At 45.2% G+C, this 89,250-nt stretch carries 83 protein-coding genes, 2 tRNA genes, 1 pseudogene and 1 riboswitch; of the genes and pseudogenes, 66 read left to right on the top strand and 20 right to left on the bottom strand.

Annotation, left to right across the window (positions count from 1 at the left end; genetic code table 11):
• Window positions 1-78: 78 nt before the first annotated feature.
• The 4 genes and pseudogenes from HUJ21_RS20525 to HUJ21_RS20540 all read left to right on the top strand — a co-directional run.
• A pseudogene (locus tag HUJ21_RS20525) lies at window positions 79-219 on the top strand (putative addiction module antidote protein); the annotation flags it as partial.
• 586 nt (window positions 220-805) lie between these two features.
• Window positions 806-1,363, top strand: coding sequence for a hypothetical protein (locus tag HUJ21_RS20530; RefSeq protein WP_291372457.1), 558 nt, complete (start codon window positions 806-808; stop codon window positions 1,361-1,363).
• Between the two features lie 213 nt (window positions 1,364-1,576).
• The gene (locus HUJ21_RS20535) at window positions 1,577-1,855 is read left to right on the top strand and encodes a hypothetical protein (protein WP_291372459.1); all 279 of its coding nucleotides are present in this window, start codon (window positions 1,577-1,579) and stop codon (window positions 1,853-1,855) included.
• A gap of 12 nt (window positions 1,856-1,867) precedes the next feature.
• Window positions 1,868-2,032, top strand: a complete 165-nt coding sequence (locus HUJ21_RS20540; protein ID WP_291372460.1) for a hypothetical protein — start codon at window positions 1,868-1,870, stop codon at window positions 2,030-2,032.
• A gap of 57 nt (window positions 2,033-2,089) precedes the next feature.
• On the opposite strand, the gene HUJ21_RS20545 is transcribed toward HUJ21_RS20540, so the two are convergent.
• Window positions 2,090-2,410: a hypothetical protein gene (locus tag HUJ21_RS20545; RefSeq protein WP_291372461.1), complete on the bottom strand. Its 321-nt coding sequence runs from the start codon at window positions 2,408-2,410 to the stop codon at window positions 2,090-2,092.
• A gap of 266 nt (window positions 2,411-2,676) precedes the next feature.
• Here HUJ21_RS20545 and HUJ21_RS20550 point away from each other — a divergent pair, with 266 nt between their 5' ends.
• Window positions 2,677-3,570 carry a YihY/virulence factor BrkB family protein gene (locus HUJ21_RS20550; RefSeq protein WP_291372462.1) on the top strand — a complete coding sequence of 298 codons (894 nt, stop codon included), beginning with the start codon at window positions 2,677-2,679 and terminating at the stop codon, window positions 3,568-3,570.
• A 196-nt stretch (window positions 3,571-3,766) separates the two neighbouring features.
• Here HUJ21_RS20550 and HUJ21_RS20555 read toward each other — a convergent pair whose 3' ends face one another.
• Window positions 3,767-4,192: a hypothetical protein gene (locus tag HUJ21_RS20555; RefSeq protein WP_291372464.1), complete on the bottom strand. Its 426-nt coding sequence runs from the start codon at window positions 4,190-4,192 to the stop codon at window positions 3,767-3,769.
• A 53-nt stretch (window positions 4,193-4,245) separates the two neighbouring features.
• Here HUJ21_RS20555 and HUJ21_RS20560 point away from each other — a divergent pair, with 53 nt between their 5' ends.
• From HUJ21_RS20560 to HUJ21_RS20610, 11 genes are all read left to right on the top strand, one after another.
• Window positions 4,246-4,500 (top strand): hypothetical protein, encoded by a 255-nt coding sequence (locus HUJ21_RS20560; protein ID WP_291372466.1) that lies wholly within the window; start codon window positions 4,246-4,248, stop codon window positions 4,498-4,500.
• Entirely contained in the window at window positions 4,490-5,083 is a 594-nt protein-coding gene (locus HUJ21_RS20565; RefSeq protein ID WP_291372467.1) for a helix-turn-helix transcriptional regulator, read from the top strand. Before HUJ21_RS20560 ends, HUJ21_RS20565 begins: the two co-directional genes overlap by 11 nt.
• 85 nt (window positions 5,084-5,168) lie before the next feature.
• Window positions 5,169-5,405, top strand: a complete 237-nt coding sequence (locus HUJ21_RS20570; protein ID WP_291372468.1) for a hypothetical protein — start codon at window positions 5,169-5,171, stop codon at window positions 5,403-5,405.
• Window positions 5,383-5,613, top strand: coding sequence for a hypothetical protein (locus tag HUJ21_RS20575; protein ID WP_291372470.1), 231 nt, complete (start codon window positions 5,383-5,385; stop codon window positions 5,611-5,613). Before HUJ21_RS20570 ends, HUJ21_RS20575 begins: the two co-directional genes overlap by 23 nt.
• 8 nt (window positions 5,614-5,621) lie before the next feature.
• The gene (locus HUJ21_RS20580; protein WP_291372471.1) at window positions 5,622-5,966 is read left to right on the top strand and encodes a hypothetical protein; all 345 of its coding nucleotides are present in this window, start codon (window positions 5,622-5,624) and stop codon (window positions 5,964-5,966) included.
• Entirely contained in the window at window positions 5,966-8,848 is a 2,883-nt protein-coding gene (locus HUJ21_RS20585) for a hypothetical protein (RefSeq protein ID WP_291372472.1), read from the top strand. Before HUJ21_RS20580 ends, HUJ21_RS20585 begins: the two co-directional genes overlap by 1 nt.
• Window position 8,849: 1 nt before the next feature.
• A complete protein-coding gene (locus tag HUJ21_RS20590; protein ID WP_291372473.1) occupies window positions 8,850-9,077 on the top strand; it encodes a hypothetical protein in 228 nt (75 codons plus the stop codon).
• On the top strand, window positions 9,074-9,292 hold the full coding sequence (locus HUJ21_RS20595; RefSeq protein WP_291372476.1) for a hypothetical protein: 219 nt from the start codon (window positions 9,074-9,076) through the stop codon (window positions 9,290-9,292). Before HUJ21_RS20590 ends, HUJ21_RS20595 begins: the two co-directional genes overlap by 4 nt.
• Window positions 9,285-9,581: a hypothetical protein gene (locus HUJ21_RS20600; RefSeq protein WP_291372477.1), complete on the top strand. Its 297-nt coding sequence runs from the start codon at window positions 9,285-9,287 to the stop codon at window positions 9,579-9,581. Before HUJ21_RS20595 ends, HUJ21_RS20600 begins: the two co-directional genes overlap by 8 nt.
• A gap of 39 nt (window positions 9,582-9,620) precedes the next feature.
• Window positions 9,621-9,761, top strand: coding sequence for a hypothetical protein (locus tag HUJ21_RS20605; RefSeq protein ID WP_291372478.1), 141 nt, complete (start codon window positions 9,621-9,623; stop codon window positions 9,759-9,761).
• Window positions 9,762-9,794: 33 nt separating this feature from the next.
• Window positions 9,795-10,181 carry a hypothetical protein gene (locus HUJ21_RS20610; protein WP_291372480.1) on the top strand — a complete coding sequence of 129 codons (387 nt, stop codon included), beginning with the start codon at window positions 9,795-9,797 and terminating at the stop codon, window positions 10,179-10,181.
• Between the two features lie 178 nt (window positions 10,182-10,359).
• On the opposite strand, the gene HUJ21_RS20615 is transcribed toward HUJ21_RS20610, so the two are convergent.
• From HUJ21_RS20615 to HUJ21_RS20630, 4 genes are all read right to left on the bottom strand, one after another.
• On the bottom strand, window positions 10,360-11,442 hold the full coding sequence (locus HUJ21_RS20615) for a hypothetical protein (protein ID WP_291372482.1): 1,083 nt from the start codon (window positions 11,440-11,442) through the stop codon (window positions 10,360-10,362).
• Between the two features lie 141 nt (window positions 11,443-11,583).
• Window positions 11,584-14,760 (bottom strand): type ISP restriction/modification enzyme, encoded by a 3,177-nt coding sequence (locus HUJ21_RS20620; protein WP_291372484.1) that lies wholly within the window; start codon window positions 14,758-14,760, stop codon window positions 11,584-11,586.
• Window positions 14,761-14,802: 42 nt separating this feature from the next.
• Window positions 14,803-15,453: a DUF4145 domain-containing protein gene (locus HUJ21_RS20625; protein ID WP_291372486.1), complete on the bottom strand. Its 651-nt coding sequence runs from the start codon at window positions 15,451-15,453 to the stop codon at window positions 14,803-14,805.
• 58 nt (window positions 15,454-15,511) lie between these two features.
• A complete protein-coding gene (locus tag HUJ21_RS20630) occupies window positions 15,512-15,700 on the bottom strand; it encodes a hypothetical protein (protein WP_291372487.1) in 189 nt (62 codons plus the stop codon).
• A gap of 422 nt (window positions 15,701-16,122) precedes the next feature.
• Between HUJ21_RS20630 and HUJ21_RS20635 the strand changes: the two genes are divergently transcribed.
• The 20 genes from HUJ21_RS20635 (at window position 16,123) to HUJ21_RS20730 (ending at window position 36,638) form a co-directional block, all read left to right on the top strand.
• Window positions 16,123-16,650, top strand: coding sequence for a hypothetical protein (locus HUJ21_RS20635; protein ID WP_291372488.1), 528 nt, complete (start codon window positions 16,123-16,125; stop codon window positions 16,648-16,650).
• Window positions 16,651-16,704: 54 nt separating this feature from the next.
• Window positions 16,705-17,139: a hypothetical protein gene (locus HUJ21_RS20640; protein WP_291372489.1), complete on the top strand. Its 435-nt coding sequence runs from the start codon at window positions 16,705-16,707 to the stop codon at window positions 17,137-17,139.
• 2 nt (window positions 17,140-17,141) lie between these two features.
• On the top strand, window positions 17,142-18,998 hold the full coding sequence (locus HUJ21_RS20645; RefSeq protein ID WP_291372491.1) for a hypothetical protein: 1,857 nt from the start codon (window positions 17,142-17,144) through the stop codon (window positions 18,996-18,998).
• A gap of 1 nt (window position 18,999) precedes the next feature.
• On the top strand, window positions 19,000-22,629 hold the full coding sequence (locus tag HUJ21_RS20650) for a right-handed parallel beta-helix repeat-containing protein (RefSeq protein WP_291372493.1): 3,630 nt from the start codon (window positions 19,000-19,002) through the stop codon (window positions 22,627-22,629).
• A gap of 61 nt (window positions 22,630-22,690) precedes the next feature.
• Window positions 22,691-23,632, top strand: a complete 942-nt coding sequence (locus HUJ21_RS20655) for a S49 family peptidase (RefSeq protein WP_291372494.1) — start codon at window positions 22,691-22,693, stop codon at window positions 23,630-23,632.
• Window positions 23,633-23,874: 242 nt separating this feature from the next.
• Complete coding sequence (locus tag HUJ21_RS20660) at window positions 23,875-25,215, top strand: hypothetical protein (RefSeq protein ID WP_291372496.1); 1,341 nt, start codon at window positions 23,875-23,877, stop codon at window positions 25,213-25,215.
• Between the two features lie 15 nt (window positions 25,216-25,230).
• Window positions 25,231-25,794 (top strand): hypothetical protein, encoded by a 564-nt coding sequence (locus HUJ21_RS20665; protein WP_291372498.1) that lies wholly within the window; start codon window positions 25,231-25,233, stop codon window positions 25,792-25,794.
• 75 nt (window positions 25,795-25,869) lie between these two features.
• Window positions 25,870-26,811: a hypothetical protein gene (locus HUJ21_RS20670; protein ID WP_291372500.1), complete on the top strand. Its 942-nt coding sequence runs from the start codon at window positions 25,870-25,872 to the stop codon at window positions 26,809-26,811.
• Between the two features lie 55 nt (window positions 26,812-26,866).
• Entirely contained in the window at window positions 26,867-27,544 is a 678-nt protein-coding gene (locus HUJ21_RS20675; RefSeq protein ID WP_291372502.1) for a hypothetical protein, read from the top strand.
• Window positions 27,541-28,128, top strand: coding sequence for a hypothetical protein (locus HUJ21_RS20680; protein WP_291372503.1), 588 nt, complete (start codon window positions 27,541-27,543; stop codon window positions 28,126-28,128). The genes HUJ21_RS20675 and HUJ21_RS20680 overlap by 4 nt, the downstream gene beginning before the upstream one ends.
• Window positions 28,129-28,386: 258 nt before the next feature.
• Window positions 28,387-28,623, top strand: a complete 237-nt coding sequence (locus HUJ21_RS20685; RefSeq protein WP_291372505.1) for a hypothetical protein — start codon at window positions 28,387-28,389, stop codon at window positions 28,621-28,623.
• 44 nt (window positions 28,624-28,667) lie between these two features.
• Entirely contained in the window at window positions 28,668-29,597 is a 930-nt protein-coding gene (locus HUJ21_RS20690) for a hypothetical protein (protein WP_291372506.1), read from the top strand.
• Window positions 29,566-31,317 carry a hypothetical protein gene (locus HUJ21_RS20695; RefSeq protein WP_291372508.1) on the top strand — a complete coding sequence of 584 codons (1,752 nt, stop codon included), beginning with the start codon at window positions 29,566-29,568 and terminating at the stop codon, window positions 31,315-31,317. The genes HUJ21_RS20690 and HUJ21_RS20695 overlap by 32 nt, the downstream gene beginning before the upstream one ends.
• A 545-nt stretch (window positions 31,318-31,862) precedes the next feature.
• Window positions 31,863-32,144: a hypothetical protein gene (locus HUJ21_RS20700; RefSeq protein ID WP_291372509.1), complete on the top strand. Its 282-nt coding sequence runs from the start codon at window positions 31,863-31,865 to the stop codon at window positions 32,142-32,144.
• Complete coding sequence (locus HUJ21_RS20705) at window positions 32,141-33,520, top strand: hypothetical protein (protein WP_291372510.1); 1,380 nt, start codon at window positions 32,141-32,143, stop codon at window positions 33,518-33,520. Before HUJ21_RS20700 ends, HUJ21_RS20705 begins: the two co-directional genes overlap by 4 nt.
• Before the next feature lie 2 nt (window positions 33,521-33,522).
• Window positions 33,523-34,542, top strand: a complete 1,020-nt coding sequence (locus tag HUJ21_RS20710) for a DUF6712 family protein (protein ID WP_291372512.1) — start codon at window positions 33,523-33,525, stop codon at window positions 34,540-34,542.
• Window positions 34,539-35,456, top strand: coding sequence for a hypothetical protein (locus HUJ21_RS20715; protein WP_291372514.1), 918 nt, complete (start codon window positions 34,539-34,541; stop codon window positions 35,454-35,456). Before HUJ21_RS20710 ends, HUJ21_RS20715 begins: the two co-directional genes overlap by 4 nt.
• The gene (locus tag HUJ21_RS20720) at window positions 35,453-35,884 is read left to right on the top strand and encodes a hypothetical protein (protein WP_291372516.1); all 432 of its coding nucleotides are present in this window, start codon (window positions 35,453-35,455) and stop codon (window positions 35,882-35,884) included. Before HUJ21_RS20715 ends, HUJ21_RS20720 begins: the two co-directional genes overlap by 4 nt.
• A 303-nt stretch (window positions 35,885-36,187) precedes the next feature.
• Complete coding sequence (locus tag HUJ21_RS20725) at window positions 36,188-36,394, top strand: hypothetical protein (RefSeq protein ID WP_291372517.1); 207 nt, start codon at window positions 36,188-36,190, stop codon at window positions 36,392-36,394.
• 46 nt (window positions 36,395-36,440) lie between these two features.
• Window positions 36,441-36,638: a hypothetical protein gene (locus HUJ21_RS20730; protein WP_291372518.1), complete on the top strand. Its 198-nt coding sequence runs from the start codon at window positions 36,441-36,443 to the stop codon at window positions 36,636-36,638.
• A gap of 429 nt (window positions 36,639-37,067) precedes the next feature.
• Here the strand turns inward: HUJ21_RS20730 and radC are convergent, their stop codons facing one another.
• From radC to HUJ21_RS20745, 3 genes are read right to left on the bottom strand one after another with little or no spacing between them, the layout of a single operon-like run.
• Entirely contained in the window at window positions 37,068-37,709 is a 642-nt protein-coding gene (gene radC / locus HUJ21_RS20735) for a DNA repair protein RadC (RefSeq protein ID WP_291372519.1), read from the bottom strand.
• Window positions 37,710-37,711: 2 nt separating this feature from the next.
• Window positions 37,712-38,182: an ArdC family protein gene (locus HUJ21_RS20740; protein WP_291372521.1), complete on the bottom strand. Its 471-nt coding sequence runs from the start codon at window positions 38,180-38,182 to the stop codon at window positions 37,712-37,714.
• Window positions 38,183-38,184: 2 nt separating this feature from the next.
• Entirely contained in the window at window positions 38,185-38,598 is a 414-nt protein-coding gene (locus HUJ21_RS20745) for a hypothetical protein (protein ID WP_291372523.1), read from the bottom strand.
• Between the two features lie 577 nt (window positions 38,599-39,175).
• Here HUJ21_RS20745 and HUJ21_RS20750 point away from each other — a divergent pair.
• The 10 genes from HUJ21_RS20750 to HUJ21_RS20795 all read left to right on the top strand — a co-directional run bounded on the left by HUJ21_RS20750 (window position 39,176) and on the right by HUJ21_RS20795 (window position 51,052).
• Window positions 39,176-39,328, top strand: coding sequence for a hypothetical protein (locus tag HUJ21_RS20750; protein WP_291372524.1), 153 nt, complete (start codon window positions 39,176-39,178; stop codon window positions 39,326-39,328).
• A 186-nt stretch (window positions 39,329-39,514) separates the two neighbouring features.
• A complete protein-coding gene (locus tag HUJ21_RS20755) occupies window positions 39,515-39,892 on the top strand; it encodes a hypothetical protein (protein WP_291372526.1) in 378 nt (125 codons plus the stop codon).
• 2 nt (window positions 39,893-39,894) lie between these two features.
• On the top strand, window positions 39,895-43,947 hold the full coding sequence (locus HUJ21_RS20760) for a phage tail tape measure protein (protein WP_291372528.1): 4,053 nt from the start codon (window positions 39,895-39,897) through the stop codon (window positions 43,945-43,947).
• A 3-nt stretch (window positions 43,948-43,950) separates the two neighbouring features.
• Window positions 43,951-45,762: a hypothetical protein gene (locus HUJ21_RS20765; protein WP_291372530.1), complete on the top strand. Its 1,812-nt coding sequence runs from the start codon at window positions 43,951-43,953 to the stop codon at window positions 45,760-45,762.
• A gap of 57 nt (window positions 45,763-45,819) precedes the next feature.
• A complete protein-coding gene (locus HUJ21_RS20770) occupies window positions 45,820-46,359 on the top strand; it encodes a phage holin family protein (protein WP_291372531.1) in 540 nt (179 codons plus the stop codon).
• Window positions 46,343-46,762, top strand: a complete 420-nt coding sequence (locus HUJ21_RS20775) for a DUF5675 family protein (RefSeq protein ID WP_291372532.1) — start codon at window positions 46,343-46,345, stop codon at window positions 46,760-46,762. Before HUJ21_RS20770 ends, HUJ21_RS20775 begins: the two co-directional genes overlap by 17 nt.
• Window positions 46,759-47,256 (top strand): hypothetical protein, encoded by a 498-nt coding sequence (locus HUJ21_RS20780; RefSeq protein WP_291372534.1) that lies wholly within the window; start codon window positions 46,759-46,761, stop codon window positions 47,254-47,256. Before HUJ21_RS20775 ends, HUJ21_RS20780 begins: the two co-directional genes overlap by 4 nt.
• Entirely contained in the window at window positions 47,257-49,530 is a 2,274-nt protein-coding gene (locus tag HUJ21_RS20785; protein ID WP_291372536.1) for a hypothetical protein, read from the top strand. It begins immediately after the preceding gene.
• Window positions 49,527-50,594 carry a hypothetical protein gene (locus tag HUJ21_RS20790; protein WP_291372537.1) on the top strand — a complete coding sequence of 356 codons (1,068 nt, stop codon included), beginning with the start codon at window positions 49,527-49,529 and terminating at the stop codon, window positions 50,592-50,594. The genes HUJ21_RS20785 and HUJ21_RS20790 overlap by 4 nt, the downstream gene beginning before the upstream one ends.
• Window positions 50,591-51,052, top strand: a complete 462-nt coding sequence (locus HUJ21_RS20795) for a hypothetical protein (protein ID WP_291372538.1) — start codon at window positions 50,591-50,593, stop codon at window positions 51,050-51,052. Before HUJ21_RS20790 ends, HUJ21_RS20795 begins: the two co-directional genes overlap by 4 nt.
• Before the next feature lie 9 nt (window positions 51,053-51,061).
• On the opposite strand, the gene HUJ21_RS20800 is transcribed toward HUJ21_RS20795, so the two are convergent.
• The 4 genes from HUJ21_RS20800 to mutS all read right to left on the bottom strand — a co-directional run bounded on the left by HUJ21_RS20800 (window position 51,062) and on the right by mutS (window position 55,352).
• Window positions 51,062-52,291 (bottom strand): tyrosine-type recombinase/integrase, encoded by a 1,230-nt coding sequence (locus HUJ21_RS20800; protein WP_366483775.1) that lies wholly within the window; start codon window positions 52,289-52,291, stop codon window positions 51,062-51,064.
• Between the two features lie 70 nt (window positions 52,292-52,361).
• Window positions 52,362-52,445, bottom strand: a tRNA-Leu gene (locus tag HUJ21_RS20805).
• A 91-nt stretch (window positions 52,446-52,536) separates the two neighbouring features.
• Window positions 52,537-52,612 (bottom strand) — tRNA-Gly (locus tag HUJ21_RS20810).
• A gap of 139 nt (window positions 52,613-52,751) precedes the next feature.
• Entirely contained in the window at window positions 52,752-55,352 is a 2,601-nt protein-coding gene (mutS, locus tag HUJ21_RS20815; RefSeq protein ID WP_291372539.1) for a DNA mismatch repair protein MutS, read from the bottom strand.
• A gap of 133 nt (window positions 55,353-55,485) precedes the next feature.
• On the opposite strand from mutS, the gene HUJ21_RS20820 reads away from it, so the two are divergent.
• The 3 genes from HUJ21_RS20820 (at window position 55,486) to HUJ21_RS20830 (ending at window position 58,123) form a co-directional block, all read left to right on the top strand.
• Window positions 55,486-56,025 (top strand): RNA methyltransferase, encoded by a 540-nt coding sequence (locus HUJ21_RS20820; RefSeq protein WP_291372541.1) that lies wholly within the window; start codon window positions 55,486-55,488, stop codon window positions 56,023-56,025.
• Window positions 56,026-56,123: 98 nt separating this feature from the next.
• On the top strand, window positions 56,124-56,903 hold the full coding sequence (locus HUJ21_RS20825) for a copper resistance protein NlpE N-terminal domain-containing protein (protein ID WP_291372542.1): 780 nt from the start codon (window positions 56,124-56,126) through the stop codon (window positions 56,901-56,903).
• 68 nt (window positions 56,904-56,971) lie between these two features.
• Window positions 56,972-58,123: a DUF4221 family protein gene (locus tag HUJ21_RS20830; protein ID WP_291372543.1), complete on the top strand. Its 1,152-nt coding sequence runs from the start codon at window positions 56,972-56,974 to the stop codon at window positions 58,121-58,123.
• 109 nt (window positions 58,124-58,232) lie between these two features.
• Here HUJ21_RS20830 and HUJ21_RS20835 read toward each other — a convergent pair whose 3' ends face one another.
• The 3 genes from HUJ21_RS20835 to HUJ21_RS20845 all read right to left on the bottom strand — a co-directional run bounded on the left by HUJ21_RS20835 (window position 58,233) and on the right by HUJ21_RS20845 (window position 61,716).
• Window positions 58,233-59,930 (bottom strand): M56 family metallopeptidase, encoded by a 1,698-nt coding sequence (locus HUJ21_RS20835; protein ID WP_291372544.1) that lies wholly within the window; start codon window positions 59,928-59,930, stop codon window positions 58,233-58,235.
• The gene (locus HUJ21_RS20840; protein WP_291372545.1) at window positions 59,927-60,298 is read right to left on the bottom strand and encodes a BlaI/MecI/CopY family transcriptional regulator; all 372 of its coding nucleotides are present in this window, start codon (window positions 60,296-60,298) and stop codon (window positions 59,927-59,929) included. Before HUJ21_RS20840 ends, HUJ21_RS20835 begins: the two co-directional genes overlap by 4 nt.
• 179 nt (window positions 60,299-60,477) lie before the next feature.
• Window positions 60,478-61,716: a hypothetical protein gene (locus HUJ21_RS20845; RefSeq protein WP_291372546.1), complete on the bottom strand. Its 1,239-nt coding sequence runs from the start codon at window positions 61,714-61,716 to the stop codon at window positions 60,478-60,480.
• Between the two features lie 145 nt (window positions 61,717-61,861).
• Between HUJ21_RS20845 and HUJ21_RS20850 the strand changes: the two genes are divergently transcribed.
• The 3 genes from HUJ21_RS20850 to HUJ21_RS20860 are packed head-to-tail and all read left to right on the top strand — an operon-like array spanning window position 61,862 to window position 67,666.
• On the top strand, window positions 61,862-65,110 hold the full coding sequence (locus HUJ21_RS20850) for a DUF1553 domain-containing protein (protein ID WP_291372547.1): 3,249 nt from the start codon (window positions 61,862-61,864) through the stop codon (window positions 65,108-65,110).
• An 8-nt stretch (window positions 65,111-65,118) separates the two neighbouring features.
• Complete coding sequence (locus HUJ21_RS20855; protein WP_291372549.1) at window positions 65,119-66,573, top strand: DUF1501 domain-containing protein; 1,455 nt, start codon at window positions 65,119-65,121, stop codon at window positions 66,571-66,573.
• 25 nt (window positions 66,574-66,598) lie between these two features.
• Window positions 66,599-67,666, top strand: coding sequence for a 6-bladed beta-propeller (locus HUJ21_RS20860; protein ID WP_291372551.1), 1,068 nt, complete (start codon window positions 66,599-66,601; stop codon window positions 67,664-67,666).
• A gap of 805 nt (window positions 67,667-68,471) precedes the next feature.
• Here the strand turns inward: HUJ21_RS20860 and HUJ21_RS20865 are convergent.
• Complete coding sequence (locus HUJ21_RS20865) at window positions 68,472-69,938, bottom strand: hypothetical protein (protein ID WP_166146395.1); 1,467 nt, start codon at window positions 69,936-69,938, stop codon at window positions 68,472-68,474.
• Window positions 69,939-70,274: 336 nt separating this feature from the next.
• The gene (locus tag HUJ21_RS20870) at window positions 70,275-71,372 is read right to left on the bottom strand and encodes a TlpA disulfide reductase family protein (RefSeq protein WP_291372553.1); all 1,098 of its coding nucleotides are present in this window, start codon (window positions 71,370-71,372) and stop codon (window positions 70,275-70,277) included.
• 365 nt (window positions 71,373-71,737) lie between these two features.
• Here HUJ21_RS20870 and HUJ21_RS20875 point away from each other — a divergent pair, with 365 nt between their 5' ends.
• The gene (locus HUJ21_RS20875; protein WP_291372554.1) at window positions 71,738-72,349 is read left to right on the top strand and encodes a Uma2 family endonuclease; all 612 of its coding nucleotides are present in this window, start codon (window positions 71,738-71,740) and stop codon (window positions 72,347-72,349) included.
• Window positions 72,350-72,482: 133 nt separating this feature from the next.
• Window positions 72,483-73,679, top strand: coding sequence for an AAA family ATPase (locus HUJ21_RS20880; RefSeq protein ID WP_291372555.1), 1,197 nt, complete (start codon window positions 72,483-72,485; stop codon window positions 73,677-73,679).
• A 73-nt stretch (window positions 73,680-73,752) separates the two neighbouring features.
• On the opposite strand, the gene HUJ21_RS20885 is transcribed toward HUJ21_RS20880, so the two are convergent.
• On the bottom strand, window positions 73,753-73,848 hold the full coding sequence (locus HUJ21_RS20885) for a DUF433 domain-containing protein (RefSeq protein ID WP_291372556.1): 96 nt from the start codon (window positions 73,846-73,848) through the stop codon (window positions 73,753-73,755).
• Window positions 73,849-74,080: 232 nt separating this feature from the next.
• Between HUJ21_RS20885 and HUJ21_RS20890 the strand changes: the two genes are divergently transcribed.
• Window positions 74,081-75,319 (top strand): DUF6786 family protein, encoded by a 1,239-nt coding sequence (locus HUJ21_RS20890; protein WP_291372558.1) that lies wholly within the window; start codon window positions 74,081-74,083, stop codon window positions 75,317-75,319.
• Between the two features lie 224 nt (window positions 75,320-75,543).
• Here the strand turns inward: HUJ21_RS20890 and HUJ21_RS20895 are convergent, their stop codons facing one another.
• Entirely contained in the window at window positions 75,544-75,774 is a 231-nt protein-coding gene (locus tag HUJ21_RS20895) for a hypothetical protein (protein WP_291372559.1), read from the bottom strand.
• 335 nt (window positions 75,775-76,109) lie between these two features.
• A riboswitch (cobalamin riboswitch) is annotated at window positions 76,110-76,303 on the top strand.
• A gap of 206 nt (window positions 76,304-76,509) precedes the next feature.
• Between HUJ21_RS20895 and metE the strand changes: the two genes are divergently transcribed.
• The 11 genes from metE (at window position 76,510) to HUJ21_RS20950 (ending at window position 89,080) form a co-directional block, all read left to right on the top strand.
• Entirely contained in the window at window positions 76,510-78,825 is a 2,316-nt protein-coding gene (metE, locus tag HUJ21_RS20900) for a 5-methyltetrahydropteroyltriglutamate--homocysteine S-methyltransferase (RefSeq protein ID WP_291372561.1), read from the top strand.
• 326 nt (window positions 78,826-79,151) lie between these two features.
• Window positions 79,152-80,366: an NO-inducible flavohemoprotein gene (gene hmpA, locus HUJ21_RS20905; protein WP_291372563.1), complete on the top strand. Its 1,215-nt coding sequence runs from the start codon at window positions 79,152-79,154 to the stop codon at window positions 80,364-80,366.
• 154 nt (window positions 80,367-80,520) lie between these two features.
• Entirely contained in the window at window positions 80,521-81,273 is a 753-nt protein-coding gene (gene ric, locus HUJ21_RS20910; RefSeq protein WP_291372564.1) for an iron-sulfur cluster repair di-iron protein, read from the top strand.
• A 161-nt stretch (window positions 81,274-81,434) separates the two neighbouring features.
• Complete coding sequence (locus HUJ21_RS20915) at window positions 81,435-82,754, top strand: hypothetical protein (RefSeq protein WP_291372565.1); 1,320 nt, start codon at window positions 81,435-81,437, stop codon at window positions 82,752-82,754.
• Window positions 82,684-83,184, top strand: coding sequence for a cytochrome c (locus HUJ21_RS20920; protein ID WP_291372567.1), 501 nt, complete (start codon window positions 82,684-82,686; stop codon window positions 83,182-83,184). The genes HUJ21_RS20915 and HUJ21_RS20920 overlap by 71 nt, the downstream gene beginning before the upstream one ends.
• A gap of 56 nt (window positions 83,185-83,240) precedes the next feature.
• The gene (nosZ, locus tag HUJ21_RS20925) at window positions 83,241-85,226 is read left to right on the top strand and encodes a Sec-dependent nitrous-oxide reductase (protein ID WP_291372579.1); all 1,986 of its coding nucleotides are present in this window, start codon (window positions 83,241-83,243) and stop codon (window positions 85,224-85,226) included.
• Between the two features lie 80 nt (window positions 85,227-85,306).
• The gene (locus HUJ21_RS20930; RefSeq protein ID WP_291372569.1) at window positions 85,307-85,882 is read left to right on the top strand and encodes a hypothetical protein; all 576 of its coding nucleotides are present in this window, start codon (window positions 85,307-85,309) and stop codon (window positions 85,880-85,882) included.
• A 23-nt stretch (window positions 85,883-85,905) separates the two neighbouring features.
• Window positions 85,906-86,367: a hypothetical protein gene (locus tag HUJ21_RS20935; RefSeq protein WP_291372571.1), complete on the top strand. Its 462-nt coding sequence runs from the start codon at window positions 85,906-85,908 to the stop codon at window positions 86,365-86,367.
• Window positions 86,364-87,611, top strand: a complete 1,248-nt coding sequence (gene nosD / locus HUJ21_RS20940; protein ID WP_291372573.1) for a nitrous oxide reductase family maturation protein NosD — start codon at window positions 86,364-86,366, stop codon at window positions 87,609-87,611. The genes HUJ21_RS20935 and nosD overlap by 4 nt, the downstream gene beginning before the upstream one ends.
• On the top strand, window positions 87,604-88,320 hold the full coding sequence (locus HUJ21_RS20945; protein WP_291372574.1) for an ABC transporter ATP-binding protein: 717 nt from the start codon (window positions 87,604-87,606) through the stop codon (window positions 88,318-88,320). The genes nosD and HUJ21_RS20945 overlap by 8 nt, the downstream gene beginning before the upstream one ends.
• A complete protein-coding gene (locus tag HUJ21_RS20950; protein WP_291372576.1) occupies window positions 88,313-89,080 on the top strand; it encodes an ABC transporter permease subunit in 768 nt (255 codons plus the stop codon). The genes HUJ21_RS20945 and HUJ21_RS20950 overlap by 8 nt, the downstream gene beginning before the upstream one ends.
• The last annotated feature ends 170 nt before the right edge of the window (window positions 89,081-89,250 follow it).

Consider the following 89,250-nt stretch of genomic DNA (forward strand, 5'->3'; position numbering starts at 1 on the left):
AAAATTAGAAAAATAACGTATTTTGTTTTTCAAAAGAATACAATAAAATTTGATATTGCAGATTAGTTAGACAGCAAGGAAATGATTGTCGAATACCTGAATGCTGTGTTAGGGGAAGGGAATAATGATGATGTGATTGAAGCACTCGGCCACATTGCAAACGCCATTGGAATGACAAAGATAGCAGAAGAAACGGGGATGAGTAGGCCTGGTTTGTAAAAAGCACTGTCAACTGGTGCCAAGCCTCAATTTGAAACAATAATGAAAGTTTTATGAGCCGTGGGTGGGCAAATAAAAATAAATCCAATATCCTCGTAAAAGTAAAAACGATAAACATTCGTAATAGACCTATTTGCAGATTTGAATTTTTAATCAGTTGCCTAATAGCTGTAGGCAATATATGGTTTTTTAGCGTCATTGGCTTTAGCCAAATCAAGATGGCTTAAATCCAAATTTCACATTAAACACTTCCTACTTCCTGGAATTTTTTCCCCAATATGCGCTTCTTGAATTTTGAGGGCTAACCACTAAATAAATGATTTGGAATATATGTGCCACAGATCCTGGATCAGGTGGCTTGCCCTGGGAAATGCTGGACGGCAAACGTGAACTGAAATGAAAAATCCTAGTTGATGGTAATTGGATTTTTCTTATATTTAGGAGGTTTTGCCCCTAAGGCCAAAAGGGAAGTAACCGCAAGGGTTGAGGTTAGCGGGTAGTTGTTCATAATATGGAAAAAACATTTTTGCTTATATTAATCCTTCTCTTTTTTCAGGTATTTTATTCTTGTAAATCGCAGTATTCAATGGTTGAATTGAACGCCAATTTTACCGATAAAGAAATAGAGGATTTAAAATTGATTGTTGAATTCTTTAAAGATGAAATGTGCTTGCATATGGATTCTGATTTCAGAACTTGTTATGAGAGAACACCACACGATTACTTGATGGCTACTGGAAATAGATTCTGGACAAATATTGATTTTGATGAACAAAAAAAATTATATCAAAAAATTTCGGATTCAGCTTTTGAAGCAATTTGGGTGTTTTGTGAATCTACATTCTATCCAAGCAAAGTAAAAGCTGATGAAATTTGTTTCGTTGCAATGGGTAGATACCAACAATATTTGACTGATTTGGGCAAAACGAATCCTAGAATTGCTCAATATGCAGAACGAATCCAAGCATCAGGTGATTTCTTCGGATTAGATATTCAGTATTCGGAAGTGCTAAAAGACAAAAAATCGTTTGATTTAGACGACCCAAACATTCAACTAATTCTTGCTATTCATTATTTGTCTTTAAATGATCAAGCTAAAAGAAACGCTGATTTAATTCAGGATCAAACAATAATGTTCGAATGAATACTACGCACAACACTTAGTATATCCAGTAGCTTCTAAGGTGCTAAGTCCAAAGTTTTTGTAAATTTAGAAACTTAAAAATAAACTGAAAATTGAGCTAGTATTTACACGCTACTGGCCATATTAGAGAACCGTTGATCTGTCTTAAAAAGAACAATGATACAAAAAACAATCGATATTAAACTTTGAATTTCATCAATTGCTCGTATGAAAATGTCTAAAGAAACTGGAATAGATATTGAACTCGATAAATTAACCCGTTCTATTGAAAACAGAATTACGGGAGACAGTTTCCCGACTGACATCACTTTGATTTCCACTAAAGACTTGAAAAATATCACCAAGAAAAACGGCTGGTTATTTGACTGGAAATCGGAATTTGCTCAAAAACATAGGGAAATTTATAAGCTTAGTATTGTCAATAATCAATCTGTAATTCAAGGCTTGGCAAGTGTAGAAATTAAAGATGACCATGTTTTTTTGTACCTTTAAACAGGTATTTCCATGATGAATAAGAGCAAATCCAAAAAAGAACTCGATGTTGACTTAATTGGTGGGGAAGAGCTTACCGAACGTAAAGAGCGTGAATTAAAAGAATACTTTGCCAAACAAAAAGCAGGTAAACAAAGAAAGCCAGTAACCAGAAAGTCAAAAGAGCGAGTGAAGTAAAACACAGGCCATAAGACAGGTTCTGCGACAGGCGGGGTGAACTTGAACTGCTACATTTTAACGGACAAAAAGGTACCTTAGTCCATGCCTGTCCCCAAATATAACCTCCATTTTTCGGCTCCAGGCTCCAACGATGCGTTTCCGAACTTCAATACTACGGTTCCGAACTGAAACGATCTGTTTTTTATCTGCAAACATCCGCCTTTTTACCCGGATCAGCCGCCAAAATGGCATCCTATTCCGCCTTTTAGCTGCATTGACCCACTTCCGAACCGCAAGCTTGCGGTTCAGAACCTGACAGGCCGGGTTCCGAAGTACTACCGCCCAGTTCCGAAGTACCCTCTTCAAGCCGAAAATTCGAAAAGCTTCGGTCAACATGTCAGGGTTTTTCTATTTTAACTAGAAAGTTCCGATTTTTGGATCAAAATAAGAGCTTCCGAACCTTAAGATGGGACTTCCGAACCGCAACGTTCGGGTTCCGAACTTCAAGCTTGTCATTTTGAAGTCCCCCTACCCACTTGAGAAGTAGGTAGGGGTCTTTGGTCCAATTCAAAACAAATTACCTTATATTGAGAAATGATTTCCTATAATGCAGCTCCATTTCCCAATGGGGCCTGATTAAACTCCATAGAACTCAAAACCACATGCCCAAAGATAGTAAGGACAAAAAGATTCAATCCATTTCTGAGATAATATTCTCCGGATGGAAGACCATATTGATAAACGTAAAAGACCAGATTGGTGAAAATAATGTAGTCATTGTTTCGGCCGGGGTGGGATTTTTTGGTTTTCTGGCCATCTTTCCCGCAATTATGGCTTTGATATCCATTTATGGTTTCGTCATGGATCCGCAGCAAATCGAAGAGCAGGTATCCAAAATCAGTTCGATGATGCCAGAGCAGACGCATGAAATCCTCCAATACCGGGTGGATCAGTTTATTCAGTCCAAGGGCGACTCCCTGGGATGGGGAACCTTTTTTGGGATTTTACTGGGTGTCTGGATTGCCAACATTGGGACAAAATCATTGTTTAGGGGGATAAACATCGCCTATGAGACCAAAAGCAATAGGGGGATCATCAAAAACAACGGGCTTACCCTACTATTTACCTTTGGAGCCATCATTCTAATTATTTTAAGTGCTGCCCTGATCGTGGCATTTCCTTCAATCGTGGAACAAATAGGTTTACCGGATAATATTGAAAGCCTTATCAGTTGGCTGCGGTGGTTGATCATGGGGCTTATTCTGGTGGGTAGTATTGGTCTGATTTATAGATTTGGACCGGGAAGAAAGCGGCCTGAGTTCAAGTGGGTCATTCCAGGTGCCGTATTAGCCAGCCTTTTGTGGCTTTTGGCTTCCTGGGGATTTTCATTTTACATCCGCAATTTCTGGAATTTAGGTGAAATTTATGGCTCCATTTCGGCGGTTGTATTTTTGATGCTGTGGCTTTTTATCAGCACATTTATAATTCTCCTGGGTGCAGAATTGAATTCCGAAATTGAGCAACATGCCCTTAAAGATCCGGTTGATCCTAAATAACACCGAAGTTATTAAACAGCATCCATTTTCAACCACTGGAAGTGGGGCCGGGACCTGGGCTAAACCCACAGTAAAAAAAAAAGCTTCTCGTTACGGAGAAGCTCTAACTGACTGTTAATCAATGTACCAGGAGCGGGACTACATCCTTCTAAATAAATCATTGATTATCAGTGTTTAATTTCTCGGGGGTGAAATTTCACCCTTTACTTTGCTCCAATTTTCCCATCAAAAGCTTGTTGTGCTCTTCCAACAATTCGATGTACTTTTTCTGCCAGAGTTCCTTTTCTTTGATGCATTTTGCCAGATCACTGCTGCTGTAAATCTCCTTTTCTTCTGGTGAAAAACCGTACTCTGTAAGCATTTCCGGAAACTCTTTTGAAAAATCATGGCCTATCGCCCGGCCATATTTATGGATAATGTTGAAACTGAGGTCATCCTTTTCAAAATGCCTGTAGGCACTGGATGGGTGATAGGAAGCCTTTTTTGCTATTGCCAATATGCTTACCGCATGCTCTTTGGCATACTCGTCTAGCTTTTTTCTGAGTATTTCTCCCCTGTGAAACTTCATGTATACAAAGTTGGGAATAAGTTTTTTCTCATTTTGAGATGAAAAATATTGCATTACTATACTTTATATCGCATATTTACCGCATAGTTATAGCACTTTAAGAAAACATGCAATACCAAAAATCAAGTATGCTATCCAAAAAGGAGTTGAAAAAATTGAAAAAGAGATTGCCATATGGCTATTTCTCCAAGATAGAAAATCGGGTAAATGTGTCCTCCAGGACGATTTCCTATTTTTTTTCCGAAAAGGAACACCGCTATAACCTGGAAGTACATCAAGCGGCCCTTGATGTGATTGAGGAATACCAACTTTCTATAAATAAGATAAAAACGCGACAAAACACCATCTTAAATGAGAAATAAGGAACTCATATCCAGAATGAAAACCTGTGTATCCGGGAAATTACCAGCAGGAATCGTCGACCAAAACGTCGAATTCTTCGCAAAAAGCGAAAGCGTTTTCGCAATTGTGCAATCCAAGATGCTTCCCCCTGCAGAATGGCCAACCTGGCTGAAAGAGTCGATTCTTGAAGACATGCAGAAGCATCCTTCCGCAGTTCAGGCACTCGTAGACGCTGATTTTGTGACGGAGGAAGAAATGATTGTCCAATACATCAAGTGCCGTTATTCTGCCCTGGACAATCAACCCGATATGATCGAAGGTCAATTGCAGGATACCGAATATGTCGATTGCAGTTTGAGAGGCAATTGCCCATATGAAGGCCGGCTGTGTGAGTTGCTGGCCGCCAGGTACGGAATACTTACCCCCAGGGAAATAGAAGTTTTGAAGCTAATCCCTGAAGGACTACTGGACAAAGAGATAGCAGACAAAATGGGCATATCCGTCCTTACCGTGGGTGTGTACATGAAAAATTTGCGAGAAAAAACAGGCTATAAAAATAAAGCCGAACTGGTTCGCTTCGCTTTCGAAAAGAACCTGATATGACATTACCGGAAAGTTCATTCCACGTTTGAGCGACAACCATTCCGGGACCGTACCGGTAGCGGTTCCGGAATTTAAAAACCAAGCCATGAACCCATTCAAACTGTTACTCGACCACAACATTGCCAGGCAAAAGAAAAAGCACTGGACAGAAAGGGCCAGGGGGCTTAAAGGAATTTTTGAACCCCTTAATAACCTGCATGCCCATAACTGGATCCGGCGGGAAATCGCTATCCGGATGAATCTCTACCAGGTGATGGATCAGCTGATCACCAATGAACAACTCTATAAAGACCTTGACTATGAGCCCAAGAAAAGAACTTAGAGATTATGAGGAATTGCTGGAATTTGCCAGGCAGGAGCTGCGCGCAAGTCAGCAGCAACTCATTCGCATGCGGAACCTGGAAGCAGATCCCGCCCAGCTCGATGAGTTGGAAAAGGAAATAGAACTCCTCAAAAAAGGAGTAGATCGATATCAAATCAAAATCAAAGTACTCAAAAATGCACTACGAGAAAGTGAAAATCAGTCCTAAGCTTCGCCATGAAAATATCCCCTGCACAGCCGACCACTTCGAAAAATACCTTCGGGACAAAGCTCTCCCCATCATCTACCAGGGAAACGATTACATCCGTGTCCGGGATGGCTCCGGCGAAGAATGGGGGCTTTTCCGCAAACAGTTTAACACGTGCCGGTAGAAAGCGGAAAATCCAGCAGCGCAGGTATTACTTTATCCGGAAGCTTCGTGAAATGGGCTACCAGATCGAAACAGAGAGGCGAAGCATTCAGACACCCTACACCACAGTGAACGAAATCCCACTACCGGACAGATACTACGTCCGGCAGCTTCTCAAACTTGGATTTCAGCAAGAACTTACTTTTTTCTGATGTACATAGAACAGCAAAAAATATTGGACGGGACCGACGGAGGTCTCAAAATTATCCTGCATTACTATCCCCAGGCAGAGCGAGCCCTCGAGCGAAAAGGGACCAAGTTCAAACTTCGGGCCAGTGAAAAGACAGCCTCTGCTACGCTGAAGCAGCTTTCTGACGGCAACTGGGTCGTAACAGACTTTGGTGGAGATCAGAAGCCTAAAAACGGTATCCTGGTGGTCATGGAGGAAGAAGGCCTGGAATTTAAAGAAGCCCTGGAGCTGCTGGCCGCCAGGTACGGTTTCGATGGGCAGGAGCCACCGGAGATCCTGAAGCCCGAAATTACCACCAGAGAAGCAAAGGCAGAAGAGAATGAGGGCGAATGGTATTTTGAAGTCCGGGAAGGTTTTACCGAGCTGGAAGTTACCACCGTCCTGGCGGATAAGGCCATCCCTTATCAAAAGGATGATCAGGGGAAGAAAATCATCAATTGGGAAAAAATCGAAAAGGTATTCAAACGGTACCATTTTCATTCCCTGATCAGTTATTCCATTGTCAAAAACCGGAAGGTTATCACTATTTCGGCCACAGATCGATATCCCATTTTTATGTGGGATGAGGGATCTTTCAAAAAAATTTACCAGCCACTCAGTCCGGACAAGGGCCGGCGCTTTATGTACTACGGTAAGCGAGACAAAGATTTTTTACATGGCCTATCTGCCTGCCATATGGCTTATGAGTCGCTGCAGGAAGGAGAGGACATTGACGAAGAGACAGGCGAGGTCCGGTCCAAAAAGAAAAAGAAGCTTCCGGAGATCGTTTACTGCAGTGGTGGATCCGATGGCATGAACGTGGCCATGATCGGTTACCAGGTGGTTTGGCCAAACAGCGAAACGGCCAAACTCTCCGATAAGCAATTCAAGAGCCTGGCCAAGCTGGCAGATAAGGTCATGAATATGCCGGACATCGATCACACCGGACTGAGGGAAGCGCATCGTCTGGCCATGGAGCATCTGGACCTCTACAATGTTATGCTGCCGGCAGAGCTCAGGGAGCGCCCGGACAAGCGGGGCAATCCGTCCAAGGATGTCAGGGATTACCTGAAATACCATACTTATTACGACTTTAAGCAACTGGTCAAAACGGCGCTTCCTTATCGTTTTTGGGATGAAATCTACTACGAAGACAAGGCCGGCAACTGGCGGTCAAAGTTTGAAGTGAAAAATACCAGGCTGTACAATTTTTTGACCAAAAACGGATTCTTCAGACTGCAGAACAAAAACGAAAAGCAGGGCTTCATTTACATTCAGATCAAAGACAACATCGTCCGGGAGATAGAAGTGAATGAGGTGAAGACCCACGTACACCGCTTCCTGGAAGAGCAGTATGTGGACGAAGACCTGCGGGATGTATTCTTTCGCAGTACCCAGCTGAAGGAAGCGTCCATGTCCAATCTACCCATGACTGAGGTGGATTTTTCAGATTTCGACCGGGACCGGCAGTTTTTCTTTTTCGAAAACAAAACCGTAGAAGTCAGCAAGTCCGGTATCCGGGTGCACAAGCTGGGGGAGATCAAGCGATATGTGTGGGAAGATGAGGTGATCAAGCACCGGTACAAGGAGCAGGAACCCCATTTCAAGATCAGCAAAAATGAAGATGGCGACTGGCACATCGATATCCTGAAGAAGGATAATATTTTCCTGAATTTCCTGATCAATACCAGCCGTACCCACTGGCGCACGGAGCTGGAAGATAACCTGGAAGGGCTCAGTCCGGACGCGCAAAAGGCTTATAAGAAAAAGCACCTGTTTGACATAGCAGGGGAAAATCTCTCTCCGGAGGAGAAGCGGGAGCAAATGCACCAGCTCGTCAATAAGATCTACGTCCTGGGCTACCTGCTGCACCGGTATAAGGATCCCTCCAGGCCATGGGCCATCTGGACCATGGACCACCGGATCAGCGATGAGGGAGAAAGCCATGGGGGTTCCGGTAAGTCCATTGCCATGGGGGCGGTCAGTCGATTTATGAAGTCGGTCACCCTGCGGGGCAGGGATCCCAAGATGACCGAAAACCCACACATGTACGACCGGGTGACCATTCACACCGATTATATCCTGGTGGATGATGCCAATCAGTACCTGAAATTCGATGTGTTCTTCAGTGATATCACGGGCAATATGATTGTGAATCCAAAGAACAACAAGTCCTATGAAATCCCTTATGAGGAATCCCCAAAGTTTGCCTTCAGCTCCAATTTCCCCCTTCGCAATATAGACAGCTCCGTACTGCGCCGGGTGCTATACTGCGTGTTTTCCGACTACTACCACGAAAACAAAGACGGCTATTTCCGGGAGAGCAGAAACCCCAGGGAGGAATTCGGTAAGAATATCCTCGGTCCGGACTATACAGACGACGACTGGAACGACTTCTACAATTTTATGATCCAGTGCTGCGAGTTCTACCTGAACCATGGCAAGATAGATCCTCCCATGGAGAATGTCGAGAAACGCAATTTACTGAGCGAAATGGGCACGGCATTCCACGAGTGGGCAGATACCTACTTCAGCGACAGGATGAACGAAGACGTGGTCAAAAAATACGCCATGGAGGACTTTATCCGAAGTACCAATACCAAGTGGACCTCACAGAAATTCACCAAAGCCATGCGGGCCTGGGCCAGGTACTACGGCTATGAGCTGGATCCGGAGGAATTCAAAAACAGCTCCGGCCGGATCATCCGCAAGATCCAGGAGGACGGACATCCCACCTCCGTGGAGATGATCTACATCCGAAATACTGCCGCTTCCTCGCCTGCAGGCGGAGAGCAGATCCCCATCACCCCGGGGAATGACAAGCTGCTACCAGGCAGCCAGACTGATGTATTTGACAAATTTTGATATGGAAATATTACTCAAACTCCGACCTGCCATGTCCCTGGAAGACTTCATGGACAAGGAAAAAAAATCCCGCAAAAAGGGCCTGGTCTATTTCCAGATCCTTGAGGGAAGCTCCGGGCTTATCACCCGGGTGGTATCCGATCAGACAGACAAGGTCTGGCTGCAGCGGATGATTCGAAAAGGAAAAATATTCTTACAGGAAACCCAAACCATTGCTGAAACATCATGAACATTACTGTAGACCTCAGTTTTCTGATCGCTGTCAAAGACATGCGAGAGGAACAAAGACGCTTCTTTCAACTCACTAAAGAAGCCAAAGCCAAAAAGCTGCCCAAGCTATGGGCCCAGCGAAAGAACTGCCTGGACAGCTCCAGACAGCTGGAAGCCCTGGTGGATATCCGCCTGGAACAATACCTGGAAAAAAAGGAGGTGCGCAATGACTGATCATCGAAGATATAATGGCTGCTGGGTAAGCGGATTTTTTTCGTTTTGCTTCTGGCTCCTCCTGCTGGTCACCTGCACCAGCTCCTGCGGTACTGTCCGGATCACTGCCCTGGTGCCTGCCGGGCAGGTGATCAGCCGGGACGGCGACCGGCTGCTGATTCAGTTTGATGATGCGGCCAGTAGGCCCGGCAAAGCTTACGAATGGTTTCATTTTCCCGGCCTGGGACCGGTGGATTACCGCGAGCTCGAGGCCGAGCTGATCATCAGGAAAAGGAGGGAACATGACTGATCAGCTGCTTTATACGCCATCCTTTTACTATCTGTACTTATGCTTTTTTTGCCTGGTGGCATCGCTCTGTCTACTTTCAGCTATTCTGGTCCTTCTTCGGGAGATGGCAAAGGAGGAGCCTCCGGATCAGGCACCGCCAGAGGTGCGCAGGCAGTGGCTCTGGCATCAGATCCGGAATAATTTCAAATGATCATTCACCAAAACCCTCCTATCATGAACTTAGAATTTATCCCCCTAAAACAAACCAAGCGTGGCAAGCCCACTATTTTATTTTCCAAAACCGGGCTTATAAGCCTGTCAAAGACAGCTGCAGAGGAAATCGGTCTGACCAAAGAAACCAGGATAGAGCTTGCCCGTGATGCAGACCGCTCTGAAGACTGGTACCTGGTTAAGTATAGGCCGGGAGTAGATGCCGGGGTTCCATTTCGGCAAAAAGATAATGGCCTCTGCCTGAATGCATCTTCCTGGACACACGCCTTTCTGGATCAGTTTTCAGAAGGAAGGAAATCACTATCCGTCCTGATCGCTACCCAGCCGGAGGATAATTCCCTGGGCGGCAAAGCGGAAATTTTTGCCATTCTAACCAAATCCCTAAGGTAAATGGCTGGGATAGAAAAATTATTTACCCTGGAGGTAGGCGTTGAGCAGTTTCTCAACGCCTACTCTCCCCTTGAGCTTAAGGAAATGGAGATGCCTATCCTGTGTTCCACATTTTAGTATTACTAAAAATTTATCATATCCCTACTAAAATTATAATATCAAATAGTTGCGGAATTTATTAGAAAGGTAAATATTCTCCATTATCATATCCTGCGTAAAACCTTTCGCTGTAAATGCTCATTACACTTTCTCTAACGTAAGTTTCAATTTTGGCTTTTTTTTCGGCTGTTACGGAGTTAACTAATTGGTCATATGCGTCAAAATATACGTAATCCTTTTTGGTGTGGTTTTCAACCAATTTGCATATTAATTTAAAAAACTCCTTTTTAACTGATTCACTATTTAAATATGTACCAAATGACGCAAGAAGATTATCATTTGTATAACTCGAAATCTTGTCAGGATCACTTGCGTTTCCAATAAATGTGTTTAGGATATAAAGAAGGATAAATTCAATTTCATCATATTCTAAGTATTTAATCTCCTCATGTAGTAATCTATAATAGGATAGTACTTCCCAATTTCCACCCGTTTCGATTTTTTTAATCATTTTTCGAAGAAGGTTTTCAATGACTTCTCTGTCAATTTGTGTTTTAAGAATTCTTAGATATTTCTTAGTTCCTTCTATTTCAAATTCAAATTTTTCTAAATTAAACCCATATTCTACTAGAGCCTTATAAAGTTTGTGTTTCTCGCCTTTGTGAACCTTAGTAAGAATTTTTTCAAAAATTGGTTGAGATAATTCATCACTTTCAAGTTTCAAAATTAAGTCATTTGCCGTATAACCAATTTTATTTAGGTAGTTTTCTCTTACTTCTTTTACAATTATATTTAGGACACTTTTAGCTACATCTCCGGTATTTTCATCAAAACTTTCATTCTTTCTAATTTCTCGTCCAGGATGAATAAGATTTCTGTAGTTTTTTATTACTGTTGAAAGTTCCTTTGTAGATTGGGAAATCAATTTGGCTTCATAAGCTTTTTCTATTAGCCCAAATAGATCCATAGAAAGTACTGCTTTTTTCTTCAATCCTTCAATTGAAAAGTTTATGAAGTAATCAGCTAATATGGCTTCGATAATACTGCCTGAAAGTAATAATACGGATTTAGTACAGTTATTAGCAGCGCATTTATTTAACTCTTCAAAATCCCTTTCAAGTATTTCTCTAAAATTTTGGTCAGATATGAAGTCAAATTTCATCAGTCTTTTAATTAAATAGATACTAATACGAAGATTGGTGCTTAATGATCATTGAGGCCTGAGTCAATTGGTCGTTAGAATGAAATTTATTTAGAAGCTGAGTTCAGAGAAATGAAATCTTTTAACCCAATGATCCAGAACCTAAATAAAACCCACCTTATCTACCTCCTTCATGAGCTGGTCCGTTTCTGAAAGTGCCACAATGATTTTTTGGTAGTGGAGAATATCGTCGTATTCCAGGTTGCGCCCCTTTCGATCCTTGAGCCACTTCTGCGCCGGCTGGTAACCGCCGATGTAGAACTCCCAGGCCACTTTCGGAACCCCGTCGAAGTACTGCTCCTCATTGATATACACCTTGCCCGCGCTGCCATCCGTGTCGGGGACATAGCGTGGCTTCACCACCTCATTTGATCCGTGTACCGGATACCGGGTGATGTATTGCTCCACCGTCGGGCTTTCCAGCAGGTGGATTTGGCGCAGCTGTCTACCTAGTTCCACCAGTTTCCAGAAGGTTTTCGGATCTTTTGGATATGGCACCCGGGGAAAGTCTATTTTTAGAAACTCCTTATACCTCTCCCGGTAGCTCGGCGAGTGCAGCACCGCATAGATATAATCCAGGATATCTATCGGCGCAAAGGTATTTTCGGCAGCTTCCTTTTCGTTGGTAAACCTCAACCCCAAGCCCTCAGCAATTTGCTTTACAATCTCAAGGTTTAGATTTGGTTGTCTTTCTGTTGTTTGCTCGATGGTTTGTTGTACTTTGTTTTCAGTATAAAGGTAAAGAGGAAAAATATATCCCGTTTCTTTTGTTTGAGATGAAATATTGCACATATCAGAAACAAGTCTGCTTGTAAAAACGTGTTGAAAATCAAATGTAGATTGTTGACGACAAGTAATCAGACTAACGTTTTCAGAATTATTTAAATGACCAAACATCTCCGCTCTTGGATATGCAACAAAACCTTTTGATTTTCCCGTAAAAAATGTAAATCTATCATCAAAAGGTCTATACATTACTTTTACTTGAGTTGGTTTATTTTGTAATAAATCGACTTTTGCCCATTCAATTTTCCAATCTCGACCATCAGAAGGTAATTTCAAATGGCTTCTTATTTCATCAATTTCATTTTCTTTGAACACGGATTTAACTTTTTGAAGCTCATTTGACTTTATGTTGATAGTTATTTTATCCCTTTTTGTTTGAAATCCAGAAACATAGTTTTTCATCAGACTATCGACTTTAAAACCTGATTTATATTCACTTCCTGATTTAAAATCCTTTGGAACATAAAATAAATAAGGTTCTATATTCTCTAATTTATTCCATTTGATAGATGAAAACGTACTTCCATTAAGTTTTTCATATTTTAGGTTTCTTCTTCCATAGAGTTCAGAATGAAAAATTTCGCCTAATTCTAAGGTTTTCTTTTTACCTGTTTTAACAAATATATTGATTGAAACACCTTGCTGAATGTCAAATACGTTCTCATCTTTGCTTCCATCGATCGCTGTCTCATTTTTTTTAGCACTTCCGTGTAGATCAACTATATAAATCTTGTCAAAAGATTTTAAAATACTTCTCCGCATTTGTCGGTGGGTAATCCCATCTATAAAACTGTTATTAGATATGTAAGCTAAAATACCGCTTCCGTTTTTATCTATATAATATTGTCCATACCGAATAAATTTTATGTAATCGTCATCTAAGTTAATTTTTCGTTCATTTAAACCTATTTTGTAATCCCCAATAAGATTTTGAATCCATTCACTTTTGTTCGAACTACTAACACTGTATGGAGGGTTTCCGATCACACACATCACCGGGGTATCCCGTTTCACATGGTTGGCATCATTTGCTTCCGCACTGAGCCAACTGGCAAAAAGCGTCCCTGTGTCTTGGTGGTATTCTTCCAGACTGTTGGTGAGATACACGCGCAGACGCTGGTTGCTGGTTGGTTTGTATCCGGTTTCGGTTAATAGCAGGTCCAGCTTCAGGTGCGCCATGGCATAGCTGGCCATCAGTAGCTCAAAGCCATTGAGCCGGGGGATCAGGTGCCGTTCTACGTAGTTGCTCCAGATTCCTTCCTGCCCGGTAAATTTCTTATGGATATGCTTGACGACTTCGGCCAGGAAGGTACCTGTACCGGTGGCTGGATCTAAGATCTGTACCCGGTGCACCTCTTGTTCCACTTGCTTGTATCCGGTAGCTGATCGTCGGTCCTCTGTTTGGGTGTTGACTTTGATCGTGGTTTTACTTGTATCGGCCAGGCCCTGGGGTAGGTCAAATTCGGATTTCAATATATCATCCACTGCTCGGACGATAAAATCTACCACCGGTTGAGGAGTATACCATACCCCACGGGATTTACGCAGCTTGGGATCATATTCGGTTAGAAATGTTTCATAAAAATGGATGATTGGATCCTCCATTTTGGTAGATTTCCCGTAGTTTTTCAGAATGTTTTCCACATTGCACGCTAAGAAGATATCTGCCAGGCTATCCACGACCCATTTAATCCGATCGTCAATATCCGGTCCGGCAATGTAGCCAAAAAGCTTACGTAGAAAAGGGTTTGATTTTGGGATCAATTCGGCAGCCTCTTGGCGGGTAAAAGTCCCCAGGGTAGGGTCATGAAGCCTTGCAGCGAACATACCGTAAGCGATGGTTTGTGCATATACATCAGCAAATCCCTGTGGGGTAATGTCGTGGATTAGGATCTGTTTAAAGGCCTTCATTTGGTCTTTTAGCGTGCTATCTTCCTGGTTAGCCTCATCAGAGGTCAGAGCATTGCCGATGATATCGGATAGTAACCGGGCTTTACCGGCCATCATTTCAGCCAGTTTCTTGCTGCTCTTTATCGTTTGTCCAACGTGGCTGCTAAAGTCTTTGATTAGGTTCTCAAAGGCGGCAAAGTTCTCGGGTAGGGGGTTAATGCCCTTTTCGGTAATTTCCCCAATGGCTATTTTTGTGGTAAACTCCCCCTCCCGGTACAGGTGGAAGTTAATGTAATCTGTGAAGATTAGGTTATTTAGTGACGCTTTATACCGGTCAAACTGCTCTTTGTTTCCGGTCTTCTTTGCCCCGTCAAGGTCCTTATCTCCAATATCTTTCGCCTCAATAAAGCCCACCGGTATATCCTTTTTGGTTAGAATATAGTCAGGGGCACCGCATTTTTGCCTTTTGGGTTCATTGGTCGCACTAATGGACGGGGAGAGACTTTCAAGAAGTTGCTGGAGATCTCCGCGAAAAGTATGTTCAGTAGCATTGCCCTGGCGGTATCTTTTGTCGATGTTTCCAAGGTATTCTGATAGGTTCATTTTTTAAACGTGATCGTTGGTGAAAAAATGGTTTGGCTGTATTTATTTTTCGTTATCTCCGTTACTTGCTTTTCCATCTCGTTTTGAAATGGATTCTGTTTGTGAGATTGGTAAAGAATTGTAAAGATTTTGAATTTGTTTAGGCTGGGTAATCATCCTATCTGAGATAATATTGACGAGTTTAAACAGATTGACGGCAATTTCTCTGTTATCCTTAATGTCTAACCTGCCGGGGTGTACAGCGTTGTTTCCTATTACCCTTACATAATCAAGGGACTGTTGGATTTCTTGGGGTAATCCATTTTTGACTAAATTTGAAATATCTGTATTAATGTGCTCTCCTTTTTCGCCGAGAAGTTTACAAATTTTCTGAATAACTAATCTCAACAATGCGGCACTTCCTCTCGGTGATTGATTTAGAATTTCTCTTGCTTCCAGGTAGTCGTTCTTAATTTCTTCTGGAAGATCGTCATTAGGCAGTGGGGCACTGCTATTTTCAGGAAAGACCATTTTTTCCCTATGCCAAATTGAAATATCATGGCAATGCGTACAAAATGCTAAAAAAGTTGTAGATAGGCTTTGGTACCCTTGATGAAAAATAAAAACATTTTCCCATTTCTGTTGCGAAAATGCTCCACAGTTTGGACAGTGGAAAGAACTCTTCTTGAATTCAGGTTGGTAATGTTGACTCATTTTTTTTGATTAATTAAGCGACAAAATCATAACAAATGATCTTTTAAAAAAACTACAATTAATATTCCGACCCATGGTACTCATAAACCCCGTCTCTCCCGGCCACAGCCCCTCTGGAGCCTAAAGACATGCTGCCATATTTCAGTAGCCACACTGCCACAATACTGCGGCTGATCCGGGCCGGGAGAGACACCGCTTTCCCTTCTTCCCGCCCTGGCCATCCCAGGCCGGGTCTTTCTGCGTTCATTCCTGCACCTTTTAAATCATAATCTACCCAAAATTTTTGTAACTCTGTAACTAATAAAGGAATTCTACTTGAATACCCCTCAAAATCAGCCCATTAAATTGGTTACGAATCACTATTTTTTTTCGTAGCCAACTCTGCCCGGTTACAAAAAACTTTGTAACCAGTCCCCTCCCCTTTTAGGGTTACAAAATTCTGTAACCTGAGGTACAGTTTCATCTTCCGGGAACGCAACTTATCAATACACTGAAAACCAATTGATTAATAATCAAAAAATACAAAGTTACAGAGTTACACTATCCTTGGGTATTAGGAGAATTGAGTTACATAATTTTTTTTAAAAGAAAGTAGAAAAATGAATTATCTCATTATGAGATATATTTGCGATGAATATGCGAATTGATTAAATTGAAGAAAAAAACAGCATGGATATTCAGCTTACCATCACCAAAGACCTGCTCCGGGAATACTTCCGGCACCTCTTTCCTTTGGATGCAAAAGGCCGCTACCTGATCGACCGCAGCTCTGACCTGGGCAAAGCCATCTGCAGCTTTGTCCGCTATACCGAAGTCAAGCCAGAGCGGGATCCCCAGGCCCTGCAGCTGCTACTGCCAAAAACAGACAGCCTTAAAAATGCGCCCAACTACCACCTCTATTTTTCCCGTGAAGACCTGCTCCGGATCAATGACCTGGTGGAAGTTTTCTTCCATATCGACTTTGACCGCTTCTACCTGAAGGGCCGCAAGCTGGGCATGATGCAGAAGGATATCATTGAGTCCTTCATAGTGAGCCGAAAGCTGACCAACTTACTTCAAGACAATGAGACGCTTAAGAAACGGGAGTACCGGGAAGGGCTCCGGCTCCTGCAGCTGCGCTGTAAGACCCTGATCAATAAAGCCTATTACAGGCATGAAAAAATCGAATTGGGCATGCAAAATATCTTAGTGAATTAGCTAAAAAACATTTCGTGAAATTAAGGAATTCAGGTAAAAATTTACGAACTGCCAATGATCCGCTCCATTAATCATATCTGCCGTGTGCGCTATGCTTTCATTTCGGAAGTCACCCGGCTGATCTACAGTCCGAGTGGGGGAGTGGCGGTGACGGCAGCCTGGCAGGAGCTGCCGATCAGCAAACCACCCACGCTTACCATATCGGAAGATTACAGCAAAGCAGGTAGGAGCTACACTTCCTCCTTTCGCTCCTGGATCATGGAGCGCCGCCTGGTCAGGGATCCGGTTATCGTTCGCCTGGATTTTAATGATGGGCAGCCGCCATTGCTGATCGGTTCGGTGGATCATCCCGTGCGCTTCACCGAAGACCACAGCCTCACGCAAAAGAACATTCAGTTTACCCACCGCTTCTGGGCCTATCCCTTCCGGATAGTAGACCTGGCAGGTAAGGGTATCTTTTCACCACCGTTTACACCTCAATACACATAGCCATGTCAGCCTTCAGTGACAGCCAGTTAGTAGCCAAAGCCAATGTTATTGGCAGCCAGACCGATGAAAACACCATCGATCCCCAGATGGTGGCCAACATGTTCAATGACATCATCATGAACAAATGGAACAAGGATTCCCCTCTTCCCAAAGGCGATAAAGGGGATCAGGGAGATCCGGGGCCATCTGCCTACCAGGAATGGCTGGACCTGGGCAACAGCGGTACCGAACAGGATTTTATCAATAGTCTGAAAGGTGAAAAGGGCGACACCGGCGATCCTGGACCGCAGGGCATCCAGGGAGAGGCAGGCCCCGTTGGCCCGGACGGGCCTCAAGGCCCACAAGGAATCCAGGGAATCCAAGGTGAAACGGGTCCGGAAGGTCCACAGGGTCCACTCGGCCCACAAGGAAATGACGGGCTTTCCGCCTATGAAGTATGGCTGGATCAGGGGAATACAGGCACAGAAGCAGATTACCTGCTGGCCATCAAAGGAGATACCGGGGATACCGGCCCTCAGGGTCCGCAAGGGATTCAGGGAGAAACAGGACCGGAAGGGCCACAAGGAATCCAGGGGGTCCAAGGCGAAACGGGACCTGCCGGGCCAGAAGGTCCACAGGGACCCCAGGGGATCCAGGGAGAAACCGGACCGGAAGGTCCGCAAGGTCCGGCCGGTGCAGATGGCTCTCCCGATACACCTGCAGATATTGTTACCAAGCTTAGCTCAATTACCGAGGAACCAGAAAAGCTTCCTGCCTCTGCTGTCCAGTCTTCACCCTATAATCCGGACCATTTTGAATATGATGCTGAGACAGGGGCTTTTCAGGTAAGAACAGTAAGCACACCTGCGGAAGGGGTAAAGGGATTTATGACCGCAGAGGACTTTTATAACTATGAACAGGCCAATCCCCGGGGAAGTGGCACTGCTTTGTGGGATATGAGTTCATTTAGAGAGGCCAGGTATAACAATGACTTTACACCTCGAAAAGGAACTGCTACGCAGGATGCTGTCATTATCATCGGCTCGGGGGGTAGTTCCGGAGACAAGGGATTTATATCCCGTGATTTGATCCATTACTTTGATTTTACCACCGGTTGGTTTGACAATTATGCCATTGCCCAGGCGAATGGTACCATTATCACCGCCGGAAGGAATACCAGCTCCGGTACATATATGTGCAAGAGAAGTACAGATCATGGGAAGAGCTGGACCAATATTACCCTTCCTGCCGATTCCCTGCCTTACGATATTGCCACAGACAAAAAGGGCAATTGGGTCATCTGCTGCAGAACGACGACTACCGGCCATCCTCAGGCTGTGTACAGCGATGATGACGGCCTTACTTTTTTGGCGAGCACTGTCCCGGACGAAAACGAATATATGGTGGTGGTCTGTGCAGGTGAGGGCTTTGCCCTGTTGGCTCCCCTGGGTACTAATAAAGTGCAATACAGTACAGATGGCGGTGCTACATTCCAGCCATCCACCCTCACCAACGAAACCGGGCATTTCACTGCCTTTGGCTGTGCGCACAAGGGAGACATGTTTGTCACCTCAAATGCTTCCGGGTCACATAACCGCTTGCTGCGCAGCCAGGACCAGGGAGCCAATTTTGATGGCATTTCGAATGGTTTTGATGACGTTCCGGTCAAGGCCATTGCTTCGGTGGGGGATTACCTGTATGTCGGTGCCACTGATGGCCGGCTCTTCCGGTCCAGAACCGGAGCACCTGGCGACTGGCAGGAAGTCGATTCGCCAGTGACCAATGAGATCACCCTGATCACCGGGGGCATTATCAACAACATTCCTTTCGTCATCATCGGTACCGGTCAAAGTGGAGAGAGGGTATTAATCAATATCTAAAATGGCTGAATACTACCTATCCAAAAACGGAGGCAATGACTCGCTCACAGGTTTAGACATCGCCAATGCCTGGGAGACTGTAGGCAAGCTGAATAGTGATGTGACAGAACCTGCACAGGGACTGGAGCCTGCTGATGCAGTCCGCCTGGACAGGGGATCTGAATGGGAAGAAACCCTAAACCTGCCTACTCAGAATGACGGAACCCAGACCGACCCCATACAGCTGCAGCCCTACGGATCAGGGGACCGCCCGGTGATCAGCGGCATGAAGAAGCTGACCGGGTGGACACTGGTATCGGGAAATATTTACGAGCTTCAGGATAATGGTTTTGTAGACTCCCTCTTTTTATTGTACAACGGAGTACCCAAAATGAAAGGAAGACTCCCTGCTATAGGGAGTGCACCTCCCAACGATACTTTGCAGTACATCAGTGCCGGAACAACCACTTTAGAGGCTTCCAATTTACCCAATATCGACTACAGCGGTGGTGAGGTAGTGGCCTTTGTGGAGAAGAACGACTGGATCCACGACAAGAGCTACATTTCCGGCAGAAGCGGCAATGTGCTGACCGTTGCCCAGGCATCGGGATATACCGGCACCAGGGGGCAGTATTACATTGAGAATGCCATCGAGGCACTTCAGGCCGATGGTGACTGGATGTATAGCCCTTCTGCCAAGAAATACATCATTTACTCCACTGTTCATCCAGATACGCTGGACATCTATGTGCCTGTCAGGGCAAATAATGTTAATGCGGTTGGAAACTACTACAATACCTTTGACAATATTGTGTTCCAGGGCAGTCACGATATCGGTTTTCTGGCCGGATCCTCCTTTTATAATGTTTTTCAGAACCTGCTGATCCGCTACCAGGCGAATATTGGCATGCAGCTTTCTACTGCTAAAAACTCGGAGGTAAGGAACGTCACCTTTGAAAACATTTTGAATCAGGGTGCCGAAATCATCAATGATTCGGATTTTACGGTAGTCGAAGAGAACATCTTCCGAAACATCGGCATGTGGCTGGGCTATTCCGGAAGCGGTGATGGAAAAGGATCTGCCTTGTTTTTCCGGAGCCAGCTTGACGGTGGGTATGTCTGTAGGCTAAACCTTTTTGAGGATATAGGCTACCTGGGCATCAGATTTCACGGAGACGATGCGCTGGTAGAAAAGAACATTTTCCGGCGCTATTGCATGGTCAAGCATGATGGGGCCGGCATATACACCTATGGAGGTGCTCCAGGAGCTTCGTTTTACTCCAACAGGATTGTCAGACGAAATCTGCTTTTTGATGGTGGCAGCCGGGCCAGGGATGCGGTATATTCGATCTATATTGACGACAATTCCGAGAATGTTCTCATAGAAGAAAACGGAATAGTGCGCACGCGGTGCGCAGGGTATTACAATCACAATTCGAACAATATCCAGTTCCGGAACAATATTGTCTATGCAGCCGATATGGGATATTTCTTTGCACAAGACAACCTGGGCGGTGTCATCTCAGACAATGAAGTAACAGGAAATGTGTTTGTGATCACATCCAAAAACCACCAGGCCGCCCGGCTGATCAGCGATGAGAACAATATCAGTACCTTTTTGAGCCTGGTAGACAATAACCATTATATCGTCTGCTGTGGCCAGCAGATTGTATTCGCCACCCGGTATGTATCCGGTGGGAAAACCATTTACGATAACCTTACTTTTGCCCAATGGCAGGCCCTCGGGCACGATGTAAATTCCACAGTGAAGTACCTCAACCTTCCTGAGTACACCATCGCAGCAGAAGGAGCCAATAAATTTCCGGGCAATAGTGATTTCGAAAGCGGAGTGACTAGCGTTTCCATTTACCATGCCAACGGTACCGCCTCGGCCACCCATGATTCCACCTCCAAAATCAACGGGACAGGATCATTAAAATGTAGCATCGTATCAGCCAGTGCCAATACGACCAGGGTAGAGCTATCCTTCAGGAACCTAGGAACTATAGAGTTCGCCAAAAAATATGTGCTCAGGTTTAAGGCCCTGGCTCCGGGAGGTCACCAATCCCTTGTCATTTATCCCAGGCAGACAGGATCTCCCTATCACAGATTGGGAAGTGAAATATACGCCATTGCTGATGATACCGTCCGGGAGTTTGAATTCCTGCTTAGCGGCCTGTCGGATGATGACAATGGAGCCATTTTGATAGAAATGCAGGCCCACCAGGGCGACCTGTTTATCGATGATTTTGAATTCAGGGAAGTCGCTGCAGACTATACCGATCTGGAGAGCCATGTGAAAGTATTTTATAATGACCAGGACAGTACGGAGGATATTGCGATTCCTGGCAAGTGGAAAGATGTGAACGGGACGGAGTACACAAATACCATATCGCTTACCGGCTTTGAATCGATTGTCCTGGAGTATGTTTCAGAAGCTGATCCTGAGCCTGTTCCCACTACGCCTGGCGGATTGATCGTCGGGATGAGGCTGGTAAGTACTGGTGATCACTACGGGCAGTCCGTATATGACAGCTACCTCAGAGCAAAGGCAAATAATGGGATACTGGGTGCCTCCCTGATGGACATCAAGCCAGTAACCGACAGGATTCTTGCCTTTGCCTGGGACATGGTAAATGTGCCAATGGCGTATAAAGATAACGTTTTGTATAGCTTGATTGGCCCGGATCTGGTTGTTTCCGGTGGGGGGAATGGTAGCCGGTTTGATAAGGATGGGCTGCTGGAGACGGAGATGCCAAATGATCGGCCCAGGTTTACGTATGCTTCAGATCCAGCATTAATCGGGAAATTTGAAGGTGTATTGATTGAAGCCGAAGACACCGCTTTAAAAGCTAATAGCGAAAACTTTACCAGTTCTCCTTGGACTATACATCCTAGAGTACAAGTGTTAGAGAATCAAGGTGTTTCACCAGACGGGCTTAATAATGCTTCTCTTCAAGAGTATGTGCTTTCAGAGTCAGGTGGATATGTTTTCACTAGTTTACAATCAGAAATACGGAAATATAACCTTTCCGTATTTGTAAAAATAGGAAACATGCCAGAAAGCAAGCAGTATGTGATAATTAATGATTTCACTGCTCCGGGAGGAGGAGGTACTTTTAATTTAGGTACTGGAAATTTCTCAACTTCAAATCCAGCTTTTGAAAATTTAAGAATTGATAACCTTATAAATAACTGGTTTAGAATAAGCTTGGACTATAACAGTCCTTCTGAAATGAGTGAAAATTTCTCTGTTATGTACTTAGCGCCTCCAACCAGTGGGGTAATCGGCGAGGGGATGTATTTCTGGGGTGCTAAATTTTCACATAACTATTCTACATACATCAAGACCACATCTGGTCCCGTCACCCGCCCAGCCGACACTCTCCAGGCCACTGGCCTGATCAATACCGCCGCTCCCTATTCCCTATTCGAAATCCGAAACGGCCAGGGCATCCTTCGCTATGTGGATCCGGGAGCCGGGACCGTGCGGACGTATATCGATGGGCTGTATATCGGGGAGGAAGCAGTGACCCCATCGGCTGACTTAATCCTGAGCAGCCAGAGTTCAGATAAGCTCCTTGCTGCAGCATACCATTCCGGAACCCTTACCGAACAGGAGCGGATTGCCAGATCCTCTCTATTTCTCTGATTTCCGCTGTCCTTTTCCCCTTGCGGGGCTCATGGTAAACTTGTATCAAAGTAAAACTACTATGACACGTCTCGCAGGTAACTGGCAGTTTCTTCTTATGTCCCAGCTTCTCAAGGGGAAGTTTTTCCTTCGTCCGGAATTAGCTCTGGGTCTGGGTTTCCAGGCTGCAGATATCATCAATCGCACTGATCGACATTCCAGGCAGCGCAGATCCCTTAAGCTGCAGTCTGTATCTGCTTCCGGGCTGGTCCGCAGTGCCCTGCTTTTTGACGAAGACGATGAAGAAGCCGAAGAGGATACTGGTTCTCCCTATGACGGTGCGCCGGAAGGTTCGGTGGCCATCATTCCGGTAAAAGGCAACATGATGAAATACGGCACCATGTGCGAATACGGCACTACCGAGATAGCTTCTTTTATGAAAGATGCTGTCACTCACAAAAACATTGGTGCCATCGTCCTGGACATTGACTCCGGAGGCGGTGCCGTGGATGCCGTGGCTCCCCTGGTGGATGTCACGCACCTGGCCAAAGCTACGGGAAAGCCTGTGGTGGCTTCGGTAGATATGGCCTGCTCGGCTGCCTACTGGATAGCTTCAGAGGCCGACTACATCGTGGCAGATAACGGCATCAGCGCAGAGGTTGGATCCATCGGGGTGATGATGAGCCTGGTCAACATGAAAGCCTACTACGAGGAAAAGGGAATCAACTTCCACCACATCTACAGCAACGAAAGCAGCGAGAAAAACAAGCCTTTTGAGCTAGCCATGGAAGGCAAGTACGAGCTGATCCGGGAGGAAGAACTGGATCCTTTGGCCAGGGGCTTCCAGAAGACGGTAAAAACCAACAGGGCTGGAAAGCTCAATACCCAGGCAAAAGGTATCCTGAACGGCAAAACTTACTTTGCCGATGAAGCCCTGTCAGTAGGCCTGATAGACCGGGTAGGCACCTGCACCACGGCGGTGGAAATCGCCATAGCTAAGTCTCACGCAAAACAATTCATATAAACTTTTATCCGATGTTCAAAAAAATGCAAGCCATTGTACTCGGCCTTCTCGGACTCAAGGAGTTCTCCAAGGACGAGTCCGGCCAGCTTACTCTTACCGAAGAGGAAGGGAAAAAGCTCGCCGATGTGCTCGGTCAACCGTTCGTTGACAAGTTCAAGGAGGCCATGAAGGAAGCCAGTGCCGATCCGCAGCCGCTGATCGATGCCATCACTTCCCACAATGCCTCGCAGAACGAGGAGCAATTGCGACAGCTGCAGGCAAAACTGGACCAGGCTACCAAGGATAAGGAAACGCTGCAGGCGAGTATCGCGCAGCTGAGTTCCTCTCCCGAACCTGAGCCAAAGCCTGATGCTGTAGGTATGCCCCGAAAAGAGGGCGTGAAAACGATTCTGAAAGTGGACGCTTCCAAGCCGCATTACAAGGCTTTGACCGCATTCATGAAAAGCGGCTACCTGGCAGCAGGTGCTACCATCGATGTGGATGATTTGATGCAGGAGTTTGGTACCTATCTGAGTCAGGGACCGAATAACTTTGCTATGCTGGATACCATCTTTCAGGGATTTACCAGTGCAAAGCACTTCACCGAAGTACCGGCAGTGACCGAAAGGCGCGCCGTTCAGGCACTGATCACCTCTGTTTCGCAGCAGTACGTGAACAAGTGGACCCCAAGCGGCAAAAGCCAGTTCAGGCCCCTGAAAATCCAGAACAGAAGGCACAAGATCAACGTCCCGATCATTCCTTCCGAGGTGCTGACCTCCTACATCTTTGACATGTACCGGGAAAATCTGGCCATTGATCAGATGCCGATCTTCTACTACATCTGGCAAAAACTGATCTATCCCCAGCTGATGCAAGACCTCGAGCTGAGGATGATCTGGAAAGGAAAGTTTGAGGAGCTGAATCCTGCCAATGTGAATGCCGGTGATGCCGGACAGGCTCCGGAGAAATCTATGGACGGTGTCGAAACCATCCTTGCCAATAACCGCACCGGTGGTAATCCGGACAATATCCGGTTCTTTGACGGGGAAGGTTTTGATTACAAGACCGCGACGGATCAAGAGGTATTGGACTTCTTCGCCAACTTCTTCAAGTGGATGGCCCCGGTATTCCGAACCATGCCGATGAATGTAGGTTGCTCCTACGAGCTGCGCATGCGGTACAGGGAAGCATATAAAAACAAGTGGGGTACCGGCTCCGGTACGGAAAACCACGAGTTTGGCAGCGACCGGATAGACTACAGCCGTCATGTCCTCACTGAGATGGACGGCATGTATGGATCGCCCATTCTGTTCGCTACTCCTAAGGCCAATATGGTGAAGCTTCGCCATATCAATGGCGCTCCAAATGTGATCAATGATATTCAAAAGCAGGACTATGAAGCCAGGATCTTCGGTGAGTACTGGATGGGTGCCGGCTTTGATTATGGGGAGGCGGTATTTGCCTTCTGCCCTGCGAACTATGATCCGCATGCGCTGATCACCAGTGTATATGGTGCACATGACACTTATCAGCAGTTTAAGGGCACAGACCTCACCAAGTCTGTGACTGATTTTGGAAGTGCTAGCGCCGGCGGCGGTATCTAAAAAAGGAGGTAAATCATGACATACGTAAAAGTATCCATACCAAAAATCAGGCTGGGGGCAGGTGCTCCCAAGCCCAAAGAACCGAATGTGCTTTTTATGCTTTCCGAAGATGTGCAGGCCATGCCTGTGAAAGATGGGGTGGTCTCTACCTCTCCCATCACCCTCAAAGAGGGGAAGAAAGCCATGGCCGTGTACATGAATCCCAAGTCCATCAATCGCTTTGACTCCTCTGAGGGGGAAGCCAGCGAAGAGATGGCAGGATGGCTTAGCAACTTAGAGTGTCAGCGACCAGGTGACGATGAGCACTTCGCCGCCTGGCTGCAGGAGCACCTGAATGAGGGATTTATCATCATCACCAAAGAATGTGGTGATGCCAAAGGGACCCGTCTGCAGGGAACGCCCTGTAATCCGCTCTTCATGAGTGTGGAAGCTCAGGACAATCAGGAAGGTATCAATAGTACCCTGACTTTTGTCAGCGGGCAGCGGTCCGCTAATAAGATGATCCATTACAGGGACGAAGATCCCCCTGTATATGATCCGCCAGTGATCGGCAGTGGATCTGCCGGCGGCGGTATCTAATCAATTGAATCCATGTTCAACGCCCTCCGGCCCGGATCTCCGGACGGAGGGTTTTTCATTTAACCCCATACCATCATGAAAAAAGAAACAAAAACGCAGGAATCCGGGAAGTATGTCCAGAAAAACGAAACTTCCACTAAAAAAAAGGCGGTGAGCAAAAAGGAAGCTGCAGAAACTGCGGAAAGTGCCGATGCAAAAACGGATGAGGACGAAAGTCCGGCCCCAGCTATGGAGGCTGCCGCTCAACCGGCCAAAGAAGAGGAAGCGAAAACCAAGTCAGATCCCATCTGCATCGTGATCCCTTACCTGGCAGAGAAAGCCAAAGGAGATGAACTCCGCTATGCCGTCCGGGCCTGGGAAAAGAGCATGCCCGGTATCCGAATCGTCATCATAGGAGATAAACCCGCCTGGGCAGGCAAAGATCTGGAACATATCCCCCACAAGCCCCAAAGCAAAAACCCCCAGGTGGATGTGGCGCATAAGATGATGGCGGCCATTGCATCCGACCTGGTGCCGAATGTATTTGTCTGGACCAATGACGATATCTATACCCTCTGCCCGGTGGAGCTTGCCGATATCATTACCCTGAAAAGCCACGGCCTGCTGGCCAACCGGGGCAAAGCGAACGGAGTCTATCAGGAGAATGCCAAACGAACGCTGGAAGCCCTGAAAAAGCAGGGAATAGCTGCACCGTATGACTATGCTACCCATACGCCGGTCATCGTAGAAAAGCAGGGACTGAGTAAGATCATTGAAGATTTTGAATGTGACAAAGAAGGTCAGCTGGTCTATACTTTGTATGCCAATATGTTTTTCAGGGATCACCGGCCCATCATTACCCAGAATGACGGCAGAGGTTCCATCATTGCCTCGGTCTACCGTCCCAATCCGGATCCCCGCATCCTGGATAAGGTACTGGCAAGCCGCAAGTGGATCAATAACAATGATTCCGGATGGAAAGTCCTGGAGCCAAAGCTTAAGGAGCTCTTTCCTGAAAAGTGCCGGTTTGAGAAGTAGATCTGATTTGCATAAAACGCCATTTAATTAGCATTTCACGCACATTAATTTACCTATGGATAAAGTCAAGGTATACACCTGGCTAAAGGCCGGTGCTCCTCTGGATGAGGGGCTCCGGCTTTTTGCCATGGATAGCGGGCAGGATCATCCCTTTGTTCGCCTGGCCCGGTACAATCATCAGGTGGCCTATCCCATCCTGATCAGGGAGCTGGCCGCCAGGACAGGGATCAGCCTGGCAGAAGTGCGCCGGATCCGGGAGGCAAAAGGAAGCTTTCGGGAAAACTGGCCTTTTCTATCTGATCCTGCCTGCCCTGCCGAACTGAAAGTCCTGGCGGCAGATAAGATCACCGCCTACTGGAACTACGTTCGTGCTCATGAGCAGCTCTTTGATTGTACCTCCCGGGAAGAGCAGTGGGCCACCGTAAAAATACTTATGGAAAACTACAAGGAAAACCGGGCCATCATCGCCGAATTTGTCCACTACCGGGATCATGGCCACGTACTCGGCAAGCATCCGGTATTCCGGGAGATGAAGGAACTGGAAAAACTCCGGAAGCTGGGCCCCATAGATTTGGTAAAGATGGAGGAACGCCTGGAACACAATATCTGGCGCATCGAGGATGAGCTGCGCAAAAATAAAAAGCCCCACCTGCAGGCGGATAGGGAGCGACGGCTTCGGATCAAAAGAAGGCAGCTGAAGGAAGTGAAACGGCTAATCGAAAGAATGGCATGAAGCTATTTGATCTGAAGGAAATCGCCCCTGAAAGGGAACCAGCAGGCAAAGCAGATAAAGCTGAGATCCATAGAACTAAATTTGAAAGCAAGCACCTGGCCAAAATCTCTTCTCTCAAAAACCTGATGGGGAATCTTCCGGAACCAGGCGAAGCCATTTTTCTCTACACCCTGAAGAGCTTCAATGCTTTTACATTCATCACCTACATCATCAAACATTGCGGAGAGATTGACGAACTGACCTTCAGCACCTATTCCATCAATGAACGGATCCTGTCCAGTCTATTGCGCTGGTACGATAAAGGGAGCATCCGGAAAATCCGCATGTCAATTTCCGAGTCAGTCAAACACCGGATGCCAAAGGTTTTTGATCTGATTGAGCTGCAGCGCAAGGAACGAAATTTCGAGGTTTGCTATTGCTGGAACCACAGCAAAGTGACCCTGATCCGGAGCCAGGGAAATTACTTTGTGATCGAGGGTAGTGGTAACTTTTCAGAAAATGCCATGCATGAGCAATATGTATTTGTAAATGATCAGCAACTTTTTGAGTTCAGAAGCAACTGTCTGATGAACCTGGAAATGTGAAAAACTAAATCGGTTCATCATATAAACCATTATTTATAAAAGGTAATTTTCTAAATTAAATATTATATTAATTAAATTAAAACTTATAATAATGTAAAATAAATACATAAAAACGTTGTTTATAACTAGAAATATACGGAATTTTGACCCAATCAATTAACACAGTCTGCGGTAAAGAATATAGGCTTAACCAGAGGTTTCCAGATACCCATATTTACCGAGGACTGGGGTATTGGAGCCTTGCATTAAATTTTTATCATGACCGAAAATTGTCGTCAAGCAAAGTTGTTGGTACTGGGAGAACAACTGGAATTATTTTACAAGTTTGAGAAAACCTTTCTCCCTTATCTGTTTATTCTCGGCAAGATTTGCGCCCTGAGAAATCTGCTTCCACTCCTTCAGGATCACATCAGCAGAGAGGAAGTAGAACAAATGTTACTGCTTATGGAGGTACTCCGGAAGTGTTCGGAGTTGATGCAAAAAGAAATGCCGTGATCGAATGTCCTTCCCTGGCTGGGGAAGGACATTTATTTTTGGGTATGAACCTTAGTTTACCCCTGGACGATGAACGCATAGCCGAATTGGAAAGCCTGGCAGCTCTAGGCTACAGCCCTGAGGAAATGGCTGTTTACTTCGATGTGGACAAATACTTTTTTGTCCAGGCTGCATTGGATGTGGAAAGCAAAGTCCACTACCATATCAAGCGGGGCCAGCTCATGTCCGTGGCCAAAGAACAAATGGCCTTGCTGGGAGATGCCGAAAAAGGCAACGTCACTGCCTCCCAGCAACTGGGGAAAATCCGGAGATCCAGAAGTTGGGAGCTTTCGAAGCTGGATATCTTTGGCGGGGCCATCGATAAGAAGCTATTGCGAAAACTCGAGGATTATATACAGGGCGGCAGCATCAATGAGCTGAGCACGGAGGAAGCCATTTATCTGGATGCACTGACCCTGATCAACTCCATGAGCCGGAAGTATGGGAGGCGAAATACCATTAAGTTTTTTACAAGGGAACCCTGGAACTTACAATACCGTCGGGCATCGGAAATGTATGATGAAGCAGTGACCTTGTTTTACACCGATCGGAATATTGAAAAGAAAGCCCTGCGGAATATGTATGCGGATCAACTGGACGAAGCGGCGCTGATCGTTCGGGACAATGCGGAGTCATCCAAAGATTGGGAAGTGTATGGCAACCTTATTGATAAGGCTGCCCGCATGCGGGAACTGGACAAGCCTGATCCGGAAAAGCTGGACAAGGAAATTTACCTCAAGCCCCTGCGCTATTACTCCCTGGATCCTGCCAGCGTGGGACTGCCCACCATTAACCGGCAGGAACTGGCCAATCAGATCGAAGCATTGGAGATCCCCGAGCGGGAAAAGGCCCGGCTGAAGCAGGAAGCCAGCCTGGAAAATATCAAACTCGAAGACCGATTCAATGAGCTGGAGAAAGAAGCCAAAGGAGAATAGCCAGGGGCTAGATCGGGTCTTTGCCAACTGGCTCTCCCAGCTCTGCATGATGATCCTTCCCAAATCCCTTTACATGGTCGCGGGTCGTGGCTCTGCCAAGACTACCGATATCCAGGTGGAACGCCTGCTGGAAATGGTCTATGACCTGCCCGGTGCGCCGGTGGCCTGGGTGGCCGATACCTACAGCAACCTGCAGAAAAACGTGCTTCGGACCGTCAAAGAAGGATTGACCGCTAAAGGCATGGTTGAGGGCGTTCACTATGTGATTGGCAAGCGGCCGCCAGAGATCCCCCAGAAAGAAAGGCCCGACCTGCCTCTGGAGCTAAAGGAACATTTCTGGAAGCCTTACAATGAGATTGGTTCCTATCGGCATACCATCGTTTTCTTTACCGGTTTTAACATCACCTTTGGCAGCCTGGACCGCCCGGCTTCTCTGGCCGGTGGTAACTATGTGCATGTGTTTGGCGATGAGGTCAAATACTTCCGCAAGGAGCGGATTCTGAACCTGCAGAAGGCCATCCGGGGCATGCGGGTAAAGTATGGGCATTCGGTATTTTATCGGGGCCATACCTTTACCACAGATATGCCCAATGTAGACCAGGTGGGAGAATACGACTGGGTGCTCGAGCGTGGAAACCGGATGAACACCGCCGCATTGCTGCGAGTGCTAAGGACGGCCTTTGTGGTGAATGAAGCCCTGGGCGAATACTACGCCGCCTGTGAGGAAGGGAATCCCGAGGAAATTATTAGCAAGAAACGCACCTGGCAGCGATGGGTGGAACGCTGGACCGCTACCCGCCTGGTGAAGGATGCCCACAGTATGTTTTACATTGCCAGCTCGTACGTCAATGTGGATATCCTGACATCCGAATGGTTTGAGGATGCTTTCAATGATGACTTTATCGATGCCAAAACCACGGTGCTCAGCCTGAAGCCTTCTCCGGAGACAGGCGAGCTTTTTTATGCCAACCTGGGCGAGCGGCACTTCTATCAGGATGGCTCAGCTCCGGATTGGGAAATGCGATTCGGCCTGCAGGACGAGGAAGACTGCCGGATCCTGAAATACCATGACCGGAGCAAAGCCATTGACATGGGTCTTGATTTTGGCAACATGCACTCCATGACCCTGGCGCAGGAAATCGGTAAGTACTACCGGGTAAGCAAATTTATCTATACCCTCAGCCCGGAATGGATCCGGGAGCTGGCCGATAAGTTTCTGGCCTTTTACAAGCCCCATCGGGAAAAGACAATTCATCTGTATTACGATCGGGCGGCCAACAACTACAAAAAGGCCGGTCAGGACCTGGCCACGCAACTAAAGAAAGCCTTGGAAGTGGATGGAGACGGCAACCGTACCGGCTGGAAAGTGATCCTGATGAGTGAAGGCCAGGGGAATATTGGCCAAAATGAAGAGTACAACTTTATGCAGGAGCTTTTCCAGGAGCACAACCGGAAGCTGCCGCGGGTGCTGATCGATTACTTCCATTGCAAGCCGCTGCGCTGCTCCCTGCAGCTGGCCAAAACGAAAAAGCGCACGGAACGGGGCCGTAATATTGTAGCGAAAGACAAAAATAGCGAAAAGCTGCCCATCCACCGTCTTCCCCTGGAGAGTACCAACCCCTCTGACAGCTTCAAATACCTGATGATGCGCAAGACCTGGAGGCGACATGTAAGGGGAGCACGGAAACCTGAAGTGGGAGATGCGAGTGTCAGGGGGTGAAATTTTAATTTGAAGATATTGAAATGCTCAGCGGCTGACTACAGTGTTTTTTGCGATTTCTATCAACTAGTACAACTTCTACGCTCTTATTCCTTAAGGAATCTCTTAAACTAGGTTCATTTTTGAAGGTTATTTGTGCAGGTTCTTTATAGCATTTTGATTTGAAATGCTTAAAAAGGTTTTGAGTATTTGATTGATTTACCGTAAGGTCTTTTCCCCGGAAATTTTCAAATATGCATCAATGATCTGAATGTCTCGGTCACAATCATTTGAAATATCTAATTTAATCAAAAAAGCAGAAAGTGAATTTTTATTGGTAAAAGGTTTTTCCGCCTGGATGGGTATTATTGATAACCTGCATTTGGAATCCTTATAATTTTTGGAATAATTAACCAGTTTCTCCCAGATTTCCATAAGATCATTTAGCCATGCAAAAGGGTTTATTGTCATACTCATATACACATTTGTGAAAGTAAGATTGAATATACATAATAAAGCTGAGTAATGTCCTTTTCCCCCTCCCATTACCATGCGAAATTAGTCGCATGGGTCAATTAACCGTTTACGAAGCCATTTCAGAGATGCGGACACGTTCTGCCCGGGGGCAGGAGGTTTCCTTCTCCTTTATGTCGTATTCCGAATCTAAACAGGAAACCGAAGGCATTGTGGAAGTGCGCCGGGCCAGGCTGCGTCGCAGGAGCCGGGATGCGGACTTTTTGAACGGGGAACTTCTGGAACCCTATACCGACCTGGACACCCTGGAGCAGCGGCGATTCTACATACCCACGCTGATGACCTTTAATGGACAAAAAACCACCTTGCTATGAGCGAAACCAAATCCATTGAGAAAATAGGCAAATCCCGTGTGGCGAATACCGATGCCGGAGCTTTTGTGATGGGAAACAATCCCTTTGCCCATTTTGACGAATTTGCCGGGCTTTCCCGGACAGTTGACTGGGAAGCGGATCCCGCCCTGATTGGTGGGGTGAAGCTGGTACCGCATGGCCTGAACAATGACCTGCCCGTGATCATCCGGGACATCATGGACAAAAACAACCTGGCACCAGGCATCCTGGAACGGGAAATGGGCCTGCTCTATGGGGATGGCCCCCAGCTGTACCAGGTGAAGTACGAGGAAGGAAAGGTCAGCCGGGAATACGTGGAAGATCCGGAGATTCAGGCATGGCTGGACAGCTGGGATTATAAGCGTTATATCGACATGGCCACGGTGGAGTACAAGTACATGAAGGGTGTGTATGTGAAGCGGGTAAGGAACAGAGCTCCCCGCATAGGTGGCCCCGGTATGATCAAGTACCTGGAAGTGGTACCGGGCACGGATGCCCGTCTGGAATGGCCGGAAAAGGGGCCCAAGCGACTGGAATCCGTAAAGCGTATCTGGGTGGGTGATTTTCAGAACCACTGCCTGCATACCGGCATGACCGGCTACCCCGTACATGATCCATGGAATCCCTTTAGGCATGGGATTTCCATCGCTTACCATAACAAATACAGCTTTGGCCGGAACTTCTACAGCGTACCCAGCTACTACGGTTCTCTGAACTGGATCATGCGCAGCTCCGATATTCCGGAGGTGTTAAAATACCTGAGTGAAAACGGGATCACCTCTGCCTACCATATCCACAGCCCTGCAGGATACTGGGAGGCCAAGGAAGAGAAAATCGAAAAGATGCATCCGGGCGAGACCGATGCCCAGCGCGACAAGCGGGTGGAAGAACTGAAGGACCAAACCTTCCAGAAAATGGCCCGGGTACTAACCGGCAAGCGGAACGCCGGGAAGTTCATCGAGACAGTGGACTTCTACGATGAAGACGGTAACAAAAACGAATGGAAGGTGGAAGCCATCGACCAAAAGATCAAGGATTTTGTCGAAAGCCAGGTAAAGATCGGCGAAAAGGCCGATTCGGCCACCACCTCGGGAATGGGCTTGCATCCTTCCCTTTCCAATATCATTGTAAACGGGCAGCTGAGCAGTGGATCTCAAATGCTGTATGCGCTGAAGCTGTACATGGCATCCGATACCACGCTTCCCGAGGAAGTGGTATTTGAACCCATCAATCAGGCAATAGCGGCCAATTTTAAGGGCAAAAAGCTGCGAATGGGCTTCTACCATCATTCTGTGATGAAGGAAGAAGATGTGGCGCCAAACGAGCGATTAGTAAACAATGCTGAAAACCCCGCCTAACCATGCTATTCAACAAAGACAATAAGGGAGCCGTGGAGCTCAGGGACCGGACCGGATCCTACTATGCCAATAATAAATTTGAGAGGGTAGCCACGGATGTGATGCTGGCTGAATCGGAAATCACCAAGCTGGTAGGGCAGGCGGTCTATGATCGGGCGCATGATCACTACCGAAGTGAGAATTACCAGTCGGCTGATCCGGACGAAGCCCAGGCACTGAATGACCAACTGGTCCTACTGCTGCAGATCCCCATTGCCTACCGGACGACCTTCAACTATTACCAATCCAATCTGGTGTCTCATGAGGATGCCGGTCGGAAAGTGAAGCTGGATCCGGAAAATGAAAAAATGCCCTGGGAATGGATGCTGGACCGGGATGATGAGGCGCAGCTTCGCAAAGCCCATCAGACCACGGATCTGTTACTCGCATGGCTGGAAGAAAAGGCCTTACCTGAATGGATGGATAGCGAAAACCGTAAAACCGCCAGGCGGCTCTTTGTCCACAACGAGGCGATCTTTCAGGATGCCTATCCCATTGATGCCAGCCCACGGTTTTACTATATGGTGCTTCCCTGGATACGGGAAGTGCAGGAACGGGCCATCAGGAAAGCGCTGGGAGTGAAATATTCGGAATTGTTAAGCTATCACCTGGAGGGAACGACTGGCAGCGGCTCCGGCAGTTCCGGAATTCCATCTGCAGATGGGGATCCGGATCTGGAGGAATTGTTGGGCCTGGTACAGAAAGCCATCCCGCTCCTGGTAATGGTGATGGCTGTGAAACGGCTCAGCCTACAGGTGCTACCGGAAGGCGTGGTGCAGCAGTTTAAAAGCAACATGCAAAGCCGGGCAGCCAGTACCGGAGCATTGCCGGAGGTGATCAGCTGGCATGCGAAGCGATTGCAAGAGGATGCTGCAGAGGTATTGGATGATGTTCGGCGCTGGTTGCAGCGGGCAGATCCGGAATCCGGTACCTATCCACTATTGCCGGAGAATGAGGAAAGCAATAAATTTTTTCGCACATGAATACGCTGGAACTTCCTGAAAAATCCATTCATATCGAAATTCCCTCCCACTGGGACGAAATGGATCAGACACAGCGGCTTTACTGCTTAAAGCAGGCAGTACTTGCCAGTGCCGGGGTGATCAGGACAGAGGAAGCACTGGTGCGCTGCTTCTATCACCTTGCCGATATACAGCGGGATTACAAAAGTGTGGCCATGGAGCGGATCATGAGTGAGGAGCAACGCATGGAAAAGCAAAGCAGGGCCTGGCTGCTGGCCGAAACACTTTGCGGCTTTGTGTTCCGGAAAAATGAAAAGGAGGAGCTTGAAATCTGTTATGAAACGGTATTCAATCACTTCCCTGTGATCCGGGCAGGGAAAGTCAAGCTGTACGGGCCTGGTCATCTTCTGGCAGACCTGACCTTTGGGGAATTCCGGGCAGCACTGGAGGAAATGAACGAGTACTTCGAATCCCGGGAAGTCGAATGCATGTGCCGGTTTCTGGCTTGCCTGTATCGACCGGAGCGTACTGGATATGCGGAGCTCTCCCAGCGGGAAGACTTTGACGGATTCCGCCGTGAGCCATTTAACCGGTCCAGGCTCCCCATCAACGCCCAATACACCGCCCAGGTAGGGCATGTAATCCAGACTGCCATCCTGCTCTGGTTTAGCTACCTGATTGGCTATATCCAGAAAGAAACGCTGGTTCTGGGAGGGGTGGAAGTGAATTTTTCCAGTCTGTTTGGCGGTGGCTCCGGTGATGAGCGCCGGAGCCGTGGCAATGGCTGGGTTTCTGTCCTGCACAACGTGGCCAAGGAAGGCCCATTTGGAGATGTCGAAAAAACCGACAAAATGGGACTCTTTGATGTGCTGCTGTATATGAAAGACTGCGATGATCAGAACCGGGAAATGAAGCGCAAACTCAAAAAGAAATGATAGGAATCAAGGATTTTAACGCCCTTTGTGTGGAATGGGTCGCTACCCTTCCGGCACTAGAAGGCCATCACCTAGTGGCACAGGACAATCATGCCATTCATTCCCTGAAAGATGAGCGGGGGATTCAGCTGGTGGCCGTAATTCCCTCGGCCAATGCCTCCGGGCGTGATCCTTCCAGCCTGGTGGATGATAACAGTACCTACCTGTTTGTAATATCGAAAGGCTGGACCGGACAGCTGAAGGAAGAAGAGCTGAACCAGTATGAGCAAACACAGGAAATTATTCTAGCCATCAGAAATGAAATATTCGAAAGTTATGAAGAGGGTTGCGGACATTTCTGGCGACTGCAGGCAGAGAGCATCAGCATCGATCCCGAATACAACATCTTCGGGGGCTGGAATGGCTGGTCCATGTTGCTCAGTTTCTAGCACCAGGGAGAGAAGTGCCTTTGATGGACGGGTGGTAATCGAGTCCTGTCCAAAATGTAATAAGGTGATATTTTTTCATATAGACTGATCCGGGTTTTTGAATGGGTTTAGCCAGGATCCTACGCACGGTGGAAGCTGTGCGTATTTTTTTTACAAATATGTCAAAGTGCCAAACTACTGAATTCCATTCCTTTGAAAAACCAGTACAATTTAAAGGCTAAAGTGGATCAGACCTTTTTTGACGAATGGTTTTTAAGTATTATTTTTTATTGGTATTATTACATAAACAGCTTTTTAAGACCGATGGATAACCTAAATTATCTTATTGTCATTACTTACGGACTCAGAGAGTCATCTTTAACCCGAAAGGAGGTTTGGACAGATTTACTTTTACTTTGCCAGGATCATACCGATTTTGACTATTCTTTTTTGGTAGAAGAGGAATTTCCGTTTGAGTACAAGGGCTGGTTATTTGAAAAGCTGCCGGTGAATAAAAGAGTTAGGAGTTAGAGTCGTTTTTAGTTTTGATTGTGTAATTATTCGTCTATATTTGGGTATGGCGACCCTTAAAAACGTAATTGTTCTCCAAAAAGAAGGAAACGAAGAATTCTGGTCTGGTCTGAAACTTTTGTGTCAGTACCATCCGGAATTTTCCTATGAATACATTAAATCAAAGAAGTTTCCCTTTGAGTATAAGGGCTGGTATTTTCGAAAAGAGGTAGTAAATGGGTTGGCTAAGGAATTGGAGCGTTAAGTAATCATCTTTTTCAAATTAATTTTTAAAGGATTGAAGTGAAAGACGTTTTACTGAAATATATAAATTCGCCGAAGGCACCTTAAATTTTACGGGACTTTTCGTCCCGTTTTTTAACCCTACTCCCAGGCCCGAAGGGTTCCGCCCCGCGGTATGTTTCCGTTAAGGAGCTTTTAATATTTTTTGGCAGTGAGCGTTAGGCAACTACCTTTTACCATGCAACATTCGCAGAATGAGTTGGGGGCAGGTTGCAGGGTAAAAGCAGACAAACAACCTTATTTTCTCCCGGGTCCATCATACGATAGTAATGATAATTTTTTGAAGAAAAATACCGACGATAGGAGGGGACACGGGAGAAAATGCCGCTTCCAGCGCGGGAACCTACCTACTACCTAAGTAGTTTCCCAACATTAAAAAGTAATTACCTGATTAAATCATCCCTTCATCAGCAAAAGAATAATACCCATTATCTGTAATTATCAGGTGATCCAATACCGGGATTTCCAGCGTTTTACCTGAAGTTACCAGTTTTTTGGTTAGGGTAATATCTGCCTGTGAAGGTTTTAAATTCCCGCTTGGGTGGTTGTGAATTAATATAACAGCATTGGCCAGGTGGTCCAAAGCATGTTTAAAAATCAGTTTGGGGTCTGCAATGGTGGCAGAAGTCCCGCCCTGACTAATCAGTTTGTGGCAAATAACGTGATTACTGCGGTTAATAAGCAGAATATAGAAATACTCCACCACTTCATCCATTAAAAAGGGTCTGAAATAATCATAGGCATCGGTTGAGCTGCTTATTTTTACCTTTTTTTCCGGTGTCGCTATCCATCGCCTCCGGCCTATTTCAAAGGTAGACACAATGGCTGCGGCTTTACTGTGGCTGATGTATCTAATTTTCATTAGCTCTTTTGTGGATACTTTGGCAAGGTTTCCAAGATTGAAATTTGCAAGCCTTAAAATTTCCTTTGCGGTTTGCTCTGGCAGATTAAAGGCGGCGCTAATCAGCATGGTGTCGCTCATGGCTGCTTTGCCCTTTTCGTATAGGGTTTGGATTGGTTCTTTTAGTCTCATGATCAAATTACGGTGTCAAGATTTACGGATCGGATAAATTCTGCTTTGGGCTCTTCAACTTTTGAGGGTTGCGGCTTTGATATTTTCGTCTTACCGGCATTTACAACCTGTTTGTTGGAGAACAGATAGCAGATAGGGAAAAATCTATATTCGTCTTCCTCCGGTGCTTTCTGCCCTTTTTGCTGGGCTTCCTTGGCTCGCTGCTTGCCGATGGGTTGCCCCCATACCAAAAAGGCTTTGGATCCTTTTCTTATAGTAGCTCCTTGTTCCTTCCACTGTTTAAAGGTGTTGAATTCTTCGGCTCCTTCGGTGTCGTACATGTGATTTATTAGCATATAATTTACGGTACGGGAGGCCCAAAAAAGGGCCTCATTTTCAGTTTCTGCTCCTTCTGCCATATCGTCTCTGATTTCCTTGGCTTCGTTGCTTAGGGCTATGAGCTGCGCCCTTTTGGGGTTCATTTGCTTTTCCATGTTTAAGCGTTGATTAAGGTTTGCAATTCGTTTCTTTTCTCGTTGATTTTGCCAATTGCGAAGTTTAAAACCTCTCCGATTAGCTTGGGATTTTGGATTTTTAAAACCTCCTGTTCACTTCCGTAACTGGTGGGCTTGTAGGTAATTTTCAAAAAATGACGTTCGGTCAAAAATTCGTCTTCCTCCTGGTCTTTCTGGATATCCTCCCCCACCTTCAAAAGGCTATCGGCGTATTGATCCAAGAGGGAAAGGCGTTTAATCATTTCCTGCTTCTCCTGAAAAAATTTGATTTTTTCTTCCAGGCTCTGGGGCTGTTGGCTTAGCTGAGTTTCCAGCTTTTTAATTTGTGCTTTCAGTTGCTCCACTTCGTTTTTTCCGGTGGGCTGTGTTGTTGTTTTTTTCGTCTGTTCTTTCATGATTTTAAAGGTTATATCTGTGTGTTTGTATATATAAATATAACTCTTATTTTATATATTACCAATCTATAAAAACCTGTATATAAGTAGGTTAATATTATTTCTTACGATTGAATAGACAGACCTAAAGCAGGGAAGCCAGAAAAAAAATTTACCCCATTTTTCAGGTAAAAAGGCCGAATAAGGGCTGAAAACGGCTAAAAATAGCCTCTATTTACGGCTAAAAATTATTTTTCTATTTGTTTTTCAGGTGGTTAACGTTTTGATTACTTTTTGCAAAAGTCATTCAGTCAGAATTGACCCCGACTCCGCCCTCCTTTGTATTTGCAATTGCAAAAAGGCATTTTGAAATGGATATATGATAGGCAGCCCCCCGCACCCCCAAAAAATCCCACCAATTAACCAGTGCGACCCCAGGAGCACACCATATTTTTTTCTATTTTTGAAGTGCTAAAACATCAAACAATATGAAAATTGAATTTAAATTTGGTCGGAGTCGGGTGTCCGTGAGGCCCCGGGGGTTTATTAAGCAAATGTTTGATGTACCCAGCAGCTCCGGCCACCATATACTAATACCATGGCTAAAACATCAAACACATTCTACCTTGTCTATGAAATCAAAAGCATAGATAAAGATCAACTGAAAAAGTTGGTAGCTGAATTAAAATCCACCACAGGAATGATTCCATTTAAGGTGATGGATTACCAGCATAACCCGATTAAGATTTAGTGCATTCACAAGCCCGGGCACTTCACCCGGGTTTTTTTTTGCTTAGGGATCGAAATGGATAGCCCGGAGCCTTGGAATAAGGCGAAGACTTGCAATGAAGAGCCCGGTTCCGTATGGAAAAGCCCCTTCCCTTGTGCTTTATTTACCCCACCCACCCCCATAGCTTAGTAAGAAAATGCTACTGCTGTGGAAGATGCCATAATCAAAAAAGAATTCGTCCGACGGATATTGAAAGAGGAAGCCTCTCGGTTGGAAAGAAACCAGGGGCTTCAAATGAGAAAGATCCTTCATTTTCATACTGGTACCCTGGAGAAAGAGAGAGACTTTAATATCCATCAGGAAGCAGGTCTGGATGGGAAACTTACTTTTAAGCACAAAGCCTACGAGCGTTTTCTGGATCTCAAAAAGAAGCCCCAACTAAAACGAGGAAGACGGATCAAAAGGAAAAACTACCCCATTCACAACAAATTTGTATTCGGCCACTACTATGTGATTGCCAATAGGCTCATGGTAGACTTTACCAATGACGTAGCAGCAGGGCTTAAACGAGAAATGGAGAGATAACCATGGCCAAGAAACTCAGAGACGAAGATTTGATTTTAAATATCGTGGTCAATGGTGACCGGGGTAAAAAGGAAATTGGTGAACTGGAGAGAGCGGTAAAGGATACCAATGCCGAATTACGTGCGCTGGAACGGGAAGAAAAAAAGCTTCGCAGATCCGGTAAGCAAAATACCGAACAGTACAAAGCAGTAACTGATGCAATCAAGCAGAAAAATAATGCCTTGAACATTGCCGAATCCAGATTAAAGGTTCTTCGTTCTCAAATCGATGTAAATAAAATGTCCCTGGTAGATCTCAGGCGGGAAATGAACAGGGTGCGACGATTGCGCGATCTTGCAGCCCCCCACACAGAGCAATGGCGAAAGCATGACGAAAGGCTAAAAGAAGTCACAACCCGTTACCAGGAGCTGGATGGGCGAGCCAGGGCAACCGGATCCTCCCTGCAGCGGATGGCTGGCAGGTTTAATCACTACATCGGAGTACTAACAGCTGGATTTGCCACCATGTTTGCGGCGGTTTCCGGCATCAGGAAGACCATCAACGATTTCGCCGAGTTTGATGATAAGCTGGCTGATGTGATGAAAACCACCAACATGACCAAAGAGGAGGTCAGGGAGCTAAATGAGGAACTTAAAAAAATCGACACACGAACATCTCAAAATGACCTGTTGGGTTTATCTCGGGTTGCAGGTAAATTGGGTATCCAGGGAAAGGAAGACATCCTGGGTTTTGTCCGGGCATCCGATCAGATCGGCGTAGCCCTTTCAGAAGACCTGGGAGGGGATGTAGAAGCAGCGATTACCCAGGTCGGAAAATTAGTTGATATCTTTAAAATAGATGAAGATGTTCCACTAGAGGAAGCTTTATTAAAAGTAGGATCAGCCATTAATGAGCTAGGAATGGCATCTACTGCGAACGAGGGGTATATCGTTGAATTCACCAGGCGAATGGCTGGCGTTGGCCCCCTGGCTAATGTTTCCATTAACGATTTGATGGGAATGGCAGCTACTTTGGATAGCCTGGGACAAACGTCCGAGGTAAGCACCACGGCACTTTCAAAGCTATTCCTGGAAATGGCAAAAAATTCTGATGTATTTGCCAAATATGCTTCCATGGATGCCTCCGGTTTCAGGGAGTTGCTCAATAGTGATGCAAACGAGGCATTTTTACGTGTTCTGGAAGGGGTTAAAAATAATGCTGATGGATTGACCAACCTAGCAGACACCCTAGGGGATTTGGGCCAGGACGGCGGCCGTGTCATCGGTGTGCTGGGATCACTGGCCAACAATACCGGAAAACTGCGCCAACAGCAGGAATTATCCAACCAGGCATTTGAGAGAGGTACTAGTCTTACCGAGGAATTTGGTATCAAGAATGAGACTGCCCAGGCTCAATTGGAGAAAGCCAGGAAAGGTCTTCAAAATATGGTAGTCGAGTTGGGGGAGAAGCTGATGCCTGTGATGACGGTAAGCACCAACGGGTTTACCTATTTCGTCCGTATTTTAACGGTTCTCTTTGATTTTATTCAGGACAATTGGAAGCTGATCACCACGCTAACCGCTGCTATTGTTGGCTATAATGCAGCCATTTTCATCACCAATTCCAGAATGCAAGCCTTTACCCTTTTGGCAAAACTCAAGGTTTTTTGGGACAATGCCATGAGGGCTTCTGCTTTGCTTGCCGCTGCGGCCCAGGCATTGTTTACCGGTAATATTGGCCGGGCGTCTGCAGCTATGAGGGTGTTTAATTTGGTAGTAAGGGCAAACCCACTTGGTATATTGGTTTCCGTGTTGGCCGCAGTTGGCGTTGCGGTATATCAATATTCCAAAAACCTTACAGCTGCAGAAAGGGCTCAAAAGGCTCTTAATAAAGTAAGCGAGGATGCCAGGGAATCCATTGTTGATGAGAAAATCAAAATGGAAAGGCTCCTGGCTGTGGCAAGGGACAAAACCCAATCTGATGAAAATCGCCAAAAAGCGATAAAGGCACTCAATGACCTTTCTCCTAAATATCTTGGTGCCTTGGATCTGGAAACAATTCAAACTGAAAAAGCCACCAAGGCTGCTGAAAACTACATCAAGGCACTATTAAAGGAAGCTAAGGTAAAAGCTGCGAACCGAAGGCTTGAAGAAATTGCTCAGGAGCGGCAAGATCTGGTGAAAAATGCATCTGACATTCCGTTTTTCAGTATGGACAATGTAAAAGCTGCGATAGTGGGTAGGGGCAATGTGATTGCTTCCAGAGTGGCTGAGGAAGCCAAAGCGCTTAAAGCTGAAGAAGAGGCATTGACCAAAATACTTAAAGAAAATGCCGATGATATCGTGGCCACCATCACCGGTAATGCTCCCGGAACAAGTACGCCGGGACCGAATTCCGGAGAATCATCCTCAACATCACCGTCTTCCTCATCATCTTCTTCCCAAAACGACAAACTTGCCAACGAACTCCAAAAACAAGCTGAATACCGGCAAAAAGTCCTGGAAGGCCAAATGTCTCTCATCGAGCAGGAACGCCTGGCTTACCAAAAACGCCTGCAAGAAGCCGGGATATTTGGAAAGCAGCGGGAGGACATGACCAAGGAAGAAATCCGTGTAAAAGAAGCTCTTGAAAAAGAGCATTACGCCAACCTCAATCAACTCGATGCCGATGCCCTGAAAACATCCATCGAGCAGAAACAGACCGCTTTCAATCAGGAATTACAGGAGCTCAGGATTGCCCACAATGAGCAATACAAGGAAATCAAATCCCTGGAAGAAGCCCGGGCTTTCCTCAGAGACGATCTTTCCGCTGAAGCACTTGCCGGCCTGCGAAACATGCGCCAGGCACAACAGGAAATTGATAAAAAATTCAGAAGGGAAGAGGAAGCTTTGGTGAAGGCACATTTGCAAGATCTTCAAAGTGAACTGAGGGCCGTCCTGGAGACTGGCCAATGGGAGGGCCTGGATCTGTCAGATCGGATTCTTTCTGACGAAGAAAGGGAAACCATCAATGCCCGCCTGGCAGAGGTCCGGCAGCAACTCAGCGAACTTGGCTTGGGTACCGGTACCGAAATAGCCGAAGACCGGGGCATGCGTCGATCCAATGTCGATGTGCTTGGTTTCACTCCGGATGATTGGGAAACGTTTTTTTCCAACCTCAGGCAGGGGGCGGTTTCCATGGATGGGTTGCTCATGGCCACTCAGTCACTGGGTCAGGTTTGGTCCCAGTACAATGCCATGCGAACGGCCGGAGAGCAAAGAGAGCTGCAGCAGTTCGAAATGGCTAACCAACAAAAGGAAGCTGCCCTGAAAAAAAGACTTGAAAACGGGGTAATTACCCAGGAGCAATACAATCAACAGGTAGATCGGCTCAATGCCGAACTGGACAAAAAGAGGGCGGTATATGAGCGTAACAGAGCGAAGCGTGAGCGCAACGTTGCGCTTATGTCCGCCATCGTCAATACCGCTGCCGGCGTGGCCAAATCTCTGCCAAACCTGGTGTTGGCTGCAGCTGTGGGTTTGATGGGTGGTCTGCAGATCGCTACCATCAAAAAAGAACCCTTACCGGAGATCCCGGGAGCGGAAAAGGGAGGTTACGCAAATGTGGTTAGGAAACAAGATAAAAGAATGTTTCGGTCCAGAGGCTTTGCAGGTCCGGGCTATGTCGATGATCCGCGTATCCTGGTAGCAGAAAGCGGACGTGAGTTCGTGGCCAGTAACGAGGCCTACGAAAATCCAACCATTCGGCCAGTCCTGGATGCCATCGATACGGCTCAAAAGAACGGTACCATTTCGAGCATCAACCTGGAAAAAGTCATGGCCAGGCGAATGGAAATGTTCAACATGCCCGGCAGGCAAAAAGGTGGATACGCCACTGATCAGGGCAGCACTCCCGCTCCCCGCCCCGTTACCGACAACGAAACCAAAGAACTGATCAGGCAAAATAACCAGTTGATGTCCGATCTGAGAAGTGAAATCCAAAAAGGAATCCGGGCAGAAGTCAGCCTGTTGGGCCGACGTGGATTTTACGAAGCAGAAAAAGACTATAAGAAAATCGAACAAAACATAAACCTGTAACCGATGCTTAAAATGCTGCTGCAGGGGGTGCCGGTCAATTACCCTCAGGATATATCTCTAAATCTCATATATGAGAATCCCTTCTTTTTCAATGATCGGATTCCTTCCAATCATTCACTTAATTTCTCAGTTCCTGCCACCAATCATAATCTGAAGCTGTTCAACCGGCCTGACAGAATGAACAGCTTTAATTCCTTCAGAGAGTATGACGGTTTTGAAATTTATTTTGGCACCGTCCGGATACTTACCGGGGTGCTGGTAGTACAGGAATTTGAGCGGGACATCAAGTGCTTTTTTCGTGGATCAGTGATCACCGATGGCATGAAGTCACCCCTATTTCAGTTACCAATGACCTATTACGGATTTGGTACGCAGACCGGTTCGAATAACCTATTTGATCCCGACTATTGGGCTTCGGATTACCGGGAACTCATTTGGCCTACGCTTTTCAATAACTCCGATTTTTGCGCGCCCGTTATGCGAATTGCAGACGAACCCTGGCCATACCTGAATGATCCTAATGATATACCAAAAAATGCGGGAAACTTTGCCACGCTCAAACAATACATCAACTTTTTCAATGCCAGGGAGGAAAATTACGTGCTGTATGGTTCAAGCTCTCCGGTACATACCGTGGTCTTTCCCTTCCCCAGGGCGAGGTATATCTTTGAGGCCTTTTTTGATGGCAGGCTGGATGTGAATCCTTTCGCCAGCGGAGAACTTGAAAAAATTGTGCTATCCAGTACCTACCATCCCAGGTATAACGAATCGCTGCTTTCCATCCGGAGAGGTATTCTCCTGGACGGTTACAGCTCCGGAGGTGAAGCACCGGACAATTTCTTTTACCTGAATTCCTTTCTCCCAAGTCTGCCGGCAAATGAGCTGGTCAGGGAATTATTGAAGTTGGTCGCAGCCACCATGTTCCCGGCAGGCAATGGGTTTAGTATTCGCACCAATGCCGATATTCTGAGCGATCCGGGACAAGTCAATTGGGATGCCAAAAGGATCAACTTACTTACCATTGGTAAGCGGGAGGGAGAAAGCTACGCCTACGGTTACGGGCAGGCTATTGAGGGCATCGAAGAGTTCAACGGCGTTGAGGTAGACCATGTGTCGGATTTATACAATTACTTGGTACCCTCAGAAGGGGAAATTGACGTTTATGTCCGGGACACCAAAGAGCTTTGGACAAAGCGGCTTCGCGAAAAGGCAGATCCCCAGGATCCACAGCGTTACCTTTTTGATTTGAAAGGCACAGGCCTTGGTGCGGCACCTTCAGAGGATCAGGCAGGCTTTGACATGAAACCCAACCTGGAGCCAGTCCGGATGGGAATCCATGAATACTGGCATGAAGACAGTAATGGCAGTGGGATAGAGCTGGGAAGCTGGTATGTACCTGAGTTTAAGGGCAATCGCCTGGCACGGCCTGAGCGTCCTCAAATCGGCTTATTTCATGGAGTCCGGGAAAGCTTCAGTACCTTATCCGGATCTGAGAATTCTCCCAACCTTTATCCCTTAATGACTCCCCATAATTATGATGCGCATGGCAATCGGCTGGGAGATCTTTCCCTGGAATGGGAAGGACCTGACGGCTTGCTTGCCAACTTCCACAGTTCATACAGCGATTACATTGCTCAGGAAAAGCGGTATGTCAGAGGTCTATTTTTGTTGAAAGCCCTGGATTTGAAAAACATGGATTTAAGCAGGAAGGTGTTTCTAAAGGGGATGAACTTTTTTATTGAGCGCATCAATATCACCATCCGGCAAAATAAGATTGAGCCAGCCCAGGTAGATCTGGTCCAGGCAGATCTGTAGCTGTCCTTTATCCGCTCCCAACTGTCAAGTAATTTGGGTAAAAATTATTTGACAGACATGGCAGATGCTATCAAATTGAACAGCCTCATGAATGCTCACCTGCTCCACAGATCAGCGGAAATCATCATTGACATTTTTGACAAGAGCAAATGGGCACTGCTGTTTACTCCGGTCTTTGTTTTTTTTCAGACCTACATTTTTAACGATTACGATTATCTCAAATGGCTCGTGGTCCTCATTGCCCTGGACACAGCACTGGGCTTTGGCCTGGCCATCAGTCGCCGTGAGATCGATAAGGATCGTTTTGGCGATATCCTGATTAAGATCATCGTCTACAGCTCCTGCCTTATCGTGGGCCACGTACTGGAAAACTTCACCGTCTCCGGAGACACTATTCCCGGAGGCAATTACATGAAGCTGCTGATCTACGTGGCCATTATCATCAAAGAAGCCATTTCTGTTCTGGACAATGCCGGCAAGATATCCAAAAAGCTGGTCCCGAAATTTATCCTTGAGCGCCTGAAAGGATTTGACGAAACAGGCGATTTCAAAAACTTCAAAGACCCTTCTAAACCCAACCATGATGAACAAAAATAGCCTCTCTATGATCCGGGATGTGCAATCCCCAAATGACACCAGAGGCCGGCTATTCGTGCTTGATGAAAATGGTGCCATTGTCTTTTTCTGTTTTACTCTGGAGCTTCCCTGGAAAGACAATCAGCAGAACATTTCCTGCATTCCTGAAGGGCGGTATAAAGTCAAAAAACGGTCAAGCCAAAAGTATGGCAACCATCTTCATATTCTCGATGTACCGGGGCGCAGTTGGATCCTTATCCATGAGGCGAATTTCGTTTCTCAGCTTCGTGGCTGCATAGCGATTGGGAAGGCCAGGGCGGACATCAATGGCGACGGCCTGGAGGACGTGACCGAATCGGTTAAGACCAAACATGCATTACTGGAGCTACTGCCCGATGAAACTGAAATTGTCATTCGGTCATGAGGGTATTTCTAATTATAGTGGTCATATCGCTGGGTTGCAACACCCAGAAGAAATTCAGTCGCAGCACCTCTGATCAGGAGCTGAATTACACCTACCAAACCATACAGACCGATGAAAAAGACCTTGAAAAAACAATTACACTTGATGAATCAGCCATCACCAGAAGTGTATCCGGATCCTTTATTGAGATTGTCCCCCGGGGAGCTTTCCGAATTTCAGCGGATGGCAGCTTTGAGGGCGAAGCATCTCAGGTTAGGATCCATCGTAGGGATACCACCCAAAGCAGTGAAACCAGAAAGCTAAACCAGAAGGAAACCGATCAGAGACGCTCCGGATCATTTACCAGCGAAGACCTGCAGGATAGCAGTTCTACCACTGACGAAGAAAAAGAAGTCAGCCGTACCCCTAATTTCTTCCTTTGGATAGGGATAGCCCTGGGTATACTGGTCCTGATCCTAGGCTTGAGATTTCTCTCAAAATTCAAATTATTCTAAATGGCCATCACCATCACACAGGTACCTCCCGCATTATGCTATGCCGGTAATCTTCCGGATATTATCGTCACCACAGATGATCCGGGACATGATTTCTCTATTACTATCGCCGGGGATCTTCTTTTGGAAGAATATTACACCGCCGATGCTGATGGAAATATCACCATTCCTCTTCGGGTACTGCTGGAAGAGCAGCTTTCCCTGCAGGTGCCGGACACGAACTTGTTTTCCCAATCCGAAGCTGTAAAGGATGTAGCATGTCTCCTGGGAAATGAAGGCATAGATTTCCGGATGGTTAAAGGCGGTGTAGACCGGAAGGATTTTAATACCTCGGATTTCCTTACTCTAAACTGGCTCACCTGGCAGCCACAGGTAAAGCAGGTAAAATACCGGGATCCGGAATACCTTTCCTACTATGCACAAGAGCAGGTAACCGTAAAAGTAAAGGCCTTTTTCCAGGATGGAACAGATAGTACTGTAGATGCCTATGTATTGCAGGCAGGGAATCTTTATACCCTAAATGTCACCTTCGAACAGATTCACAGCCTATTTCCGAAGCAGCCTATATATTTCGATACCTGGATTGCTTCTGCAGATGGAGAGAATACCTGGCGGCAACGATACGTGTTAACAGACCAGGTCTTTGAATTTGACGACCTGTTTGTGTTTGAAAACACCCTTGGAGGTATCGACACCATTCGGTTCACCGGTCAAAAGACACTGCTCAATAAACAACAATTCGATACCGGAATTTTTTATGATGAATACGAGCTTGAGTTTGATATCAATCCGGACAAGGCGTATGAAAAAAATACTGGATTTTTCCGGAGTCGCCGGCAACTGTTTTGGTCACAGGATTTTTTCTCCAGTATGCAAAAGTACCTGGTACGCGGGGCAGAGCTCCGGCGGATCCTAACCAGGGAGCCACAGTTTGAGGCGGCCAGGTATGACCTGATTGCTTTTGATTTTCAGTTTGTATTTACCCGGCAGGTGGAGTATCTGGATTGGATATCGGATGAGCCGCTGGATCTCCTGGTGATCATCGGTCCTGATCAGGAGCCGTACTACCTGGTGCCTCGCATGTGGATCTTCCCGGAACTGGAAGATCCTACCGATGCCATTTTCCCGGTGCAGGTACCTGGCCAACAGGAATGGAAAGGCCTTACTTTTCAAACCATATTGGAATACCTGAGAAACGAATTGGAGATTCCTGCAGATGACAGGATCATTGAATCTGGGGTTTTTGAAATGACCGACAGCACTTCGGGAACGCTTACAGGTGCCTCCTGGGTAAGAAATGGAGTAATATATAATTACACTGGTCCGGTGGTATTGGTAGGCACCCCAGATGCGCCCGACAGCCGGTTTGATGTGATCTATACCCTGCCTTCCAATTCGGTAGGCTATCAGGAGGGTGTGCCATCTGAAGATCCTGTGGTTCCGAATCCGCCTGCAGGTGAATTGGTATTGCATGAGATCCTTCGGTTAAATACTGGTGAAAACATCATTTCTCCCCAAAATCCGGAGGCCCCAGAGACCAAAAATGAAGCGGGTAAATATGAATTGTATGCTGAAGTTTGGCGGCAAAATGTCCAGCCAAACACCTACTACGATTTCAAGATCGCTTACATTGGCTGGGCCTCTGATTACAGCACAAATCGGCAGCGCCCGCTGAATGGGTTCCTGATGGTAAATTTCGTTACCAATACAGTCAATAGCACAATTGATTGGGGTCGAACCCATCTATTGACTGTGGACATCGCCCCAAGGGGAGGGGATTTTGTATTGGTGCAGTTGGCCGCTCCCGAAGTTGCCATTTATGTCAAAAAGACCGCCTTCTACCAAACCCTGACTTTTGATTTTGCAGGTCCTAAATCCAAGACCGTTGCTGATTCCAGCCTTCGAAATGGACAGGGCTATGGAGAACTACCTGCAGGAGTCAGATGGACAAGCCGCAACCAATTGGATTATGTACCTAGCTCCGGAGGTAGCATTCGTTTTGATTGTAATAGAGCTTATGGCTATGATGGTACCCCATTATCTGGAAATATGGTCATCGCTACGGCATACGCAAATAGTGGCTGCATGGCGAAAGTCCTGAACAATCGAAGTACTATGCCATCTATTTCAGTGCCCTCCGGAGTCGTGCTACACCATGCTGGAGGTAACCATGTTGCCTCGGAAATCAATGAATACCTGTTCATTTGTCACAAAGACAACAATGGCGAAGTGGTCAGAGTAAGTTACACCATCACCCAAGATCAATCCATATGACAGCTATTCAGTTTTTTGGAAGGGTAGACCCGAAGATGCGATTCATTGGACCAGAATTTACAGGATCAGCCAAAACCATGGGGATGGCTTTGGCCGGGAATGGATGCTTGTACTGTTGTCCCTTTCACCACCCTAGAGTTTTGAAAATAGATCCGGAAAATGCCACCGTTACCGAAATTGGACCTGAATATATAGGGTTTAGTAAGTGGTGGGGGATATGTTCCCATTCAAATGGAAAATTGTATTGTGCGCCAAACGCCAGATTAACCTATCTGGAAATAGATCCGGCTACGGATACGATGACGGAAATCAATTCGGTATATGATCTTGCCAGGGGCATTTCCTTTCATCCCAACGGGAAGTTGTACAGTTGGAGATCCGGAGGAGGCGGTGACTCCGACAGAAACCAGCTTATTGAATTTGATCCGATTAGTCTTCAGATTAATCTCGTTGGGGAAAGCGATCTTAGTAATGTACCGGGAGGTTTTTTCAGAACCACTATTTTGGGAAAAGACAACAGAATCTATAATTCGGTAGGAAACAAGCGTAGAATTTACAGGTACGATCCCGCTTCTGATACTACGGAAATCTTTAATACGGAAGACATCGGGGGGAATAATTCCCATTGGGGAATGTGTCTGGCGGCAGACAACGAAAACATTTATTACGCAAATCACATCGATGGCAATATGCTTACCTGGTATGATACCAATGGAGTGAAAGGGGTAGCATCCGGGTATCAGGCCTATTCCCCCGGAGCCAACAATTTTGCTATCACCCCGGCACCTGATGGTAATCTTTTCTGTGCACCGGCAAATAGCCCCTTTGTCATCCGTCACAAAACGATAGATGGAATCGATTCTCCATTTGGATTTAATATGGGGACGACCGGTGAAAAGTATACTTCTATAAAATGTGCAGGAAATGGTAAACTCTACCTGGCACCCTATAATATGCCAAGAGTTTTAGAAATCTATGGGATTGGAGAATTCACTTCTTTCAGCCAGGTGTACGGATTTGACCCAATTACTAACGAGCCAACAATTTATATGAGAGGATTATGAACGAAGAACTTTACTCAGAGCAAAAAATCCAGCACAGGCATTCGAATTACCTGATCCGTCTGGAGCATGAGAAGCTGGAAATTGACCAGGATCTGGAAATGACCGCCTCGATTCGTCTGGTATTTTATACCAAAGACGAAGCAGGGGAGATTGACCGGCCGGTACTTGATGTGATCAGAGAGGATACCAGCCTGACGGAATCACAAAAAAGGAATGATCTGGAAATGTTCCGGACCAGAGTTTGGAAGAGTTCCACCCGTGGCTCTATGGTGCTTCCCACTACAGGTGAGCTTGTCTACCCAGATGAATATGGAAATTATCCCGAGGGAGCCATCACACAGCTGCAGTATTGGCAAAGTTTGCCGGCAACCGCTTTCCCTGGCGAGACTCTGGCCGAAAAGGTTTATAGTGCGCTGCTGGTAAACATGCAGGAAATATACGATTTGCAGAATATCTGAACTTGCGAACTACTCAACAAGAAACTTCATTTCTTCTCGTAATCTATCGTCATCGACGTGGGTATATTCCAAAGTTGTCGAAATTTTTTCATGCCCCATGAGCTTTTGCAATACTTCAACATGCCCTCCCCTTCTCAGGAACTGCGTTGCAAACGTATGCCTGGCTACATGTGTAGTTAAATTTTTCCGGATGCCAGCATTTGCAGCAATTTCTTTTAAGGTTCGGTTGGTCACCTGGTCACTGACTGTTTCAAACAAATACCCTTTTTCGGTTAGGATGTAAGCAAAATGTTCATCTCGAAGGGGGATTTTAATCGTCTTCTCAGTTTTACGGGTTTTATAAGGGACGATAATTAGTAAATCATCATGAATATCTGACCACTTGGCACGTTTGATGTCAGAAAATCTTAGACCTGAAATACAGGAAAAAAGAAAATGACAAAGCACCCGTTTATGGTGTTCTGGAATATGGTCTTCGTTGTAATAAATTTTGAGCTTCTCAATTTCCTCCGGCTTCAAATAAACCTTTCTCCCGGGATACTTTGGCATTGAAAATTGGCTGATTGAATCGATATTCACAGAAATCCCCGCTGCATAGGCTCTCCTTACATATGTGGTCATGGTTTTCAGAATTCGCCAGGTGGATGAAAGCTTTAGTCCCTCGTGTTTAATCAACCAAGCTTTGAAGGTTTCTAAAAATTCCTTGTTGATCTCAGAAAATGGGATTTCGGATTTAAACGATTTGATTTTCCTTAGTCCCGAAAGCTCATTTTTATACGTTTGCTTTTCGATCATAAAGGCATTGAACCGGTCTTCAATGTCATTTTCTGCCCAGATTATAAAATCCTTCCTTGCACCGTACCGCTTCAAGTCCTTATGAAACTGCTCAATAGATAGCTCCATGTCCGAATGCCGGTAGAACATAAAAATATCATTGATTTTAGCTATCTCCTTATTCACCAAAAGGTTGTAATCATTCGCCAGTTGGTCTTTCTTTTTTCGGGGTAAAAACACACCAGCTTTGGTATCAAAAAATTCCACTGGCCATGAAATCTTCAATGAGATCGTGGTTTTTTTCGAATTGATAATTACCTGGAGATAAACAGGAGCAAAACCATCAGAATTGACTCGGTCAATTTTTATCCTACAATAAACGGAGGTTCTCATACCTCCGATGTTAGGGTGAAAAAAGGGAGAAATGCTACTTGCAAAAGTAGCCTTAATAGCCTGTTTGGGCATGTCGTGTGAAATTTGTGTGAAACAAAAATCCACGTTTGCGCGACGTATTGGCCGATTTTGCCAAAATTTGTACCAGGAGCGGGAATCGAACCCGCACGGCCTAATGGCCACAAGATTTTAAGTCTTGCGTGTCTACCTATTCCACCATCCCGGCATGTATAGAAAGTCCAAAGTTAGGTAAAATCCCGGATTTTACCTTTACCAAACACCCCCTAAATAAGAAAGCCCTGAATCAGGGCTTTTCTTGGAGCGAAAGACGAGATTCGAACTCGCGACCCCGACCTTGGCAAGGTCGTGCTCTACCAGCTGAGCTACTTTCGCTGATCATTATATAAAACACGAAAAGTCTTTTCTTACCGTATTTGTGAGTGCAAATTTACGCTATAATTTCTATTCTCCAATAATCCACAGGAAATTTTTACGCCATAAAACCTAGCCCCCTGAGCCTAAAGCCACTAGCCTATTCCAAAATTTTTTTGACCTCATTCAGTTTCAGCAAGGCCTCTACCGGAGAAATGGTATTGATATCCAGGGATTCCAGCAAATCCCTGGCCTCCTTAAACTTGGGGTCGATCTCAAAAAGACTCAATTGATAATTGTTTTTCGGCATATCCTTCATCTTTTCCTGATGCTGCTGCAACTGCTTGTCCTTTTCCAGGTACTTCATGATCTCCGCTGCCCGCAACACTACCGGATTGGGCATGCCGGCCATCTGGGCCACATGAATACCAAAACTGTGCTCACTCCCCCCTTTTTCCAGCTTTCGCATAAATATCACTTTGTTTCCTACCTCCCGCACAGAAACATTGAAATTCTTTACTTTGGGAAAATCATCGGCCAGCTGATTCAGTTCATGGTAATGCGTAGCAAACAGGGTTTTGGCCTTGCACCTGGGGTGGTTGTGCAGGTATTCCACAATCGACCAGGCAATGGAAATACCATCGTAGGTAGAAGTACCCCTTCCGATTTCATCCATCAGCACCAGGCTCCGGTCGGATAAATTGTTTAAAATACTGGCTGTCTCAGTCATCTCTACCATAAAGGTAGATTCTCCCTTGGACAGGTTATCGGAGGCACCTACCCGGGTAAAAACCTTATCCACCATGCCTATGCGCGCAAAAGAAGCGGGCACAAAACTACCCATCTGCGCCATCAGGACAATCAGGGCTGTCTGCCGCAACAATGCAGATTTCCCTGCCATATTGGGTCCCGTGATGATGATGACCTGCTGGGAAGAATTGTCCAGGTAAATGTCATTGGGCACATATTCCTCTCCAATTGGCAGCTGCTTTTCGATTACCGGATGACGGCCATCTCTGATTTCTATCGATTCAGCGTCGGTAATCTTGGGGGCACAGTAGTTGTTTTCCGCAGCTACTTCGGCAAAACTCAATAAGCAGTCGAGTGCCGCCAGCACCCGGGCATTCTGCTGGATCTGAACCACATAGTCTCCCGCATCCTGTACCAGCAGCTGGAAATACTTTTGCTCCAGTGCCACCAGCCTCTCCTCCGCATGCAGGATTTTTTCTTCATAGGTTTTCAGTTCCTCGGTAATGTATCGCTCGGCATTGACGAGGGTCTGCTTGCGGATCCACTCTGCCGGCACCTTGTCCTTGTGGGTATTGCTTACCTCCAGGTAATAACCAAAAACCTTGTTGAAGGCCACTTTCAGGGAACTGATCCCTGTCCGTTGCACCTCTCTTTGCTGAATCTGCACCAGGTAGTCCTTACCGGAATTGGCCAGTTTGCGGTATTCATCCAGATCGGCATCTACCCCATTTTTGATAATGCCCCCCTGATGAGTCAGCATGGGGGCATCTTCCATCAATTCCTTTTCAATTTTCTCCAGCAGGTAAGCACAGGTATTCAGCTGGTCAGCCAACTTCTTCAGGGAGCCATGTTTTTGTTTGCCCAGCAATTCCTTGATGGGAAGGGTACTTTTCAGGGCCTTTTTCAGGTGGTTCATTTCCCGGGGATTGATCCTGCCCACGGCCACTTTGGAGATCAGCCTTTCCAGGTCTCCTACATGCTTGAGATGGGAAAACAATTCCTCTCTCAGTTCCGCTTCCTGATAGAAAAAATCAACTGATTTTTGTCTTTCTACAATGGGTTCTTTTTCCTTTAAAGGAAGCACCAGCCATTTTTTCATCATTCTGCTACCCATAGGCGTCTGGGTCCTATCCAGAATCTGGATGAGGGGAATCCCCCCTTCCTGTTGTGAAAAAATCAATTCCAGGTTGCGGATGGTGAATTTATCCAGCCAGACATATTTCTCCTCCGCTATCCTGGATATAGAGGCAATATGCCTGACTTCCTTGTGCTCGGTTTCTTCCAGGTAATACAAAACGGCACCTGCAGCAATGGTGCCCAATACCATATTTTCTATGCCATATCCCTTCAGGTTATTGGTACCGAAATGATTGACTAGTTTCTCGTAAGTATACTCCTGTTGATACACCCAATCCTCACAATGAAAAGTCGTGAAATCATTTTTCAGCAAAGCCCCTGCGGCAGCCCGCGAGGCCTTGGAGTGGATCACTTCAGAGGGATTAAAACTTTGCAGCAGTTTTTCTATATAGGATTGGTTGCCCTGGGCACACATGAACTCCCCTGTAGAGAGATCCAGGAAGGCGATTCCAAGTTGCTCTCCCTCAAAATGAATGCTGGCCAAAAAATTATTCCTTCTCTTGTCCAGTACATTGTCATTGTAGGCAAGTCCGGGGGTAACCAGTTCCGTCACACCCCTTTTCACAATACCTTTTACCTCCCTGGGATCCTCCAGTTGGTCGCAAATGGCCACCCTGTTTCCAGCCCGCACCAATTTGGGCAAATAGGCATCCAGCGAATGATGGGGAAATCCTGCCAACTCGATATGCGAGGCCGATCCGTTGGCCCTTTTGGTGAGCACAATATCCAGGATTTTGCTGGCCTTGATGGCATCTTCTCCAAAAGTTTCATAAAAGTCCCCTACCCTGAAAAGCAATATCGCTCCGGGATGTTTTGCCTTGATGGCATTGTACTGTTTCATCAAAGGGGTTTCTTTCACTGCTGGTTTAGCCATGTGAGCATCGTGTTTTGTAAAATAAATCCTGAATTTACCGCTTCCTTAGGATAAACAAAAATAAGGTAAAAAATTAGGGCTTTCTAATTTTTCAGCCAGCACTTATCTTTACATTTTCAAACCCTGTTGAAATATGAAAAAACTTAGTTTAGATGAACTCAACCGGCTATCTGTTGAGGCATTTAAAAAAGCCGATAAAAACCCAATTGTATTGGTTTTGGACAATGTACGCAGCCTGAACAATGTTGGTGCTGCTTTCCGCACAGGAGATGCCTTCCGGGTCGAGAAAATATTCCTCTGTGGCATCACCGGTACCCCACCGCACCGGGACATTCACAAAACGGCCCTGGGCGCTACCGAATCCGTGGCCTGGGAATACCGGGAAAACACCCTTGAGCTGATCAGGGATCTCCGTCACGACGGCTATCAGGTCTGCGTGCTGGAGCAGGCATCTCACAGCATCCCCTTAAACCGCTTTCAGCCAAAGCCCGGACAGCCATATGCCCTTGTTTTTGGGAATGAGGTCTTTGGTGTACATGAGGATGTGGTGCTTGCTGCCGATCATGTGTTGGAAATCCCCCAGCTGGGTACCAAGCATTCCCTCAATATCTCTGTCACTATAGGTATTGCCTTGTGGGACCTGGTCTGCAAAACCGAGGGCTTGGAAAAGTAAATTTAGTTTATCCAAAAAATAATGGATAATCTACAAGAACTTTGCCTTAAATGGTCCGTTTAAAATCGAAGAAACCATACCTAAACACAATTAGATCGATGAAAACTTTTCTTTCTGTTATGGCTGTTTTTTGTTTTGCCTGTATACTCAGCAGCTGTAAAACCCGGCAATCCCTTCCTACAGGAGATACCAGTGCCAATTCCCTGGATTGGGAAGGTACCTATGAAGGCATCCTCCCCTGTGCAGATTGTGAGGGAATTGCCACTTCCATCAGTCTTGACCGGGAAGGGAAATACCTCAAAGTAATCCGTTATATGGGAGAAAGAGAGGAGGAATTCCGGCAGGAAGGCCGTTTTGAATGGAATCCTGAGGGCAATACCATCACCTTATCCGGCATGGACGATGCGCCAAATCAATACCTGGTTGGAGAAAACCAACTTTTTCACCTGGACATGGAGGGGAAAAGAATAACCGGAGATCTGGCAAATTCCTACGTGTTGAAAAAAGTAGTTGCCAAAACAGACCATCCTTTGCTCAACACCAATTGGATGCTGACATACATGGAGAAATTTCCGGAAGAAGACTGGACTCCTGGAGAAATCTTTGTTTTTCTGGAGGAAGAAAGCAACCGCTTGCATGGTTATGGCGGCTGCAATAATTTTTTCGGCGTATACGAACTAAAAACCGAAAACCAGCTGGAGCTTGGAAAGATTGGCAGGACCCAAAAATATTGTCGGGATGAAATGCAGGCAGAAAATTTCTTTTTCGCCTATCTTGAACAAGTGCGAAACTACCAGTTGAAGGGGGATACATTGGAGTTGCGGGATGAGGGAAATGAATTGCTGCTTACATTTTCAAAAGCCTCCGGAAAAAAATAAAATTTTCCGACTTCTTTAGGAAATCTAAATTAAATCAGCTAATTTTTTAGTCTTAAAACAAGCTGCTAATGAAATACTTATTCTTATCAGGATTGTTCCTGGTACTTGCTGCCTGCCAGTCCAAGGAAAACAAATCCGGGGCCGGAAATCAGTTTACTCTTCAAATGGACACAGTGATGGTCCACCCGGGAGAGGAAATCCTTTTTCTAAACTCTCGGCTGTACCATGCCAAGCTGACTCCTGACAAAAAATACCTCTATAACTTTAATTATCAGGAATACAGCATCGAAAAGATCGATCTGGATGAGCTGAAATTTGTCAGCAAAATTACCCTTGACAAGGAAGGGCCAAATGGGTTGGGAGCCTACTTCCGGACACTGGAACTTATAGGGGAGGACCGTTTTTTATTTTGCAGTTACGGGCAGGACAATATCATAAATGACCAGGGCAAAAAGTTGGAGCAGTTTGAATTTGCCAAAATGGGTTCGGATGAAGAAAAGCTGGATGAACGCGATAATTTCCTGATCCCGCTGAGTATTGACGAAAAAGCCAGGCGCTTTGCGGGAATAGTGACCAACTGGGAAAAGAAAACCGCCAAACTGGTGTTAATTGACCGGGAGCAGAACCAAATAACCAGCTTTGCTGCCCCGGAAATCGAAAAGGCCTCAAAATTTGAAATCATGCTCAACGATGGGGAAATGAGAATGGGACTGGGCACGACCCGGTTTGGAAAGGTAGAAAATGGCAAGTTAATTTTCGGAACCGGGGTGGGGCATGAGCTTTATGTACTGGATCCGGAGGCTGAAGAATTCCGCCTGGTAAGCTATGCCAGTGAACTCCTTCCTCCGGAAAAGAGCGGGGATTACCCTGCAGAGGTCAGCAGTCAAAACGAAATGCGGGTCATTCACGAGAAAATTCAATCTGACATTAATTTTGCCGCTCCGGTTTGGGACGAAAAAAAGCAGGTTTATTATCGATTGGCTTTCCGGATGGAGTTTGACGACTCACAGCCCATTCCTGAAGGGAGTTTTATGCGGGAAACCAGTGGAGCGAATGTCTACCTGACTGTTTTGGACAAGGATTTCAATCCGCTTAGCGAAGGGCAACTTACCGCCATGAACAATTATCCGCCTTTTCATTTTGCCAAAGACGGTAAGCTATGGCTATTTGAAAATCTGGAGGATGAAATGGGATTTGTCCGGATGGATATTTCCTGGTAAAAACTGCCAAGTTTCCGAAGACCTCAAAGGTTAAATTGACCCTGACCTTTGGTTTCAAATTCTTCATTTATCAAAGCACCATATAGGCCCTACCATTTGGGTTGTCTGATTAAATGGTTGGCAATTTCATAAATAATATGGGTTTTCCCTCCCCTTTGAATATTGCAATTGAAAAACTTTTTGACGGATCATATTTGGTTGGTTTTTTGATCTCCTTATACAATTGGACAGGATCAATGACCCTCAACTGATGAAAGACGGATGCTTCATAATTTTCAGGTAAGGGTTTGGTGGTCTGAACACCCTTCGTTTGTGAAATTTGCGGTCGATAGGAAACCTGTACTTTACCCCCATTGGAATATTTAGCTTGAATGCCTTCTATTTTTTTCCCCGGTTTAACATATTTCTCATCATAATAGACATGGGTCATCAAGGTTACACTGTAGGTGGATTTTTTGAACAACCCCCCCGCTTCGGTTTCCCGTACTGTAAACCTGGCAAAATCGGCTGGTTGATAGTTTTCTATTTCAGCTTTTTCAATTTCCCTATCATCAATGGTGAATGAAATGTTCTTGGTCTTTTTCCATCGCTCAAAAACATCATCCTGAATCTTCTTTTTATCGGGAGGCCTTTCAAAATGAATACTTGTTTTCACTTCCGGATAGGCTTGCTGCAAGGCCAGCAATTTCTCAAATGCCAAATCATCAAAAAAAGGAAATGGCGTACTTTCTGACTTTTCTTTTTCATTTAAGCCAAGGAAAGCACTTCTAAGTCTTGGCAGGTCCAGTTTATTCAAATCCACTTCAAAGGGGTTTCCATCCTTGAACGCGCTGGCAAGGATTTGCTCATAATCGCTTGCTGTATGGTTTTGTTGGATCCTTTCGAGGGAGGTTTGGCCGGACGACAAAAAAACCATCAGGAATCCTGCCACAATAACGCCGATTGATTTGACCAGCATGGTCTTAAGGAAGGAGCTGGATTGGCCCATCATGATTAACCTTCTTTTGGTGGCGGAGAAATTGAACGGACTACTGATCGATATAGCAGCTTCGTTCCCTGAAATTTTATGGATTAAAAGCCACTGGTAGGCAGCTTTGTTGCGGAATTTGGCAATTACAGCTGCATCGGCCATAAATTCATGATTCAGCTGCATCGCTTTTTTGTAAAGCAATAAAACGGGGTTAAACCAAAAGACAACTTTTAGCACTTCCACAAACAATATGTCCCAACTGTGCCGCTGCCGAATATGGGTCAATTCATGAAATAAAATCTCATTTTCTATGGTCTTATTCTGGAAGGATGCTTTATCGACAAATAGAAAATGTAAAAAGGTAAAGGGCAGGGTGTCTTTCCTTAGTAAAACATAAGTACAATCCTTTTGCCTGAGGGTCAAATTATTTCGGATCAGGCGCCTGATTTGTACCAACTGAATAATAAACCGGACTAAAAAAAAGAAAAGGCCAGACAAATAAATCCCCATCAATAGGGTATTCCAGGGGACAGCAATATCCGATTGTGAAGGTAGGGGAGCTTCCCCTTCAGCCTGTAGCCCTCTTTGCGTTGGGAATGTATCGTTTTCTGAACTTATTTCACTGCTGAATGCGGCAGGCACCTTTTCTGGAAATAAATCTTCCCCGATTTGAAAGCCTAAGGGTACCTGAAGAAAGGGCACCATCAGGGAAAAACAAAGCGCAAAAATCAGGAAAAAACGGTTGAAGCCAAACATGCTCTCTTTCACCAAAAAGAGTCGATAAAAAGCATAAAAGATAAGCAAAGCAATCGTGGCCTTTAGGATAAATGTGATCATGGCTTCTGGGATTTTATTTGTTCTTCAATAATTTTTTTCAGATCCTCCAGTTCCTTTGTGTCCAATTCCGTCTCTTTGGTAAAAAAGGAAGCAAATTGGGCCGGAGAATCATTAAAGAATCTTTTGATCATGGTGTTTACTTTTCTGGAGAAATAGTCATTCTTTTCCACCACAGGGAAATAGGCCCGGGAGTTGCCGTATAACTCATAACGGATGGCCCCTTTTTCCTGCAATCTTTTGAGCAGGGTAGCCACCGTTGTATTTGCCGGCTTGGGCTCCGGATAGGAGGCCAGTATATCCTTCATAAAAGCCCTTCCTTTTTCCCAAATCAAATTCATAAGTTGCTCTTCAGCATTTGAAAGCTTCATGTTCTATTTTTTTAGATACTGATCTACAAATATAGAATATAAATTTTATCTCTCAAAAGGAATTTGTAATTTATTATTATAGTTAAAATAAAAAACAGAAGCTGACCTTTGGGGTTTTTCCAACCCCGAAGGTCTTTCCGCAGAACGTACACGAAAAAATCGTCGAGGTCTCAAAGACCTCAACGGTTTAGGATGTCGCCCCCCGGATCTACCCAAAAAGTGGCAGGTTCCTGCAGCGGAAATACATGGATCAGTTTGGTGCTGAGCTCGGTGCGGTCAATTCCGGAAACTTCAAAAAGTACTTCAAAATAGGCTGGTACCTCCCCCAATTGCCCGGCGATTTCACTTTCGATAGATTGCCGCAGAGAGGTATCCGTGAAGTTTTTAAGGCTCTGCGTGGCTCCGGTATCCCAAAGACCACAGAAAAGGTAAACCGTATTTTGGTTTGGACCAGGAAATTTGGCCATAAAGCCGTAATCGGTATGGTAGCCATCCGGATCACCAGATGGAGAAAAAACCTGTCCTTCGGCAGCATCGCCTTTTTCCAAAATCAATGCTTCCCCTGCCTCGTCATAGGCAAACCGGGAGTAATTGAAATAATCCCTGAACAAACCCAATGTTTTGATCATGCCTACCACCACAAAATTCTGGTCCTGCAATTCTTTGGGATTGAAGCGGGAAATGGTCCGGATGGAAAAGAAATGCCCGGCTGCGTCAAATAGGCGGGTGAGGTCTTTGATCCATTGCAAGCTGCCCCGAATAAGCAAGCCATAGGAAATAGGCGCGGTAAAAACTCCTTCCCGCTTGTCTGAATTCCGGAAAGTTTCAAACTCGGAAAAACTGTTGACCTGTGGATCCCGGATGGTTCTGTCCATTCCGTTTATGCTGTCCTGTTCCAGGTAAATAAACAAGTCTCCCAGGAAAACCGATGTGGGGTAACCATTCGTAACCAGATCCGACCATACGGTATCATGAAGCAAATTTCGGTTTTTTTGTCCCAACTGAAACCAGGCAAGCAGCAAGCATAAAATTGTTGTGCCTAAAATCAAGGGTATCCGAATCCATTTCTTTTCTACCCATTGAAAAATAGCCAAGTTGCGCCTCCTTTTTTCTAAAACTATTCCGTAGCTACCTTTGGGCATGCTCATCAGGAAGGGGTCATTGCTTCCTTCATTGGCGTAATAATTCCCTAACTTCTCCCGCAGTTTATAGGCATAAACCCGAATCAAGGTGCTCTCAGATGGATCAAAATCAGGCCGCCCAAAAACCTCAGCCGCAATAACGGTCTCTTTGGGCACGTCCTCATCTAATGAACAACGCACCAGAAAGCGCAGCAAATTGGCATAGGTTGTTGATCGGCCAAAGTCCTTACTCTGTATGATCTTTTCAGTAAGTTCCAGAATTTCAGCCTTGTCCATTCCCAACTTTTCTTTTTTTTCTTAAAGATAATCAATAACTTTAACAGTTAACAAAACGGTTTTTCGCCTTGGTAATTGGGCAAATTTCCAATTATATTTGGAGATAGTCCAAAAGACAAAAACCTTGTTTATAAACCCAAATTACATGAGTCGTATTGCATTCAGAAATCTTTTGCCCATTATCGGTTTATCCATAGGCTGGATAAGCTGCGGTTGGGAGAAACCGGAAGCAATACAAGAGGCCTACCGTGATCTACCTGAAGCCATTGACTTCAATTACCATGTCAAGCCCATCCTTTCGGACAAGTGTTTTGCCTGTCACGGTCCTGATGCTGCCAATCAGGAAGCAGACCTCCGGCTGGATATAGAGGAGTATGCCTTAGCCAGCCTGAAGAGCAATTCGGGACATTATGCCATTGTACCGGGAAAACCAGGAAAAAGTAAACTCGTCGATCGCATCTTTTCGGTGGACCAGGAATTGGTCATGCCCCCACCAGAATCCAATTTAAGCCTAAGCACAGAAGAAAAAGCCATTCTCACCAAATGGATAGAACAGGGCGCGGAGTACAAACCCCACTGGTCATTTATTCCTCCGGCAAGCCCGAAAATCCCGGAGGTGGAAAACAAAGATTGGGCAAACAATGAAATTGATCATTTTGTGGCTTCCAGCCTGCAAAAATCAGGGCTACAGCCTTCTGATAAGGCAGCCAAGGAAATCCTTATCCGCAGACTTAGTTTTGACCTGACCGGCTTGCCCCCTTCTCTGGAAGAAATAGCACGTTTTGTGGCAGACAAATCCCCCAATGCTTATGAAAAACTGGTAGACAGGTTACTGGCTTCTCCAGCCTACGGGGAACGCATGGCGGCAGATTGGATGGATGTGGCCCGCTATGCAGATTCGGACGGCTACCTGGATGACAAGCACCGGGATTTTAGTCCTTACCGCGATTGGGTAATCGAAGCCTTCAACCAAAACATTCCCTATGACCAATTCGTGACCTGGCAACTAGCCGGGGACCTGATTGAAAATCCAAGTCAGGAGAGCATACTGGCCACAGCTTTCAACAGACTTCATAAAAGAAATTCAGAGGCCGGAATCGTATTTGAAGAGTACCGTGCTGAATATGTGGCAGACCGCACCAACACCGTTGGAAAAGCCATCCTCGGCCTGAGTATGGAGTGCGCCCGTTGCCACGACCATAAATATGACCCGATCAGCCAGAAGGAGTATTATGAATTTTCTGCCTTTTTTAACAGTACCAATGAGATCGGCACTGCTGTATATGGCCCAGGCCAGGTGCCGGGTCCTTCCTTGCTATTGACCAGCGAGGAACAAGACAAAATCCTGAACTATATTGACAATGAACTTCAAACCAGGCAGTCCCGGCTTCATGAATTGGAAAACAAAAGCAATAAAGATCTCGAAACCTGGCTGGCAGGTCCGGAGAGCAATATCGCCTCCATTCAGCAGGGGCTAAAGAAAGGGCTGCGGGTGGCTTATGATTTTGACAATTTGCGGTCTGAGGCCAATCAAAAAGTTTTCAAAAGTCCCGGACTGGTTCCCCAAACAGCTCCTGCCATAATCAGGGAGCCAGACATCCGGGAAGCTGCCAATGGCGTTTTCATCAACGATTTTACCACGCTCTCCCTTCCGGATAAAGTGGGCTGGTTTGACCAGACAGACCCCTTTACGGTATCCCTCTCCGTATACCCGGACACCTTATATAAGGAAGCGGTTTTGTTTACCCATTGTGAAGATATCCGGCTGGGTTTAAAAGGTTACTCCTTATTTCTGGAAGACAACAAGCTGAATTTTATCATGGCCTTCAGCTGGCCCAGCAATGCCCTGCAGGTAAAAAGCAAGGAGCCAATTCCTGTAAAAAAATGGTCTGATATCAGCATTACTTATGATGGCATGGGCAAAGCGGCCGGCATTGGCCTGTATGTAGACGGAAAAAAAGTACCGGTAACCGTAGAAGCAGATCATATCTACAAATCCATTTTATTTGAACCGGATATTCACACCTATGGCTTCCGGGGATTTGTCCTCGGGGTGAGGGACAAGATGAAAACCTTTCTAAATGGAGGTCTCGACGAGCTGAAAATCTATGACAGGGCTTTGACCGGGCTGGAAATCTTACATGCAGCGGACCCCAAAAAGGCCCAGGATCTGATCGATAAGCCGTGGGAAGGAAAAAACAATGAAATCCTGCAGCAACATGTCTTCCAAACACAAAATGCTGAAGCCAGGAAGCTGAAGTCGGAGCTGCTCCAATTGAGAAAACGAAGAGCTGAAAATACTACAGATATCCCGGAAATCATGGTCATGGGGGACCTGCCTGAACCCAGACCTACATATATCCTTGACCGGGGCCTCTACAGTGCGCCTACCGAAGAGGTTTTTCCGGACATTCCCGAAACAGTCCTACCCTATGAGGAAAATTTACCCCAAAACCGACTGGGATTGGCCAAATGGCTATTTGCTCCTGAAAATCCGCTTCCTTCACGGGTTTTTGTCAACCGCATTTGGCAAATGCATTTCGGAAATGGCCTGGTAAAAACCCCGGATGATTTTGGCAACCAAGGCAGCATGCCCACACACCCTGAGCTGCTGGATTGGCTGGCCATCAATTTTCGGGAATCAGGATGGGACATCAAAAAGATGCATAAACTGATTGTAATGTCTGCCACTTACCAGCAATCTTCCAAAACCCGTCCCGAATTGCAGGAGAAAGATCCGGAAAACGAATTATTGGCCCGGGGGCCCAGCTTTCGCATGACCGCCGAAATGATCCGGGACAATGCCCTGGCCATCAGTGGACTTTTGGTCTCCAAAATCGGAGGGGAAAGTACCTACCCCTACCAACCGGAAGGGCTCTGGGATGAAATCAGCACCAAATCCTGGCGCTACCGCTATCAGCAGGAACCTGGTGAAGGGCTTTATCGCAGAAGTTTATATACCATCTGGAAAAGAACCTCCGGCCCACCATCCATGATGATCTTCGATGTGGGAGACCGGGCGGAATGCAAGGTGCGCAGAACGGAAACCAGTACACCCTTACAGGCATTGGTGCTGCTGAACGATCCTCAATTCGTGGAAGCTGCCAGGGTAACGGCAGAGAGGCTCATCAGCAGCTACCCTCCAGACAACCAACTGGTAAATGCCTTTCAACTGAGTACAGGAAGACAACCGGATAAAGAAGAACTGCAAATCATCAGGGAGTTTCACCGGGAAGAAACTGAAAGGTTTGCCAAAAATAAAGCAGAAACCCTGGCCTATCTCAGTACCGGGAGCCATGCTACTGACCCATCTCTGGATCCCGTTCAGGTAGCCGCACTGGCCACTGTGATCAACGGAATCATGAACACCACCGATGGATACACCATAAGATAACGCAAGTCATGAATGAAAATGAACATAAAATATTCGGAGAAAGCCGTCGGGGCTTTTTGAAAAAAGCTTCCCTCGGATTTGGGTCTATCGCCCTGTCCGGTATTTTGGGGCAAACGGGAGCCTGGGGCGGAAGCCTGGGCGATCCGGGACTGGGTGGCATATTGAATGGTACCCATTTTCCGGCCAAAGCAAAACGGGTGATCTACCTTTTCCAATCCGGCGGGCCCTCGCAGATAGAAACCTTTGATTACAAGCCCTCCCTGGCCAAATGGCACGGGAAAGAAATCCCCCCGTCTGTACAGGGAACCCAGCGCAATTCGGGCATGGTGGCCGATCAGTCCACTTTTCCCCTGGTAAAGTCCATCTATGATTTCAAGCAATATGGACAGTCCGGTGCCTGGGTAAGCGACTTGTTTCCCTACACGGCACAGGTAGTGGACGAGCTCTGCATCGTCAAATCCATGATCACCGATGCCATCAACCACGAACCTGCCGTCATGTTCATGCAGACAGGCTCCCAACTTAGCGGCAGGCCTTCTATCGGTTCCTGGCTGAGTTACGGACTGGGTAGTGACAACGAAAACCTGCCCAATTTTGTGGTCTTGCTTTCCAAAAGCTCAGGGTCCCAACCCCTGAATTCCAATGCCTGGAGCAATGGCTTTCTTCCCTCCCACCATCAGGGCATTCAATTCAGGTCCGGTAAAGACCCCGTTCTGTACCTGAACAATCCGCATGGAGTCCAGGATCATGACCGAAGAAGGGCTTTGGATCATATCAAAAAATTGAACGAAAGGCAATATGATCTCTGGGAAGACCCGGAAATCCAATCCAAAATCAGCCAGTACGAAATGGCCTATAAAATGCAGAACTCCGTTCCGGATGCAGTGGATACCTCCAATGAACCGGATTACATCTACGAATTGTACGGAGAAGATGCCCGAATCCCGGGCACCTATGCTTCCAATTGCCTTCAGGCCAGGAGGCTGGCCGAACGGGACGTAAAGTTTATCCAGTTGTACCACATGGGCTGGGACCAGCACGGCAGTTTACCGGCAGGCATCAAAAGGCAGGCACTCAGCACCGATCAGGCGACGGCCGGACTCATCCAGGACCTCAAACAAAGGGGCTTGCTGGAGGATACCCTGGTGGTCTGGGGTGGAGAGTTTGGACGCACCAGCTTCTCCCAGGGAAGGCTTACTGCCGACAACTATGGACGTGACCACCATCCGGGATGTTTTACCATGTGGATGGCCGGAGCCGGGGTGAAAAAAGGGATGGTCTATGGGGAAACAGATGAATTCAGCTATAACGTAGCCCGAAACCCCGTACATGTACATGATTTCCAGGCCACCCTGCTGCACCTGTTGGGCGTAGACCATGAGAAACTCACCTTTAAGCACCAGGGCAGACGTTTCCGGCTGACCGATGTACATGGGCAGGTGGTAAAAGACCTTTTGGCCTGAGATAATCCCCAAACGGGCAATTGACATGAACCAAAGAAGAAAATTCCTGAAAAATACGGTTTTGACCGGAGGGGCACTCTCCGTCTCCGGCTTATCTGCTTTTTATATCAAACCGACTGCCCCAAAGCTGGAGGAAGAAATCCTGGGTCATGGGGATTTCAGGTACCGGGTAGAGAAAGGATGGGGCGACCTGAATCCCCAAAAGCACCCTGTCAAAAACTGCCATGAAATGGTGATGGACAAAAAGGGAAGGCTCCTGATGCTGACCGACCATCCCCAAAACAATGTGATTATTTATGATACATCAGGCAAGTTGCTGGGCTCCTGGACCCTTTCCTTTCCGGGTGCCCATGGGTTGAGCATCCATGATGTGGGCGACGAAGAATTCTTGTACATCACCGATCCGGGTTTGGGCAGGGTGGTCAAGTGCAGCCTGGATGGAAAAATCCTGTTGGAATTGGAACATCCTGCCAAACTGGGGGCCTACGATGAAACATCAGCCTACAGGCCGACCGAGACCGCCATAGGGCCCAATGGGGATATATATGTAGCAGACGGGTATGGCTCACAGTTTATTTTACAATACGATGCCAAAGGTCAGTTCATAAGAAAATTTGGCGGGGACAGTTTTCTGCAACCCAACAAATTCAAACAGGCCCATGGGGTAGCCATTGACTACAGGGATCCCGCCAACCCTACCCTGCTTTGTACGGCCCGGATCAAGAATTCCTTCAAGCGGTTTACCCTCGATGGGGTGTATTTAGAGGAATACTACATGCCGGGCGCCTTTGTCAGCCGGCCGGTATTGGATGGTGAAAACATCTATTCAGGCGTCTGCTTTGGCATGACGGAGGGCAATTACAACATGCAACTGAACAGGGGCTTCGTCACCATTCTGGACAATGAAAACCGGGTGGTCTCCAATCCAGGAGGTACGGAGCCCCAGTATGAAAATGGAAAATTGAAACTTATGCTACAGGATCAACCGGTATTCAAGCACTGTCACGATGTCTGCCTGGATAGGGACAAAAACCTGTATGTCTGCCAGTGGAATGCCGATGGGCTGTATCCATATAAATTGCACCGGGTTTAATTTTTTAGCCTTTGGCAAGAACAACATTTTTCTCAGGTATTTTACATAGGGCGTCAACGTTGATTACAAACGTGAGTTCGACCTATTTTTATAATTAAACCGTCATTCCGAGAATTAACTTTTTAAATAACGCAGAAATCGGGATGATGATGCGGGTTTTTATCATATTGATTTTCAGCGTTTTAACTAACACGTAATCGGTAGGCTCTCAGAGTGGATATGTGCGGAGGAAGCCGTGGTAATCTTTAGTAAATCGGGACTGCCACACCATAGCCTGCAAAAAAGAGTTCCCCGTGACGATATAGGTGGGTTTTAAGTACGTTTCCAATTCGAACTCGCGTTACAAGTAAGATCCACCGTTGGTTGAATGCCTAGTCTTGGGTTCCTGAGCAGAGTCGGGCTTCGGTAGTGGCAGCCTAAAAAAGCGGGGGCTGATCATCTGATGGATTGATGGTAGGTTTTAATCGAACATCCCAATGGCGCTGGATTGTATACGAGGTGCCTCAGCCTGCCGAAAGCATGATGTGTTGACCCGTTGGTTTTTAACTTACCACGGCGAGCACAATCCGCTAGGCCATAGCTGTTTAGGATTCCACCATTGCGCTCCAATGGCCCAATCTCCAAACAGACTGGTTCATGTAATCACAGCCTATCCACCATAAAGTCCGAACTGGCATTACAAACCCATTGAATAATGTTATCTATTTGGGTTCGCAATACTACGATTCACCCATTAAAGCGTAATTTTTCCCATGTCGTCAAATCCGGAATTAAAAATACTTATTGATTAAAATTATATTTATTTCTAGAATTCACCTAGCAATCTTAACTTTAAACAAATATACCTGAATGTATTGTATAAATTCATTTTGAATAATATTATAAAAAACTTTGCTGATCGGGTAGGATTAATAGGTAATTTTGTTACCTCCTTATTATTCTCTGACAGAATGGCAATAATTTTTTTCTGTAATGCATTATGGTGCAAACCTCTATGCTTTTTATTAACAGAAAGTAAAATGTCAATAAGTTGTCTTGAATTATATGGAGATTTAATAATTTTATTTAATGCCAATTGTTCGGTCCGACTCTTGCTAAGCCAAATTCCCATCCGATCTTCCCAATACAGGAAATCCATAAAATCGTAACCTAACTTTTTAAACTCCGAGGTATTCTTTATCCATTCCTTATAAATTAACGTAGGGAATTTTAATTTCCCATTCCCCGTAATAAAAGCCAAATCCTCAGCAGTAACATTTTTTGCATATCCAAATACGCTTCTTGCAATTTCAAAGACATTCCCATTGATGTACACTTGGCCCTTAAAAACATCTTCTAATACTTCATTTGGAGGAAAATCCAGGCTTTTTTTCACATCTGATATATCCTCCATTTTTGGAATTTTAGAAGCATCTAAAATGACGATTTTTTTACCGTAAGCACGAGTTAATTTACCGGATAGGACAATATCATGATGGTTATCTGGCATGTTTAACCTCTTTAAGACGTAATAGGTGCATTTTTCTTCAGGAATCTCTAAACTTGCCAAAAATAATATTCTACTGTCATAGCCTCCGGTAACTGCCAAGGCAATTTTTTGGTGTCTATTAAAGATTGCTTTTAAATAGCCTTTAATCATGGTCGCTGCTATCCTCCCTGCATCATTCAAGGACCTTTCAGGCAAATTTTTATTGGGATAAAATCTTGTAACCTTTCCTCTTTTTAGATCAATAAAATGGTTACAATTTAAATGTTTAACATTCTTAACATGTGTTGAATCACCAATAAGAAGCTTTCGTTTCTTAAATACCTCTGAATTATAAAATTCAATCGCATGTTTATTGTCATGAGGAATCAATTCAATTCCCTGGGCAAGCAAGGAAACTTGTGAGGCAACATTATCAAACGATAAATCATAATAGATTTCTCTTTGACCAGTCGCATCATGAAAAATAATTAATGAATCTTCCGAAGAAAAAATAATGATAAACTCTCCGGTATATTTTGAAACTCTATCAAACAATGTTGACGCCGAACCTTTTGATAATTCGTCGATGATTTCTTGGTCAGTTAATTCAGGGAATTCCCAATCATATAGAGACCCAATTAAAAATAAATTTGGATTCCCCGTGGAGTTTTTAACTACGTTGATGTTTGGATGGCAAAAAAGGGTAAATTCCCCATTTCCAATAGATTCCTTTTTCCAATTTAATTGGTTCCATTTTTCTTTAAAATTAGGAGATCTGGTCAGTAAAAATTGATTTAGAAACATAATTAAGTCATTTTATGATTAAACCCAGATAATACAAAGAATTATCCGTAACTCGGTGGAGCCGCTTTAAAATCAACAGGTTCTTTGCTATTATCTACTTCATCACAAACTAGCTATGCCTTAGTGTCCAAATAGCTTAATTTTCTTGGGATTACATCCCTTCCTGATAAAAAAAGGACAGGCAATACTATTCCAAAATAAAGATATTGAAAAAAAATTATAATATTATTGTAATATTAATAAAAAAATTAGCTTATCATTTTTGAAATATGGGTTTATAGGACAGATACAAAACAGATGTAAATTTCAGGTCAGGAAAAAGAGTTGCTCCAATAATTACTTTTTTAAACTATTAATAAAATCCTCTTGGTATCCGGATATAACATTTTCAATTACTCCTTTTTCATTTATCAGGTAGAAAGTCGGGTATCCGCTTACTCCATAAGATTTGCCGATCGATTTGGCTTCGGGGATAACAGGAAAAGGAACAGTGAATTTTTTCAGGTATTTTGCCATATCTTCCTTACTGTCCACAGGATTAATATACAAAGCGGTAATCCCCTCAGCGAATTCAAATTCTTCTTCATTGAAATTGTCGAGGGCAACTTTACACCAACCACAATTGATCATAGAAAAATTAATCAGCACTTTTTGCCCCCTGAGATCTGATAGGTTGATGTTTCGCCCTTCCATATCCATTAGCTCAAATTCAGGAGCAGGCAGACCTGCTTCTAAACGATGCAGCTTTTCCTTTTCGCTGGCCATTTTAGACACATAATGGCTGGGATAGGAATAAGTGAGTTCCAAAGGATCGTTATGGAAATCATAATCAGAAAAGGTATAAATTATAAACTGTTTTTCTTTACCATTGTGATAAAGCCTCCTTTCGTAACGCTCCACCAAAGCTGAATGAGGATTTATAAAAAGATGGTTTTCGGTATAAATATTGATGTCTTTTATTACAGTATCCGTTTCCACTTTAAAAAAATCCAAAAGCTGTTTGTCTAAAATGGCTGTGTCATTTCTATACCTCCATTCCCCTGCTTTCAAAAGCATCATAGGAGAATAATTTGTTACCATCAGCTCATTCATTCGAATAGACTCCTTTTCGATGTCTTTTGTTGTATACACAATAACCACACTATCCCCGTGAAGGATTTGCTTGTATTCATCTCCAACATAGATGAGGTCATATTTATCCCGTTGGCTTATAAAATCATAATCAAAATAGGTATTTTTATTTCTTTTAAATTGGGAGGTACCTGCAATGGTGTCATTTTCTCCTATCATGTCTGGCCAAAGGGAAAAATAGTTGTAGGAGATATATGCATTATCTTCCATTTTTTGCTTTGCCAGCTCAAGAACCTCCTCTGGATTGGATTGACAGCTTATTAATAACCAAATAAAGCCGGTAATCAGGAATAATCTTGCCATGGTTGTTGCGATATTTAGTTAAAGATAATGTTATGTTATGTAAAATAAAAAATTAATTTAACGTCCCCTAACAATGACCCCCCATGTAACTTCGGTTTTTTCCAAATCTCCTAACCATGTAATCCTAATAACAACCGTCTCACCGAGTATAAGGGTTCGAACCAGGTCTAAATCAAGACGGATTAATTTTGGGTAACAAGCCGAACCTACTAAAGATTTATCATTTATATTTAAAATCTTAGAAACTTGAAATAGGGGAATAGGTCCAAATGCCTGGACCGGGTTATATTATCCTGATTTTAACTCTGGTAGTTTTACCCAAATCTTTTTATCTTTAAACACAGTTCTTTATTGGTATAGCAACTATGGAAAAGCCCCAAGATAAGGTCAAAGAACCCCTTGCCGGTTATGGACACTATTCCTATGCGGATTACCTTTCCTGGCAGTTAGACGAGATGGTGGAGCTGATCCGGGGAAAGGTGTTCCGACAGGCAGCAGCACCACGGCTGATTCACCAACGAATCTCCGGGAAAATTTTTAACCCCATTTGTAATTTCCTACAGGGAAAAAGCTGCGAAGTATTTTCTGCTCCTTTTGATGTTCGCTTGCCTTTTTCCTCCACAGACCCTGACAAAATCGATACGGTGCTGCAGCCTGACCTTTGTGTGGTCTGCGATCCGGAGAAGCTGGACGAGCTGGGCTGCGTGGGTGCCCCGGACCTGATCATAGAGATCCTCTCTCCTGGAAATAACAAGAAAGAGCTCCAACTAAAATACGAAGTGTACGAAGCCTCTGGTGTGAAGGAATACTGGCTGGTGCATCCCGATGAGCGTACCCTGCTGATCTATACCCTGGAATCAGGAGAATACCGCCCCTCCCGGCTATTTACTTTCGGCGACCGGGTAAGGTCCCAGGTACTTCCGGGGTTTGTTTTGGATCTGGATAAGGTGTTTGAGGAGCTGCAAGTTCAGGTTTGAAAATTTTATTCAGTTTAGTAAACGGGCATACTACTAAACCACTCTGATCCCGAGGAAAGGCAACCTAATCGTATATTTGTCATCAATTATTGACAATTATTGATTACTTTTGTCGTCTATAGATGACAAAAATATGGACAGTTTGTATATTTTTCATGACAATCTAATCAAGCAGATAGATGATACCTTCTTTCGTTTTCTGATACACACCATTAATTGGGAGCAACGGATGCTTGCCATTAAAGGCCCCCGTGGCACCGGGAAAACTACCCTGATGTTGCAATATATCCGTTACTATCTGAAACAACCTCGCGAAAAGGTTTTGTACGTGACTGCGGACCATTATTGGTTTTACACACACAACCTGGTAGAAACAGCGGATGAATTCTATAAAAATGGAGGCAGGTTCTTATTTATTGATGAGGTACATAAATATCCAAATTGGTCCAGGGAATTAAAGAATATTTACGATGGGTACCCGGATTTAAGGGTTGTTTTTTCCTCTTCTTCTGCACTGGATATTTACAGGGGCGAGGCTGATTTAAGTCGACGGGTGATCTCCTATGATTTGCCGGGATTATCATTTCGGGAATTTTTAAATTTGGAGGCAAACCTGGAAATTTCTGCAATCCCCTGGAATGATCTGATAAGCAGACCGAATGAACTTGCCAGGGATATTGTCAATGATATACAGCCATTGCCTTTTTTTAAGCAATACCTACGGCATGGCTATTTCCCCTACTTTAAAGAGAGTATCCCAGAAGAACTCCCCGTACGATTAAACCAGACCATAAATACCGTGGTGGAAACAGATTTGGCATTTATACAGGGATATAGCCAAGGGACAGCATTCAAGGTTAAGAAGCTTTTAGGGGTGCTGGCCGAGTCAGTTCCGTTCAAACCCAATATCTCGGCATTGGCCAGGAAGTTAGATGTAAGCAGAGAAACCGTTTACGCATGGTTTGTCCACCTGGAAAAAGCCCGGATGCTAAATCTGCTCTTATCCAAAGGGAAAGGAGTCTCCACCTTACAAAAGCCAGAAAAGGTTTATCTGGAAAATACCAATTTGGCTTTTGCCATGAAAACCTATCCTGACCTTGGAGCGATTAGAGAAACATTTTTGCTTAGCCAGTTAATCAATGCAAAACTATCCGTCACCTTGCCCAGCTCAGGTGATTTTTATGTCTCTGATATGCATATTGAAGTAGGGGGTAAAAATAAAAAAGCCAGCCAGGTAAAAACAGAAGCGGCATTCCTGGTTGCTGCGGATGATATAGAAATTGGCTTTGGCACGAAGGTTCCTTTATGGCTTTTTGGTTTTCTATATTAAAACACATATCACGACTACTGCTACGGGAATTGGAGGCTTATTTTCATTCTCATTTCGCCTATTCAAATCCAGTTTAATGTTTGCTTTTGGTGATCCGCATTCCCCGTATGCATGGTTTACCTCCCCGCTTACCCGGTTCAATGGTTATAATTTGTTTGTAGTCTACCATTGTGCAAATCTTTTATGTAAATAAACAGCATTTAAAACTTTCAATCTGTATCAGACAGACCTGTCAATTCAGCTATTTGTGTTTTCGATTTGTATATTCAAATTTACTTAAAATCTTAAACTCAGAATAGGCAATAGCCCTTATGCTATCCAAAGGAATCATTAGGAATTCTATTGCATCATCTGGGTTTTATGGTATAATTGCGATTAAAACGCCTAATAATCCAACCAAAATGAACAAATCCCGCTTAATTTTAGCTTTTCTCAGCATTTTAATCTTTACTAATTCCTGCTCAGAGGGTAAAAAAAGCAATCAAACCTCAGAAGATGGACCAACCAATTTCTTGCAGGATAAAACGTTTTTAGAAAAATATGATCCGCAGCTTATAGAGCTGAGTACAGGAGACAAACAGGCCAGGGTACTGGTATCTCCCAAATACCAGGGTAAGGTTTTCACCTCCACCGCAGCAGGTGACCAGGGTGAAAGCTTTGGCTGGATAAACTATGAAGCATTTGAAGGCCCTTTAGACCAACATATGAATGCCTATGGAGGAGAAAGTCGCCTTTGGCTGGGACCGGAAGGAAACAGGTTCTCATTGTTCTTTAATCCGGGAGAAAAGATGGAATTTGATCACTGGCACACCCCGGCAGCCATCGACCACGAACCCTGGGAAAAAATTGAGGCTGGCCCGAAAGAAGTCTCCATGGCCAAATCCACATCGATTACCAACTACCAGGGCACCGAGTTTGCATTGAAAATACAACGGACCATTACACTTCTGGAAGAGGAAGGAATTTTAGACAATACCGGATTGACCGCCGATGTCTCCTCCATCAAGATGGTAGGATACGAAACCATCAATTCCATTCAAAATACCGGAGATTTTAAATGGACCCAAGAAACCGGAGCTCCCTGCATCTGGGTGTTGGACATGTTCAAACCCAGCCCGGAAACTACCATTGTGCTACCTCTCCAACCAAACGAAACAAAAGCAGGCCTCACCACCAACTATTTCGGAATAATTCCGAAGGAAAGAATAGCAATCACGAACAACTACCTGTTCTTAAAGGCCGATGGTCAAAGCAGAGGGAAGGTGGGTGTCTCTCCCGAAAGAGCCCTTCCTATGGCCGCCAGCTATGATCCCCTCCAGAAGGTATTGACGGTCACCACCTTCGATATCGCTTCGGAATTGCCCTACCTGAATCAGGAGTGGAACACCACAGCCGATCCTTTCAAAGGGGATGCTGTCAACGCCTATAATGATGGTCCATTGGCGGATGGTAGCCAGATGGGGCCGTTTTACGAATTAGAGAGTGTTTCTCCCGGAGCCTTTCTTTCTCCGGGAGAAAGCATGGCGCATTTCCACCACGTATACCACTTTACCGGAAACGAAAGCGCACTGGATGAAATCGCCCGCCAATTACTGGGGATTTCCATCGCTGAAATAAATGAGGTGTTTAATCCGAAATAGACAATTCATTTCAAGTTGATCCGCTGCGGGGGCAAAGTTGGGTTTCTCAGGTTCCTATACAGGTTTAATCAATCATTTCTGCGTTCAAGACTATATATTCGGGATCCAGATAGCGTAATATATGCCCTGAAAAATAACCAGTACAATGGTATCGTGAACCAATGTTTTCCTCTGATATCTGATAGGAAAAATTCATTAAAATCTATCTCAGGAAGTTCCGCAGATCAGAAAACCAGCACCTCAAAACTTTCCATGCCAGTGATCCGAAGGGATTGTTGATTCAAAAAATTCATTTCAAAATTCTCCCTCAGACAATTGCTTGAATACATCCAATACGTGTCTACAGGTATTTCCATTTCAGGAGGCTCCTCTTCCCTATTGACACAGGAATGAAATGTGAGAATAATCCCCATTAACAGCATCCACTTGCTAAAAATAACAGTGATTACCTCCATTCTGATCATTTTAATTAAAATCCAACTTCGTATAAAATATATTTAAATATATAGTTTAAAATTTCGTTTTCCTAATTCTCTCGTCTTCTTATTTTAAGACGAAAAAAGCCTGCAAAACGCTACACGAATAAGAATGCCAGGGACCAGTCAATATAAAGTATTTATTTAATTTTTTTTTGAGTGGAATGCTGTAGGAAAGATTTCAAATCAACTGGTAAACTGTATATTCTTACATTTTAACGAGAACCTAATAGATCTTCAGGATCTTTTGCAGGGTATTGATGGAAAATAGCGCTTAAGGTTCTACATTTGTTTTCAAATAAGTTCTTTTTTATTTCTTTTCAACCGGAACAGGTTTTACTTAAGGTGAATTAATAGGGAATCGTGTGCAAATCACGAACTGTCGCGCAACTGTAAGTAACGCCAAAGGTTTTTACCCGAGAATATCCACTGTCCCGCATTCAGCGGGCTGGGAAGGATGGTAAAAATGTTACAAGTCAGGAGACCTGCCTGTTCCGCCCTGTTTACCGTCAGACAGGATTGACAATGCTTTCGCGATTTGAAGCAGGGTGTCATGTTAGGTGCAATATTAAGAAAGACAACTATTTCTGATCAGGATTGGTGTGTCCATACTTTTGCATTTAAATTTCTCCACCTACTTCGATTTTTCAAGGCATTGTGAAATAAAGCAAAGGGCTTTTAACTCCATTTCAACAATTTAAAAGTTAAAAGAACATGCAAACGCACAACCTTGGCTACCCGCGAATTGGTGCCAAAAGAGAACTCAAAAAAGCCTGCGAAAAGTATTGGTCAGGCCAAATCACACAGGAAGAACTGGTCCGGACCGGCTGGAACATTCGCATCGAAAACTGGAGAATACAACAAGAAGCAGGGTTAGATCTGATTCCGTCCAATGATTTCTCCTTTTATGATCAGGTACTCGACATGTCCCTGGCAGTAGGTGCTATTCCCGAAAGGTACCATCAGGTCATTTTAAACAAATCCAACACCGACCTGGACCTGTATTTTGCCATGGCCAGGGGATATCAAAAAGAAGGATTGGACCTTACAGCCATGGAGATGACCAAGTGGTTTGACAGCAATTACCACTATATTGTCCCTGAGTTCACCAAAAACCAACAATTCCGCCTATTTTCACCCAAGATCACCAATGAGTTTTTGGTGGCACAAAAAGATGATATCACGACAAAACCTGTGATATTAGGTCCCGTTTCCTATCTCTTATTGGGTAAGGAGAAAGAATCCGGATTTGACCGGCTTGACCTGATTTCACAGCTATTGCCCGTATATCTGGAAATTCTGACCGAACTGGATGCCGCAGGGGCAGAATGGATCCAATTTGACGAGCCATTTCTTTCCATGGATTTAAGTCCAAAGGCCAGGGAAGTATATTCATGGGTGTATGCCAAAATCAGAAAGGAGTTTCCTCTCCTTAAAATATTGATTGCGACTTATTTCGGTGGGTTGCGAGAGAATCTCCCCCTGGCCTTGTCTTTGCCCGTTTGTGCCCTTCACCTCGATCTGGTACGCTGCCCGGAGCAGTTAGACGAGGCTTTAGATCATTTGCCAGCAGGCCTGACCCTTTCCCTGGGTCTTGTAGACGGCAGAAATATCTGGAAAAATGATTTTCAGAAGTCGCTGAAAATCATTCAACACGCAAATTATAAAATAGGAGACAACCGCATCATGATCGCTCCTTCCTGCTCCCTTTTGCATGTGCCACATGACCTGGAGGAAGAAAAAAATGAGCAACAACTTATCCCGGAAATTAAATCCTGGTTGGCTTTTGCAAAGCAAAAAATAGACGAAGTTGCCATTTTGAAGCAAATTTCTGAAAATCCAGATACGAACCAGCAAGCCCTGCTTGAAAACCAAAGAGTAATTCGCAGCAGGAAAACTTCCAGTCTGGTTGAAAATCAGCAGGTAGAGGCCAATGCCCTTAAAAATGCCAAGGCTTCCGGGCGCATTCCGTATGCATCCAGGAAAACGTTACAACAGGCCTCTTTAAATCTACCCCTATTGCCCACCACCACAATAGGATCGTTCCCTCAGACCCGGGAGGTCCGGAATTGGCGGTCCAAACTAAAAAAAGGAGAAATTGGGGAGAGAGAATACCAGGAGTTGGTAAAACAGGCAATTGACTCTGCCATAAAAAAGCAGGAAGAAATTGGATTGGACCTGCTGGTGCATGGGGAATTTGAGAGAAATGATATGGTAGAATATTTTGGTGAACAACTGAACGGGTTTGCCTTTACGCAAAACGGATGGGTACAAAGTTATGGCAGCCGCTGTGTAAAGCCACCCATTATTTACGGTGATGTAGACCGGCCGGCTCCTATGACCGTGTTCTGGTCTGGTTATGCGCAGTCACTGACCAGAAAATGGGTAAAAGGGATGCTTACCGGGCCGGTCACCATCCTGCAATGGTCATTCGTACGGGATGATCAGCCCCGGGAAGAGACCTGCCGGCAGATTGCCGAGGCCATCAGAGAGGAAGTGATGGACCTGGAAAAAGCCGGCATCAAAGCAATCCAAATTGATGAACCTGCCATCCGGGAAGGATTGCCCCTTAAAAAAGCAGACTGGAAAACCTATTTGGACTGGGCTGTACAGGCTTTCCGGATCGCTTCTTCCGGAGTAAGAGATGATACACAGATCCATACCCACATGTGTTACTCCGAATTTAACGACATCATGGAAAGTATCGCAGCCATGGATGCAGATGTGATTACCATTGAATGTTCCCGTTCCCAGATGGAACTATTGGATGCCTTCGCAGATTTCAACTACCCCAATGAAATCGGGCCTGGCGTCTATGATATACACTCTCCCAGGGTCCCTTCAAAAAAAGAAATGATATACCTGATCGAAAAGGCCCAAAAAGTAATTCCCACTTCAGGGCTTTGGGTCAATCCCGACTGCGGTTTGAAAACCAGAAATTGGCCGGAAACCGAAGCTGCACTCAGGCTTATGGTGGAAGCAGCCGGAGAAATGCGGCTAAAAGCTGGCAAAGAGACTAGCGCTGGATAGAAGGACGATACTCCATTGTGTTGGAACTGCAGCACAATTTGTACTACGGGCAAGCTTGACATCACAATACAGGCTTGCCCTTTTCATGACCGTAAACAATAAGGATAGGTGACTGATTATCAATAGTTATTGTCAAACTATCTGGAAGCCGGCGAATTAAATTATTGCTTGGGAAAATATAGGAAACTGTACCGGGAAATTTTATTATAATATAAAGAGGTATTTTTATCTTTTTATATTAATAGGTACATTTGCATCTCCGGAACGGATACTAATCCATTCTGGTAAACGAAAAATATATGTTAAAGCCCTAAAGCAATCATTAAATGATCAGCAAAAAACAACAACAAGTAATTACCGCGACAGCTCCCGTACTGAAAGAACATGGTCTGGTACTAACCACCCACTTTTACAAAAGGATGTTTCAGCACCATCCCGAGTTGAAAAACATGTTCAATATGGGAAACCAAAAGAACGGAAAACAGCAGCAGGCCCTGGCCTTGGCCTTGTTGGCTTATGCCGAACATATTTCCAGACCAGAGGCACTCCTTCCGGATTTACACCGTATCGGCCACAAGCACGTTAGCCTGGATATCCGTCCGGAACATTATCCCATTGTGGGCAATCACCTACTGGCCGCGATTAAGGAAGTTTTGGGAGATAGTGCTACTGCCGATATTATCGACGCCTGGGAAGCAGCCTATTACCAGTTAGCGGAGCTAATGATAGGTTTAGAAGCTGACATGTACCAGAAACTGACCAACGAACCAGGGGGCTGGACCGGTTGGCGGCCTTTTCAAGTGACCAAAAAAGTGGAGGAGTCATCAGAAATCACCTCCTTTTACCTCTACCCATCGGATAAAGGAAAAGTTCTGCCCCACCTTCCGGGTCAATTCATAAGTTTAAAGGTCTTTCTGCCCGACCCGGGTCTTAACCAGTCCAGGCAATACAGCATTTCAAGTATCCCAGACGAAAATTATTACAGAATTTCGGTGAAAAGGGAACAGGGGCCCCAACCCAACACGAATGGAATGATCAGCAACAGGCTGCACGATTTTGTAGATGTAGGGGATATCGTTGAACTTACCGCCCCATCCGGCAATTTTACTTTGAACGAGGAAAGCAAAACCCCGCTGGTCCTGATCAGTGGAGGGGTTGGCGTAACACCATTGATCAGCATGTTGCAAACTGCCATTGAAAAAGACCATGAACAAGCCATTACCTGGATTCATGGGTGCAGGAGTCAGGAAGTTCATGCCTTTAAAAATAAAATCCTCGAAATAAATGCAGAAAAGCCTAACATGGAGCAATATATCTTTTTTGATCAGGTAACAGCAAAGGATCGAAAAAATGGCATTTTGCAAGGCCCGGTAGCATTGGACAGCCTCCCCGGTTATAAAATACCCTCAAACGCACGATGCTACATTTGTGGTCCTGCAGGATTCATTGAGAAGCAATACCAGGATTTGAAGGCTATCGGTATCCATGAAAACGCCATCTTTTTTGAAGAATTTGGTCCACAACAACTTTCATTGAACTAAAGAAAAATCACAAAAAATAATAAAGGACTATTTTGTCCTTTATTATTTTTGTTCTACCTTTGCTTCACAATAAGACAAAAACGGGTAAACCTGAAACAGTATTAAAGGAGTACCAGGTCTGATTATCGTTTATAATTCTTAACCTATAATCAATATGGAAACTACAAAACAAGAAACAATTGGCGCTTTGGTGGCAAAGGATTATCGCCTGGCCACGGTGTTCGAATCTTTTGGCATTGATTTTTGCTGCAAAGGAAACAGATCTATAGAAGAAGCCTGCGAAAAGCAAAAAATCAACAGCCAGACGGTTTGGGCTGCTGTAAATAAAATGCTGAATTCCTCCACGGAAGGCATACATGATTTCAACTTTTGGCCACTGGACCTGCTGGCGGATTACATTGAAAAAAAACACCACCGCTATGTGGAAGACCGAATCCCCCTCTTACAGCAATACCTGGACAAACTGTGTAAAGTCCATGGACAGGCCCACCCGGAACTATTTGAAATCACCGAACTTTTCAACCAAAGTGCTGGTGAGTTGACGGCCCACATGAAAAAGGAAGAATTTATTTTGTTTCCCTATGTCCGGAAAATGGCAAAGGATCAGGAAATTCAGACATCTGAACAGGCCAAACCTCACTTTGGCACGGTAAAGAACCCCATCCGGATGATGATGGATGAGCACGAAAATGAAGGTGACCGCTTTGAAAAAATGGCTGCCCTTAGCAGTGATTTCTCCCCTCCTGGCGATGCCTGCAGTACCTATCGGGTCACCTATGCCCTACTGGATGAATTTAAAACCGATTTGCACCAGCACATCCACCTGGAAAACAACATCCTTTTTCCCAAAGCCATTGAAATGGAAGAGAAAGGTCTGGCGTCCGGGAAAAATATTCCTGTTTCCTGATAATAAAAAATCCAGAACAAAATGCGGTGAATGAAAGATAGCGTAGATAGGGGGCATATTATACTCCCTATTTGATAATGTTCATACGCTATAAATTACCATACTTGTACATTTTAAAGTAAAATGTTACCTTGGTAAGGTATAATGTAAATCCTAATCGAATGAAAAAGTTCTGGATTTTATTATCATTTTCAAATTTTTTAATTGCTGCTCTCTTTGGTCTTATTCTCCGGGCCGCCTTTGTCTGGGAGATAGATTGGATGGAATACAGAAACCTCCTGCATGCACACTCTCATGTGGCCATGCTGGGTTGGGTGTATATGGGCATTTACGCCTTATTTTATAGCCGCTTTCTTCCGGAGCCAAAACGCAAGAGCTATTCAAGCCTGTTTTGGCTTACCCAAATCACGGTAATAGGTATGATGCTCAGCTTTCCCCTACAAGGGTATGCGGCTGTATCCATTTCCTTTTCTTCCCTGCATATTCTGGCAAGTTATGTTTTCTGTTTCCGGATCTGGAAAGATCAGCAGATCAGTCATCCGGCAGTTAAAAAGATGTTGGGTGCCTCATTGGTATTTTTAATCCTATCCACTTTAGGGGTATGGGTATTGGGACCGCTGGCCGTTTCGGGAGGGAGGAATACCGCCTTGTACCAGATAGCCATTCAGTTTTACCTGCATTTCCAATTCCATGGCTGGTTTACCTTTGCCATATTGGCTTTACTTCTTGATACCATGTTGCGCAGGAATTGGAAGATAAAGGAACATCTATTCGCCCGGTTCTTTACTGTTTTTGTTGTGGCTACCTTTCTGACTTTTGGTCTGGTTTTGTATTGGGCCTACGGCAATACTTCCTTCTGGTGGCTCAATAACCTGGGCTTGCTGCTTCAGCTCATCGGTTTGGGGCTTTTCCTTCAAATGGGCTGGGAAGGCCTACGGAATCAGCTTAATAGCAGAGAAAACCTGGCCTTTCGGTTTGGCTTTTTATCCTGGATCATAAAAATCGGAATTCAAACACTGGTTATTTTTCCGGAAGCCGCCGCTTCTGCCACTACCATCCGTCCCTTGATGATGGGTTTCATACACCTCACCGTATTGGGTATTGTGTCTGCCTTTATGATTTATTTCTTTTCAACATTGGGGTATTTCAGAACAAAATCAAATCCATTTATGCTGGCCTTGACCCTCTTTGTTTCAGGCTTTGTATTTACGGAAATCCTACTGTTCACCCAGGGCTTATTTTACTGGTGGCATTTGGGTCAATTGCCCTTTTACCACGAATCATTATTTGCCTTATCCACCTTGTTACCGCTGGCCATTTTGTTATTTATCCTTCATATCAATACTAAAAAAACACCGATGAATAAGATCAAAGAGGCAAAAAAATATCTTCAACCAAATACAACAACTTATGAAAAATCTGACCCTAATCAAAATGCTAACCATCGCCCTTCTTTTTTGTTCCTGTGGATCAGGAAATAACGAGCGAAACACTTTATCCGCACCTGAAAATTCGGAGTCCGAGGTTCCACAATCCATTGCTGAAGGAAAAGGCATTGGCGAAATAGAAGAAGTAAATCTTGAAGAGGAACTGGATGAAGACATGGTAAAAATGGGCAAATCGATATATGACATGAAATGCTCTGCCTGCCACAAGCTGACAGACCAGCGGGTGGTGGGACCCGGATTTCAGGGAGTCACCAACCGCAGAAAGCCTGAATGGATCATGAACATGATTACTAACGTGGATGTCATGCTGGAAGAGGACCCTGAAGCCAGGGCCATGCTGGAAGAATGCCTCACCAGAATGCCCAATCAAAATGTGTCTATAGGCGATGCCAGGAATATTCTGGAATTTTTCCGAAAGAATGATATGGAAAAAACCGGAAATAAAGACCAGGCCAATTCATAAATAAACCCAAAAACCAGATAACAATGATACTTAACAAAAATGCACTTTTACTCCTAATGCCAGTTCTCCTGACCGGCATGATATCCTGTAACAACAGGGATTCCAGCCAGCTCATTCATGGCGACGCAGCCCAAAAGGCTTATGTTCCACCTGGCGAGTACGATGAGTTTTATGCCTTTTTATCAGGAGGCTACAGTGGGCAAATTACCGTTTACGGATTGCCCTCAGGAAGGCTGTTTAAAGAAATCCCTGTTTTCTCCCAATATCCTGAAAATGGATATGGCTATAGTGAAGAAACCAAAAACTTGTTCAATACTTCCTATGGCTTTGTCCCATGGGATGATTCCCACCATATCGAACTTTCTCAGCAAAACGGAGAGTTTGATGGCAGGTGGCTGTTTGTTAATGGGAACAATACGCCCAGGATTGCCCGGGTGGACCTCACCACTTTCGAAACCGTAGAAATACTGGAAATTCCTGATGTAGCAGGGCTACATTGTTCCCCCTTTATCACTGAAAATTCGGAATACCTGGTGTCGGGTACCAGGTTCAGCGTTCCCATTCCCCAGGAAGATGTTCCCATTGATACCTACAAGGAGAATTTCAAGGGCCTGATCAATTATGTATCATTGGACCAGGAGCATGGTCATATGGATCTGGCCTTTCAGATTGAGATGCCCGGATTCAATTATGACCTGGCCAGAAACGGCAAAGCGGTATCTCACGGCTGGAGCTTTCTGACCACCTACAATTCCGAGCAGGCCCATTCCCTGCTGGAAGTAAATGCCTCCCAAATGGACAAAGACCTGATGGCCATTGTAAACTGGAAAAAGGCAGAAGAATACCTGGCAGCCGGTAAGTTTACTGAAAGAGAAACCTCCTATTACCACAATCTGATGAACGAAGGATCCGGTATTGTCAATTCTGAGGAAAGGACCACTACAAAAATCCTTGACCCTAAGGAATGCCCGGACATGGTCTATTTTATCCCTGTACCCAAGTCACCACACGGATGTGATATAGATCCTACCGGGGAATATATTGTCGGAAACGGAAAGCTCTCTGCTGACATGTCTGTCTATTCCTTCAGCCAGATCATGCAAGCCATAGAGGAGGAAAATTTTGATGGTGAATTTGACGGCATTCCCATCATCAATTATGAAGCAGGACTCCATGGCATCGTTAAGAAACCAGGGCTAGGCCCACTTCATACGGAATTTGATGGTAGAGGTAATGCCTATACCACATTCTTCATCTCATCCGAAGTGGTAAAATGGGATGTAGAATCCAAGGAAATCCTGGACCGCCAATCCACCTTTTATTCTCCAGGACACCTGGTAATCCCCGGTGGGGAAACCCGAAACCCCGATGGCAAATACCTGGTGGCCATGAATAAAATTACCAAAGACCGTTTTCTACCTACGGGCCCGGAAATGATGCACTCTGCACAGCTTTTTGACATCAGTGGGGAAAAGATGGAGCTTATTCTCGATTTTCCCACCAAGGCAGAGCCTCACTATGCCCAGGCCATAGCTGCAGAGAAGCTCATGGCAAATTCCAAAAAATTCTATCCCATTGAAGACAACACCCATCCTTATGCCACCATGGGAGAAGGTAATTCCAAGGTGGAACGTGAAGGTGATGAAGTACACGTTTACATGACCGCCATGAGAAGTCACCTGGCCCCAGACAATATAGAAGGGATCAAGGTGGGGGACAAGGTGTTTTTTCACCTCACCAATTTAGAGCAGGACTGGGATGTACCCCATGGTTTTGCCATGCAGGGAGCTACCAATGCCGAGCTTTTGGTTATGCCGGGACAAACCAGGACCTTATTGTGGGAACCCAAAAAACCGGGTGTTTTTGCTTTCTACTGTACCGACTTCTGCTCCGCCCTGCACCAGGAAATGTCCGGATACGCCAGGGTCTCTGCCCAGGGCTCCGATGTTCCACTCAAATGGGGACTTAATGAAGAATTAAGTGACAACCGCGAGGCGGCGAATACCTTCTATGAGCAAGCCAAAGCCAGGGCATCACAGTAATTTTCAGGCTGCTGCCGGTCCAACAGGCTGGCAGCAGCATTTTCTTAATCCTGGCTTCAGGTCAGGAAAACAGGTCTTGTATGAAAAAATTACCCACTCCCAAAATCTTAATGCTTCTGGCGGTAGCCAGTTTGGCAGCACTGTTTTTTTTCCCCTTATGGCAAATACGTTTGGATGCAGCTCAATTCCCGGGAGGATTACAACTGCACATCTGGATCAATAAAGTTTCCGGAACAGACAAAAATATCATCCAGAACATCAATATACTGAACCACTATATAGGGATGCAGGCCATTCATCCGGATTCCATTCCCGAACTAAAATACTTCCCCCTGATCAATTACCTCATGATCGCCTTGGGCCTGGTCTTTGCCTGGATTAATAAAAGTATGGGATTCTTAACCTGGACCATAGTCCTGGTACTATTGGGGATTTTGGGCCTTTATGATTTTTACCTGTGGCTCTATGATTATGGTCATAACCTGGATCCCAAAGCGCCCATTAAAGTAGAAGGCATGACCTATATGCCTCCTTTATTGGGGAAAAAAGATTTGCTAAACTTTAAGGTACAATCCTATCCCCACTGGGGAGGCCTTTTCCTGGGCATGGCGACAGTTTTCGGAGGACTGGCATTTATCAAAAAAAATAGAAAATAAAAAAAGAGGCAACACCAGGACAAATGAACAATACCAATAAGACTTTCAGGAAATTAATTCCCAATCTCTTTTTGCTCCTAACTTTGTGGCTGATGGCTTGCAGCACGGACCCTGAACCCATTGCATTTGGGGAAGACCATTGCAGCTATTGCAAAATGAAAATAGCAGACCCCAGATTCGGGGGAGAATTGGTCAGTTCAAAAGGGAAAGTATATAAATTTGATGCCATGGAGTGCCTGCTACCCTATTTGAACGAAAGCAAGGAGGATGAATTTGCCCACATTTTAGGCATCGCCTATGATGATCCGGGCAAGTTAATCGCCGTAGAAAATCTGAATTTTGCCATTTCTGAAAATTACCCAAGCCCCATGGGAGCCCATCTGGCAGGGTTTCGGGACCAACCCACTGATGGGAGTAAATCCCTGAACTGGCAGGCCCTCCAGGATCAACTGTCCGAATTCAAACCCTCAAACTTTCGGGAATGATGAAAACATTTTTTTGCCATCTGATTGTATTGATCCTTTTTTACTCAACAGGGCTTAAGGCCGATGCCTATCATGTAAAGAAAGGAACACCCTTAAATTCCATCAAAAAAGCTGTGGAAAAGGCCAATGAAATGGACACCCTTTTCATACATGGGGGCACTTACCTGGAAAACCAGATCCTGATCAGCAAAGCCCTGAGCCTCATCGGTGTCAACAGGCCCGTTATTGACAGCCAGGGCGGCGATGAAATCTTCATTGTTCAGGCTGATAAAGTACTCATCCAGGGATTAAGGCTTCAAAATATTGGTGTGAGCCACCTGAAAGACCGGGCTGCCATCCGTATCGTGGAAGCCAGGGAAGTCATTATCGATGACAATATCCTGATCAATGCCTTTTTTGGCATTTATTTACAAAATTCTTCCCAGTGCATCGTCCAAAACAATACGATTAAAGGAAATGCCCACGATGAGATGAATGCCGGCAATGCCATCCATATCTGGAAAGGCAGCCAAATGGAAGTAATCAACAATCACCTGAGCCATCACCGGGACGGGATTTATTTTGAGTTTGTCGATCAAAGCCTGATCCGGGGCAATACCAGCCAGGACAATATGCGCTATGGGCTCCATTTCATGTTCTCCAACTATGATACCTATGAAGAAAACAGCTTCCAAAGGAACGGCGCAGGGGTGGCCGTGATGTTCAGCAAGCACATCAAAATGGTAAAAAACACCTTTGAGGAAAATTGGGGTGGGTCTTCCTATGGCATACTTCTGAAAGAAATCAGCGATGGCTTTATGTCTCAAAATACATTCAAAAGCAATACCGTTGGTGTTTATGCTGAAGGAGCCAGCAGGATCAAAATTGAAAACAACAATTTCATCGACAATGGAAAAGCCATGGACATCAAGGGAAACTGTATCGATAATCAAATCCTTTCCAATAATTTTATTGGCAATACCTTTGAAGTATTGACCAATTCCAGGTCCAATCTGAATCATTTCGAAGGCAATTACTGGGCACAATATAAAGGACATGACCTGGACAAGGATGGTATAGGTGATTTTGCCCATCGCCCGGTCAACCTCTTTGCCCTGATCACCGATAAAATACCGGCTGCCAATATGCTCCTGCACAGTTTTCTGGTTGATGCACTGGACATGGCCGAACGCATGTTTCCGGAAATAATTCCCGAGCACCTTTCTGATGAGCAGCCCCGCATAAAGCCAATCAGCTATGATTAAAATAGATCATGTCTACAAAAAATTTGGCCGGCATCAGGTCTTAAAAGACATTTGTCTGCAGTTTGAAGAAAATCAGGCCATCGCCTTAATTGGCCCGAATGGTTCAGGAAAATCCACGCTGATCAAGATCCTCTTGGGAATGGTGCTCCCCCAGGAGGGACATGTTGCCTTTGATGGCAGCCCCATAAAAGGACAAAGCCTTTATCGGCGGCAGATAGGCTACATGCCCCAAATGAGCCGTTTCCCTAGCAATATGACGGTCAGTCAGTTGTTTAACATGGTCAAAAGTCTGCGAAAAGATGAAATAAAGAGAGACCTGGACCTGTATCATGCTTTCGAAATAGATCAAATGGGGTCCAAAAAATTGGAAATACTGTCCGGAGGAATGAAGCAAAAAGTAAGTGCTGCACTTGCCTTCCTTTTTGATCCAAAGGTCTTGATATTGGATGAGCCTACGGCGGGCCTGGACCCGATTGCCAATGAAATCCTAAAAGAAAAATTACAAAAAACTTTGGGAAAAGACCGCCTGATTTTGATCAGTTCACATATTTTAAATGATTTGGATGATATCACCACTCATGTCAGCTATTTGATGGAAGGAGAAGTAAAATTCTTTAAGCCTTTGGAGCAGCTTAGGGCCGAGACAGCAGAAAACCGGCTGAACCGGATCATTGCCCAGGTATTAAAACAAGAAAACAGCCATGTTTAAAATTGCGAAATTTATTATTTCAGATCTGATCAAAAACTGGATCATTTTGCTTTATACGGTTTTTCTGCTGCTGGCTACCATGGGCTTTTTTTTATTGCAGGGACAGGGAGACAAAGCCATTCTGGGAGTTTTAAACCTGACACTGCTGCTGGTGCCCATGATCACGGTAATTTTTTCTACCATTTATTATTACAATATGTATGAATTCATGGTCCTTTTGATCGCACAGCCTCTAAAGCGAGGCAGTATCATAGGAAGCATTTATTTAGGTCTGCTTGTTTCCTTCGGCCTGGCGATAGTAACAGGTTTGGGATTGCCTTTATGGCTGATGCATCCTCACTGGGTATCCCTGGTATTATCAGGGGTTGCCCTGCTGCTGACCGGGATATTCATTGGCCTCGCCCTTCTTGTAGCCGTTTGGGTGAGGGACAAGGCCAGAGGTATGGGTTTTGCCTTGTTCCTCTGGGTCTATTTTGTGTTGATTTTCGATGGCCTGGTACTTTTGATGATGTACAATTTTAGTGATTATCCCATAGAAAAAGTGGTGCTTTACATTACTTTTCTCAATCCTGTGGACCTGGGCAGGATCACGGTGCTCATGCAGACCGAAGCCGCAGCACTGATGGGTTACAGCGGGGCTATTTTCCGGCAATTTTTCAGCGAATGGTGGGGACTTATCGCAAGCCTGCTCATCATGCTGGCATGGGCACTTCTTCCGGTAGCTTTTTCCTTTCGGATGTTTCGGCACAAGGACCTATGAAGTGAAAAACTTCCTCTCTCTGAAAATCAATGGTTTTGAGGTTTTGAGGTTTTTGGTTAATCTTTTAAAAACAACCTACATAAGTAAAAGTACTGTCAATCTCAGAAAAACAAAAGAGGCTGTCCGAAAAGTCGGGCAGCCTCTAATTTAGTTGTTTTTTTTCTCCAAAA

It is taken from the genome of Cyclobacterium sp. (assembly GCF_014762705.1).
In the GTDB taxonomy this organism is placed as follows: Bacteria; Bacteroidota; Bacteroidia; order Cytophagales; family Cyclobacteriaceae; genus Cyclobacterium.

Excerpts from the sequence above, each read along its gene's own strand:
- HUJ21_RS20530 (WP_291372457.1), top strand. The coding sequence starts at position 806 with ATGGTTGAATTGAACGCCAATTTTACCGATAAAGAAATAGAGGATTTA.
- HUJ21_RS20535 (WP_291372459.1), top strand. The coding sequence starts at position 1,577 with ATGTCTAAAGAAACTGGAATAGATATTGAACTCGATAAATTAACCCGT.
- HUJ21_RS20540 (WP_291372460.1), top strand. The coding sequence starts at position 1,868 with ATGATGAATAAGAGCAAATCCAAAAAAGAACTCGATGTTGACTTAATT.
- HUJ21_RS20545 (WP_291372461.1), bottom strand. The coding sequence starts at position 2,410 with ATGTTGACCGAAGCTTTTCGAATTTTCGGCTTGAAGAGGGTACTTCGG.
- HUJ21_RS20550 (WP_291372462.1), top strand. The coding sequence starts at position 2,677 with ATGCCCAAAGATAGTAAGGACAAAAAGATTCAATCCATTTCTGAGATA.
- HUJ21_RS20555 (WP_291372464.1), bottom strand. The coding sequence starts at position 4,192 with ATGCAATATTTTTCATCTCAAAATGAGAAAAAACTTATTCCCAACTTT.
- HUJ21_RS20560 (WP_291372466.1), top strand. The coding sequence starts at position 4,246 with ATGCAATACCAAAAATCAAGTATGCTATCCAAAAAGGAGTTGAAAAAA.
- HUJ21_RS20565 (WP_291372467.1), top strand. The coding sequence starts at position 4,490 with ATGAGAAATAAGGAACTCATATCCAGAATGAAAACCTGTGTATCCGGG.
- HUJ21_RS20570 (WP_291372468.1), top strand. The coding sequence starts at position 5,169 with ATGAACCCATTCAAACTGTTACTCGACCACAACATTGCCAGGCAAAAG.
- HUJ21_RS20575 (WP_291372470.1), top strand. The coding sequence starts at position 5,383 with ATGAGCCCAAGAAAAGAACTTAGAGATTATGAGGAATTGCTGGAATTT.
- HUJ21_RS20580 (WP_291372471.1), top strand. The coding sequence starts at position 5,622 with ATGAAAATATCCCCTGCACAGCCGACCACTTCGAAAAATACCTTCGGG.
- HUJ21_RS20585 (WP_291372472.1), top strand. The coding sequence starts at position 5,966 with ATGTACATAGAACAGCAAAAAATATTGGACGGGACCGACGGAGGTCTC.
- HUJ21_RS20590 (WP_291372473.1), top strand. The coding sequence starts at position 8,850 with ATGGAAATATTACTCAAACTCCGACCTGCCATGTCCCTGGAAGACTTC.
- HUJ21_RS20595 (WP_291372476.1), top strand. The coding sequence starts at position 9,074 with ATGAACATTACTGTAGACCTCAGTTTTCTGATCGCTGTCAAAGACATG.
- HUJ21_RS20600 (WP_291372477.1), top strand. The coding sequence starts at position 9,285 with ATGACTGATCATCGAAGATATAATGGCTGCTGGGTAAGCGGATTTTTT.
- HUJ21_RS20605 (WP_291372478.1), top strand. The coding sequence starts at position 9,621 with ATGCTTTTTTTGCCTGGTGGCATCGCTCTGTCTACTTTCAGCTATTCT.
- HUJ21_RS20610 (WP_291372480.1), top strand. The coding sequence starts at position 9,795 with ATGAACTTAGAATTTATCCCCCTAAAACAAACCAAGCGTGGCAAGCCC.
- HUJ21_RS20615 (WP_291372482.1), bottom strand. The coding sequence starts at position 11,442 with ATGAAATTTGACTTCATATCTGACCAAAATTTTAGAGAAATACTTGAA.
- HUJ21_RS20620 (WP_291372484.1), bottom strand. The coding sequence starts at position 14,760 with ATGAACCTATCAGAATACCTTGGAAACATCGACAAAAGATACCGCCAG.
- HUJ21_RS20625 (WP_291372486.1), bottom strand. The coding sequence starts at position 15,453 with ATGAGTCAACATTACCAACCTGAATTCAAGAAGAGTTCTTTCCACTGT.
- HUJ21_RS20630 (WP_291372487.1), bottom strand. The coding sequence starts at position 15,700 with ATGAACGCAGAAAGACCCGGCCTGGGATGGCCAGGGCGGGAAGAAGGG.
- HUJ21_RS20635 (WP_291372488.1), top strand. The coding sequence starts at position 16,123 with ATGGATATTCAGCTTACCATCACCAAAGACCTGCTCCGGGAATACTTC.
- HUJ21_RS20640 (WP_291372489.1), top strand. The coding sequence starts at position 16,705 with ATGATCCGCTCCATTAATCATATCTGCCGTGTGCGCTATGCTTTCATT.
- HUJ21_RS20645 (WP_291372491.1), top strand. The coding sequence starts at position 17,142 with ATGTCAGCCTTCAGTGACAGCCAGTTAGTAGCCAAAGCCAATGTTATT.
- HUJ21_RS20650 (WP_291372493.1), top strand. The coding sequence starts at position 19,000 with ATGGCTGAATACTACCTATCCAAAAACGGAGGCAATGACTCGCTCACA.
- HUJ21_RS20655 (WP_291372494.1), top strand. The coding sequence starts at position 22,691 with ATGACACGTCTCGCAGGTAACTGGCAGTTTCTTCTTATGTCCCAGCTT.
- HUJ21_RS20665 (WP_291372498.1), top strand. The coding sequence starts at position 25,231 with ATGACATACGTAAAAGTATCCATACCAAAAATCAGGCTGGGGGCAGGT.
- HUJ21_RS20670 (WP_291372500.1), top strand. The coding sequence starts at position 25,870 with ATGAAAAAAGAAACAAAAACGCAGGAATCCGGGAAGTATGTCCAGAAA.
- HUJ21_RS20675 (WP_291372502.1), top strand. The coding sequence starts at position 26,867 with ATGGATAAAGTCAAGGTATACACCTGGCTAAAGGCCGGTGCTCCTCTG.
- HUJ21_RS20680 (WP_291372503.1), top strand. The coding sequence starts at position 27,541 with ATGAAGCTATTTGATCTGAAGGAAATCGCCCCTGAAAGGGAACCAGCA.
- HUJ21_RS20685 (WP_291372505.1), top strand. The coding sequence starts at position 28,387 with ATGACCGAAAATTGTCGTCAAGCAAAGTTGTTGGTACTGGGAGAACAA.
- HUJ21_RS20690 (WP_291372506.1), top strand. The coding sequence starts at position 28,668 with ATGAACCTTAGTTTACCCCTGGACGATGAACGCATAGCCGAATTGGAA.
- HUJ21_RS20695 (WP_291372508.1), top strand. The coding sequence starts at position 29,566 with ATGAGCTGGAGAAAGAAGCCAAAGGAGAATAGCCAGGGGCTAGATCGG.
- HUJ21_RS20700 (WP_291372509.1), top strand. The coding sequence starts at position 31,863 with ATGGGTCAATTAACCGTTTACGAAGCCATTTCAGAGATGCGGACACGT.
- HUJ21_RS20705 (WP_291372510.1), top strand. The coding sequence starts at position 32,141 with ATGAGCGAAACCAAATCCATTGAGAAAATAGGCAAATCCCGTGTGGCG.
- HUJ21_RS20710 (WP_291372512.1), top strand. The coding sequence starts at position 33,523 with ATGCTATTCAACAAAGACAATAAGGGAGCCGTGGAGCTCAGGGACCGG.
- HUJ21_RS20715 (WP_291372514.1), top strand. The coding sequence starts at position 34,539 with ATGAATACGCTGGAACTTCCTGAAAAATCCATTCATATCGAAATTCCC.
- HUJ21_RS20720 (WP_291372516.1), top strand. The coding sequence starts at position 35,453 with ATGATAGGAATCAAGGATTTTAACGCCCTTTGTGTGGAATGGGTCGCT.
- HUJ21_RS20725 (WP_291372517.1), top strand. The coding sequence starts at position 36,188 with ATGGATAACCTAAATTATCTTATTGTCATTACTTACGGACTCAGAGAG.
- HUJ21_RS20730 (WP_291372518.1), top strand. The coding sequence starts at position 36,441 with ATGGCGACCCTTAAAAACGTAATTGTTCTCCAAAAAGAAGGAAACGAA.
- radC (WP_291372519.1), bottom strand. The coding sequence starts at position 37,709 with ATGAGACTAAAAGAACCAATCCAAACCCTATACGAAAAGGGCAAAGCA.
- HUJ21_RS20740 (WP_291372521.1), bottom strand. The coding sequence starts at position 38,182 with ATGGAAAAGCAAATGAACCCCAAAAGGGCGCAGCTCATAGCCCTAAGC.
- HUJ21_RS20745 (WP_291372523.1), bottom strand. The coding sequence starts at position 38,598 with ATGAAAGAACAGACGAAAAAAACAACAACACAGCCCACCGGAAAAAAC.
- HUJ21_RS20750 (WP_291372524.1), top strand. The coding sequence starts at position 39,176 with ATGGCTAAAACATCAAACACATTCTACCTTGTCTATGAAATCAAAAGC.
- HUJ21_RS20760 (WP_291372528.1), top strand. The coding sequence starts at position 39,895 with ATGGCCAAGAAACTCAGAGACGAAGATTTGATTTTAAATATCGTGGTC.
- HUJ21_RS20765 (WP_291372530.1), top strand. The coding sequence starts at position 43,951 with ATGCTTAAAATGCTGCTGCAGGGGGTGCCGGTCAATTACCCTCAGGAT.
- HUJ21_RS20770 (WP_291372531.1), top strand. The coding sequence starts at position 45,820 with ATGGCAGATGCTATCAAATTGAACAGCCTCATGAATGCTCACCTGCTC.
- HUJ21_RS20775 (WP_291372532.1), top strand. The coding sequence starts at position 46,343 with ATGATGAACAAAAATAGCCTCTCTATGATCCGGGATGTGCAATCCCCA.
- HUJ21_RS20780 (WP_291372534.1), top strand. The coding sequence starts at position 46,759 with ATGAGGGTATTTCTAATTATAGTGGTCATATCGCTGGGTTGCAACACC.
- HUJ21_RS20785 (WP_291372536.1), top strand. The coding sequence starts at position 47,257 with ATGGCCATCACCATCACACAGGTACCTCCCGCATTATGCTATGCCGGT.
- HUJ21_RS20790 (WP_291372537.1), top strand. The coding sequence starts at position 49,527 with ATGACAGCTATTCAGTTTTTTGGAAGGGTAGACCCGAAGATGCGATTC.
- HUJ21_RS20795 (WP_291372538.1), top strand. The coding sequence starts at position 50,591 with ATGAACGAAGAACTTTACTCAGAGCAAAAAATCCAGCACAGGCATTCG.
- HUJ21_RS20800 (WP_366483775.1), bottom strand. The coding sequence starts at position 52,291 with ATGCCCAAACAGGCTATTAAGGCTACTTTTGCAAGTAGCATTTCTCCC.
- mutS (WP_291372539.1), bottom strand. The coding sequence starts at position 55,352 with ATGGCTAAACCAGCAGTGAAAGAAACCCCTTTGATGAAACAGTACAAT.
- HUJ21_RS20820 (WP_291372541.1), top strand. The coding sequence starts at position 55,486 with ATGAAAAAACTTAGTTTAGATGAACTCAACCGGCTATCTGTTGAGGCA.
- HUJ21_RS20825 (WP_291372542.1), top strand. The coding sequence starts at position 56,124 with ATGAAAACTTTTCTTTCTGTTATGGCTGTTTTTTGTTTTGCCTGTATA.
- HUJ21_RS20830 (WP_291372543.1), top strand. The coding sequence starts at position 56,972 with ATGAAATACTTATTCTTATCAGGATTGTTCCTGGTACTTGCTGCCTGC.
- HUJ21_RS20835 (WP_291372544.1), bottom strand. The coding sequence starts at position 59,930 with ATGATCACATTTATCCTAAAGGCCACGATTGCTTTGCTTATCTTTTAT.
- HUJ21_RS20840 (WP_291372545.1), bottom strand. The coding sequence starts at position 60,298 with ATGAAGCTTTCAAATGCTGAAGAGCAACTTATGAATTTGATTTGGGAA.
- HUJ21_RS20845 (WP_291372546.1), bottom strand. The coding sequence starts at position 61,716 with ATGGACAAGGCTGAAATTCTGGAACTTACTGAAAAGATCATACAGAGT.
- HUJ21_RS20850 (WP_291372547.1), top strand. The coding sequence starts at position 61,862 with ATGAGTCGTATTGCATTCAGAAATCTTTTGCCCATTATCGGTTTATCC.
- HUJ21_RS20855 (WP_291372549.1), top strand. The coding sequence starts at position 65,119 with ATGAATGAAAATGAACATAAAATATTCGGAGAAAGCCGTCGGGGCTTT.
- HUJ21_RS20860 (WP_291372551.1), top strand. The coding sequence starts at position 66,599 with ATGAACCAAAGAAGAAAATTCCTGAAAAATACGGTTTTGACCGGAGGG.
- HUJ21_RS20865 (WP_166146395.1), bottom strand. The coding sequence starts at position 69,938 with ATGTTTCTAAATCAATTTTTACTGACCAGATCTCCTAATTTTAAAGAA.
- HUJ21_RS20870 (WP_291372553.1), bottom strand. The coding sequence starts at position 71,372 with ATGGCAAGATTATTCCTGATTACCGGCTTTATTTGGTTATTAATAAGC.
- HUJ21_RS20875 (WP_291372554.1), top strand. The coding sequence starts at position 71,738 with ATGGAAAAGCCCCAAGATAAGGTCAAAGAACCCCTTGCCGGTTATGGA.
- HUJ21_RS20880 (WP_291372555.1), top strand. The coding sequence starts at position 72,483 with ATGGACAGTTTGTATATTTTTCATGACAATCTAATCAAGCAGATAGAT.
- HUJ21_RS20885 (WP_291372556.1), bottom strand. The coding sequence starts at position 73,848 with ATGGTAGACTACAAACAAATTATAACCATTGAACCGGGTAAGCGGGGA.
- HUJ21_RS20890 (WP_291372558.1), top strand. The coding sequence starts at position 74,081 with ATGAACAAATCCCGCTTAATTTTAGCTTTTCTCAGCATTTTAATCTTT.
- HUJ21_RS20895 (WP_291372559.1), bottom strand. The coding sequence starts at position 75,774 with ATGGAGGTAATCACTGTTATTTTTAGCAAGTGGATGCTGTTAATGGGG.
- metE (WP_291372561.1), top strand. The coding sequence starts at position 76,510 with ATGCAAACGCACAACCTTGGCTACCCGCGAATTGGTGCCAAAAGAGAA.
- hmpA (WP_291372563.1), top strand. The coding sequence starts at position 79,152 with ATGATCAGCAAAAAACAACAACAAGTAATTACCGCGACAGCTCCCGTA.
- ric (WP_291372564.1), top strand. The coding sequence starts at position 80,521 with ATGGAAACTACAAAACAAGAAACAATTGGCGCTTTGGTGGCAAAGGAT.
- HUJ21_RS20915 (WP_291372565.1), top strand. The coding sequence starts at position 81,435 with ATGAAAAAGTTCTGGATTTTATTATCATTTTCAAATTTTTTAATTGCT.
- HUJ21_RS20920 (WP_291372567.1), top strand. The coding sequence starts at position 82,684 with ATGAAAAATCTGACCCTAATCAAAATGCTAACCATCGCCCTTCTTTTT.
- nosZ (WP_291372579.1), top strand. The coding sequence starts at position 83,241 with ATGCCAGTTCTCCTGACCGGCATGATATCCTGTAACAACAGGGATTCC.
- HUJ21_RS20930 (WP_291372569.1), top strand. The coding sequence starts at position 85,307 with ATGAAAAAATTACCCACTCCCAAAATCTTAATGCTTCTGGCGGTAGCC.
- HUJ21_RS20935 (WP_291372571.1), top strand. The coding sequence starts at position 85,906 with ATGAACAATACCAATAAGACTTTCAGGAAATTAATTCCCAATCTCTTT.
- nosD (WP_291372573.1), top strand. The coding sequence starts at position 86,364 with ATGATGAAAACATTTTTTTGCCATCTGATTGTATTGATCCTTTTTTAC.
- HUJ21_RS20945 (WP_291372574.1), top strand. The coding sequence starts at position 87,604 with ATGATTAAAATAGATCATGTCTACAAAAAATTTGGCCGGCATCAGGTC.
- HUJ21_RS20950 (WP_291372576.1), top strand. The coding sequence starts at position 88,313 with ATGTTTAAAATTGCGAAATTTATTATTTCAGATCTGATCAAAAACTGG.